Below are 115,343 nucleotides of genomic sequence, written 5' to 3'. Positions count from 1 at the left end.
GCAGATCTCGTCGTTCTCGGCGTGGTACTGCCGGCGCTCGCTGTGCCCGATTGCCACGAAGGTGCACTTCAACTTGGCCAGCATGGGTCCGGAGATCTCGCCGGTGTAGGCGCCCGAGTCGTGCGCCGAGACGTCCTGGGCGCCGTACTTGATCTTCAGTTTGTCACCGTCGACCAGGGTCTGGACGGAACGCAGGTCCACGAAGGGCGGCAGGACCGCCACCTCCACCGCGTCGTAGTCCTTGTCGGTGAGACCGAAGGAGAGCTTCTGGACGTGCGCGATGGCCTCGAGGTGGTTGAGGTTCATCTTCCAGTTGCCCGCCATCAGCGGCGTGCGGCCTTGATCGTTGATGCTCATTGGGTTCAGCCCTCCAGTGCGGCGAGGCCGGGAAGCGTCTTGCCCTCGAGATACTCGAGACTCGCGCCGCCACCGGTCGAAATATGTCCGAATTCGTTTTCGTCGAAGCCCAGGATGCGGACCGCCGCGGCGGAATCGCCGCCGCCGACGACCGTGAACGCGGGGCTGTCGAGCAGCGCCTGCGCCACGGCCCTGGTGCCGTCCGCGTAGTCCGGGTGCTCGAAGACGCCCATCGGGCCGTTCCAGAAGACGGTGGCCGCGTCGGCGAGCTTCGAGGCGTACAGCTTGTTGGTCGCGGGACCGTTGTCCAGGCCCATCTGGCCGGCCGGGATCGCGTCCGCCGCCACAGTGGCGGGGTGGGTCGCGGCCTTGGCCTTGAGGTCCGGGAACTGCTCGGAGACCACGACGTCGACGGGGAGCACGAACTCCACGCCCTTCTCCTTGGCGCGCTCGAGGTACTCCAGCACCACCGGGATCTGGTCCTCCTGGAGGAGGGAGCTGCCGACCTCGTGGCCCTGGGCCTTGAGGAAGGTGTAGGCCATACCGCCGCCGATGAGGATGCGGTCGGCCCGCTCCAGCAGGTGGTCGATCACACCCAGCTTGTCGGAAACCTTGGCGCCGCCGAGCACCACCGCGTACGGACGCTTGACGTCCGATGTCAGCTTCTTGAGCACCCCGACCTCGGTGGCGATGAGGTAGCCCGCGGCGTGCGGAAGCCGGGCGGGGAGGTCGAAGACGGACGCGTGCTTGCGGTGCACAGCTCCGAAGCCGTCGCCGACATACACATCGGCCAGCTCGGCCAGCTGGTCCGCGAAGGCGCCGCGTTCCGCGTCGTCCTTCGAGGTCTCGCCGGCGTTGAAGCGGAGGTTCTCGATGACGGCGACCCGGCCGTCGGTGAGAGCGGCGACCGTGGCGCGGGCGGAGGCGCCGACCGTGTCGGTCGCGAACGCGACGTCGGCGCCGAGGAGTTCGCCGAGACGGGCGGCGGCCGGGGCGAGCGAGAACGCCGGGTCCGGTGCGCCCTTGGGGCGGCCGAGGTGGGAGGCGACGACGACGCGCGCGCCGGCCTCGGCGAGTTTGGCCACCGTCGGCTGGACGGCACGGATCCGGCCGTCGTCGGTGATGGTGGTGCCGGAGAGCGGCACATTGAGGTCGGCGCGGACGAATACCCGCTTGCCCGCGACCCCTTCGGCGAGAAGTTCGTCGATGGTCTTCATGAGTTCCTGGACTCCTTGGACAATCCGGACAGGCAACAGATCGGGACAGGCGACGGGGCCCGGCCGCGCTTCCTTGCGCGGTCCGAGCCCCGTGCTCACATCGAGGTGTCTACCTGCTGATCAGAGCTGGCCGCCGACGAAGACGGTCAGGTCGACCAGACGGTTCGAGTAGCCCCACTCGTTGTCGTACCAGCCGATGACCTTGACGTTCTTGCCCTGGACCATGGTCAGGGAGGAGTCGAAGGTGCAGGAGGCCGGCCAGTTGACGATGTCGGAGGAGACGATCGGGTCCTCGGTGTAGTCGAGGAGACCCTTGAGCTGACCCTCGGACGCCTTCTGGAACGCGGCGTTGACCTCGTCCTTGGTCACCTCGCGCTCCAGCTCGATGACGAGGTCGGTGACCGAGCCGGTCGGAACCGGGACGCGCATCGCGATGCCGTCGAGCTTGCCCTCGAGCTCCGGGATGACCAGTGCGGTGGCCTTGGCGGCACCCGTGGTGGTCGGGATGATGTTCTCGGCTGCGGCGCGGGCGCGACGCAGGTCCGAGTGCGGGTAGTCCAGGATGCGCTGGTCGTTGGTGTACGCGTGGACCGTCGTCATCATGCCCTTGACGATGCCGAAGTTCTCCAGGAGAACCTTGGCCATCGGCGCCACACAGTTGGTGGTGCAGGAGGCGTTCGAGATGACGTGGTGGTTGGCCGCGTCGTACTTGTCCTGGTTGACACCCATCACGATGGTGATGTCCTCGCCCTTGGCCGGAGCCGAGATGAGGACCTTCTTGGCGCCGCCCGCGATGTGCTTCTCGGCGTCGGCCTTCTTCGTGAAGAAGCCGGTCGACTCGATGACGATGTCGACGCCCAGCTCACCCCAGGGGATTTCGGCCGGGTTGCGCTCGGACAGCACCTTGATGGTGTGGCCGTCGACGGTGATGGTGTCTGCGGTGTGCGAGACGTCGGCCTTGAGACGGCCGAGGATGGTGTCGTACTTCAGCAGGTGGGCGGTGGTCGCAGTGTCACCCAGGTCGTTGACAGCCACGATCTCGATGTCCGCACCCTGCTCCAGCAGCGCGCGGAAGTAGTTGCGCCCGATGCGGCCAAAGCCGTTGATGCCTACGCGGATCGTCACGAACCGATCTCCTCGTTGGTACGCCGGGTTTCGACGCCACGGCGAGTTGTATGGGATGTCCCCGACCGCCTCCGACCCTACCTCTCCGGAGCCCTCAGGGTCATATCGAACATGTCCGTACGGAAATCCGCACACGGGCCGCCGACCCGTACCCACCAGTAGAAATACGGATCGCGGCGCCGCGCGCGTGCCCGGCCGTTCGCCTCGCGCGCCGTCGGCCGGCTCAGCCGACCAGACTGTCGTCCAACTCCTCGGAGAGCGTCGACTCGGTGCCGGGGATGCCCAGGTCCTGGGCCCGCTTGTCCGCCATCGCCAGCAGCCGGCGGATACGGCCGGCCACGGCGTCCTTGGTCAGCGGCGGATCGGCCAGCGCGCCCAGTTCCTCCAGGGACGCCTGCTTGTGCTCCATCCGCAGGCGGCCCGCCGCCGCGAGATGCTCGGGTACCTCGTCGGCGAGGATCTCCAGCGCTCGCTGCACCCGGGCACCGGCGGCGACCGCGGCCCGTGCCGAACGGCGCAGGTTGGCGTCGTCGAAGTTGGCGAGGCGGTTCGCCGTGGCGCGGACCTCGCGGCGCATGCGCCGCTCCTCCCAGGCCAGCACCGACTCGTGCGCACCGAGCCGGGTCAGCAGGGCGCCGATGGCGTCGCCGTCCCGGACGACGACCCGGTCCACGCCTCGCACTTCACGTGCCTTCGATGCGATCTGCAGTCTGCGGGCCGCACCCACCAGGGCGAGCGCCGCCTCGGGACCGGGGCAGGTCACCTCCAGCGAGGACGAGCGGCCCGGCTCGGTGAGCGAACCGTGAGCCAGGAAGGCGCCGCGCCAGGCCGCCTCCGCGTCGCAGGTGGCCCCCGAGACCACCTGCGGGGGGAGGCCGCGAATCGGACGGCCACGGCCGTCCACCAGGCCCGTCTGACGCGCCAACTGGTCGCCGCCGGCCACCACCCTGACGACGTAGCGGCTGCCTCTGCGCAGTCCGCCGGGGGCCATCACGATCAGTTCGGAGTTGTGCCCGAAGATCTCCAGGATGTCCCGCTTGAGCCTGCGCGCCGCCATCGCGGTGTCCAGCTCCGCCTCGATCACGATCCGGCCGCTCACCAGGTGCAGACCGCCGGCAAACCGAAGAATCGCCGAGACCTCCGCCTTCCTGCAGCAGGTCCGGGTGACGGGAAGCCGGGAAATTTCGTCCTTCACCGCTGCCGTCATCGCCATGGGCCGATCCTTCCATGCATCCGAAAAATACGGTCGTACGCGGCGGCCAGCAGCTCCCGGTCATGCGTCGGGGAGCCATCGGGCGAGGCCACGGGCGCCAGCTCGACCGTCGCGCCGAGCCGCTTGGCGGCTTCGACGAGAGATGCACGGTCGGGCACGGCGGCCTCATCGGCCAGCACCACGTCCAGGGCGAGTTTAGGGGCGTGTCGGGCCAAAACCTCCAAATGACGCTGCGGTGAGAAGCCATCGGTTTCACCGGGTTGCGGCGCGAGGTTGAGCGAGAGGACTTTGCGGGCCTTTGTCTCGATCAGTGCGTCCAGCAGTTCGGGCACCAGAAGATGGGGGATGACCGAGGAGAACCAGGAGCCGGGGCCGAGCACCACCCAGTCCGCGTCGAGCACCGCGGCGACGGCCTCCGGGACAGCCGGCGGGTCGTTCGGGACGAGATGCACGGACTGCACCTCGCCGGGGGTGAGCGCGACCGTGGCCTGCCCGCGGACGGTGTCGACGTCGTCGGGCCGGTCCGGGTCGTGACCGCGCACCAGCGCCTGGAGCTCCAGCGGCACCGCGGACATCGGCAGCACCCGGCCGTGTGCGCCGAGCAGCTTTCCGACCAGGTCGAGGGCCTGTACGTGGTCGCCCAATTGCTCCCAGAGCGCCACGATCAGCAGATTGCCGACCGCGTGTTCGTGCAGGCCACCGTGGGACTGAAAGCGGTGCTGGATGACGCGCGCCCAGGTCTGGCCCCAGTCGTCGTCCCCGCACAGCGCGGCGAGCGCCTTGCGCAGATCGCCGGGCGGCAGCACGCCCAGCTCCTCACGGAGCCGGCCGCTGGAGCCGCCGTCGTCCGCGACGGTGACCACCGCGGTGACGTCGCCGGTGATGCGGCGCAGCGAGGCGAGCGAGGCGGACAGGCCCATCCCGCCGCCGAGGGCGACGACCTTCGGCTGGGCGCCACGCCGTGCCCGGCCGGGAACCAGCCGCACCCGGCGCAGCTTGGGTGTCGTCCGGCCTGTCACTCGCGCCCCATGTCGCGGTGGACGAGCACCGTCTCGATCCCTTCCGAGGCCAGCCGGCCGGCGAGCTTCTCGGACATCGCCACCGAGCGGTGCTTCCCGCCGGTGCAGCCGACCGCGATGGTCACATAACGCTTGCCCTCACGGCGGTAGCCGTTGGCGATGATCTGGAGCAGCTCGCTGTACTGGTTGAGGAACTCCTTGGCGCCGGGCTGGTTGAAGACGTAGGCGGAGACCTCCTCGTTGAGCCCGGTGAAGGGGCGCAGTTCCGGGACCCAGTGCGGGTTGGGCAGGAAGCGGCAGTCGACGACCAGGTCGGCGTCGACCGGCAGACCGTACTTGTAACCGAACGACATGACGGTGGCCCGCAGCTCGGGCTCTTCCTCGCCGGCGAACTGGGCGTCCATCTTGGCGCGCAGTTCGTGCACGTTCAGGCTGGAGGTGTCGATCACCAGGTCGGCATCGCCGCGCAGCTCGCGCAGCAGATCGCGCTCGGCGGCGATGCCGTCGGTGATCCGGCCGTCGCCCTGCAGCGGGTGCGGCCGGCGGACCGACTCGAAACGGCGCACCAGAGCGTCGTCGGAGGACTCCAGGAAGACGATCCGCCGGGTGACCTGCTTGGAGTCGAGGTCGGCGAGGGATTCCCGGAGATTGTCGAAGAAGCGGCGGCCGCGGACGTCGACGACGACGGCGATACGGGCCACGTTGCCCTGCGAGCGGGCGCCCAGCTCCACCATGGTGGGGATCAGGGCGGGCGGCAGGTTGTCGACGACGAACCAGCCGAGGTCCTCCAGACATTTGGCAGCGGTGGAACGCCCCGCACCGGACATCCCGGAGATGATCACCAGCTCCGGGATGGCCGCTTCGGTGGCCTCGGCCGGTGTACCCGTGCCCGCGCTGCCCGTACTCACGTGTGCTCCGTCCCGTTCCTGCTCGTCATTCATCGGTGCTGTCCCCGTTGTCTTCCATGATCTCTCCTGTCGCCGTGTTCACGGCGGGTGCGGCCGGGGCCGCCTGTGCCAGGGCCACGGCCACGGTCTCGGCCGTCTTGCGGCCTATCCCGGGAACTTCGCAGATCTCCTCGATTGTCGCCTGTTTCAGCTTCTTCACCGAACCGAAGTGCTTGATCAGCGACTGCTTCCTGGTCTCGCCGAGACCGGCGACCGAGTCCAGCGGACTCGACTTGAAACGCTTGGCGCGTTTGGCCCGCTGGTAGGTGATGGCGAAGCGATGCGCCTCGTCACGCACCCGCTGGAGGAGGTAGAGCCCTTCGCTCGATCGGGGCAGCACCACCGGGTCCTCGTCATCGGGCAGCCAGACCTCTTCGAGACGCTTGGCGAGGCCACAGACGGCGACATCGTCGATGCCCAGCTCCTCGAGAGCTCGCTCGGCCGCCGCCACCTGGGGGCGGCCGCCGTCGACCACGACCAGTTGCGGAGGGTAGGCGAACCGCTTGGGCCGGCCGTCCTCCTCGACCGAGTCGGCCGTCTGCTCCTCGGTCCACTCCCCCGTCTTCTCCTTGTCCTGCAGATAACGCCGGAAGCGCCGGGTGATCACCTCGTGCATGGAGCGGACGTCGTCCTGGCCTTCGAAGCTCTTGATCTGGAAGCGGCGGTACTCGCTCTTACGGGCCAGGCCGTCCTCGAAGACCACCATGGAGGCCACCACGTCGTCGCCCTGCAGATGGGAGATGTCGTAGCACTCGATGCGCAGCGGCGCGCTGTCCAGGGCCAGTGCCTCGGCGATCTCCTCCAGCGCCCGCGAACGGGTGGTGAGGTCGGACGCCCGCTTCGTCTTGTGCAGCACCAGGGCCTGCTGGGCGTTGCGCTGGACCGTCGTCATCAGGTCCTTCTTGTCGCCGCGCTGCGGGATGCGCAGGGAGACCTGGGAGCCGCGCCGGCCCGCGAGCCACTGGGTGACGGCCACGGCCTCCTCGGGCAGGGCGGGGACCAGCACTTCCTTGGGCACCGCGTCGCCCTTCTCCTCGCCGTACAGCTGCTGGAGCGCATGCTCCACCAGGCCGGCGGTGTCCACGGCCTCGACCTTGTCGGTCACCCAGCCGCGCTGGCCGCGGACCCGGCCTCCTCGGACGTGGAAGATCTGCACGGCGGCCTCGAGTTCGTCCTCGGCCACGGCGATCAGATCGGCGTCGGTGGCGTCGTTGAAGACGATGGCGTTCTTCTCGAGGGCGCGCTTGAGCGCTTCTATGTCGTCGCGCAGCCGGGCCGCCTTCTCGTACTCCATCTCCTCGGCGGCCCGGTGCATGTCCTGCTCGATGCGGCGGATGTACGCGCCGGTGCGGCCGGCCATGAAGTCGCAGAACTCCTCGGCCAGTTCGCGGTGTTCCTCGGGGGTGACCCGGCCGACGCACGGCGCCGAGCACTTGCCGATGTAGCCGAGCAGACACGGCCGCCCGATCTGGGCGGAGCGCTTGAACACCCCGGAGGAGCAGGTGCGTACCGGGAAGACCCGCAGCATCAGGTCGACCGTCTCGCGAATGGCCCAGGCGTGGCCGTAAGGACCGAAATATCGCACCCCCTTCTTCTTGGGGCCCCGCATCACCTGGACCCGCGGGAACTCCTCGTTGAGGGTCACGGCGAGGGACGGGTAGCTCTTGTCGTCGCGGTACTTGACGTTGAAGCGGGGGTCGAACTCCTTGATCCAGGAGTATTCGAGCTGCAGCGCCTCGACCTCGGTCCCGACGACGGTCCACTCCACGGAGGCTGCTGTGGTGACCATCGTGCGGGTGCGCGGATGCAGATGGGCCAGGTCCTGGAAGTACGAGGACAGGCGCGGGCGCAGGCTCTTCGCCTTCCCGACGTAGATCACCCGGCGGTGCTCGTCGCGGAATTTGTAGACCCCCGGCGAGTCGGGGATCTGTCCCGGCTTGGGGCGGTAACTGGAGGGGTCTGCCATGTCTCCCACCCTACTGGCGGGGACTGACACCGTGAGGTCACTGCGTGGAGTCCGGCGGTCACGCCTTCCGGTCGGGACCCGCGATCAGCTTGCCACCGACAACCTTGACCGGAACCTTGGAGAGTGGACGGTCGGCCGGCCCGTGCAGCACCTTGCCGCTGGTGACGTCGAACCGGCTGCCGTGGCAGGGGCAGATGCCCACTTTGCCCTCGATCTTTTCCAGCGGACAGTTCTGGTGGGTGCAGCGGGACCAGAGCGCTTTGTACTCGTCGGTGCTCGGGCGGCTCACGAGCAGGAACTCGTCGCGGTAGTACTTGACGCCGCCGACCGGTACCGCGTCCGCCGCGCCGAGGTCGACCGGCTTGTCCGGTCCTGTCGACGTGCCGCCACCGACCGAGCAGGCGGTGAGCCCGAGCCCGGCGGCCCCCGCGAGAGCGGCTCCCCTGAGGACGCTACGGCGGGCGGGGGGCAGATCGGACATGGTGGCTCCTTGCTCCATTGCTCTCCCAGCCCCGGATTGCTCTGTCGCAGTCCCAGTCGCAGTCGCTCTCGCCGGGGCAGGCATGCGCAGGCAGGCTGACGGGCTCGACGATACCGGCGCACATGCGGGACACTTCCGGCGCCCTCCCGTGACGTTTACGGCTCGGGGATCTTCGGCTAGTTTCGGTCGCTGTGATAACCGTCGCCGGAGAATCCCTGATCGACCTGGTGCCGCAGGCCGCCGCCGCACCCGGCGAGCCGCTGCCCGCGCTGCTGCCGCGGCCGGGCGGCGGCCCGTACAACACCGCCGTGGCCCTGGGACGGATGGGGGCCCCGGTGAGTTTCTGCTCCCGGGTCTCCACGGACGGATTCGGTGAGGCGCTGCTCGACGGGCTGCGGACCGCGGGGGTGGACCTTTCCCTGGTACAGCGCGGGCCCGAACCGACGACGCTGGCGGTGGCAGCGCTGGATGCCGGTGGCTCGGCCGGGTTCGGCTTCTACGCGGAGGGCACCGCGGACCGGCTCTTCGAGCTGCCCGGGTCGCTCCCGGCCGGTGTCCGGGCGCTGTCCATCGGCACGTGTTCGCTGGTGCTGGAACCCGGCGCGACCGCTTACGAGGCGCTGCTGCGGCGGGAGTCCGCGCGCGGCGTGTTCACTCTGCTCGACCCGAACATCCGGGCCGGGTTGATCCCGGACGCCGACGCCTACCGGAAGCGGTTCGGGGAGTGGCTTCCCCATGTGACGGTGCTGAAGCTGTCCGAAGAGGACGCGCAGTGGCTGGGCGGCACGCCGCAGGAGTGGCTGGCCGCGGGTCCGGAGGCGGTGGTGATCACCCGGGGCGGTGCCGGGCTGACCGTACGGACCAGGACGGGCGACGTTTTCGCCGCCCCCGGCGTACCGGTCGATGTGGTGGACACGATCGGCGCGGGCGACACGGTCAATGCGGCGCTGCTGCACAGCCTCGCCGAGCGGGACGCCCTGTCGGCGCGGGCAACGGCCGCGCTCTCCGGCGCCGACTGGGCCGAGGTGCTCGGGTACGCCGCCAGGGCGGCGGCGGTGACCTGCTCACGGGCCGGGGCGCAGCCGCCCTACCCGCACGAGCTGACCGACTGCTAGGACGGGATGCCGCACGCGCGGACCACGGTGGTGACGGCCGGGCCGGGGCCGCCGTGGCAGAAAACCACGGGCGGCCCGGCACCGCGGCGCTCGGCCCAGAGGCGAGCGCCGTCGTCTGTCCTTACGGTCTCCGCGCTCAAGAGGCCCGGCGGGTACGGGTCGCTCGCTTGGAGGCCGCCGTCTTCTGGGCAGGCACGGCCTTGGACGCGACCGCCTTGGTGGGCGATGCCTCCGCGGCGGAAGCTTTCGCGGCTGCCGCCTTCCTCGTAGGCGCCTTTGTCGTAGGCGCCTTCTTCGTCGGTGCCTTCTTCGTGGGCGCCTTCCTGTTGTGCGGGGTCGCGTCGCTGATCCGCTCGGCGTCGAGGATGTCGCGCAGGAACTTTCCGGTGTGGCTGGCCGGGATACCGGCGACCTGTTCCGGGGTGCCCTCGGCGATGACCAGGCCACCGCCGCTGCCACCCTCGGGGCCCATGTCGATGACCCAGTCCGCGGTCTTGACGACGTCCAGGTTGTGCTCGATGACGACCACCGAGTTCCCCTTGTCGACCAGACCGGACAGCACATTGATGAGCTTGCTGATGTCCTCGAAGTGCAGTCCGGTCGTGGGCTCGTCCAGCACATACACGGTGCGCCCGGTGGAGCGCTTCTGGAGCTCGCTCGCCAGCTTCACCCGCTGCGCCTCGCCGCCCGACAGGGTCGGCGCGGACTGACCGAGGCGGACATACCCGAGGCCGACCTCATGGAGGGTGCGCAGATGGCGCGCGATCGTCGGAACGGCCTCGAAGAAGTCCAGGCCCTCCTCGATCGGCATGTCGAGGACCTCGGCGATGGACTTGCCCTTGTAGTGGACCTCCAGTGTCTCCCGGTTGTAGCGCGCCCCGTGGCAGACCTCGCAGGGAACGTACACATCCGGCAGGAAGTTCATCTCGATCTTGATCGTGCCGTCGCCCGAGCAGTTCTCACAGCGACCGCCCTTGACGTTGAAGGAGAAGCGGCCGGGCAGATAGCCGCGGACCTTCGCCTCCATCGTCTCCGCGAAGAGCCGGCGGACGTGATCGAAGACACCGGTGTAGGTCGCCGGGTTGGAGCGGGGGGTGCGGCCGATGGGCGACTGGTCGACATGGACCACCTTGTCGACGAGGTCGTCGCCGTCCACCCGGGTGTGCCTGCCGGGCACCGTACGGGCACCGTTGAGCTCACGCGCCAGGTGGGTGTAGAGGATGTCGTTGACCAGGGTGGACTTTCCGGAGCCGGAGACTCCGGTGACCGCGGTCAGCACGCCCAGCGGGAAGGACACATCGATGTCCTGGAGGTTGTTCTCACGGGCACCGTGCACCGTCAGCTGCCGGCCCGGATCCACCGGCCTGCGGACGTCGGGGATCGGGATCGACCTCTTGCCCGCGAGATACTGACCGGTCAGCGATTCCTGGTTGGCGAGCAGCTCCTTCAATGAACCGGAGTGCACCACCTTGCCGCCGTGCTCGCCGGCACCGGGGCCGATGTCGACCACCCAGTCGGCGACCTTGATGGTGTCCTCGTCGTGCTCGACGACGATGAGCGTGTTGCCCATGTCCCGCAGCCGGACCAGCGTCTCGATGAGCCGGTGGTTGTCACGCTGGTGCAGCCCGATGGACGGCTCGTCCAGGACGTACAACACGCCGACCAGTCCGGAGCCGATCTGGGTGGCCAGTCGGATGCGCTGTGCCTCACCGCCCGACAGAGTGCCCGCCGCCCGGTTCAGGGAGAGGTAGTCGAGGCCCACGTCGACCAGGAACTTCAGCCGTTCGTTGACCTCCTTGAGCACTCGCTCGGCGATCTTCTTGTCACGGGCATTGAGCTTCAGCCGACCCAGGAATTCGGCGCATTCACTGATCGACATGGCGGCGACCTCGGCGATGGACTTCTCCATCACGGTGACCGCGAGCACGATCGGCTTCAGCCGGGTGCCCTCACAGGTGGGGCAGGGCACCTCGCGCATATAGCCCTCGAAGCGCTCGCGGCTTGAGTCGCTCTCCGCCTCCGAGTGGCGGCGTTTGACGAACGGCACGGCCCCTTCGAAGGAGGTCGTGTAGGCACGCTCCCGGCCGTAGCGATTGCGGTAGCGGACCGCGATCTGGGTCTTGTGTCCGTACAGCAGGGCCTTCCTGGCGCGCTGCGGCAGGCCGGCCCACGGAATGTCCGTCCGGAACCCGAGCTCCTCGGCGAGCGCGCCGACCAGCCGGGCGAAGTACTCCTTGGTGTGGCCCAGCGACCACGGCGAGATGGCGCCCTCGTCGAGCGACTTGTCCTCGTCGGGAATGATCAGCTCGGGGTCCACCTCCATGCGTGTACCGATGCCGGTGCAGTCGGGGCAGGCGCCGAAGGGCGAGTTGAAGGAGAAGGAGCGCGGCTCCAGCTCCTCGAAGGACAGATCGTCGTAAGCGCAGTAGAGGTGCTCGGAGTACATCCGCTCACGCTCGGGATCGTCGGCCGGCAGGTCGACGAAGTCCAGGATGACCATGCCGCCCGCCAGGCCGAGTGCGGTTTCCACCGAGTCGGTCAGGCGTCGCTTCGCGCTGTCCTTCACCGTGAGGCGGTCGATGACCACCTCGATGGTGTGCTTCTCCTGCTTCTTGAGCGTGGGTGGTTCGGAAAGCTGGATGGTCTCGCCGTCCACCCGGGCCCGGCTGTAGCCCTTGGTCTGGAGATCGGAGAAGAGGTCCACGAATTCGCCCTTGCGCTCGCGCACGAGCGGCGAGAGCACCTGGAAGCGGCTGCCCTCGGGCAGCTCGAGCACCTTGTCGACGATGGCCTGCGGCGACTGGCGCGAGATGGGCCGGCCGCACTGCGGACAGTGCGGCTTGCCGATGCGTGCGAACAACAGGCGCAGGTAGTCGTAGACCTCGGTGATGGTGCCGACGGTCGAGCGCGGGTTGCGCGAAGTCGACTTCTGGTCGATGGACACCGCGGGCGAGAGACCCTCGATGAAGTCCACATCGGGCTTGTCCATCTGGCCGAGGAACTGCCGGGCGTACGAGGAGAGCGACTCGACATAGCGTCGCTGCCCCTCGGCGAAGATCGTGTCGAACGCGAGGGAGGACTTGCCCGATCCGGAGAGCCCGGTGAAGACGATCAGGGAGTCACGCGGGAGGTCGATCGAGACGTTTTTGAGGTTGTGCTCGCGAGCGCCACGAACGATGAGACGGTCGGCCACGCCGGTCCGCACCTTTCTGAGAGAAGAAGCAGGGGCGGAGCCCCCTTCCCAGGGTATGGGGGGCGCCTCAGCGATGTCTTGTGATCACCTGTTGGATGTCTCTCACGAGCCTATAGCACGTGCATTCGATTTACGGACTCCGGCGAACAGCTTCACCCGAAGGAGTGGGGGACCTATCGTCAGCAGCATGATCGATCACGCACGCGACCTGCAGTCCCTGGACGAGGCGACCGAGCGGCTCATCGCCGCCGTCACCGAACTGGACAACGCCGCGGTCTCCGAACCGTCACGGCTCCCCGGCTGGTCCCGCGGCCATGTACTGGCCCATATCGCCCGGAACGCCGATGCGCTCGGCAACGTTCTCGCCGGGCTGCCGATGTACGAGTCGGCCGAGGCCCGGGACGCCGACATCGAACGCGACGCCGCCCGGACGGCAGCCGTGCAGCTGGACGACGTGCGGGACAGCGCCGCACGCTTCCGCGCCGGGGCCGCTCTTCCCGCCGACTGGTCCCGCACCGTCACCCTGCGCAACGGTGTGACGGACTCGGCCGCCCTGATCCCCTTCCGGCGCTGGGCCGAGGTCGCCCTGCACCATGTCGACCTGGACATCGGCTATGAACTGCACGACCTGCCCGCGGAGTTCACCGAGCGGGAGATCGACTTTCTGCGGCAGCGCTTCTCCGCCGACCCCACCGTTGCCGAGGTCACCGGACCTCCCGTGGCGCTCCTGGGATGGCTGTCCGGCCGCAGCGACGGCAGAGGCCTCAAAGCCCCCGGTGACACCCTGCCCGTCCTCCCTCCGCTCTAGCGCCGCGCTCCCGGCAATAGACTCGGCAGCATGACGTACAGCGGAGTGGTGAAGGTCGGCGGCGGAGCGGACGTGCACGAGTTGACGGCTCTGATGATCTCCAAGGTCGCCGTCGGCCCGATGAACAACAACGCATATCTGCTGCGCTGCCGGACAACCGGTGAGCAGTTGCTCATCGACGCGGCCAACGACACCGGGACGCTGCTTCAGCTGATCGGCGACGACTCGATCGCTTCCGTGGTCACCACCCACCGGCACGGCGACCACTGGCAGTCGCTGGAGGCCGTCGTCGCGGCGACCGGCGCCCGCACCTACGCCGGGCGATACGACGCCGAAGGCATCCCGGTGCCCACCGATGTGCCGGTCGAGGACGGCGACACGATCAAGGTGGGCCAGGTCGCACTGACCGCCCGCCGGCTGATCGGTCACACCCCGGGCTCCATCGTGCTCGTGTACGACGATCCGCACGGCCACCCTCATGTCTTCACCGGGGACTGCCTCTTCCCCGGGGGAATCGGGAACACCTTCGAGGACCCCCGGGCCTTCACCAGCCTTCTGGACGGCGTCGAGGCGAAGCTCTTCGCCGAACTCCCCGACGAGACCTGGGTCTATCCGGGCCATGGGCACGACACCACGCTGGGCAGTGAGCGTCCACATCTCGGCGAGTGGCGCGCCCGCGGCTGGTGAAGCCCAGCCGGCTCCCCCCGGCGGGTGCGGCGTGACGCCCGATCGCCCGGCCCACCACGCGCCCCGCCACCGGGGGGCGTTCCCTCACCGTCCCGCGTCGATGCGCTCCTGTTCCGGTTCTTCTGTCGCCGCCTGCTTCCGGTTGGCCGCCAGGCTGGTGACGGTGGTGGTGATCAGGACGCCGCAGATCACAGCCAGCGAGACCGGTATGGAAATCTCGGGGACGTGCACCCCCGACTCGTGCAAAGCGTGCAGCAGTAGCTTGACTCCGATGAAGCCCAGGATCACCGACAGCCCGTAGCTGAGGTGAACGAGCTTGGTGAGCAGGCCGCCTATGAGGAAGTACAACTGCCGCAGGCCCATCAGCGCGAAGGCGTTGGCGGTGAAGACGATGTACGGGTCCTGGGTAAGGCCGAAGATCGCAGGGATCGAGTCCATCGCGAAGAGCACGTCGGTGGTGCCGATGGCGAGCATCACCACCATCAGCGGAGTCAGGACGCGCTTGCCGTTCCGCTGGATGAAGAGCTTGGTTCCGTGGTACCCGTCCGCAACTCCCAAGCGCTGTTCGATGGACTGCAGCAAGCGGCTCTCCTCGAACTCCGTCTCCTCCTCGCCGGAACGCGCCTCCTGGATGAGCTTCCAGGCGGTGTAGATCAGGAACGCGCCGAAGAGGAAGAACACCCACGAGAAGCTCGCGATGATCGCAGCTCCCGCCGCGATGAACACCGCACGCAGGACGAGAGCGATCAGTACGCCGAAGAGCAGCACACGCTGCTGGAGGTGGGACGGCACGGAGAACTTCGCCATGATCAGGATGAAGACGAAGAGATTGTCGACGCTCAGCGACTTCTCGGTGATGAAACCGGCGAAGAACTCGCCTGAGGCCCGGCTGTCTCCGAAAAGCAGCAGACCCAGTCCGAACAAGCCGGCCAGCCCGATCCAGACCGCCGTCCAGATCCCGGCTTCCTTGATCGCGACGTCATGGGGCTTGCGCCCGATGACGAAGTCGACCGCGATCAGTGCGCCCAGACCAAGAATGGTCAGTGCCCACAGGGTCAGGGAAACATTCATCACGCCTCCGGCGATTGCTACGGCTACTTGATCAGCGTCGTGGCTACCGGAGGTCTTCTCCACCCGCGCCGCTCCACCGGCGCATTGGGCCGGCGCCCCGGGACCGGTGTCGGTCCGTATTGACGGGTACGCCGCACTCAGGGAGTACTCCCCTCCGCACAAACTAAGAGTACAGGAATAACCAAGAGAAGGTAAAGACGGGGCCAAAGCCTGTGCATGGAAGCGGGTCAGTGAACTGCCTCTGCAACCTGCAGGGGTTCAGCGGAGCCAGTATCGGCGAGCCTTCCCGACCTCACCGAGGACCTGCTGCAGCACCTGGCTGCCCGACGGCGCCAGCAGGGGTTCGTAGGTCCAGGCATGACCGACCCAGGGATCGGCGAGGTGATCGTCCGGCGTCGGGGTGATTCGCAGCAGCGCACGCCACAGCGGGTCGAGCAGCGGGCCGTACTCGGTCGCCTCCTCGCGGTCTGCAACCAACAACAGGTGGACACCGACGGACGGACCCTCGTCCGCGAGATAACGCAGCTGGGTGAGCGCCCGGTCGTCGAAGCCGTGCGGGAAGTCGTTCACGATCAGCAACTGCTCCCCGGTGTCCAGATCGGCCGGAAGGGAGTCGGCCGCACCGCCCCGCACCGCCATCTGCACCAGGTCCACCCGTTGGGTGAGCCGGGCCAGCACGGCGGCCACTCCTGGCGCGCCGGGCGCGGGCGGCTCATCGAGTGCGCCGGAGCGGACCAGCGGGGCGAGCGGACCGGCAGCCGAACCCGCCGGATCGATCACATGTACGGCAAACTCGCCCGCCGGGTAGACCGCAAGCAGCCGGACCGCGAGCGCCACGGCCGTATCCATGGCCCGGATACGCAGTTGTGCGGGATCCACCAGTGCGCCGGGGTCCGAGGTGGTGCGGCCGCTGTCGATCCACAGGCCGCGCTCCAGCGGCAACCGGACCAGCATCGGAATGCGCAGCTCGGGCCGTTCCGGAAGGTGCAGGTCTCCGACACGCACCGCCATCGGAATCTCCATCGGAACGCGGTAGCCGTGCCACACCGGGTTGTCCCATCGTGCGAAGGCCGGGGGCAGCGCCACCTCGACCACCTGGGACTCCGCCATGAGTTGGGCAAGATCACGGTCGAGCGCCGCCTGGGCCTGCGACAGCAGCTGGTCGCGCTTGGACCGGGCCTGTTCCCGGGCCCGGGTTCCGGCAGCGCCGATCCGGCTGCGCGGGACAGCGAGAGCCCGGTCGAGTTCCTGCTCCATCCGTGACTCCGCGAAGTCGACGGCGCTGCGGTACGCGGCGACCGTTCGGGCCAGGTCCTCGAACATGCCCCAGGTCTGGTTGTAGAGCCGCTCTTCCATCGACCACCCGTTGGCGTCGCCGGCGACCGGCGGAGCCGGCTGCCCCGGCCCGGCGGCCGACGCGGTGGGCGGCGGGGGTGGCGGCGCGGTCGTCGGCCGACGCGGGTGCGCGTAGTCGACCGGGCCTCCGCCGTCCGACGTCAGGGACCCGCCGGTACGGCTGCCCGGGAGTTGCCCCGGGGACGGCAGTGCGGGCGTGGTCGGCGGTAGGTTCTCGGGCCTGGCACCGGCCTGGCCCGTACGCACAGCCCGGCCGCCACTCTGCGTCGTAGGGGACGGGGGCGCCGCCACGGAGCGGGCCGAGCCGCTTGCCACGGCGTTCTCGATGGTCCGGGCGAGTTCACGGGCCTGCGCCACTCCCTGATCGGCGAGCATGTCGGCGAGCCCGCCGGCGTATCCCTGGCCGACCGCGCGGACCTTCCAGACTCCCTGCCGGCGGTAGAGCTCCAGCGCGACAACCGCGGACTCGGTGTCAAGACCGGTGACCGTGTAGCTGGCGACCTCCGCACCGTCCAGTCCTGTGACTGCCACGAAAGGCGCTGCCAAGGCGGCGAACGAAGCGGGGCCGCCGCTGCCGAGGGGCAGGGCAAGCAGCACGTTGACCCGGTGCACACCCTGCGGCAGCGCCTCCAGATCCACGGCCAGCCGATGATCGGCGGCAGCCTGCCGGGACACTTCGAGACCGGGCAGCTGCGGTGATCCCGGATGCGCGACCCATTCCGCCGAAGTGACCCGACCCTGCTCGTCAGCGAGCGTGGCCCCGGCCATGATCGGTTTCCCGGCCGATACCCGGATTTCCAGTCGGGTCCGGGGCAGGGGGTGATTCTGTCCCCGGACCAGCTCGGCTGTCATGGCCCGTGTCCCCTCGTCGTGTTGCCGTTCACGTGGTGCGATGCGGGCGCGCCGATGTGCTGCAGCTCCCGGCGGGATTCCGCCGGGAGCTGCTCGTCGGCCTCGCTGCCGGAGGTGGCGCGGGCCTACAGGTGCGGCAGGATGGCCGGCATCAGGTCCTGAAAGGTGCGGCCGTTGGCCGGGTTTCCGATAGCCGTCATCTGCCAGCCGCCGCCCGCACGGTGGACCTTGGCCATGATCTGGGCGGTGAACTGACCGCCGCCGTCAAGCGTGTACCTGGCGAGCTCGTCACCGTTGGTCTCGTCGACGATGCGGCAGAACGCGTTCTGCACCTCCTGGAACGTCTGGCCGGTGAAGGAGTTCACCGTGAAGACGATCTGGTCGATGTGCACCGGAACGCGCTGGAGGTCGACCAGGATGGCCTCGTCGTCACCGCCCTGGCCGGCGCCGCCGACCAGATTGTCGCCGGTGTGCTTCACCGAGCCGTCGTCGCTGACCAGGTGGCGGAAGAACACCACGTCCACCGGCTGCTTGTCGGCGAACAGCACCGCTGATGCGTCGAGGTCGATCTCGCGCGTGCGCGACCCGAAGAGCCCGCGGCGCGGCGCCGCCTGCCAACCGAGTCCCATCCGCACCGCGGTCAGGGTGCCACCGTCGTTCTTCTGCAGGCTGATGGCCTGCCCCTTGGTCAGGTTGACGCCAGGGCCCTTGGCAAAATTGGCCGTCACGCGCTGTCCCTTCTCCTGTTTCCCCACGTTTTACCCGCACCCTACGCAATCGGGCAGACGACAAAGGAGGCTCGGGCCGGTTTTGTTTCGTTGTTGCAACAAGGGGGTCAGGCGAGCCCGGCCTCCTTCATCTGGCGCAACTCCTTCTTCAGCTCACCGACTTCGTCACGCAACCGCGCTGCCACTTCGAACTGCAGATCAGCGGCCGCGGCCCGCATCCGCTCAGTCATCTCCTCGATGATCCCGGCAAGTTCGGCTGCGGGCCGGTCGGTGAGGTCCGGCTTCGCCCCCTTCGTCCCCTTCGCCCCCTTCGGCGCGGCGCCGCCCAGAGCAGGCACCGGAGTCCGGGCCTGCTTCCCGTCCTTTGCCTGGCGGTAACCGGTACCGAGAAGTTGCTCGGTGTCGACCTCCTCGCGCGCGATCGTCGCAACGATGTCGTTGATCTTCTTCCGCAGGGGCTGCGGGTCCAGACCGCGCTCCTCGTTGTACGCGGCCTGCTTCTCCCGGCGCCGGTTGGTCTCCTCGATGGCCTTCTCCATGGCCGGAGTGATCCGGTCGGCGTACATGTGGACCTGTCCGGAGACATTGCGGGCCGCACGGCCGATCGTCTGGATCAACGACGTCCCCGACCGCAGAAAGCCTTCCTTGTCCGCGTCGAGAATCGCGACCAGCGACACCTCGGGGAGGTCGAGCCCTTCCCGGAGCAGGTTGATGCCGACCAGTACGTCGTATTCTCCGGCCCTCAGTTCGCGCAGCAGCTCGATACGGCGGAGCGTGTCGACGTCGCTGTGCAGATACCGCACCTGGATACCCAGATTGAGGAAATAGTCGGTGAGGTCCTCGGCCATCTTCTTGGTGAGGGTGGTGACCAGAACCCTCTCGTCCTTCTCGGTGCGCATGCGGATCTCGTGCACCAGATCGTCGATCTGCCCCTCGGTGGGCTTGACGACGACCTCGGGATCCACCAAGCCGGTGGGCCGGATGATCTGCTCGACAAAGCCGTCACCGCGGGACAGTTCGTAGGCGCCGGGGGTGGCCGACAGATAGACCGTCTGGCCGATCCGCTGCTGGAACTCCTCCCACTTCAGCGGCCTGTTGTCCAATGCGGAGGGCAGCCGGAAACCGTGATCGACGAGGGTGCGCTTACGGGAGGCGTCTCCTTCGTACATCGCGCCGATCTGTGGAACCGTGACATGCGACTCGTCGAGCACCAGCAGGAAGTCTTCGGGGAAGTAGTCGATGAGCGTGTTGGGCGCGGTGCCGGGGTCGCGACCGTCGAAGTGCATCGAGTAGTTCTCAATACCGGAACAGCTGCCGATCTGGCGCAGCATCTCCAGGTCGTAGGTGGTTCGCATACGCAGTCGCTGGGACTCCAGCATCTTGCCCTGCTTGTCCAGCTCGGCGAGCCGGCCTTCAAGCTCCTTCTCGATCCCGTTGACCGCCTTTTCCATCCGCTCCGGGCCCGCCACGTAGTGGGTGGCGGGGAATACGTAGAGCGACTGATCCTCGCTGATGATCTCGCCGGTGAGCGGGTGCAGGGTGGACAGCGCCTCGATCTCGTCGCCGAACATCTCGATCCGGACAGCGAGCTCCTCGTACACCGGGAAAATCTCGATGGTGTCCCCGCGGACCCGGAAGGTGCCGCGGGTGAACGCCATGTCATTACGCGTGTACTGGATGTCCACGAATCGGCGCAGCAAGTCGTCCCGGTCGACCTCCTCGCCGACCTTCAGTGACACCATCCGGTCGACATACTCCTGCGGGGTCCCGAGGCCGTAGATGCAGGAGACCGAGGCGACGACGACCACGTCGCGGCGGGTCAGCAGCGAGTTCGTCGCCGAGTGGCGCAGCCGCTCGACCTCCTCGTTGATGGAGGAGTCCTTCTCGATGTAGGTGTCCGACTGCGGTACGTACGCCTCGGGCTGGTAGTAGTCGTAGTAGGACACGAAGTACTCGACGGCGTTGTTCGGGAGCAGCTCGCGGAACTCGTTCGCCAGCTGGGCGGCGAGCGTCTTGTTCGGAGCCATCACCAGGGTGGGCCGCTGAAGCTTCTCGATCATCCAAGCGGTGGTCGCCGACTTGCCGGTGCCTGTCGCTCCGAGCAGAACAACATCCTTCTCACCTGCACGAATGCGTTTCTCCAGCTCGGCGATGGCCGTCGGCTGGTCACCGCTGGGCTGATAGGGACTGACGACCTCGAAGGGCGCCACCGTACGTTCGATCTTGGAAACGGGCCGCATGCAACCACCGTACGACCCACCACCGACAATGGGCCCCGGTCCCGGTCCCGCGGGACGGTCGGCGAGCCGCCGTACGGTGGTGTCGTGGACAGCGACGGGCAGATCATCGAGTGGGCAGCGGTCGGCAGCGATATCGGGCCGCTGCTGCTCGCCGCGACCGGCAAGGGGCTGGTGCGGGTCGTCTTCCATGCGGGTGCCGACGTGCGCGCGAAGGCTCTGCGGCAGCTGGCTGCCCGGTTCGGCGCGCCTCCCGTCGAGGCCCCGGAATCCGCGCGGCTGGCCGAGCCCATAAGCCGGCTGGCGGCCTACTTCGCGGGAGAACTTCAGGAATTCGCGCTGCCGCTCGACTGGGCGCTGACCTCCGGCTTCAACCGGCAGGTATTGCGCGAACTGGCCACCGGGGTGCCCTATGGCTCCGTGGTGGGGTACGGCGACCTGGCACACCGAGTGAGGCAGCCCGGGGCGGCGCAGGCGGTGGGCGCGGCGATGGGGGCGAACCCCCTGCCGATCGTCGTGCCGTGCCACCGGGTCGTGGAGAGCGACGGTGGGCTGGGCGGCTTCGGCGGCGGCCTCGAGACGAAACGGCGGTTGCTGGCACTGGAGGGAGTTCTGCCGCAGCCTCTCTTCTGACCGTCTGACCGTCTGACCTCCTGGTGATCTCCCGGCCGGTCCGGTCGAGGAGCGGTTGAGCTGTGCTTCTGCTTCCCGGCCGACCCGTTGTCAGTGGCCCCGTTTAGCTTGGGATCACTGAAGATCAGCCGCACCGGCTGATCCGTGGGGAGAGGTGCGCCATGGCGGCTGGGCAGGCGGGGAAGACCACGTATCTGGAGCTGTCCCAGGACGACGGCGGGGCACACAAATTCTACGAAATGACCGTCGACGGCACGACGGTCACCGTCCGGTACGGACGCATCGGCGCCGACGGCCAGCGGCAGGTTTCGTCGTTCCCGACGCCGGAGAAGGCGAAAGCCGCAGCCGCGAAGAAGGTCGGCGAGAAGGTGCGGAAGGGATACGCACCGGCGGTACGGGGACAGCGCGCGGCCCGGGCCGTGACGCGACGGCAGGTCACGTCGGCGCCTTCGACCGCACGAGCGACCGCGCCGGTGCTCTGGCGTTTTCGTACCGGTGCGTCGGCGTTCGGCATCCACATCGATGCGGACCACTGCTGGGTGGGCAATCAGCGCGGCGATGTCTACACGCTGGGCCACGACGGCGAGGTGCTGGCCCGGTTCTCGTTGCCGGACGGCGTCAAGTGCCTGGTGGCCGACGACTTCTGGATCTACGCCGGATGTGACGACGGCAAGGTGTACGACCTTTCGTCCAAAGTCCCGTACGCCGCATACGAGATCGCCGAGGACGTGGACATCTTCTGGCTGGACATCCATGAGGGCGTGCTGAATGTCTCGGACCGCAGCGGGGGTCTCACCGTCATCGACCACGAAGACGAATTCCAGTGGTCGCGCCGGTCCCACGGCAACAACGCCTGGATGGTGCGCGCCGACGAAAGCGCGGTCTATCACGGACACACCGACGGCGTGACCGCCTACGCCGCGGACGGTAGCGGGGAGCTGTGGCACACCAGAACGTTCGGCAATGTTCTGTTCGGCTGGCAGGAGGAGACCGCCGTGTACGCGGGCACCGGCCGGCAGATCGTCGAGCGGCTCGCCAAGGCGACCGGCCGCAGCGAGGCCAGGTACCAGTGCGACGCAGCGGTGTACTCCTGCGCGACCTCGGCCGACGGGGAGTACGTCTTCGCCGGTGACCTGGCCTCGTCCGTCTACTGCTTCGCTGCGGACGGCACCCGGCTGTGGAAGCTCGGGACGGGCGGTGGCGCCGCGCTCTCCATGCAGTACCGCGACGAGCGGCTGTACATCGTCACCACCGACGGCGCGCTGTCCTGCATCGATGCGAGCGGGGCGGCGATCACCGCGGCGCAGGGCGGAAACGTGCCGGTCGCGATGGACGTCAAGCAAGCCGCCGCGCTACCCACCTACACCCCCACAGCGACCGTGGCCACCGTCAGTTCGCTGCCCGCCCCGGGGGCCGGGATCGTGGTGGAGTGCGTCCAGGCCGGCGGACGACTCCGGGTGCAGGTGATCTCGGACGGCTATGAGCCTTCCTGGCACGTCCAGTTCCCCCGGGCGATACGGCAGCCCGGGGCGCGCTATGTGGTGGACGCTCTGCACTCCTCATCCGGTGGCTTCTACCGGGTGCGCGGCGAGATAAAGCGCCTGGTGTAGCCGCCGGGCGCCGGCCCGATCGTGACTGTGACCGGTACCCGACGTTTGGCGCGGGGCCCGGCGTGCCAGGAATGGGGGCATGTCCGATACCACGCTGCTGCTGTCCGACGAGGTACGGGAAGCTCTCGACCGGCGCCGTCCCGTCGTCGCTCTGGAGTCGACGATCATCGCCCACGGACTGCCACGCCCGCGCAACCTGCACGTCGCCGAGGAACTGGAGGCGCTGGTACGTGATGCGGACGCTGTCCCGGCAACCATCGCCGTGCTCGATGGAAGGGCCCGTATCGGCCTGGACAAAGCCGAGTTGGAACGGGTCGCGCGTGACGACCGGTTCCGCAAGCTGGGACATCGCGATCTGGCCCCGGCTTTTGCGGCAGGGGCGAGCGGGGCAACGACCGTCTCCGCCACGGCGCTGCTGGCCTCCAGGGCCGGGATCAGGGTCTTCGCCACGGGCGGGCTCGGCGGCGTACACCGGGGCTGGACGGAGACGCAGGACGAGTCGGCGGACCTGCGGCTGCTGGCCCGGGTCCGGATCGCGGTGGTGTGCGCAGGGGTGAAGTCGATCCTGGACGTGCCGGCGACGCTCCAGCGGCTGGAGACGCTCGGCGTCGGGATCGTGGGCTACCGGACGGAGGTCTTCCCCGGGTTCTACCTCAGCAGTTCGGGAGAGCCGGTCGACTGGACGGTGCAGACCCCCGAAGACGTGGTAGGCGCCATCCGGGCGCAGGATGCGCTCGGTGGCCCCGATGCCGCACTGATCGTGGCGAACCCGGTGCCCGAGTCGGAGCAACTGAACCCTGCCCTGCACGACCTCGTTCTGGAGGAGGCCCTCGAGGAGAGCCGGGCACGCGGGATCACCGGGCAGGCGGTGACCCCGTTCCTGCTCGAGTATCTGATGCGACGGACGGAAGGAGCGTCCCTGGAGGCCAACTTGGCGGCGGTGCGAGGCAATGTGCGGCTGGCGGCGCGGATCGCGGCGGCGATGTGACCGGGCCGGGTGCGCTGCTGGTCATCGGTGATGTGGTCACCGACATCGTGGCCCGGCACCGGGCTCCGCTCACGCCCGGTACGGACACGGAGGCCGAGATCCGAAGTCTGCCGGGTGGGGCCGGTGCCAATGTCGCCTGCTGGGCCGTGCACGCGGGGCTGCGGGACGTGCGGCTCCTGGCGCGGGTCGGAGCAGAGTCGGTGGCCTGGCACGGGAGCCAGCTGCGCGGTGCCGGAGTGCGCACCCGGCTGGTCGTCGACGACCGGTCACCAACGGCGACGGTCGTCGCCCTTGTCGACTCCGCGGCCGAACGGACTTTCCTCACCGACAGCGGCGCAGCCCTGCGGTTGTCGGCCGACGACTGGTCGCCCGATCTCCTCGACGGGGTCGGACACCTCCACATTTCCGGATACCTGCTCTTCGCCGAAGCGAGCCGTGGGGCCGTCCTGCCGGCCATCCGGGAAGCGCACACGCGGGGCATCCCGGTGAGCGTGGATCCGGCATCGAGCGGATTCATCACCGCAGTCGGCGTGGACCGGTTCCTGGCACTGACGGAAGGCGTGGATGTGCTGCTGCCCAACGCGGCGGAGGCCAGTGTGCTCACCGACCTGCCGGAGCCGGCTGACGCGGCGGCGAAACTGAGCCGCCACGCGGCGTTGGTCGCCGTCACCCTGGGCGCTCGGGGCGCGTTGCTCGCGGCATCCGGCGCGGTGACCGCGCGTATCCCACCGGTCGATGCACGTGCGGTCGACTCGACGGGCGCGGGCGACGCCTTCACCGGGGGATTTCTCGCTGCCCGGCTGACGGGGGCCAACGACACGACGGCCGCGGTCACGGGCTGCCGGATGGGAGCACAGGCGGTTGCCTCACTCGGGGGCCGCCCGCCACCGTCCTGATATCCACCTCACCCTGGTAGCGCTGCGGGCCGCTTGTCCTGCGGGTGGGGTCCGGCGTCCGACGGAACCTAACCGGGTCCGCTCCAGGCCAGATGGTCAGGATGGTCCGCCCGCACCACCACGTCCGCGCTCGCCACCGGATCGGCCTCGTCCTCGTACCGCCGGAAAGCGGGCAGCACCCACTGCTCGGTCTTCTCGGTACGGCGTTGCAGGGCGCCCGGCGACAGGTGGAGATGCACGCTCAGATCGAAGGGAAACCAGTTCCCCAGCAGCAGGGGCCCGTGGACGATCAGAACCGTGCCTTCCGGCAGCTGCCGGTACGGGCTGCGGGTGGCGCGATCCGTCACCGGATCCCAGAGATCGGGCAGCACCCGCCCGCTGGCTCCCGCCTCCAGCGGCCCGAAGACCTCACGCCACAGCGCACCGGTGTCGAACCAGCTGTCGTAGTAGGAGTCCGGGTCCTGCTTGCCGTACTCGTACCGGAGCGACGCCGGGCGCAGAAAGCCCTGGGTGCTCACCACATGCACGGACCGACCGCGCGTCCGGAGCGCCTCCGCGACGGACTCTGCCAGCCGGCCGGTGGGCGCGGCGGGGGCGCCGTCCACCGCGACCTTCGGCCACGGGCCGCCGTCCGCTGCCTTCAGGGCCTCCGCATGCCGTGCGAGGGCGTCGGTCAGCCGCTCCCAGGAGATCGCTTCGAGTCGCACCTTTCCATCATCACCGAAGGCGTGGCGCCCACACATGTTCGAGTGCTTCCACGGCGATGCTTCTTCGAGCCGGCGCCGACGGTGCTGACATCGTTGGGCTTGATGCCCTTTTCAACTGCGAATGATCTGATTGTGTTTCGCCCGAGCCGGTTCGTACGGTTCGAACGAAGACCCGTCCAGCCACTGGGCGCTCTGCCGGACGAATCACTCCCGCGAAGGCCCGCATGGAAGCGCCGTGCACCGTTCCCGAGGGCCGCCCGGCACGACAGCGCAAGTCCGGAGACTCCGCACGACCCGGCGTAGCCGATACCTCTTCGAAAAGCCTTGCGTGAATGGAGCGCAACGGCAAGCACGACCGGCCGCAGTCAGCCGGGCCGTTCAAGCACGGTGCGCCGAAGGCTCCCTGCGGGCCGTGCCAGCATCTACGTGGCGAACTCGGAGTGAGGGCAGTGTTCCAGAGATGGGCCAGGGATGAGTGATGAACCCATGCAGGGTTGCTGGTCCGGCAAGACCGACCGCGTGTTGCGACTCGCCGGGTGGTACCCCGGCCGCTCAGTGTCCACGAAGGAATGGGAAAGCGTCTTGCGCGAGCAGGGACGCTTCGAGATCCATGCGACGGCAAGGCGATTTCTCACTGAGTTCGGTGGGCTGTCGGTGCCCTTCGGAGGGCCGGGCAGGACGATGGCTCGGATGGAGTTCCGGCTCGATCCGACCCTGGCAGCGTGGGACGACGAAATCTACGAGGTGCTCAGCGAGGAGGCAGGAGCGTACCTCTATCCCATCGGTGCTGCCGATCGTGGCAACAGCTACCTGGGCATCGCCCCGAATGGCGCGATCTAAACCGGCAGGGAAAGCGTGACTTTGCTGGCCGAGACCGCCGACAAGGCACTCGAGAAGCTCGTCGAGGGGATTCGGTAGCTGGGACGGCGGCCCCTGGCGCTTGCGCCGTTCCGGTTCGAGCCCCGTACAGCGGAGGCGGACAGTGAGAGACCTTGGACAGGCTCAGCGAAGGTGCCGGGGTCCGGTTAACCCACTACTTCCTGAATCCGGGCGTCCAGGAGCGGTTTCCGCACAGCGATAGGTGTATCCGGCCACGGCTTTTGCAATACGCCGTCATCGCATCAAAGGACGCTGTCGGCACTCCGCTGTACGGCGTGCGCGTGCTGGCGTCGCGGTGGCGGACGCCCACTGCCCGGCTAACGTCGCAGCGCCTCCACCGGGTCGGCGTGCGGGGTGCCCCTGGGCCACCAGTCGTCCCTGCCGGGGTCGGACTCGTAGGTATACCACCGGCCGTCCTGGCCGAAGCGCAGCTGGACCGCGCCGCCGGGGACCGTCAGATGGTTGCGCCAGGGCTGGAAACGTGGACGTCCAGCGGCGGCGAGCGCCGGGCGAGCGCGGTCGAAGGGGCCGGCCGGTGGGTCCCACGGCGTTTCCAGTACGGCCAGGCCTTGAATGCCGCCCTGCCGCCAGGCGGCGACCGCCCGGGCCAGCTCGGTGGGCGTGCGGCCGGTGGCGGCCGCGAGATCGCGATACACCTTCCGAGTCGTGGCGGTCAGCCCCGCAGTGGGGTGGGCGGCGGCCAGCCTGACCGCGTCCTGCCAGGGGGTGAGGCCGCTGACGGGGTCGATGCCGGTGGTGAGCAGCGTGTGCGCTCGGGCGGCGGCCTCGGTGGCGAGCTGCTCCAGGGAGAGCGCGGCCGGAGCGCCGGGCGCTTCGGGATAGGCCGGTGGCTGCCCGGGGTGCGGTCCGACCTGCAGTGGTGCAGGGAGCGGCGGCAGGGGGCGGGGGGTGAGCGCTTCCCTGGCGGGGATGCCTCGGGCGGGCGCCACCGTGGGCTGCTCACGGGCGGACTGGGCCGCGTTGCGCTTGGCGAGTTCGTCGAGGAGTTCCCGCTCGCTTCTGCCGCGGATCAGCAGCAGTACGAACGGGTCGGCGTCGAGCAGCTTCGCCGTTTCGTAGCAGAGGGCGGCGGCGTGCTTGCAGGGGTAGCCGCTGTCGGGGCAGGAGCAGGACGGGGTGAGGTCGCCGGGGGCCGGAAGCAGAGCGACGCCCGCATCGGCCGCCGCGTCGACCAGCGAGTGCGGCATGTCCTTGTCGAGCAGGGCGGCGATGTGGCCGGGCTGGGCGGCCGCCGCGTCCAGGAATTGGTCCCAGTCGCTGTCGGAGAGGGTCCGCAGACGCAACTCCGACCGGTAGGGGCGCGGCCTGCTGCCGTGCACGTACGACAGGATGCGGCCCGGGGCCACGTTCACCGCGGCGACGTGGCCGGCGTCGGCGTACTTCCGGCCCCGGTCGAGGCGTCCCGCATCCAGCGAGAGGGCTTCCAGGGCGGCCACCCAGGCGTTTCCCCACCAGCTGCTCATGACGGCCTCCGCAGCGACACCAGGTCGGCGAGGGCCGCGTCGTCCAGTTCGGTGAGCGCGCTCTCGCCCGAGCCGAGCACCGCGTCGGCCAGCGCTCGCTTGGCCGCGAGCATTTCGGCGATCCGGTCCTCGACCGTACCTTCCGCGATCAGCCGGTGGACCTGCACAGGCTGGGTCTGGCCGATGCGGTAGGCACGGTCGGTGGCCTGTTCCTCCACGGCCGGGTTCCACCAGCGGTCGTAGTGGATGACGTGACCGGCCCGCGTCAGGTTCAGGCCGGTGCCGGCGGCCTTCAGGGAGAGCAGGAAGACCGGGGACCGGCCGGACTGAAACCCGTCCACCATCTCCTCGCGCCGGGCCACCGGTGTGCCGCCGTGCAGCAACTGGGACCCGATACCGCGCGCCGTGAGGTGCTCCGAGAGCAGACGCGCCATCGCGACGTACTGGGTGAAGACCAGTACGGAGCCGCCCTCCGAGAGAATCGTGTCGAGGAGTTCATCGAGCAGGGCCAGCTTGCCGGAGCGTCCCGCGAGACGGCTGGGCCCCTCCTTCAGATACTGCGCGGGATGGTTGCAGATCTGTTTGAGCGCGGTGAGCAGTTTCATGATCTGGGCGCGCCGGCCGATGCCTTCGTCGTCCTCGATCACCGCCATGGATTCGCGGACCACGGCCTGGTAAAGGGAGGCTTGTTCACGGGTGAGGGAGACCGGATGGTCGGTTTCCGTCTTCGGTGGCAGTTCCGGCGCGATACCGGGGTCGGACTTCTTCCTGCGGAGCAGGAACGGCCGGACCAGCTGGGCCAGCCGTTCCACCGCGCCGTCCTCCTCGCCGTTCTCGACGATCCTGGCGTGGCGGGCCCGGAATGTCTTCAGGGGGCCGAGCAGTCCCGGTGTCGTCCAGTCGAGCAGTGCCCAGAGCTCGGACAGGTTGTTCTCGACCGGGGTGCCGGTGAGTGCGACGCGGGCCGGCGCGGGGATGGTGCGCAGGGCCTTCGCCGTCGCCGCGTTGGGGTTCTTGATGTGCTGGGCCTCGTCGGCCACGACCATGCCCCAGCGCTGAGTGGCCAGTTCGGCCGCGCTGGTGCGCATCGTTCCGTAGGTGGTGAGGACGAAACCGCCGTCCCTGCACGGGAGGGCGCGGTCCGTGCCGTGGAAGCGGCGGACCGGCACCCCCGGTGCGAAGCGGGTGATCTCCCGCTGCCAGTTGCCGAGCAGCGAGGCGGGGCACACCACGAGGGTTGGTTCGCTGCGGGCCCGGTGCAGATGGAGGGCGATCAGGGTGATCGTCTTGCCCAGTCCCATGTCATCGGCAAGGCAGCCGCCGAGCCCCAGCGAGGTCATGAGATCGAGCCAGCCGAGACCGCGCAGCTGGTAGTCCCGCAGAGTGGCGTCCAGCCCCGGCGGCTGGGGCGGTGCGGCGGCCTCGGTGGTCAGTCGGGTGTGCAGCGCGGCGAGCGCGCCCACCGGTACGGCTTCGACCGTCTCGCCGTCCACCTCGGCGCTGCCGGTGAGCGCGACGGACAGCGCGTCCACCGGCTCCAGCAGCCCCAGCTCCCGCTTGCGCGCCTTGCGTACGAGGTCGGGGTCGACCACCACCCACTGGTCGCGCAGCCGCACGATCGGGCGGTGCGCTTCGGCCAGGGCGTCCATCTCGGCGTCGGTCAGCCGGTCGTCGCCGAGAGCGAGTTGCCAGCTGAAGGAGAAGAGTTCGTCCGCGTCGAAGAAGGGGGTGCCGTCGGTGGCCGATCCCGGCGCGGGCCGCACCACGGCGGTGGCGGTCAGGGACCGGACCATGTCGCGCGGCCAGTGCACGGCCACCCCGGCTGCGTCGAGCCGGGGAGCCGCCGGCCCGAGCAGCTCGTACAGCTCCTCCTCGGAGAGAGGCAGCACGTCGGGCACCGGCTGCTCGAGCAGGCCGGCCAGGGGCGGCCAGATCCGCGCCGCGCGCCGCAGTGCGAGCACCGCGTCGATCCGCGCCCGGGGGCCGAAGTGCTCGTCGCCCTCGCCGGCCCAGAGCCGGCCGGCGTCGATGACCAGCGTCGGGTCGGCGAGACTGTGCACCTGAACGACGGCAGCGCCGGCCCGCCGCTCCGCTGACCCGGGGTCCTCGGAGTGGTCGAAGAGGTCGTATCCGGAGAAGTCGAGGCGCAGGGAGACCTGCACGCCGGCGTCCGATCCCGCTGCCACCTCCATGCTCCACTCGCGCAGCCCCGGCAGATGCTGCGCCCCGGGGGCCGCATAGGGGGCGCCCACCGCATGTGCCGCGGCCGGGGTGCGGGGCAGGCTGTCGGCGACCGCATCAAGGAACGCGCGCAGCAGTGCCTCGGGCTGGGGCAGCTCGATCGGGGTGCGGCCGGGCAGCGGCGTGGCATGCGCCTCGGGCGGCATGGCTGCGGCGACGGCCCGCAGGTGCGCGATGTCCTCGGCGTCCAGCGGACCGGCCCGCCAGGCGTCATGGTCATCTGCGGTCAGGCCGGGGAGCAGCCGCCCTCGCGCGACCAGCTGCAGGGCGTGCAGCGCGGCCGCGCCCCAGCAACGGGCGGCGGGGTGCGCCACCGGGGACTGCCGGGCAGCGATCAGCAGCGGCAGCGCTTCCGCCACGGGCATCAGTACGGCAGGGACGGTGCGGCGGCGGGCCGCGACGCCCTGTTGCCGTACGACCATGAGCTCGTCAGGCCCCGTTTCCTCGCCCGCCGGATCCCAGAAGGCGAACCGGCCGTCCCGGGGCAGCGCGGCAGGCAGAAACACGGCGGCTCTGCGGCCGAGAACAGCAGCCGTCGCCGCACCGGCCCCGCTGTCCTGCGCTGCCCCCGACACCCCGCTCACCTGCTCTCCGCGCCCCGGCCCCGCCCTGGTTCTGATCTGTCTGCGAGTCTAGGCGGGGGGTCTGACAACGGGCATCGAGCGGGGAAAGCACCGCAGGCCGGGCCCGATGATCAGCTACTGGCAGTGCGCGTCACGCTGTCCCGGGGCCGCCCCGTCCGCTCAGCGCACCCCGCTCCACAGGGCGCGCTCCGCCGACCGCGGGTCCGGCTCGACGGCCGTCTGCTCGCCGAAGACCATGGTGGTACGGCTCGGCGTCGCAGCGCCCCGGGTTGCCGTGCCCACCCCGTCGTACGCCGCCCAGCCGGGGTTCCCCGTCGTCGCGAAAGCCACCCACGCGCCGTGCATGGCATCCGCGAGCGGCTGCGGCGGATGGTCCCCCAGCATCGGGGCATACGAGGGGTCTGCCAGGTTGTCGAAGACGAAGCCCAGCTCGGAAGCATGGCAGGCGCCGAGCCTTCCGCCGTACTGCGGAGAGCGCCAGGCGAATTCGTACACATGTGAACCGGGGACCGCCTCGGCGAGACGGAGCGCGGGAATCCGGTAGAACCAGTCAGTCACCACCGCGTCGAACAGTTCGCCGGGCGTCGCCCCGGGCCGGGTGGCCCGATACACCGCGAGCGCGCGGTCCGGGTCCAGGCCGTAACCTGCCACGACCAGCCGCAGCCGCTCTTCGGTGATGGTGTCCATCCGCTCGGTGGGGACCATGAACAGCCGGTTCTCCTCCCGGTTACTGCCCACCAGCAGGTCGACACCGCAGTCCGGACCGGGCAGCGTGAGCTCCGGGAGCACCGGTTCGAACGGCATCATGTTGAGCGCCGCTTCCCCCCACAGGGCGGGATCCGGTCGGCTGCCGACCTCGGCGCGCAGCCTTCCCTGCGCGAGCAGCAGCTCCGCGAGGGGTACGGCGGCGAAGGCTTCCGCGGTCGCTGCGATCCCCAGGTTCCCGGCGAGCCGCGCCGTGATCAGCGCGGCCGAAGCCGGCCGCAGGAAGTGATGCGCCGCCCCGCTCTGCAAAGCCGCCCGGCGGAACAGCCCGCGAGCCTCCTTCATCCCCAGCAGCGCTCCGATGCTCATCGCTCCGGCCGACTCCCCGAACACCGTCACCCGGTCCGGGTCACCGCCGAAGGACGCGATGTTCTCCCGCACCCACTGCAGGGCCGCGATCTGGTCGAGCAGCCCACGGTTGTCCGGCACGCCGTCGATGTGCAGAAAACCGTCCACCCCCAAGCGGTAGTTGACCGTCACACAGACCACCCCGTCACGGGCGAAGGCACCGCCGTGGTAGGCCGACGCCGAACCGGAGCCGTTCGAGAAAGCCCCCCCGTGCAGCCACACCAGCACCGGCAGGCCGCCGTTGGGTCCCGGCTGCGGTGTCCAGACGTTCAGGTTCAGGCAGTTCTCGCCGTCCTGGTCGAGATCCTCGGGGATCAGGGCGTCGAACGGCGGGGCGTACGGAGCCTTCGGCGCGGTAGCGCCGTACGCATGCGCCTCCCGTACGCCGTCCCACGACGCGGGCGGCTCCGGAGCGCGGAACCGGCGCGGGCCGAACGGAGCTGCCGCGAACGGGATGCCGAGAAAGGACGCCACCCCGTGGTCGCCCATCCGCCCGCGGACCGCCCCCTGGCGCGTCATGCACACCGGCTCCGTGCGGTTGCGGCTCTCTGTGTTCGATTCTCTGTTCAATTCGCATCCCATCGGGTCGTCGCAGCCGCCGTTTCGGCTACCCCCCTCGTACCGTGCGGCGGACCTCCCCGTAAAGATCCCGGGACTTGTCGCTCCACGGAAGGGCAACAACCGATGGGCAGCAGCAGATGGTCAGCGGCAGATGATTCCGCCGCACGGCGTCCCCCGTGCGGCGGAACAACGGATGCCGTGCGGCGGCGCACCCGGCAGAGTTGCCACCACCAGTGACTCTCCGCAGAGACGGGACCGCCCATGTCCGTTCACCGGCGTCTCGGCATCATCGCCGGGGCACTGCTCCTGTCCCTCGGTGTCGCCGGATGCTCCGGCCTCGGCCGCACGGCCGTCGGTCCGATCACGTACATCACCCCCACCGACCAGACGGTCACCGTCCACAGCCCGAAAGTCACCGGGTGTCACCCACTGCTGCGCGGGGGCGCCAAGAGCGTCCAGAATCAGACGCTGATCGACATGGTGCTGTACCCGGGCCGCGCCTGTACCGGTAAGCCCACGTCGTACAACGCCACGACGCTGAGCGTCCGGGTGACGCCTCCGCTGGGGGTGTGGCGCAGCTATTCGCTGGTCCACTGACACGCCGTCACGGCTGTCCGGCGCGAACTCGGCGGACGGGCAGCGCCCGGACCCAGGTCTCGTCCTCCGTCAGGTAGGTGTCGACAGCGAGCCCCGCTGCCAGCAGGTGGTTCTCGAACTCCGGACGGGTCAGTGGGCGCGACAGGAACGTCTGTGTCCAAGTTGCATCCGGGTAGGTGTACTCGCAGAGCATGGAGTCGACCCCGTCGCCGACGGGCGTCGCCGACACGATCCGCACGGTCCCGGCGCCGTTGTCCCGTGTCCTGGGCACATCGCTGTGCCAGTCCAGGCCCTCACGCTGGATCAGCACACAGCCGGCGTCCCCGACATGCCGGCGGCAGACACGCAGCATGCCACGGCGGACCTGCGGATCACCGGCGTGCACCAGGAACGACGCCAGCAGCACCACGTCGAAGGTCTCGCCGAGATCGAGGGTTTCGATGGGGCTGCACACGGTGCGGGCGCCCTGGACGTGCTCCAGCATCTCGGGCGACTCGTCGACCGCCGTCACGGCGAGGCCGCGGTCGAGCAGCGGCCGGGTCACCCGCCCCGCTCCGCTGCCCAGTTCGAGGACGGACGCGCCGGCGGGCACCGCCGCCTCGATCACATCCGGTTCATGGCCGACCGGCAGCCGCTTGTACAGCTCGACGGAACAACCGTCGGGTGTCCTGGCTCCGGGCCCGGTCCCCGCGTACCCCTCACGCATCCGAACGCTCATGCAAGGCAGAACGAACGCGCCCGGGCCGCCGTTCCCGTCAGTCCTGCGTGTCGTGTTCGTCGCCCGGGGCATCGGCGTCGCCTTGTTGGCCGGCGTCGAAGCGGGCCGCTTCGAGGTACTCCGGCTTGGGGTCGAGCGCCGCAGCGAGCCGGAAGTGACGCCTGGCCTGATCCGGGCGGCCGGCCCGCTGAAAAGTGCGGGCCAGCGCGAAGTGGGCGAAGGCGTTGTCCGGTTCGCGTTCCAGCACCAGTTGGAACTCCAGCTCGGCGGGGCGCAGCTGAGCGGCCAGGAAGAAGGCACGGGCGCGCAGCAGACGGGCCGCGGTGTTCTCCGGGTGGACCGCGATGACCTCGTCGAGAAGCTTGATCGCGCCTCGCGGGTCACGTGCCGTCAGCAGTTGTTCCGCCGCGCGGTAGTCGATGACGTGGGTCTCGGGATTGCTGTGCGACATGGCCTGTCTTTCCTCTCGTTGCTGCTCACTCTTCCGTGGTGGCCGGTGGCCGCTCGTTCCTGGTGCCGGTCGCCCGGCGCACCGCACGCTCGGACAGTTGTGCCCAGACTTTGCGGACCTGCGGCTCGAGCGCTTCGAGCGGACCGTCGTTGTCGATCAGTACGTCGGCGATCTCACGGCGTTGTTCCCGCGTGGCCTGGGCGGCCATCCGGGCGCGCGCCTCGGATTCCCGCATGCCGCGGAGCCGCACCAGTCGCTCGAGCTGGGTCTCGGGCGCGGCGTCCACTACGACGACCAGGTCGTACAGCAGGGCGAGACCGTTCTCCGTCAGCAGCGGTACGTCATGGACGACGACCGCGTCCGCCGCTGCCCGGCTCTCCAACTCGGCCGAGCGGTCCCGGACGAGCGGGTGCACGATCGCGTTCAGCGCCGCCAGGCGGTCCGCGTCCGAAAACACGATCGAGCCGAGCTTGGGACGGTCCAGCGTTCCGTCCGCCGTGAGGACGGACTCGCCGAACACCTCAACAACCGCGGCCAGGCCGGGAGTTCCCGGCTCGACCACCTCTCGGGCGATACGGTCGGAGTCCACCAGCACTGCTCCGTACGAAGCGAGCAGACGGGACACTTCGCTCTTTCCGGCACCGATTCCGCCGGTCAACCCAACTTTCAGCATGACGAGAGCCTACGGGCCGTGCGGTCGCACTGGTCTTCCCCGGGCCGGGCGGCCTCCTTCGTCAGATCTCGCCCTCGCGCTCGGCGAGGAAGCGTTCGAACTCGCGGCCGATCTCGTCGGCCGACGGCAGTTCGACCGCCTCGGCGACCAGATTGGCCCGGGTTTCGGATCCGGCCAGTGCGTCGTACTGGTGCTCAAGTCCCTGGACGAGAGAGACCAGTTCCTCGTCACCCTCGCCGATCTGGCGCTCGATCTCGTCCTGCGTGCGCTGGGCTTCCGTACGCAGGGAGTGCGCCACGCCCGGCAGTACCAGCCCGGTCGCCGCTGTGACCGCTTCGAGGGCGGTCAGCGCGGCGTCCGGATACGACGAACGGGCGACGTAATGCGGAACATGCGCGGACACACCGAGCACATCGTGTCCCTTCTGGGCGAGCCGGTACTCGACCAGCGACTCGGCGCTGCCCGGCACCTGGGCCTCGTCGAAGGGCGAACGGCGCCCGGGCATCAGGTCCAGACGGTTGCCGTGCGGGGTGACGCCCACCGGACGGGTGTGCGGCACGCCCATCGGGATCCCGTGGAAGCTCACCGAGAGGCGTACACCGAGCCGCTCGACGATCTGCTCCACGGCTGCGGCAAAGCGCTCCCACTCGACATCCGGCTCGGGCCCCGACAGCAGCAGGAACGGCGCGCCGGTGGCGTCCTGTACCAGGCGCACGTCGAGCGTCGGCGTCTCGTAGTCCGTCCACTGGTCACGCTTGAAGGTGAGCAGCGGACGGCGGGCGCGGTAGTCCACCAGCCGGTCGTGGTCGAACCGCGCCACCACTTGATGAGGCAGGGCGTCCAGCAGGCCCTCGACGATCTGATCGCCGGTCTCGCCCGCGTCGATGTACCCGTCGAAGTGGTAGAGCATGACAAGTCCGGCCGATTCCTGGGCCAGCGCCACGTCGACGACTGCCAGGCCCTTCGGCTCCCATGCGTACAAATCCTGCGGATCAAGCACGATTACCGCTCCTCCTCGTGTTCATGGAGGAGAACGCACCGTGGGACGTGAGCATTCCCCGGGTGCTTGCGCGCGACACAGATAGCCCTCGGCGGCGGCGGTCCGGCACGAGCAAGGCCCGCCCCCGGGAAGGGAGCGGGCCTTGCTTTCAGCTGTTCACCAGCGGCTCTTCATCAGCCGCTGTTCTCACCGACAGGGCACCGGAGCGTCAGCTCTGGCCACCGGCCAGCTTCTCGCGCAGGGCGGCCAGCGCCTCGTCCGACGCCAGGGCGCCGGAGTTGTCGTCCGACTCCGAGGAGTACGAACCACCGCTGGAAGCACCCGCACCGGCGCCGGCGCCGGGAGCCGGGGCGGCAGCGCCCTCGGCAGCGGCGGCCTCGTCAGCCTCGCGGGACTTGATGACCTGGGCCTGGTGCTGCTCGAAGCGCTGCTGCGCCTCGGCGTACTGGCCCTCCCACGCCTCGCGCTGGGTCTCGAAGCCCTCGAGCCAGTCGTTGGTCTCGGGGTCGAAGCCCTCGGGGTAGATGTAGTTGCCCTGGTCGTCGTACGACGCGGCCATGCCGTACAGCGTCGGGTCGAACTCGACCGAGGCCGGGTCGGCACCGAAGGACTCGTTGGCCTGCTTCAGCGAGAGGCTGATGCGGCGGCGCTCGAGGTCGATGTCGATGACCTTGACGAAGATCTCGTCGTTGACCTGGACGACCTGCTCCGGGATCTCCACGTGGCGCTCGGCCAGCTCGGAGATGTGGACCAGACCCTCGATGCCCTCGTCGACGCGGACGAACGCACCGAACGGAACGAGCTTGGTGACCTTACCGGGAACGACCTGCCCGATCTGGTGCGTACGGGCGAACTGCTGCCACGGGTCTTCCTGCGTCGCCTTGAGCGACAGCGACACGCGCTCCCGGTCCATGTCGACGTCGAGGACCTCGACGGTGACTTCCTGGCCGACCTCGACGACCTCGGAGGGGTGGTCGATGTGCTTCCAGGAGAGCTCGGAGACGTGCACGAGACCGTCGACGCCGCCCAGGTCCACGAAGGCACCGAAGTTGACGATCGAGGAGACGACGCCGGAGCGGACCTGACCCTTCTGCAGGGTCGTGAGGAACGTCTGGCGGACCTCGGACTGGGTCTGCTCGAGCCAGGCACGGCGGGACAGGACCACGTTGTTGCGGTTCTTGTCCAGCTCGATGATCTTGGCCTCGAGCTCCTTGCCCACGTAGGGCTGGAGGTCGCGGACGCGACGCATCTCGACGAGGGAGGCCGGGAGGAAGCCACGGAGGCCGATGTCGAGGATGAGACCACCCTTGACGACCTCGATGACGGTACCGGTGACGATGCCGTCTTCTTCCTTGATCTTCTCGATGGTGCCCCAGGCACGCTCGTACTGAGCGCGCTTCTTCGAGAGGATCAGGCGGCCTTCCTTGTCCTCCTTCTGGAGAACCAGGGCCTCGATCTCGTCGCCGACCTTGACGACCTCGTTCGGGTCGACGTCGTGCTTGATCGACAGCTCGCGGCTCGGGATGACGCCTTCGGTCTTGTAACCGATGTCGAGGAGAACCTCGTCCCGGTCAACCTTGACGATGACGCCGTCAACGATGTCGCCGTCGTTGAAGTACTTGATCGTCTCGTCGATCGCCGCGAGGAACGCGTCCGCGTCGCCGATGTCGTTGACCGCAACCTGCGGCGTGGTGGCGGTGGTCTCGGTGCTGCTCGTCATGTGGGAAAGGGCTCCGGTACGGACATTGAAGTCGTAGGTACTGCTACGCCGGGAGCCCGTATCGCCTCTGCAGACGCCGGACAGCCTAGGAAGCGCCGATCCGGTCCCGTGCTCGTTGCCGAACACGTCGGTGGCGCCTCGATAACCGAGGGGACATGCAACAGATGCAAGCGCAGCCTGCTAGGTCTGAGGAGCGCAGGCTCGCAGCGCAACTTGTAGCATACGGGGACGGCTGGACACGGTCAATGCGCGAAGGCGCACACCCGGGGCAGATCGCCCCAATCCCGGCACAATTTCAGTCGTACGAGGCCAGATCGGCCGCAGCGCCCTCATCAACATACGCCGCCGCACGCTCCCGACGATGCCGCCGCACGCTCCCGACGATACAGACAGGCACGATGACCACAGAGTACGAACCCGAAGCGACACGTCGTGCCGCCGGGGACACCGAGAGCAGCCGGGCCAACCGTGGCTGGTGGGACCGCAACGCCGACGAGTACCAGAACGAGCACGGCTCGTTCCTCGGTGACGACCGCTTCGTCTGGGGCCCCGAGGGGCTCGACGAAGTGGAGGCGGAGCTGCTCGGCCCGGCCGAGGACCTGGCCGGGCTCGACGTGCTGGAGATCGGCGCGGGCGCCGCGCAGTGCTCCCGCTGGCTGGCCGCCCAGGGCGCCCGCCCGGTGGCCCTGGACGTCTCGCACCGCCAGCTCCAGCACGCCGTGCGCATCAGCGAGAACGGTGCCGCCAGGGTGCCGCTGGTGGCGGCCGACGCGTCGGTCCTGCCTTTTCGGGACGGTTCCTTCGACCTGGCCTGTTCCGCCTACGGCGCGGTGCCCTTCGTGGCCGACCCGGTGCAGGTCTTCCGCGAGGTCAGGCGGGTCCTGCGGCCCGGCGGGCGCTGGGTCTTCTCCGTCACCCACCCGATCCGCTGGGCCTTCCCCGACGAGCCCGGGCCCGAGGGCCTCACGGTCACCTCGTCCTACTTCGACCGCACCCCGTACGTCGAACAGGACGAGCGGGGCAACGCGGTGTACGTCGAGCACCACCGCACCCTCGGCGACCGGGTGCGCGACGTGGTGGCCGGCGGTTTCCGGCTGGTGGATCTGGTCGAACCGCAGTGGCCCGCCTGGAACACCTCCGAGTGGGGCGGCTGGTCCCCGCTGCGGGGCGAGCTGATCCCCGGGTCGGCGATCTTCATCTGCGTACGAGACTGAACGGGTGATCCGCACCGGCGCGCTCGACGCGCTGCCCGTCCGTACCGCCCTGCCCGCACTCGAGCAGGCGCTCGACGAGCACGGCACAGCCGTGCTGTGCGCCCCTCCGGGCACCGGGAAGACCACCCTGGTACCGCTGGTGCTCGCGGGTCTGGCCGGGGAAGCGGCCGGGCGCCGCCCGGTGCGCGGCGTGGTCGTCGCCGAACCGCGCAGGATCGCCGCCAGGGCCGCGGCCCGCAGGATGGCCTGGCTGATCGGCGAGAAACCCGGCGGCCGGGTGGGTTTCACGGTCCGCGGAGAGCGAGTGGCGGGTCCGGAAACCGTGGTGGAGGTGGTCACCACCGGGGTCCTGCTGCAGCGCCTCCAACGTGATCAGGAGCTGTCCGGCGTCGACGTGGTGATCCTCGACGAGTGCCATGAGCGGCACCTCGACGCGGACACCGTGGCAGCGTTCCTGCTGGATGTGCGGGCGGCGCTCCGGCCCGAGCTGCGGCTGCTCGCCGCGTCGGCGACGACCGACGCCCAGGGATGGTCGCGGCTGCTCGGCGACGCGCCGGTCGTCGAGGCGCACGGGGTCGCACACCCGGTGGAGACGGTGTGGGCGCCGCCGCCCCGGCCGGTGCGTCCACCGCACGGGACGAGAGTGGATCCGGCGCTGCTCACCCATGTCGCGTCGGTCGTCCGGCGGGCGCTGGCCGAACGGACCGGTGACGTGCTGTGTTTCCTGCCCGGAGTCGGTGAGATCAGCAGGGTCGCCGGACAGCTGAGCGGTCTGGACGCGGAGGTCCTCCAGGTGCACGGCCGGGCGCCTGCCGCGGTGCAGGACGCGGTGCTCGCCGGGTCGGAGGGACGGCGCGTGGTGCTTGCGACCTCGGTCGCCGAGTCCTCGCTGACCGTGCCCGGTGTGCGGGTGGTCGTCGATGCGGGCCTGGCCCGCGAGCCGCGCACCGACCATGCCCGCGGGCTGAGCGCGCTCACCACCGTGCGCGCCTCACAGGCCGCTTCCCGGCAGCGCGCCGGGCGGGCCGGGCGGGAGGCGCCCGGCGCCGTGTACCGCTGCTGAACGGAGGCGGAGCATCATCGGCTCACCCCCTTTCCGGCCCCGGAGATCAAGGTCGCCGATCTGGCGGCCTTCGCTCTGCAGGCCGCCTGCTGGGGAGACCCGTCGGCCGCCGGTCTCGGCCTGCTGGACTCGCCACCGGCAGGGGCGATGGGCGCTGCGCGTGCGGTACTGGCCGCGATCGGTGCGGTGGGCGCGGACGGCCGGGCCACCGGCCGCGGGGTTCGGATGGCCCGGCTCGGTGTCCATCCGCGGGTGGCACGGGCGCTCCTCGACGGCGCGCCCGAACTCGGCGTGCGCCGCGCGGCGGAGGTGGTCGCCCTGCTCAGCGAGGAACCGCCCCGCGAGTACGGCGACGACCTGGCGGCCGCCTGGCGAGCCGCCCGCTCCGGAAGCGACGCCTATGCGGCCCGCTGGCGCCAGGAGACCCGGCGGCTCGCCTCGGGCATCGAACGCCGCACCGCGAGAGGCGGGGGTGGCGGCGAGCGGCAGAGCGACGACGCCGCAGCCGGTCTGGTCGCCGCCCTCGCGTTCCCCGAACGGGTCGCCCGCGCCCGGGGCGACGGCGCGTTCCTGATGGCTTCGGGGACCGGTGCCGAGGCGGCGGCCGGCTCACGGCTGCGCGGCTCCGACTGGCTGGCGGTGGCGGTCGCGGACCGGCCAGCCACGGCCGCGTCCGCCCGGGTGCGCCTGGCGGCGGTCATCGACGAGGACACGGCGCGATGCGCCGCCGGGCATCTGGTCGGCTCGGCCGAAGAGGTCCGCTGGGAGGACGGCGATGTGCTGGCACGGCGGGTGGAGCGGCTGGGTGCCGTCGAACTCGCCGTGCGGCAGCTGAAGAACCCGGCGCCCGCTGCCGTCCGCATGGCGATCCTCGACGGGCTGCGGCGCGAAGGGCTCGGACTGCTGCGCTGGTCGCCGCACGCCCGGGAACTGCGGCAGCGGCTGGGCTTCCTGCACCGCGAAGTGGGCGGCGGCTGGCCGGACGTCTCGGACGCGGCGCTGCTCGCCGGAGCCGACGGGTGGCTGGAACCCGAACTGTCACGGGCACGGCGCAGGGCGGACCTGGCGCGCATCGAGGCAGGGCAGGCGCTGAACCGGCTGCTGCCCTGGGCGACCGGTGAGGCCTCGCGCCTGGACGAGCTGGCGCCCGAACGGTTCGAGGTGCCCAGCGGGTCACGGGTCAGGCTGGACTACAGCGGTCCGCAGCCGGTGCTCGCGGTGAAGCTGCAGGAGCTCTTCGGCCTGGCCGAGACCCCGTCCGTCGCGGGCGTGCCGGTGTTGGTGCATCTGTTGTCCCCGGCCGGACGCCCGGCTGCCGTCACCGCCGATCTGGCGTCCTTCTGGCAGGACGGTTACCGGTCGGTGCGGGCCGAACTGCGCGGCCGATACCCCCGCCACCCGTGGCCCGAGGACCCTTCGACGGCTCAGCCGACGCGGTACACGAAGGCGCGCCAGAACCGCGGGCGGTAGCGGGCCGCACCGGACCGCGGTCGGGGAGGGGCTCGGGTCCGGCCGCCGGCCCGCGCCGAACCCCTCCCGTTACGGCCGTTACGGCGTGGAGCAGGGCTGCGGGCTGCTGCCGCTCGGCGAGGGAGTGGGCGACGGCGAATCGCTCGCGCTTCCCGACGGGGTGGGCCTGGGGGTGGCCGAGTCCGCCGGTGACGGGCTCACACTGTCGGAGGGCGACGGGGTGGGGCTGGGACTGCCCGAGGGCGACGGTGACGGGCAGCCGGAGCCGCTCGGCGAGGGTGACGGGGAGCCGGACGGCGTGGGCGACGGGCTGACACTGCCCGACGGGGTGGGCTTGGGCTTGCCGCTCTTGGCCGGGCTCGGACTGGAGATCGTGCCCGAACCCGTTTTGGTCGGCTTCGGCGACGGCGTCCCGTTCGGCTCGGGGTGCGCGCTCGGCGAGGCCGTCGGGGCCGCCGAACTGCCGCCGGACCGCTTGCCGTTGCTGTCGCCGTACCCCTGGCCCCCGGGTCCGGTGCCGACCGGCAGCACGCCGGTGCCGTCCGGGACTCCGTGGCTGCCCTTCTTGTAGAAATCGAACCAGGACAGCACCGTGTTCAGATATGCCTGCGAGTGGTTGTAGCCCAGAATCGACTGGTCGAGATCGTGTTTGACCGCGAGGTTCCGGCCGTAGGCGCACAGGTAACGGCCGGTGGCGAGCGCGGCGTCGAAGACGTTGTTCGGGTCCTTGCGTCCGTCGCCGTTCCCGTCCTGGCCCCAGACCGCCCAGGTCGCGGGAATGAACTGCATCGGGCCGACCGCCCGGTCATGCACCGCGTCACCGTCGTACTGACCGTGGTCGGTGTCGGAGATGTTGGCGAAGCCGACCCCGTTGAGCACCGGGCCGAGAATCGGCGACAGAGTGGTGCCCGCGGAATCCACCCGGCCACCGCGCGCCTGACCCGACTCCACCTTGCCGATCGCCGCGAGCAGTTGCCACGGGAGGTGGCAGCCCGGGTCGCTGCCCGCGACCGCCTGCTGCGCCTGCCGGTAAGCGGCGAGCACCGAGGCGGGAATGCCCGCCTCGGCCGCCCCGGCGGGCGTGGTGACCGAGGTCGCCGGCTTGTCGGGAGTGGTCAGCGGCGGGAGGTCCGTGAAGTACGGCGAGCCGCCACTGACCGGGGTACCCGGTGGTGGCGTCGCATCCGCTGCCTGCTCCTTGCCCGGGGACTGGCTGACCACGGCGCCCGGCGCCTGCGAGGCGGTCATCGCCGCCACCGCGAGCGCGGCCATCGTGGTCGCTGCCGCACCCTTGCGCAGCCGGCTCCCGAAATGCGGTGCCATACGTGTGGTCCCTCCCCGTCGACTGCTCTTCGCGCTCCCCAGCGCAGGACTCCGGTGACCCTACGACAACTCCCCGCGCCACAACACCGGTCACTGGCCCCTTTTCACCGTTTCTTCAGCTCCGGACGGCCCCGGGCGCACGCGTCAGTGCGCCGCCGACTCCCAGTCCGCGCCCACCCCCACCGACACATCCAGCGGAGCGCGCAGCCGCACCGCGGCGGCCATCTCTCTGCGGAGGATCTCCTCGACCGCGACCCGTTCGCCGGGAGCGATCTCCAGCACGATTTCGTCGTGCACCTGAAGCAGCATCCGCGAGGTGAGCCCCGCCTCGGCCAGCGCCCGGTCGACGTTCAGCATGGCGACCTTCACGATGTCCGCGGCGGTGCCCTGGATCGGGGCGTTCAGCGCCATCCGCTCGGCCATCTCACGGCGCTGGCGATTGTCGCTGTTGAGATCGGGCAGATAACGGCGCCGGCCGAGCATGGTCTGCGTGTAACCGGTCGCCCTGGCCTCCTCGACGACCCGCTGCAGATAGTCCCGCACCCCGCCGAACCGCTCGAAGAAGGTGTTCATCAGCGCGCGCGCCTCGCCCGCCTCGACGTTCAGCTGCTGGGACAGGCCGAACGCCGAAAGCCCGTAGGCAAGTCCGTACGACATGGCCTTGATCTTGCGGCGCATCTCCGGGTCGACGGCGGACTTCTCCACACCGAACACCTGCGAGGCGACCGTGGTGTGCAGATCCTCGCCCGAGGTGAACGCCTCGATCAGGCCCTCGTCCTCCGACAGGTGCGCCATCACCCGCAGTTCGATCTGGCTGTAATCGGCGGTCATCAGCGACTCATAACCCTCACCGACGACAAAGCCCCGGCGGATCGCCCGGCCCTCGTCCGTACGCACCGGGATGTTCTGCAGGTTGGGGTCGGTGGACGAGAGCCGCCCGGTGGCGGCCACCGTCTGGTTGTACGTGGTGTGGATACGGCCGTCCGCGGCCACCATCTTGACCAGACCCTCGACGGTCACCCGCAGCTTCGCCTGCTCACGGTGGCGCAACATGATCACCGGCAGGTCGTGCTCGGTCTGCGCCGCCAGCCAGGCAAGCGCATCCGCGTCCGTCGTGTAGCCGGTCTTCGTCTTCTTCGTCTTCGGCAACCCCAGCTCGCCGAAGAACACCTCCTGGAGCTGCTTGGGCGAGCCGAGGTTGAACTCGTGCCCGACAGCCCCGTGCGCCTCCTTCACCGCCTGCTGGACGGCGCCCGCGAACTGCTGCTCCAGAGCCTCCAGATGGGCGCGGTCAGCTGCGATGCCATGGCGCTCCATACGGGCCAGCAGCGCAGACGTGGGCAACTCCACATCGTGCAACAGCCCCGCCGCGCCGACCTCCTCGAGCCGCGCACCGAACGCCTCACCCAGGTCGAGGACCGCGCGGGCCTGCGTCATCAGGGCGTCCGCCTCGGCCCGCTCGTCCGTGCCGAAAGCGAGCTGCCCGTCCGCAGGAGCGGCCGGCGCCAGCTCACGCCCCAGATACTCCACCGTCAGCGCGTCGAGCGCGAAGGAACGCCGGCCCGGCTTCACCAGATAGGCGGCCAGCGCGGTGTCCATGGTGACACCGTCGACGCTCCAGCCATGCTCCGGGAAGACCCGCATGGCGTTCTTCGCGTTGTGCATCACCTTGGCGCTCGCCGGATCCGCCATCCACCCGGCGAAAGCACGCTCGTCCGCCTCATCGAGCTGCGTGGTGTCGAACCAGGCGGCCGCACCACCCGCCGCGGCCAGTGCGATCTCGGTGACGCTGCCGACGCCCAGCGCCCACGTCCCGACCATGGCCACACCCAGCGGCTGCCCGCCGTGCTCCGCCAGCCAGGGCGCCAGCTCGCCCGAAGCCAGCACCGAACCATCGATCTCCACCCCGGCCGCCACCGGCGCGCTCTGCTCCTCGCCTGCACCCGGATCGACGGCCAGCAGACGCTCCCGCAGACTCGGATTGCGGATCTCCAGCACGTCCAGCACGCCCGCCAGCGCCTCCCGGTCGTACGCGGCGCGCTCCAGCTCCGCGGGCCCCTTCGGCAACTCCACGTCACGCACCATCTCGGTGAGCGTGCGGTTGAGCTTCACCGACTCCAGATGATCGCGGAAATTCTGCCCGGCCTTCCCCTTCACCTCGTCGGCACGCGCCACAAGATCGGCGAACGAGCCGAACTGGTTGATCCACTTCGCGGCCGTCTTCTCACCGACCCCCGGGATACCGGGCAGATTGTCCGACGGGTCGCCCCGGAGGGCGGCGAAATCCGGATACTGCTGCGGAGTCAGCCCGTATTTCTCCTCGACCTTCTCCGGCGTGAAACGGGTCAGCTCCGAGACACCCTTGGTCGGATACAGCACCGTGACACGGTCCGTGATCAACTGGAAGGAATCACGGTCACCGGTGACGATCAGCACCTCGAAGCCGGCCGCCTCGGCCTGCGTGGCCAGCGTGGCGATCACATCGTCCGCCTCGAACCCGTCGATCGCGAACCGGTCGACCCGCATGGCGTCCAGCAACTCGCCGATCAGCTCGACCTGTCCCTTGAACTCGTCCGGGGTCTTCGCACGGTTCGCCTTGTACTCCGGGAACTCCTGCGACCGCCACGTCTTGCGGGACACGTCGAAAGCCACCGCGAAATGCGTCGGCGCCTCATCGCGCAGCGTGTTCGCCAGCATCGACGCGAAGCCATAGATGGCATTCGTCGTCTGACCGCTCGCGGTCGTGAAATTCTCCGCGGGCAGGGCGAAAAACGCCCGGTACGCCAGAGAATGCCCGTCCATGAGGAGCAGGCGGGGGCGGGTGTCTGCGGTCTGCTTCGATGCTGTCTTGGCCACGGAACCGATCCTGCCACGGGGCACCGACAATCCAGACCTCCAGGCACCTCCGCACAGCGGCGACCGGGGCACATGACAGGATCGGGCACGCACACAGAACCGCCCGCTCGAAGGGGAGCGCCCATGGCTGCCAAGCCGCCCGCAGGTGACCCGGTCCAGGACGCGCCGCAGGTCGCAGCCCCACAGCACGCCGCCGCAGGCCTCCCCGCCATCGGCCACACCCTGAAGATCGCCCAGCAGCAGATGGGCGTGGTCCGCACCGCGCAGACCCTCCTCAAGGTCAACCAGAAGGACGGCTTCGACTGCCCGGGCTGCGCCTGGCCCGAAGGCGACAAACGGCACACCGCGGAATTCTGCGAGAACGGCGCCAAAGCCGTCGCCGAGGAAGCCACCCTCCGCCGCGTCACCCCCGACTTCTTCGCCGCGCACTCCCTCGCCGACCTCGCGTCACGCAGCGGCTACTGGCTGGGACAGCAGGGCCGGATCACCCACCCGATGCTGCTCACCGAGGACAGCGACCACTACCGGGCGATCACCTGGGAAGAGGCCTTCGACGTCATCGCCCAAGAACTCCGGGCCCTCGACTCCCCCGACGAAGCGATCTTCTACACCTCCGGCCGCACCAGCAACGAAGCAGCCTTCCTGCTCCAGCTCTTCGCCCGGTCCTTCGGCACCAACAACCTGCCCGACTGCTCCAACATGTGCCACGAGTCGTCCGGCTCCGCGCTGGCCGAGACCATCGGCATCGGCAAGGGCAGCGTCTCCCTCGACGACATGCACCAGGCGGACCTGATCATCGTCGCCGGACAGAACCCGGGCACCAACCACCCGCGCATGCTCTCCGCACTCGAAAAAGCCAAAGCGGCCGGCGCGAAGATCATCGCGGTCAACCCGCTGCCCGAGGCGGGCCTGGAACGCTTCAAAAACCCGCAGACCCCGCAGGGCATGGTCAGGGGCGCCGCACTCAACGACCTCTTCCTGCAGATACGGATCGGCGGCGACCAAGCCCTCTTCCGGCTGCTGAACAAACTGATCATCGAAACCGAGGGCGCGACCGACCAGCAGTTCATCGGCGAACACACCCACGGCTACGAGGAGTTCGCCGCCGCCGCCCGCACCGCCGACTGGGACGAAACACTCACCGCCACCGGCCTCAGCCGCCAGGACATCGAGCAGGCACTCACGATGATCCTCGCCTCGAAACGCACCATCGTCTGCTGGGCCATGGGCCTGACCCAGCACAAACACTCCGTCCCCACCATCAGGGAAGTCGTCAACTTCCTGCTGCTGCGCGGCAACATCGGCCGCCCCGGCGCCGGCGTCTGCCCCGTCCGCGGACACTCCAACGTCCAGGGCGACCGCACCATGGGCATCTTCGAACGCCCCGTCCCCGCCTTCCTCGACGCCCTCGACGAAGAATTCGCGATCACCTCACCCCGCCACTACGGCTTCGACGTCGTACGGTCCATCGAGGCACTCCGCGACGGCAGGGCCAAAGTCTTCTTCGCCATGGGCGGCAACTTCGTCGGCGCCACCCCCGACACCGACGTCACCGAAGCCGCGATGCGCCGCGCCTCCCTCACCGTGCACGTATCGACCAAACTCAACCGCTCGCACGCCGTCACCGGCCGCCGCGCACTGATCCTGCCCACCCTCGGGCGCACCGACAAGGACATCCAGGCAGCCGGCAAACAGTTCGTGACCGTCGAGGACTCGATGGGACTGGTCCACGCCTCCCGCGGCAACCTCACCCCCGCAAGCCCCCACCTGCTCTCCGAACCGGCCATCGTCGCCCGGCTCGCCCACGCCGTCCTCGGCAGCGCATCCCCCGTCAACTGGGCGGAGTTCGAAAAGGACTACGCCACCATCCGCGACCGGATCGCCCGCGTCGTCCCCGGCTTCAAGGACTTCAACGCCCGCGTCGCCACCCCCGGCGGGTTCGCACTCCCGCACGCCCCCCGCGACGAACGCCGATTCCCCACCGCCACCGGCAAAGCCAACTTCACCGCCGCCCCGGTGGAACACCCCCACCTGCCCGCAGGGCGGCTGCTGCTCCAGACCATGCGCTCGCACGACCAGTACAACACCACGATCTACGGCCTCGACGACCGCTACCGCGGCATCAAGGGCGGCCGCCGCGTCGTCCTCGTCAACCCCGACGACGCCCACGACCTCGGCCTCGCCGACGGCTCGTACACCGACATCGTCAGCGAATGGAAAGACGGCACGCAGCGGCGCGCCACCGGCTTCCGGGTGGTGCACTACCCGACCGCCCGCGGCTGCGCCGCCGCCTACTACCCGGAAACCAACGTCCTGGTGCCGCTGGACGCGACAGCGGACATCAGCAACACCCCCGTGAGCAAGTCCCTGGTCGTCCGTCTGGAACAATCTCCCACCGTCTAAGCGTTCGCTCAGCCATCCGGCAAGCGGCCGCACCGCACACACGGCAGCACCGCAGCAAACGCCATCCACGACGATCGGAGCCGGCCCCATGGGCGAGCAGACCACCGTGAAGTTCCCGCAAGAGGTCATCGACGAATACGCCACCCTCGGCGTCGACCTGCCCGCACTCTTCTCCGCCGGCCACCTGGGCGCGCGCATGGACGTGCGGATCACCGAAGCAGCCGCCGACCGCGTTGTCGGCACCATGCCCGTCGAAGGCAACACCCAGCCGTACGGACTGCTGCACGGCGGCGCATCCGCCGTACTCGCCGAAACCCTCGGCTCCGTCGGCGCCATGCTGCACGGCGGCCCCAGCAAGCTCGCCGTCGGCGTCGACCTCAACTGCACCCACCACCGCGGCGCCCGCAGCGGCCTCGTCACCGGGGTGGCCACCCCCGTGCACCGCGGCCGCACCACCGCGACCTACGAAATCGTCATCACCGACGACCAGGACAAGCGCGTCTGCACCGCCCGGCTGACCTGCGTGCTGCGCGACGCGAGCCTCCCATCGGCGTGACCTTCCGCGTAACCCGTCGGCGTAACCCGCCTGTGCGACCCAGCTGTGCAACCCGTCTGTGTAACACTGCGTAACAGCGATGCAATGAAGCAGCGAGTCCGCGACGCCCCCCGTGCCCACACCGGTGGCGGCGTCGCGACCGCCTGCGCCCCGCACCCCCCGACAGCAGCATGATCGACAGCAGCCCCTGAGCGGAACTGCGCGTTCTCACCATGTGAGCAGATAGTTGGTGACTGCTTATCTCCCAACTGTCCGCTGTGCGCCACACGTCTCTCCCCCCGGGCATAACAAGACAGTCACATCCTGACCTTCACCGGTCCACACCTCCCCCACCTGCGCTTAGAGTCACGGCCAGTCACCGCGCCGCCGGGCGCGTCTGCAGCACGGCCCTGTACCACCCAGTACGGCCCGGCGAGAGCTAGTCACCTCAGCAGAGGCGACGCGCCAGGGAGAGGATTCATCGTGCGACACCGTTCCTTGCTCATACTCACCACCGTGCTGACTACGGGGGCACTGACACTCACCGCTTGCGGATCCCGCGACAACAAGGACAGCAAGGGCAGCGACTCCAAGACCCAGGTCGTCATCGGCGTCGACGCACCCCTGACCGGCCAGAACTCCGCCACCGGCCTCGGCCTCCAGTACGGCGCCAAAGTCGCTGTCGACGACGCCAACAAGAACAACACCGTGCCCGGCGTGAAGTTCGTCATCAAGGCACTCGACGACAAGGCGCTGCCGCCGACCGGCCAGCAGAACGCGACCTCCTTCGTCGCGAACAAGGACGTCCTCGGCGTCGTCGGCCCGCTCAACTCCGGCGTCGCCCAGACCATGCAGCAGGTCTTCGCCGCAGCCAACCTCGTCGAGATCTCACCGGCCAACACCGCCCCCGAACTCACCCAGGGCAAGGACTGGCAGACCGCCAAGAAGCGCCCCTACAAGACGTACTTCCGCACCGCCACCACCGACGCCCTGCAGGGCGGCTTCGCGGCCCAGTACGCCGGCCAGACGCTCAAGAAGAAGAAGGTCTTCGTCGTCGACGACAAGCAGACCTACGGCGCCGGCCTCGCCAAACTCTTCAAGTCCAACTTCCTCAAGGCAGGCGGCAAACTCGCCGGCCAGGACCACGTCAACGTCGGCGACAAGGACTTCTCCACCCTCGTCACCAAGATCAAGAACTCCGGCGCCGATCTCCTCTACTACGGCGGCCAGTACGACGAGTCGCAGATCATCACCAAGCAGCTCAAGGACGCCGGCGCCAACATCCCGCTCATGGGCGGCGACGGCATGTTCACCCCGACCTACATCAAAACCGCAGGCAAGGCAGCCGAAGGCGACCTCGCCACCTCCGTCGGCGTCCCCGTCGACAGCCTGCCCGCCGCCAAGGACTTCATCACCAAGTACAAGTCGGCCAAGTACCCCGGCGACTACGGCACCTACGGCGGCTACTCCTACGACGCCGCCACCGCCATCATCAAGGCCGTCGGCACCGTCGTGAAGGACGGAAAGGTCCCCACCGACGCCCGCGCCCAGATCGTCGCGGCCGTCCAGAAGACCGACTTCGACGGCATCGCCGGACACCTCTCCTTCGACCAGTACGGCGACACCACCAACAAGCAGCTCACCGTCTACCAGGTCACGAACGGCGCCTGGAAGGCCGTCCAGAGCGGCACCTACAACCCCGCCGGCTGACCAGGACCCACCGCAGTGCCCAGGGCCGCGCGGCCACGACCACGAGTCACCGCGCGGCCCACCGTCTCCCCTCGTTCGCACCACACCCATATGGAGGCCACGCGGTGCACTCCCTGCCGCAGCAGCTGGCCAACGGGCTGTTCCTCGGCTCGATGTACGGGCTGATCGCCATCGGCTACACGATGGTGTACGGCATCGTCCAGCTCATCAACTTCGCCCACGGCGAGATCTTCATGACCGGCGGCTTCGGCGCCCTCTCCGTCTACCTGTACGTGCTCCCCAACGGCACCTCGATGTGGATAGCCCTGCCCGCCATGCTCATAGGCGGCGGCATCGTCGCCGTCCTCGTCGCCGTAGGAGCCGAACGCTTCGCCTACCGACCCCTGCGCGGCGCCCCACGACTCGCGCCACTCATCACCGCCATCGGCCTCTCCCTCGCCCTCCAGCAGGCCGTCTTCAACTGGTACCCCGGCGCCGAGAACGCCCGCGTCTTCCCCCAGCTGCCCGGCGGGCCCTACCACCTCGGCTCCGTCAACATCCAGAGCGGCGACGTATTTCTGATCATCGCCGCCCCCCTCTGCATGGCCGCCCTCGCCATCTTCACCAAAACCTCCCGCACCGGCCGCGCCATGCAAGCCACCGCCCAGGACCCCGACACCGCACAACTCATGGGCATCGACACCAACCGCATCATCGTCATCGCGTTCGCCATCGGCGGGCTCTTCGCAGCCGTCGCCGGAATCGCCTACGGATTCAAAATCGGCAACGTCAGCTACGACATGGGCTTCCAAGCCGGCCTGAAAGCCTTCACCGCAGCCGTCCTCGGCGGCATCGGCAACATCTACGGCGCCATGCTCGGCGGCCTCGTCCTCGGCGTCGCCGAAGTCATGGCCACCGCCTACATCGACCAAGTACCCGGCATGCAACAGCTCGGCGGCCAAGCATGGTCCGCAGTGTGGGCCTTCGTCCTGCTCATCCTGGTACTGCTGCTACGACCACAAGGCCTCCTGGGCGAACGCGTCGCGGACAGGGCGTGACCGGCATGACCACCAACGAACTCACCCAGACCCCCGAAACCCCCGAGGCCCCCACGCCCACCGGGAACACCCCACTGATCCCGCTCCCCCTCACCGCCGCCCGCGCCGTCACCCTCATCGGCGCCCTCACCACCATCGTCAGCGCCTTCCTCTCCTGGACCTGGAAAGCCGACTTCGCCGACGACCTCACCTACTCCGGCGACCCCTCCGGCCTCCAGATCCTCGCCATCATCGGCGCCCTCATCACCCTCCTCTTCACCCTCAGCCACGGGAAGATCCGCGGGCTGCGCTGGCTCAACCCCGCCGCAGCCACCGCCCCCGTCTTCCTCGCCGCACTCGCCGCCTTTGCCGTCGTCTGGTACACGATCCTCGCCATCGCCTTCGAACTCGGCGGACTCGTCAACCTCGACCCCGGCGGCTGGATCGCCGCCGTCGGCTCCGCACTCTCCGTGGCCGGCGCACTCGCACTCCCCCGCCCCGGCCCCACCTTCAAGCACTACTTCGCCAAGACCGATTCGCTCCCCGCAGCCCGCCGCCTCCCCGCCTGGGCCCAGCGCGTCATCGTCACCGGCTGCACCGCACTCGCACTGCTCGTCTTCACCTACGGCATCGGCGTCCCCGACGAACAACCCGAAGTCTTCCTCTCCTTCGTCCTGCTCGTCATCTTCGGAGCCTGGGCACTCTTCGGCGCCGGCCTCATGGAACGGTTCTCCGCACTCAACGCCCGGCACAAAGGATTCGCCACCTCCATGGCCTTCCTCGCCGCAGCGATCTTCCCGTTCACCCAGAGCGAGGACCACAACGCCAACATCGGCGTCAACATCCTCATCTTCGCCACCGTCGCCCTCGGCCTGAACATCGTCGTCGGCCTCACCGGACTCCTCGACCTCGGATACGTCGCCTTCCTCGGCGTCGGCGCCTACGCCGCCGCCCTCGTATCCGGCTCCGAGTTCTCCACCTTCTCCGGCGTCCAATTCCCCTTCTGGGCAGCCGCCCTCACCGGAATGGCCGCCTCCCTCATCTTCGGCGTCCTCATCGGCGCACCCACCCTGCGCCTGCGCGGCGACTACCTCGCCATCGTCACCCTCGGCTTCGGAGAAATCTTCCGCATCGCCGTCAACAGCCTCGACGGCTCATCCGGACCCGACATCACCAACGGCCCCAACGGCATCCCCTCCATCCCCGACCTCGAACTCTTCGGATTCAACCTCGGCGCCGCCCACGACATCGGCGGAATCACCCTCGGCAGGTTCGCCAACTACTTCCTGCTCATGCTGGTGATCACCGCACTCGTCGTCCTCGTCTTCACCCGCGCAGCGGACTCCCGCATCGGCCGCTCCTGGATCGCCATCCGCGAAGACGAAACCGCAGCCACCGCCATGGGCATCAACGGCTTCCGCGTCAAACTCATCGCCTTCGCCCTCGGCGCCACCCTCGCCGGCCTCGCCGGCACCGTCAGCGCCCACGTCACCTACAGCGTGACCCCCCAGCCCTACCAGTTCGCCGGAGCAGCACCACCCAACTCCGCCTTCCTGCTCGCCGCCGTCGTACTCGGCGGCATGGGCACCGTCGGCGGCCCCCTCCTCGGCGCGACCTTCCTCTACCTCATCCCCGAAAAACTCGGCTTCCTCAAGCAGTACGAACTCCTCGCCTTCGGCCTCGCACTCGTCCTGCTCATGCGCTTCCGCCCCGAAGGCGTCATCGCCAACCGCCGCCGCCAGCTCGAATTCCACGAGGACGGCCCCAACACCGCCCTACCGGAACAACGCGTACTCGGCGACGACACCGTCCCGGTCAGCAAAGCAGGGGCGTGAGAAACGACATGACCACCGAAACCATCGCGCAGACCCCCGAAGCCACCAGCACCCCCGTGCTCCGGGCCGAAGGCGTCATCATGCGCTTCGGCGGCCTCACCGCCGTACGCAACGTCGACCTCACCGTCAACGCCGGAGAGATCGTCGGCCTGATCGGCCCCAACGGCGCCGGCAAAACCACCTTCTTCAACTGCCTCACCGGCCTGTACGTGCCCACCGAAGGCACAGTCAGCTACCAAGGCACCGTACTGCCCCCCAAGCCCCACCTCGTCACCAAAGCGGGCATCGCCCGCACCTTCCAGAACATCCGGCTCTTCGCCAACATGACCGTCCTGGAAAACGTCCTCGTCGGACGCCACACCAGAACCAAAGAAGGCCTCTGGTCCGCCATCCTGCGCGGCCCCGGCTTCCACAAAGCTGAAGCCAAATCCCGCGAACGCGCCGCCGAACTCCTCGAGTTCATCGGCCTCGCCCACAAAGCCGACCACCTCGCACGCAACCTCCCCTACGGCGAACAACGCAAGCTCGAAATCGCCCGCGCCCTCGCCAGCGAACCCGGCCTTCTCCTCCTCGACGAGCCCACCGCCGGCATGAACCCGCAAGAAACCCGCGCCACCGAAGAACTCGTCTTCGCCATCCGCGACCAAGGCATCGCCGTCCTCGTCATCGAGCACGACATGCGCTTCATCTTCAACCTCTGCGACCGCGTCGCCGTCCTCGTCCAGGGCGAAAAACTCGTCGAAGGCACATCGGAAGTGGTCCAGGGCGACGAACGCGTCATCGCCGCCTACCTCGGCACACCCTTCGAAGGCGCCCCCGGCGACGAAGAACTCGCCGAGGTCGAAGCAGCGGAAGCCGTCGCCGAAGCGGAAGCGGTCACCGAGGCCCAAGCCCAGACCCAGGCCGAAGCCGAGACCGACAGCAGCACCGGCACCACCAGCACCACCGGCACTAAAGGAGACAGCAAGTGACCGCTCTCCTCGAGGTCAACGACCTCAGGGTCGCCTACGGCAAGATCGAAGCCGTCAAAGGCATCTCCTTCAGCGTCGAAGCCGGCCAGGTCGTCACCCTCATCGGCACCAACGGCGCCGGGAAAACCACCACGCTGCGCACCCTCTCCGGACTGATCAAACCGATCGGCGGCACCGTCACCTTCGACGGAAAACCACTGAACGGCGTCCCCGCCCACAAAATCGTCGCCCTCGGAATGGCCCACTCCCCCGAAGGCCGACACATCTTCCCGCGTCTCTCCATCTTCGAGAACCTCCAGCTCGGAGCGTTCCTGCGGGACGACAAAGAAGGCATCGAGAAGGACATCCAGCGCGCCTACGACCTCTTCCCCATCCTCGGCGAACGCCGAAAGCAGGCAGCGGGCACCCTCTCCGGCGGCGAACAGCAGATGCTCGCCATGGGACGCGCCCTGATGTCCCAGCCCAAACTGCTGATGCTCGACGAACCCTCCATGGGCCTCTCCCCGATCATGATGCAGAAGATCATGGAGACCATCGTCGAACTCAAGTCCCAGGGCATGACCATCCTGCTCGTCGAACAGAACGCCCAGGCCGCGCTCTCGCTCGCCGACCACGGCCACGTCATGGAGATCGGCAAAATCTCCCTCTCCGGCACCGGTCAGGACCTGCTGCACGACGAGTCGGTCCGCAAGGCGTATCTCGGCGAGGACTGACCCGGTACGCAGGCGAAAGGGCTCGCACCGCCGTTCTCACGGCGGCGCGAGCCCTTTCCGCTTGATGTCCTACTCGCCCTTCGCGGCGGCCTTCTTCTCCTCGCCGTCCTCGATGACCGCCTCGGCGACCTGCTGCATCGACATGCGCCGGTCCATCGACGTCTTCTGGATCCACCGGAACGCGGCCGGCTCCGACAGCCCGTACTGCGTCTGCAGCACCGACTTCGCCCGGTCCACCAGCTTCCGGGTCTCCAGCCGCTGCGAGAGGTCCGCGACCTCCTGCTCCAGGGCCTTCAGCTCGGTGAAGCGGGACACGGCCATCTCGATGGCCGGGACCACGTCACTCTTGGAGAACGGCTTCACCAGGTACGCCATCGCTCCGGCGTCCCTGGCCCGTTCGACCAGGTCACGCTGCGAGAACGCGGTCAGCATCAGGACTGGCGCGATGGATTCCTCGGTGATCTTCTCGGCGGCCGAGATGCCGTCGAGCACGGGCATCTTCACGTCGAGGATCACCAGATCCGGCTTGTGCTCCCGGGCCAGCTCCACGGCCCGCTGCCCGTCTCCGGCTTCGCCGACGACCGCATAGCCCTCTTCTTCGAGCATCTCTTTGAGGTCGAGGCGGATCAGGGCCTCGTCCTCGGCGATGACGACGCGGGTCGTCAGCGGCGGGACGTGCGACTTGTCGTCGTCGGCGACGGGCTGGGGCGACTCGGGGGCGGTCACGGGGGGCTCCTCGTTGCGGGGCAGGTGCAGCTCCCAAGAGCCTACCCAGCTACGGTATGGTGAGTGCGCAGCGGGTCGAAGGAAACCTTCGATTCAGTGGGCCCCGGTAGTCCAACTGGTTAGAGACAATGGATTCAAAACCCATCCAGTGTCGGTTCGAATCCGACTCGGGGCACTTTTCCTTAGATTGTAAGGGCACTGAGGAATTAAACAAGTTCACACAACTGTGTGACCACACCACGGATTTCCGTCGATGACGCCTCGGTCTCGTCAAGATCAGGCGCATGTACGACGTGGACACACGCAAGCGGGCGCTCGCACTCATCGCGCAAGGGCGCAGCCTGAATTCCGTCAGTCAGCAGACCGGCATTTCTCGTGCCGCGATCCGCGACTGGCAGATCCGAATAGATCCGCTGCCTTCCCGTCTCGTCAAAGCACTGCCCTGCCCGAGATGCCGTCCCGAGGCCGGCGTGCCCGCTGATACGGCCGCTTACGCATACCTGCTGGGCCTCTACCTTGGCGACGGCTGCATCAGCGCCCACCCCAAAGGGGGCTTCTATCTTCGCATCGTGTGTGCGGATGCTTGGCCCGGACTCGTCGACGAGTGCCGCGAAGCCATCAAGGCCGTACGCCCGGAAGATTCCGTCTGCGTAGTCCAACGGAAGGGCTGCGTAGCAGTTGCCAGTTACAGCCGCCATTGGCCCTGCCTATTCCCGCAGCACGGCCCCGGAAAGAAGCACGACCGGGCGATCATCCTCGAACCCTGGCAGCAGACAATCGTGGACGAGCACCCCTGGGAGTTCATCCGGGGCCTGATCCACTCGGACGGGTGCCGAAACATGAACTGGACGACGCGCGTCGTGGGCGGAGAGCGGAAGCGCTACGAGTATCCGCGGTACTGGTTCACCAACGTCTCGGACGACATCCGCCGGCTCTACACCAACACGCTCGACAAGCTCGGGATCGAGTGGAAGAACTGCACCCGCCATGGCAGGCCGTACAACGTCTCGGTGGCCAGACGCACGTCCGTGGCCCTCATGGACGCCCATGTGGGCCCCAAGTTCTGAGGGGCCCGGCGCCGCCGCTACTTCGGCGAGTCGTCCTCGCCCACATGGTGCACCCGGACCAGATTCGTCGTGCCGGCCACGCCCGGCGGGGAGCCCGCGGTGATGACCACGATGTCGCCCTGCTGACAGCGGCCGGCCGCCAGCAGCAGCTCGTCGACCTGGGCGACCATCTCGTCGGTGGAGTCGACCTGCGGGCCGAGGTAGGTCTCGACGCCCCAGGTGACGTTGAGCTGGGCGCGGGTGGCCGGGTCGGGGGTGAAGGCGAGGAGCGGGATGGGTGAGCGGTAGCGGGAGAGGCGCTTGGCGGTGTCGCCGGACTGTGTGAAGGCGACCAGCAGCTTCGCTCCCAGGAAGTCGCCCATTTCGGCGGCGGCGCGGGCGACCGCGCCGCCCTGGGTGCGGGGCTTGTTGCGGTCGGTGAGCGGCGGGAGGCCCTTGGCGAGGATGTCCTCCTCGGCTGCTTCGACGATGCGGCCCATGGTGCGGACGGTTTCGACGGGGTACTTGCCGATGCTGGTCTCGCCGGAGAGCATCACCGCGTCGGTGCCGTCGATGACGGCGTTGGCCACGTCGGAGGCTTCGGCGCGGGTGGGCCGGGAGTTGTCGATCATCGATTCGAGCATCTGGGTGGCGACGATGACCGGTTTGGCGTTGCGCTTGGCGAGTTTGATGGCGCGCTTCTGGACGATCGGGACCTGTTCGAGCGGCATTTCGACGCCGAGGTCGCCGCGGGCGACCATGATGCCGTCGAAGGCGGCGACGATGTCGTCGATGTTGTCGACGGCCTGGGGTTTTTCGACCTTGGCGATGACGGGGAGGGTGCGGCCCTCCTCCTTCATGATGTGGTGGACGTCGTCGATGTCGCGTCCGCTGCGTACGAAGGAGAGGGCGATGATGTCGGCGCCGGTGCGCAGGGCCCAGCGGAGGTCTTCGGCGTCCTTGTCGGACATGGCGGGGACGGATACGGCGACGCCGGGGAGGTTGAGTCCCTTGTGGTCGGAGACCATGCCGCCTTCGACGACGATGGTGTGGACGCGGGGGCCTTCGATGCCGGTGACTTCGAGGGCGACTTTGCCGTCGTCGACGAGGATGCGTTCGCCGGTGGCGACGTCTGCGGCGAGTCCGTCATAGGTGGTGCCGCAGGTGCTGCGGTCGCCTTGGGCGCCGGGGGCGACGGTGATGGTGAATTCGTCGCCGCGTTCAAGGAGTACCGGTCCTTCGGCGAAGTGCCCGAGGCGGATCTTCGGGCCTTGAAGGTCGGCGAGGATGCCGACGCTGCGTCCGGTCTCCTCGGATGCCTGGCGCACGCGTCGGTAGCGCGCCTCGTGTTCGGCGTAGGTGCCGTGGCTGAGGTTGAGGCGGGCGATGTCCATTCCGGCTTCGACCAGTGCTTTGATCTGGTCGTACGAGTCGGTGGCGGGCCCCAGGGTGCAGACGATCTTCGCTCGGCGCATGTATTCGAGCCTAGACCTTACTGCCGGGTAGATAATTGGTTGCACATGACGAGCCAACATCCTTTGGGTGAAGGGCTATTGACAAGTGTTGAATTGTGCAGGGGCCCGCTCCGATGAGCAGTTTGCAGAGTCGGTCTTCAAAGTTTTGGCGGTGTCATGGTGAAGCGGGCGTTTACCTGGGCGTAAACGGTCTGGCGCTGCGGTTCGAGGTCGAGCGCGGCGGGTGCTTCGGCTTCGCCGCCTCCGTAGGCGGCTCTCGCGCGGATGCCACCGGGTGCGGCGGGCATTCCGGGCGCGTGTGCGGTGTTCTCTGCGCCGAGGTCGGCGAGTTCTACGAGCGCGGCGAGCCGGGTGCCGAGTGCGTCGGCGTATTCGCGGGCGCGTTGGACGGCTTCTCTGACGGCTTGGCGGCGGACTTCGCCGTGTGCGGGTGAGTCGGGGCGCAGTGACCACCAGGGTCCTGCGATGCGGGTCATGTCGAGGTCGGCGATGCGGGTGATGAGTTCGCCGAGTGCGGTGAAGTCGTTGAGTACGAGGGTGATGTGGACGCGGCCGTGGTAGGCGCGGATGCGTTCGCCGCGGCCGTGCTGGGCCGGTTCGGGGGTGACGGAGAAGGTGCCGGTTTCGATTTTCTCGACGGACGGGCCGTAGGACTTGGCGAGGTCGAGCAGCCAGGCGTTGCGGCGGGTGAGGTCGTCGAGTGCGGCGCGGCGGTCTTTGCCGCGGGCGCTGACGGTGACGCTGATGCGGGCGGTTTCCGGGTCGACTTCCAGGCGTGCTTCGCCTCGGACGGCGACGCGGGGGACGTCGGGGGTTCCGTAGGGCGCGGCTTGGGTGTGCGGGGGTGCTTCGTCGGTCATGGGTTTCACTCTGTCACCCCGGTACGACGGTTGCCGGTCATCAGATCGAAATGCGTGGGGGCTGTTGCGCGGTGGGGTTCCTGGGTCAGAATCTACGCGCGTTGTGCATCGTGACGAGGGAGATCAAATGCCGCTCAACCGTAGGACGTTCCTGGGTACTTCGGCCGCCGCGGGCGCCGGTGTGGCGATGGTGGGAGGTGTGGCTGTGCCCGCCGAGGCTCGTGGTCAGGAGTCCGGGCGGGGTCACGGTGGTGGGCATGGGCCGAAGCGGTACTCGTTCACCGTGATGGGCACCACGGATCTGCATGGTCATGTCTTCAACTGGGATTACTTCACGGACAAGGAGTACGACGACGCCGCGCACAATGACGTCGGTCTGGCGAAGATCTCGACGCTGGTGGAGGGGATCCGTGCGGAGAAGGGCCGTCACAACACCCTGATGATCGATGCGGGTGACACGATCCAGGGCACCCAGTTGGCGTACTACTACGCGCGGATCGATCCGATCACGGCGAAGCGTGGTCCGGTGCATCCGATGGCGCAGGCCATGAACGTGATCGGTTATGACGCGGCTGCGCTCGGTAATCATGAGTTCAATTACGGGATTCCGCTGCTGCGGAAGTTCGAGGAGCAGTGTGATTTTCCGCTGCTGGGTGCGAATGCGTTGGACGCGAAGACGTTGCGGCCGGCGTTCACTCCGTATGTGATGAAGACGCTGCGTACTCCGCACGGTCGTGATGTGCGGGTGGCGATTCTGGGTCTGACGAATCCGGGTATCGCGATCTGGGACAAGGCGAATGTGCAGGGGAAGATGACGTTCCCGGGTCTGGAGGAGCAGGCGGCGAAGTATGTGCCGCGGTTGCGTTCGATGGGTGCGGATGTGGTGATCGTGTCGGCGCATTCGGGGGCGAGTGGCACGTCGTCCTACGGGGATCAGATTCCGTATGTGGAGAACGCGGCGGGTCTGGTGGCGGAGAAGGTGCCGGGGATCGATGCGATTCTGGTGGGTCACGCGCATGTGGAGATCCCTGAGCGTCTGGTGGAGAACAAGGAGACCGGCAAGCCGGTGGTGTTGTCGGAGCCGCTGTTGTGGGGGGAGCGGTTGACGGTCTTCGATTTTGATCTGGTGTGGGAGAGGGGCCGCTGGGCGGTCGAGAAGGCCGGTGCGCGGGTGCTCAATTCGAATACGGCGGTGGAGGATCCGAGGATCACCGGGCTGCTGGCGGATGAGCACAAGAAGGTGGTGGCGTATGTGAATCAGGTGATCGGGACGTCTGTGGCGGAGATGACCACGGCGGATGCGCCGTGGAAGGACGAGCCGATCATCGATCTGATCAACAAGGTGCAGGCGGACACGGTGCAGGCGGCGCTGGCGGGTGGCGAGTATGCGGCGCTGCCGGTGCTGTCGCAGGCTTCGTGTTTCTCACGTTCGGCGCGGATCCCGGCGGGTGATGTGACGATCAAGGATGCGGCGGGACTGTATCCGTTCGAGAACACGTTGGAGGCGCGACTGGTGACGGGTGCGCAGATCAGGGATTATCTGGAGTTCTCGGCGCGGTATTACGTGCAGACACCGGCCGGTGGTCCGGTGGACACGTCGAATCTGACGAATGCGGACGATACCCCGGATTACAATTATGACGCGGTGTCGGGTCTGACGTATGAGATCGATATCGCGAAGGCGCCTGGTTCCCGGATTGCGAATCTGCGCTTCGGCGACAAGGCGATTGATCCGGCTGCGCAGTTCGTGTTGGCGGTGAACAATTACCGGGCGAGTGGTGGGGGTAATTTCCCGCATGTGCCGGCGGCGCAGCAGTTGTGGGCGAATTCGGATGAGATCCGGAACACGATCATTGCGTGGTTGCAGGCGAAGGGCACGGTGGATGCGGCGGAGTTCGCGTCGGTGGACTGGAAGCTGACGCGGGACGGTACACCGGTGTTCTGACGGGTGGTTTTGCGTGGTGGGGTCCGGTTCGGCTGTGGTGGCTGGGCCGGACCCCTTTTTTGGTTCAGCTGCGTTCGGCGAGGGGCACCAGGTCGGGGTGGTGGTGTGGGGGGAGGGCGTGTTCGCGGTCGAGGCCGAAGCTGGTGAATGCGGTGCGGCGCGGCAGTGGGTAGGGGTTGGTGCCGGTGATGGAGTTGAGGATGGTGGCGCTGCGCCAGGCGGCGAGGCCGAGGTCGGGGGCGCCGACGCCGTGGGTGTGGCGTTCGGCGTTCTGGACGTGGACGGCTCCGGTGACGCGGGGGTCGAGGATGAGGCGGTATTGGTCGTCGATGCGGGGGCGTTGGGATGCGTCTCGGCGCAGGTAGGGGTCGAGGCCGCTGAGGAGTGCGTCGATGGGGCGTTCGTGGTAGCCGGTGGCGAGGACGACGGCGTCGGTGGTGAGGCGGCTGCGGGTGCCTTGTCGGCTGTGTTCGAGGTGGAGTTCGATTTTGGTGGTGGCGACGCGTCCTGCGGTGCGGACGGTGACTCCGGGGGTGAGGACGGCGTCGGGCCAGCCGCCGTGTTGGGTGCGTCGGTAGAGCTCGTCGTGGATGGCGGCGATGGTGTCGGTGTCGATGCCTTTGTGGAGTTGCCATTGTTGGGCGCTGAGGGTGTCACGGGTGGTTTCGGGCAGTTGGTGGAAGTAGCGGGTGTAGTCGGGGGTGAAGTGTTCGAGGCCGAGTTTTGAGTACTCCATGGGGGCGAAGGCTTCGGTGCGGGCGAGCCAGTGGATTTTTTCGTGGCCGGTGGGGCGGGCGCGGAGCAGGTCGAGGAAGATTTCGGCGCCGGATTGTCCTGATCCGATGACGGTGATGTGTTCGGCGGCGAGGAGTCGTTCGCGGTTGTCGAGGTAGTGGGCGGAGTGGACGACGGGGACGGTGGGTGCTTCGGCGAGTGGTTTGAGGGGGTCGGGGATGTGGGGTTCGGTGCCGACGCCGAGTACCACGTTGCGGGTGTGGGTGCGGCCGAGTGCTTGGGCTTCACCGTCGGGGTCGAGTTGGGTGTAGTCGATTTCGAAGAGTGCGTGGTCGGTGTTCCATCGGATGGCGTCGATCTGGTGGCCGAAGTGGAGTCCGGGGAGGTTTTCGCTGACCCATCGGCAGTAGGCGTCGTATTCGGTGCGCCGGATGTGGAAGTGCTCGGCGAAGTAGAAGGGGTAGAGCCGTTCGTGTTCTTTGAGGTAGTTGAGGAATGACCAGGGACTGGCGGGTTGGGCGAGGGTGACCAGGTCGGCGAGGAAGGGGACTTGGAGTGTGGCGTCTTCGATGAGCAGCCCGGGGTGCCAGTGGAAGGCGGGGCGTTGTTCGTAGAAGGTGGTGGAGAGGTGGGTGAGGGGGTGGGCGAGGGCTGCGAGGGAGAGGTTGAACGGGCCGATGCCGATGCCGAGGAGGTCGTGTGGTTGTTCGTCGAGGGGCCGGGCGGCGTCGCGGAGTCGGCCGTGGGCGGGCCGGCTGTCGGTGGGCCTGCTGCCTTTGGGCGGGTTGTCGGTGGGCTGCTGGTCGGTCATCGGTGTGTGCTGCCTTCCAGGAGTTTGAGGAGTGCCTCCAGGTCACCGGTGGTGGCGTGGGGGTTGAGCAGGGTGGCTTTGAGCCAGAGGCGGTGGTCCGCGTGGGCCCGGCCGAGTACGGCGTGGCCTTTGGTGAGGAGGGTGCGGCGGATGTGGGCGACGGTCGGGTCGTCGGCTCGGGTGGGGCGGAAGAGGACGGTGGAGATGGTGGGTCGTTGGTGTAGTTCGAGGTCGGGGTGGGCTTCGATGAGGTCGGCGAGTTCCTGGGCGATGGCGCAGGTCCGGTCGATGAGGGCGGCGAGGCCGGTGCGTCCGAGGGCGCGGAGGGTGACGGCGATTTTGAGTACGTCGGGGCGCCGGGTGGTGCGCAGTGAGCGGCCGAGGAGGTCGGGGATGCCTGCTTCGGTGTCGTCGTCGGCGTTGAGGTAGTCGGCCTGGTGGGTGAGGGGGTGCAGGTCTGCTGTTCGGGGGACGGCGAGGAGTCCGGCTGCGACGGGTTGCCAGCCGAGTTTGTGCAGGTCGAGGGTTACTGAGTGGGCGCGTGGCAGGCCGGCGAGTTTGGTTCTGTGGGTGTCGCTGAAGAGGAGTGGGCCGCCGTAGGAGGCGTCGATGTGGAGTTCGGCGTGGTGGTGGTCGCAGACGTCGGCGATGTCGGGGAGCGGGTCGATGAGTCCGGCGTCGGTGGTGCCTGCGGTGGCGGCGACGAGGAGGGTGGCGGGGCGCGGTCCTCGGTGGGTGTCGCGGGTGCGGGCGGTGTGCAGCGTTTCGTGGAGTGCGGCGGGGTCGAGGGTGCCGTGGGGGGTGGGGACGGTGAGGGGTTCGGGGAGGCCGAGCAGCCAGGCGGCGCGGTGCAGTGAGTGGTGGGCGTTGGCGCCGTGGACGAGTTGGACGGTGCCGTGTCGTTCGCGGGCGAGGAGCAGGGCGAGTTGGTTGGATTCGGTGCCGCCGGTGGTGATGAGTGCGTCGCCGGTGGGGTAGATCTCGGCGGCGAGTGCCCGGGTGACGAGGGTTTCGAGTTCGGAGGCTGCGGGGGCCTGGTCCCAGGAGTCCATCGACGGGTTGAGCGCGGATGCGGCGAGGTCTGCTGCGGCGGCGACGGCGAGCGGCGGGCAGTGCAGGTGGGCGGCGCATCGGGGGTCGGCGGGGTCGGCGGCGCCCTGGGCGAGGGTGTGGACGAGGGTGCGGAGGGCTTCTTCGGCGCCGGTGCCGGTTTCGGGCAGTACGGGTTGGGTGGTGGCGCGTACGTGTGCGGCGACGGCGTGTGGTCCGCCGGCGGGGAGGGGCCCGTTGCGGTGGGCTGCTCCGTCGCTCAGGGCGTCGAGGACGGTGGCGATGAGGGGCCGCAGGGCGGTCGGGCCTGCGGCCCCTCCGGCGAGGTCCTGTCCTGGGGGCGGCGTACTCATGCGGGTGTCCTTCGGTGCGCGTGGGGCTGTGGTGCCAGCCTGTAGGGGGAACAGGCGGCACGCCCGAAGAGCACAACGATCTCAACCCGAAAGTGGTACTGCCTTGGCGGGGTAGGGGGTTTGGTGTGCCGGTGGTGCTATGCGCTCACCGGGTCGTCAGGACGGGATGTGGGTCGTCAGGACGGAATGTGGTTGCCGCGGACTTCGAGTGCGCGTCGCAGGTCGTCGAGCTGGTCGGCGAGTCGGCGGCGCAGTGCGGGGAGCAGGTCCTTGTCGGTCAGGCAGCGTTCGCCGCGGGCGAGTGCTTCGGGGGTGATGTCGTGGGCGGGGAAGGCGTAGCGGGCGGCGGCGTCGGCGATGGCGGGGCCGCGCCGGTCTGCGAGGGCGGCGGCATCGTCGTAGTACCGCTGGGTGTACTGCTGGACGAGTTCGGCTTGTTCGGCCTGCCAGAAGCCTTGGGCGGTGGCGGTGAAGAGGTAGTTGGACAGGTCGTCGCTGGTGAACATGGAGTGCCAGGCGGCGGCTTTGGCTTCTGCGGTGGGCAGTGCGGCGCGGCAGCGGGCGGCGCCTTCCTGTCCGGTGGCGCTGGGGTCGCGCTGGAGTTCGGCGGTGATGGTGGGGTCGTCGGTGGCGCCGAGGGCGGCGAGGCGGTGGAGGATGCGCCAGCGCAGTTCGGGGTCGAGTTCGGGTCCGCCGGGGATGCTGCCGTCGGAGAGCCAGGCCTGGATGCCGTCGGGTTGGGTGGCGGCGTCGATGAAGTGGCGTACGGCGATGAGTCGCAGTCCGGGGGCTTTGCCGTTCCGCTGCGCTTCGCCTCGGCTGTTGTAGGTGACCTCGGATGCCGAGCCTTCGGTGCGGCGGACGATGGCGCGGCAGATGGTGGTGAGGGTGGCGAGCGCGGCGGGGCGGTCGTCGGTGGGGAGGTAGCGGTCGGCGATGTGGGTGGCGGCGAAGCCGAGTACGCCTTCGGTGATGGCCAGGTCGTCTTCTTGCGGGAGGTGGGCTGCGGCGGCTTCCAGGTAGGCGGTGGCGGGGAGTTCGCCGTCGCGGACCATGTCGCGGGCGGCGTTCCAGATGACGGCGCGGGTGAGCGGGTCGGGGATGCCGGAGAGTGCTCGCAGCGTGGTGTCCCAGGATTTCTTGTCGAGGCGGACCTTGGCGTAGGTCAGGTCCTGGTCGTTGAGGAGGAGCAGGTCGGGGCGGCGGCCGGGGCGTGCCGGGGCGGTTTCCTGGGCGGGGATGTCGAGTTCGAAGCGTTCGCGGAGGTTGAGGTGTGCGGGGTCGACGGGGTCGTGGTCGTAGGCGCCGACGGCGATGCGGTGGGGGCGGCTTCCTGCGCGGTCGGCGGTGAGGGTCCACGTGGTGGGTGTCGCGGTGAGGTGCGGGGTGAGGGTGTCGACGCCGGTGGTGCGGAGCCATTTTTCGGCCCAGGCATGGACGTCTCGGTCGGTGGCGGATGCGAGGTTGTCGATGAAGTCGGCGAGGGTGGCGTTGCCGAAGCGGTGGCGGGCGAAGTGGGTGTTGATGCCGGCCAGGAAGTCTTTTTCGCCGAGCCAGGTGACGAGTTGGCGTAGCGCTGACGCGCCCTTGGCGTAGGAGATGCCGTCGAAGTTGAGCATCGCGGATGCGGTGTCGGGGACGGCGGTGGGGTCGGGGGCTACGGGGTGGGTGGAGGGCCGTTGGTCGGCGTCGTATCCCCAGGATTTGCGGGCGATGCCGAAGTCGACCCAGGTGTCGGTGAATCGGGTGGCTTCGGTGAGGGTCTGGTAGCCCATGTATTCGGCGAAGGATTCGTTGAGCCAGATGTCGTCCCACCATTGGAGGGTGACGAGGTCGCCGAACCACATGTGGGCCATTTCGTGGGCGATGACCATGCCGCGGGTCTGGCGTTCGGTGTCGGTGACGGCCGAGCGGTAGATGAATTCGTCGCGGAAGGTGACGAGTCCGGGGTTCTCCATGGCGCCCGCGTTGAATTCGGGGACGAAGGCCTGGTCGTAGGAGTCGAAGGGGTAGGGCTCGTCGAATTTTTCGTGGTAGCGGTCGTAGCAGGCGCGGGTGATCTCGAAGATCTCGTCGGCGTCGGCGTCGAGGTAGGGGGCGAGGGAGCGGCGGCAGTGGATGCCGAAGGGCAGTCCGGCGTGTTGGGTGGTCACGGAGTGCCAGGGGCCGGCGGCGACGGCGACGAGGTAGGTGGAGATGAGGGGGGTGGGTGCGGCGTGCCAGTGGCCTTCGCCGGTGTGTTCGGTGATGCCGTTGGCGAGGACGGTCCAGCCGGGCGGGGCGGTGACGTCGAGCTCGAAGACGGCTTTGAGGTCGGGCTGGTCGAACGCGGCGAAGACGCGTTGGACGTCTTCCATGAAGAGCTGGGTGTAGAGGTAGGTTTCACCGTCGGTGGGGTCGGTGAAGTGGTGCATGCCTTCGCCGGTGCGTGAGTAGCGCATGGCGGTGTCGATGCGGAGTTCGTGGGGGCCTTCGGTGAGGCCGGTGAGCGGGTAGCGGTTTTCGGTGAGCGCTTCGGGGTCGAGGGCGTGTCCGTCGAGTGTGAGGGAGCGCAGCTCTGCGGGCTTGAGTTCGACGAAGGTGTCCCCGGCCGCGCGTGCGGTGAAGTGGATGGCGGTGCGGGAGTCGAAGGTGTCGTCGCCCTGCGTCAGATCGAGGTTGATCGTGTATCGCTGGACGTCGAGTAGTTGGGCTCGGAGCTGCGCTTCGTCGCGCGTCAGTACGGACATGCACCCCATCGTGCCGTACGGTGCCGACGGCGCGCATGGGGTCGCCGGTTCCGGTGGCCGGTGGGGTGGGTGTGCTCCGCCCGGGTCCCGCCCGGGCCGCCCGGAGCCCTCCAGGGGTGCGGTCGGGGGCTTCGCGGGGTGTGTCTCGGTCAGTGGTTCTCGGCGATCCGTTCGTGGTGCCTGATCACTTCGGCGACGATGAAGTTGAGTAGTTTCTCGGCGAACGCAGGGTCGAGTTTGGCGCTTTCGGCGAGGCGGCGCAGGCGGGCGATCTGGCGGGCTTCGCGGGCGGGGTCGGCCGGCGGGAGGTGGTGGCGGGCCTTGAGGTGGCCGACCTGCTGGGTGCATTTGAAGCGTTCGGCGAGCATGTGGACGACGGCGGCGTCGATGTTGTCGATGGACTCGCGGAGGCGGTCCAGTTCGGCCTGTACGGACGGGGCTGTCTCGGTCATGGTCGTCGAGCTTACGTCGTGATCGTCGGTGGGTTGTCGGGGTCCGGTATCTGGTCACTCCAGCCGCCGTGGACGGTGTGGCTCTGCTGTTTACGGAAGACGACGGGGGGTGTGCCGACGCGCCGGGTGAAGAGCCGGGAGAAGTAGGCGGGGTCGTGGTAGCCGACGCGCCGGGCGACCGCGGCGACCGGCAGGTCGGTGGCGGCGAGGAGTTCCTTGGCGCGGCCGAGGCGGATGCCGAGCAGGTAGTCCTTGGGGCTGCAGCCTGCTCCGTTTCGTACCGCGTTGCGCAGTTCGTTGGGGGTCATGCCGTGGCGGGCGGCGTGTTCGGCGATGGTGAGCGGTCGGCAGGCGTCGCGGCTGAGGGCTTTGAGTACGGGGTCGCCGTCGGCGTTGGTGTCGGCGCGGGCGCGGCGCAGGGCGACGAGGAGTTCGTGGACGGCGGCGCCGGTTTCCACTTCGAGGAGGGGGTTGCCGCGTCGGGCGGCGCGGGCGATGCGGCCGACGGTGGTGCGGGCGGCTGCCACGTCGGAGAGGGGGACGACGGGTCTGGTGGGCTCGATGTAGCCGAGTTGGGTGTAGGTCTCGGTGGCGGGTCCGGTGAAGTCGACGAAGGATTCGTCCCAGCCGGTGGCCGGGTCTGCTCCGTAGTGGTGGGTGATGCCGGGGGTGATCCAGATGAGTGCGGGTGCGGTGACGGTGCGGGTGTGTCCGTCGGCGCCGGCGTACCAGCCGCTGCCTGCTCCGATGATGACGGCGACGTGGTGGTCGAGGGTGCGGGGGCCGACGGCGGGGAGGGTGCCGTGTTGGAGTCCGACGCCGAGGCAGACGAGGCCGAGTGCGTGGTGCGCGGGGCTGGGGGTGAAATAGCGCATCCAGGTGTGGTACATGCGCTTTCTTCCTCCTTGTCCTTCCTCGTTCCGTGCCGGTGTGTCCAATGCGCGTTGATCTTTGTCCATGGACCGGGCCCGCCGCCAGGGCTGAGGGTGGGCGGGTGGCTGATTTCACGGTGGGTGAAGAGGATTTCCGGATCGACGGCCGGCCGGTGCGGCTGTTGTCGGGTGCCCTGCACTATTTCCGGGTGCACGAGGGGCAGTGGGAGCATCGTCTGGCGATGCTGCGGGCGCTGGGGCTGAACACGGTGGAGACGTACGTGCCGTGGAATCTGCACGAGCCGCGGGAGGGCGACTTCCGTGATGTGCAGGCGCTCGGCCGGTTCCTGGACGCGGCGCAGCGGGCGGGGTTGTGGGCCGTGGTGCGGCCCGGGCCGTATATCTGTGCGGAGTGGGAGAACGGTGGGTTGCCGCACTGGCTGACGGGTGTGCCGGGTCTGCGGGTGCGGACCCGGGACGCGGAGTATCTGCGCCGGGTGGACCGCTGGTTCTCTCATCTGCTGCATGAGGTGGTGCCCCGGCAGATCGACCGGGGCGGCCCGGTGATCATGGTGCAGGTCGAGAACGAGTACGGCAGTTACGGCTCTGACCAGGTGTATCTGCGTCATCTCGCCGATCTGTTGCGGACCTGCGGGGTGAGCGTGCCGCTGTTCACGTCGGACGGTCCGGAGGACCACATGCTGACGGGGGGTTCGCTGCCCGGCGTGCTGGCGACGGCGAATTTCGGGGCGGACGCGCGGGCGGGTTTCGATGTGCTGCGCCGGCACCGGCCGTCGGGGCCTTTGATGTGTATGGAGTTCTGGTGCGGTTGGTTCGATCACTGGGGTGCGGAAGGTGTGGTGCGGGATCCGGCGGACGCGGCCGGGGCGCTGCGGGAGGTCCTGGAGTGCGGTGCTTCGGTGAATCTGTACATGGCGCACGGCGGGACGAGCTTCGGTGGTTGGGCGGGGGCCAATCGTTCGGGTGAGCTGCATGACGGTGCGCTGATGCCGACGGTGACGTCGTACGACTACGGTGCGCCGGTCGATGAGTACGGGCGGCCGACGGAGAAGTTCTGGCTGTTCCGCGAGGTCCTGGCCGGTTACGGCGATGGTCCGCTGCCGCGGTTGCCGCCGGCTCCGCCGGCCCTTGCCCGGCCGGTGGGCGTTGCGGTCACCGGGTGGGTGTCGCTCGACGAGGTGATGGATGGTCTGGGCGGCCCGGAGCAGGTCACGGGTGCGCCGCCGACCTTCGAGGAGCTGGACGTGGACCGCGGCCTGGTCCGCTACCGGGTGGAGGTACCCGGCCCGCGGCAGCGGTATCCGCTGGCGTTGCCGGGTCTGCGTGATGTGGCGGTGATGTACGTCGACGGGGTGCGGGCCGAGCCGGGCGCCGAGGTGGCGGGGCCTGCGTCGGTGGAGGTGTGGGTGGAGTCGCTGGGCCGGGTCAATTACGGGCCTCGGCTGGGTGAGGGCAAGGGGCTCACCGGGGGTGTGCTGCACGAGCGGCAGTTTCTGCACGGGTTCCGCTCGCGTGGTCTTCGGCTGGACACGCTGGACGGGGCGGGTGCGGTCGCGCGGCTGCCGTTCCGGCCGGTGGAGCGGGGTACGGCCGGGGGCAGGGGCCTGTTCCGTGCGGGGTTCGAGGTGCGCGGTGCGGGGGACGCGGTCCTGGAACTGCCGGGCTGGGGGCGGGGTTTCGTCTGGGTCAACGGTTTCTGTCTGGGCCGCTACTGGTCGGCCGGGCCGCAGGACGCGCTGTATGTGCCGGGCCCGGTGCTGCGGGAGGACGAGAACGAGGTGTGGGTGCTGGAGTTTGAGGCGGCGGGCGAGCCGCGGTTGCGTCTCGGCCCGCCGCCCCCTGCCGCGCGGTGACCGCGGTGGGCACGCCCCCTGAGCGGCGTCATTCGCCTTTACCGGGAGGGGGCGTGCCCTGACGGTCGGATCCGCTCAGCGCACCTCGCGTACCTCGAAGGTGTCCAGGGCGAATTCCGCGACCCCGTCGTCGCCGACCTTGCGCAGGCCCACCCAGCTGTCACCTTCGGCGGGTGCGGTGAACTCGTAGGTCAGCGGGGTCGGTGCGGTGGCGACGGGCAGCGGTGTGCGGTCCAGTTCGCGGGCGGCGGGCTCGTCGACGCCGGTGATCCAGGCGTACTGGCCGGCGGTGTCGTTCTCGTATCGGAAGGAGACCCGGTAGCGCTTGCCGGCCTCGAAGCGGACGGTGTGCTGCACGGTGCGGTAGACCAGGCCGGTGTTCTCACCGCGGGACTTGAGCGTTTCGCCACCGTCGATGACGTCGTCGATGGCCTTGCCGTTCCAGCCGCGCTGGGTGAACGGCGCGTGCCGTTGGGCGATGTGGGTGCGCGGGTCCGTCGAGCCGCCGGCGTCTCCCTTGACGAAGACGCCCCAGCCGTGCGGGACGTGTTCGAAGTCCTCGAACGCGAGGGTGCCGGCCTGGTGGGTGTGCCCGCCGATGTCGCGCGCCGGGGTGATGCGGATGTTGTCGAAGCGCACCCGGGCTTCGCCCGGGGCGGCCCGCAGCGTGAGGTCGACCCGGCCGCCGCTCTCCGGCACGGTGAACCAGGTGAACATGGACTGGAAGCGGGAGCCGTGTTTGCGGTCGGCGGCGACGTAGTTGCCCGCGCAGGACACGTCGGTCCAGTTGGTGGCGGTGACTCCGTCGGCGGTACGGACTTCCAGTGCGGCCCGCCGCCGCTCCCCCGGTGTGCTGCCGACTTCGACCTGTACGGAAGCGGCGTAGGTGCCGGCGGGGAGTCGGCCGAGCCGCCGGCTGACGGCGGCGCCGGCACCGGCCCCGATGACCAGTTCGTAGTCGCCGAGCTCGTTGCGTACCACCGAGGCGGGGCCTTCGGTGTGCAGGCCGGTCAGTGAGCCGGAGTGGAAGCCGGGGTCGTACACCGGGGTGCCCTGCCCCCAGCGGGGTGCCGGCGGGGCGGCGGGCCGGTGGCGGTAGAGCACGTACGGCTGCCCGGGCTTCGCGTCCAGGGTGACCTTTCCGGAGCGGACCGGCAGGTCGCGCTCGTGTGTACGGCCCTGGTCGGTGAGCCGGTACAGGGAGACACGCGATGCGCCGGCCCAACCGCGCGGCAGTTGCCAGCTGCTGGTTCCGCCGTTCGGATTGTAGTGGTACAGCTTGGCCGGGTCGGTGGCGTTGCGCGGTTCCCAGGGCAGCAGGTAGCTGCCGCCCTGGTGGACGACCCGCCCGTCGGTGGTGATGCGCCGGGAGCCGTCCTGGTCGTCGACGACGGTCGCGGTGGGGCCGAAGAAGGTGATCTCGTGCTCGGTCCACCGTTTGATCGGGTACGCCTGGAGGTATTTCGCGGGCAGCGCGTCGGTCCACACGATGGTGTAGAAGGCGTCCCAGTCGGTCTTGCCGACCCAGCCCTCGAAGTTCCCCATCCGGCCGGCGCCGAGCAGGGTCGGCCATTTGTTGGCGAAGACGTCCTTCTGGTGGTTGCGGATGAAGCGGATCAGCCGGGAGTTGATGCCGCGTGAGGTGTCGCCGCCGTAGTCGGTCTCGTTGGCCCAGTGCGACCACAGTGACGAACGTTCGAGGCCGTGCCCCCATTCGCTGGAGACCAGCCAGCCCTGGTCGCGCAGGGCCAGCTGGAGGCGGTCGGAGTTCCAGCCGGACTCCCGGAAGACGTCCAGGTAGATGGTGTTGAGCGCCGGGTCGGTGTCGTCGCGGAGGTCCTGGAAGCGTTTGATGATGTCGCCGGAGACCAGGTCGCGCCGGGCGTCGATGCGGTAGGACTGGTCGAGCCAGTCCCACTGTTTGTCGTTCTTGTCGACGAGCTTCTCGGAGAAGGCGTGGGCCACCGGGTACGACTCGGTGGCGTTGACGTGTACGCCGAAGTCGCTGTTCCACTTGCGGCCCTCACGGACCAGCGTGTTCAGGTCGTCGAGGCCGCCGGCCCGCTTGTTGTAGTTGCCCGCATAGTCCGGGTGCGCCGAGTCGTGGCCCTCCGACTGGTAGCCCTTGAGCAGGGTGTACTGCCGCAGCCCGTCGGTGGCCAGCGAGATCCGTTTGACGTGGTCGAGGGTGGCGAGGAACGGGTTGGTGGCCTGCGAGGCGAAGTTGAACGGGATGTGCGGGACCACCCGCAGGTGGGTCTCGTCCGCGCCGAGCGGCGTCACCATGATGTCGCGGAAGGCGATGGCGGCGTCCTGCCAGTCGACCAGGCCGTCACCGTTGCGGTCCCGGGTGAGGATGACGGTCGCGTACGGCAGCGGTTCCGTGGCGTCGACGGGTGAGCCGGCCGCCCGGTGGGTCCACTGCCCGCAGCTGAGCCGTGCCTCGGCGAGGCCGTCCCGGTGCACGGTCTGCCGCCACAGCCTGCCGTTCTCCCAGGTGGTGCCCGCGGCGGAGGTCGGTTTGTCGTAGACCGTGTTGGTCTCGACGGCTCCGCCGACGCGGTCGTGCGCGACGACGGCGTATGCACAGCCGAGGGGGGCGGGGTCCGCCGGGGTCTGCGGGGTGAGCTGGACCAGGGTGTCGCCGCTCTTCGCCTTGTCGAGGTCGAGCCGGGCGGCCAGCAGGGTGGCGCCCGGCTGGTCGCTGCGTACGGAGAGGAAGGCGAGCCCGGGGATCTCCAGGGTGCCGACCCGAAGGGCGGCCGAGTCCGCTATCCGGGTGATCCGCCAGTGGCTCTGCCATCCGTCGACGCGGATCTCGGCCCGGATCTCGGTGCCGCCGTCGAAGCGCAGGATGTACGTGATCCGGTCGCGGCCGGGTCGCGCGGTGACGTCCGGGGTGTGCTCCGTCCCGTCGATCAGGACGGTGGTGACCGGGTCGGCCTGGCCGTGCAGCGACGCGCCGGTCTCTCTGTCGGTGTACGACACGATCCGCGGGAAGCGCCGGTCGACGCGGACGTCGAGGTCGCCGGAGCGCAGCACGGCCTCGGTCGCGGGCTCCGCTGCCCCGGCCCGCGGTGCGGCGAACGCCGCTCCGGCGCCGGCCAGCGCCGTGGCGGCCACAACGGTCCTGCGGCTGGGTCCTCGCTCTGCTGGGTACACGCTCGCTCCTCCATCGCGACGATCATCCGTGCACGTCACCATGGAGGAGCGCGGCGTATGCGCCTATGGACAAAGCGGGGAGAGATATTGGACTAACGGCCTGCGCGGCCCTACAGGGTGGCCGCGGCCGCTTTGATGTCGGCGGCGAAGGTGGACACCTGGCTGTACACGCCGGGGTAGCCGGGCTCGGCGCAGCCCTGGCCCCAGCTCACGATGCCGACCTGGATCCAGGCGCCGGTGTCGTCCTTGCGGAACATCGGGCCGCCGGAGTCCCCCTGGCAGCTGTCGACGCCGCCTTGGGCGACGTCGCCGGCGCAGATCTCGTCGCTCGGCGTGAGGTCCGACCCGTACGCCTTCTCGCACTGCGTGTCGGAGACGAAGGGGACGGTCGCCTTGCGCAGGTAGCGCTGCTGGTCGCCGTTCTCGCTCGTCGCGCCCCAGCCGGCGACGGTGAAGGTGCCCTTGTCGTAGTCCGTGCTGGTGGCGGTCTTCAGGGTCGGCAGGTTCAGCGGCTTGGACAGTTTGATCAGCGCCCAGTCCTTGCCCCGGCCGTCGTAGCCGGGGGCCTGGAGGACTTTGGTGGAGGTGACGTCAACGGCGTTCGGGCTCTGCAGGTCGACCGAGCCGGCGGTGGCGGTGATCGAGGTGTCGTTGCCCGTCCCCGACACGCAGTGCGCGGCGGTCAGGACTATGTCCTTGGCGTAGAGCGCGCCCCCGCATCCCATCGAGAGACGCACCATGAAGGGGAACTCGCCCTCGGCGGCGCGGGTGCCGCCGACGATGGGCTCCGGTGCGGCGGCCACGGCGGCGGTGGGCTGGAGGCTGACGGCGGCCAGTATGACGGCGCCGGCCGCGGCGGATCGTCTGACGGTGCGAAGCGTCCGGCGCAGGACTGCCCGGCCGGACCGGAGTCGGTCGGGCCGGGACCGGTCGGTCCGGGATCGGGCGGGCCGGGTCGGGTCGAAGAGTGTCCGGTTCAACGGGCTTCCTCTCATGGGGGGTATCGTTCCGGCGATCCGAAAAGGATCAGTCCCATAAGACTCGTCACTATCCGGCGATTCCGCCCGCCGTAGAGTGGGCCATGTGACGGACGACAGCGAGGTCGTGCACGGCTTTCCGCACCTGGAGACCGTGCGGGCGGCCATCACCGCACTGCACAAACGCCTCTCGTACGACGGCATCCGCAGCTACGCCCCGAGCGTCGCCCCGGCCGACGTCGCTTTTTCCGACCTGGACGACCTCCATTTGGGTGCACAGCGGGTGGCGCACGCGATGGTCCAGCATCTGCATCTGCCGGATGCCCGCATGATCGTGAGCTTTCGTGAGATGCACCATGCGGCGGGGGTCGAACTGGCGGCGGGGCCGGAGTACTTCATCGAGCTCAACAACCGTTTCCGCACGCACCGCAACGATATCGGCGCGGCGCTGGCCCATGAGGTCATGCATGTCCTGCTGCACCGGCTGGACCTGAGCTTCACCGGCACCCGGGACAACGAGATCCTCACCGACACCGCGACCACCTATCTGGGGGCGGGCTGGCTGCTGCTGGACGCATACCGCGAGGACGGGGTGTCCAGCCAGAAGCTGGGGTATCTCACCCCTGAGGAGTTCGGCTATGTGCTGGCCAAGCGAGCTCTGGCCTTCGACGAGGATCCGTCGATCTGGTTCACCAGCCCGCAGGCGTACACCGCGTACAACAAAGGCCTGGACCGGGCCCGTCAGGACAGCCGGCTGCCGCCGCTGGCCGCTGCGGGCTGGGTGGGCCGTCGTGCCTATGCCAAGAACCGCAAGTACGCGCTGGAGCACGGCAGTCACAGCCCGCCGCGCACCCCGTACGCCTTCGAAGAGGCCGGGAACGGACTGCGGGTCAGTTTCCCGTGTCCCACCTGCCAACAGCGCATCCGGGTGCCGGTGCGGGGGCGGGTGCGGGCGCGTTGCGGGTTGTGCGGGACGGTCCTCGACTGCGACACGTGAGGCTGCGACACCTGAGGCTGCGACACGTGAGGTGCCGGCTGCGGTGACCGGCCCGGGGCGCGGGAGGTGCTGAGCACGCTCCCGCGCCGACGGGCGTCGGGGTACGAAGGCCGGGCGCCTCTCAGGCGGCGGCCCGGCGGCCACCCTGGCCGCCGCGGCCCTGACCGCTGCGGCTCTGGGCACTGCGGCCCGCCGCGCTGCGGCCCTGGCCGCCCTGGCCCTGCCCCTGGCCGCCGCGGCGACCGCGGCTGCGGCCCGGCTGGCCGGCCGCCGCCGTGCCGCCCGCTGCGGGCCGGCTCGGCCGGGAACGGCGTTGCGGCTGGGTGGCCTGCTGCGGCACGTCGATGACGACGGCCACGCCGGAGGGCTCCCGCGCCCCGGTGATCCGGGTGAGCTCTTCGTCGCTGGACTTCAGCCGGGCGGTCCGCGGGGTGATACCGGCGTCCGACATCAGCCGGGTCATCTCCCGCTTCTGCTCCGGGAGCACCAGTGTGATGACGCTGCCGGACCCACCGGCGCGCGCGGTGCGCCCACCACGGTGGACGTAGTCCTTGTGGTCGGTCGGCGGGTCCACGTTGACGACCAGGTCGAGGTCGTCGATGTGGATGCCGCGGGCGGCGACGTTCGTCGCGACCAGGACGTTGACCAGACCGTTCTTGAACTGGTCGAGGGTACGGTTGCGCTGCGGCTGCGAACGGCCGCCGTGCAGTCCGCCCGCCCGTACGCCGCTGGCGAGCAGCCGCTTGACGAGCCGGTCCACCGAGCGCTTGGTGTCCAGGAAGAGGAGCACCCGGCCGTCGCGGGCCGCGATCCGGGTGGTGACGGCCTTCTTGTCGGTCTCGTCGGCGATGTAGAACACATGGTGGTCCATGGTGGTGACCGCACCGGCCGACGGGTCGACGGAGTGCACCACGGGGTCGGACAGGAACATCTTCACCAGGCGGTCGATGTTCTTGTCCAGGGTCGCCGAGAACAGCATCCGCTGTCCGCCGGGCTGCACCTGCTTGAGGAGTGCGGTGACCTGCGGCATGAAGCCCATGTCGGCCATCTGGTCGGCCTCGTCGAGCACGGTGATGCCTACCTGGTCGAGGCGGCAGTCGCCGCGCTCGATGAGGTCCTTGAGGCGGCCGGGGGTGGCCACGACCACTTCGGCGCCGCGGCGCAGCGCGCCGGACTGCCGGGAGATCGACATACCGCCGACGACGGTGGTCAGCCGAAGGTTCACCGAGGTGGCGTACGGCGTCAGCGCGTCGGTGACCTGCTGCGCGAGTTCCCGGGTGGGTACCAGGACGAGGGCCAGCGGTGCGCGCGGTTCGGCGCGTCGGCCGGCGACGCGGGCGAGCAGGGCGAGGCCGAAGGCGAGGGTCTTGCCGGATCCGGTGCGTCCGCGGCCCAGCAGGTCGCGGCCCGCGAGGGAGTTCGGCAGGGTGGCTGCCTGGATCGGGAAGGGGTCGGTGACGCCTTGTGATCCGAGGGTCTTCAGCAGGGCGGCGGGCATGTCCAGCTCGGCGAAGGCATCGACGGCGGGCAGCGCGGGGGTGATGGTGTCCGGCAGCGTGAATTCGGCAGGCCTGGGCGCTGCCTTGCGGGCCGGAGACTTTGCGGGGGCCTTGCCTCGGCCCCTCGGCGGACTGGTGCGTGCGGGGCGTGCCGGGCGTTCAGCGGAGCGGGTCATGCAGTTTTAGCCTTCCTGCCAGGTGTAGGACAGCACAAACCGGGACCCGCACCTTGGAGGTGCGGGCCCCGGTCAGCGAGGTACGCGTCCGACAATTAGGCCGGGACGATGTTCTCCGCCTGCGGGCCCTTCTGGCCCTGCGTGACGTCGAAGGAGACCTTCTGGCCCTCCTGGAGCTCACGGAAGCCCTGGGTGGCAATGTTGGAGTAGTGGGCGAAGACGTCGGCGCCGCCGCCGTCCTGCTCGATGAAGCCGAAGCCCTTTTCCGAGTTGAACCACTTCACGGTACCGGTGGCCATAACATTCTCCTCAACAGGTGCAGTGCCGGAAATTCGCACTTTACGAATTCCGCGTCGCCGCATTGAACCCCATCCGGAGAAAAGCCGGAAAACAATAATGCGCCTGTCGGAGCATTCCCGTCAGGCGCACATAAAGTTCATGGGTACCAAAACTGCAACAACGTCAGCCTAGCACGCTTGTCGCCCGGATGTGTGGACGCCTGGGGCCCACGTGTCGGCCGGGCGTTCCCGGGAACGGCACCCCGTTTCGTGTGCCACGTCAACTCGCCGAACAGTGGCGAGAGTTGACATGATCAAGCGGTCGGGCACGGGGTTCGAATCTTCGGATCCGTTCGGAGAACGTCGTGTCGCCCCCGACGGCGGACCTCGACCGGGGGTGGCGTGGCGGGGTCGTCTCCCCCACCGACGTTCACCCGTACGGGTTCGTCCCCGGGTGTCCCGCAGTCCTGGCACATCACCCTCCGCCAGTCCTGGCACATCACCCTCCGCGTGCCGGCGGGAAGTCCTGGCGGCCTAGGATTCGGGTCATGATCGCGGAAATGCAGTGCATAGTGCTGGACTGCCCCGACCCGGCCGGCCTGGCGGTGTTCTACCGGTCGGTGCTCGGCGGCACGGTCGACCGGCCCGATCCCCGCTGGTCGCCCGACGAGGACTGGTCGACGCTGCACACCACGTCCGGGCTGGTCCTGGCGTTCCAACGGGCCGAGAACCATCGGCCGCCGGCCTGGCCCGATCCCACTCGGCCCCAGCAGTTCCATCTGGACTTCGGCGTGCCGGACCTGGACCGGGCGGAGGTGGAGGTACTGGACGCGGGCGCCCATCTGCTCGACGACAGCGCTCAGGGGTGGCGGGTGTACGCGGACCCGGCGGGGCATCCGTTCTGCCTGGTCCGCCACTGATCCACGGCCGGTTACGCGGAGCGCTCGCCGGTGCTCCGCTCCACACAGAACTCATTGCCTTCGATGTCGGCCATGGTCGCCCAGCCGCGTCCGTCGGGCCTGCGGTGGTCCTCCACCAGGGTGGCGCCGAGCGCCAGCAGCCGTTCGACCTCTTCCTCCCGGGTGCGGTCGGTCGGCTGCAGATCCAGGTGAAGCCGGTTCTTCACCGACTTGGGCTCGGGAACCTGGATGAACAGCAGGCCGAAGCCGGGCGCCTGCACCAGCGCTTCCGGGTCCCCCGGCTTGTCCTCGTCGGTCAGCGGGATGTCGAGGACCTGGGCCCAGAAGCTGCCGAGCCGGTAGGCGTCGGCGCAGTCGACGGTCACATGGCGCACAAACGAAGTCATGATCGCCACTATGCCGCACCGTTCTCAGCGCCGTCAGTCCCTGCGCCGTCAGGGGCACGGGGCGCCGTCGGGGGCCGGGGAGAAGGTGACCACCGCGGTGCGGCCGTCGGCCCGCAGGACCCCCGGCGATTCGCCGGTCAGCAACGCGGCGTCGTGCGGTCCGAGTTCCGCTCCGGCTCCCTCGATGACCGCCGTCCCGTCGAGCGCGACGACCAGGACGGTCCCGCCGGGCGGTATGGACACGGTGAGCCGGCCGCGTACGACTGCGGTGAGCGCCTCGGTGAGCCCGGGGCGGTACATGACGTTGAAGTTGACCACCGGACCGTCGAGCAGGCGGCCGTGTGTCCGGGCGTCACCGGCGAAGTCCTGTGGCCGGAACCGCTCGCCGACCGTTCGCCGGACGCCGTCGACCGTGAGCTCCATGCCCGCGCCCTCGGCCACGGTGAGGGTCCGGGTGACGCCGGGGAAGGCGGAGAAGGGCCCGTCGTCCTTGACCTCGGCGAGGCTCACCCGCCAGGCGAAGTCGTCCATTCCGGCGCCCGGGGGCGCGGCGGCGATCTCCCGGGTGATTCCGCCGCCGTTCTTCCACCGCGTCGCCGTCCGGTCCGTGGCCCTCAGCAGCGTGACGGTCACGGTCGCACCGTCCCGTTGGCGCGGGCCGCTCTCAGCCAGGCCGGGAATTCGGACACCAGCCGGTCGTACAGCTCCGTGTCGGGGACCTTGCGGGGGTCGCTGCCCGCGTGGAAGAAACCGGCGTTGTCGATGGGTCTGCGGGCGGGCACCGCGAGTTCGTCGAGCTTGCGGAGGAAGTCGAACTGCTTGCTCGCCGGGTTTCCGAAGCCGATGAACTGCCAGAACAGCGGTAGCTTGGCCGCCTTGCAGACGTAGCGCTCGGCGGCGAGCTTGTTGATGGGGCCGCCGTCCGTCTGGAAGACCACCAGGGCCGGCGCGGTCGAGCCGCTGTCCAGGTAGTGGTCGATGACGGCGTCCATCGCCAGGTGGTAGCTGGTCTTCCCCATGTGCCCGAGGCTCGCGGCGATCTCGTTCACCCGCCCCTGATGGTTGCTGAGCGCCACGTGCTCCACCGCGTCGACCTCCGTGGAGAAGAAGACCACGGGGACGGTCCCGTCGTCGTCGAGATGGGCGGAGAGTCCCAGGACACGATCGGCGAGGGCCTGGACGCTGCCGTCGTCGTAGTACGGCTTCATCGAGCCCGAGTAGTCGATGACCAGGTAGACCGCGACCCGCTCACCGTGCAGGCCGTGCTTCTGCAGGGATATTCCGGCGCTCTTGTAGAGGCTGACGAGCGCGGGCGCCGTCTCCTGCATCTTCTGGAGGCTGATGGCCATGCGTCGCTCCCGCTCGGTCGTCCGGCCCGGGCCCGTTCGTCGGAGGGCCGGGGCGAGTTGAGCGTACGACACCGCCGGGACGCGCCACGGCGCCCACCCAGGGTCCGGTCGGGGACAGGGCAGACGCCGTGATCAGTTCCGCACCCCATTGTGCGGGACGTTCCGTGGAGCCGGTCAGACCACCAGTGCGCGGTCCGTCGGCTTGATCGGGGCATGCAGTTCGCTGGCGCCCGTGAGGAAACGGTCCACGCCGCGTGCCGCGGAGCGGCCCTCGGCGATCGCCCAGACGATCAGCGACTGGCCGCGGCCCGCGTCACCGGCAACGTACACCCCGGGGACATTGGTCGCGAAGTCGGCGTCGCGGGCGATGTTGCCGCGGGCGTCGAGCTCCAGGCCGAACTGCTGCACCAGGCCGTTGGCCTGGTCGGTGCCGGTGAAACCCATCGCGAGGGTGACCAGCTGCGCCGGGATCCGGCGCTCGGTGCCGGGCAGCTGTTCCAGCTTGCCGTCCTTGAACTCCACCTCGATGAGGTGCAGGGACTGGACGTTGCCGTCCTCGTCGCCCTCGAAGTGGGTGGTCGAGACGGCGTAGATCCGCTCGCCGCCCTCCTCGTGCGCGGAGGTGACCTTGTAGAGCATCGGGAAGGTCGGCCAGGGCTGACCCGGATTCCGCTCTTCGCCGGGCTTCGGCATGATCTCGAGCTGGGTGACCGATGCGGCGCCCTGACGGTGGGCGGTGCCCACGCAGTCCGCGCCGGTGTCACCGCCGCCGATGACCACCACATGCTTGCCCTCGGCGGTGATCGGGGCCACCGTGAGGTCGCCCTCCTGCACCTTGTTGGCGAGCGGCAGGTACTCCATGGCGAAGTGGATGCCGTTCAGCTCGCGGCCGGGTACCGGCAGGTCGCGGGAGACCGTGGCGCCGGCGGCGATGACCACCGCGTCGTACCTGCGGCGCAGCTTCGCGGCGTCGATGTCGCGGCCGATCTCGGTCTCGGTGCGGAACTTGGTGCCCTCCGCGCGCATCTGCTCGATGCGGCGGTTGATGTGCGACTTCTCCATCTTGAAGGCGGGGATGCCGTACCTGAGCAGTCCGCCGATGCGGTCGGCGCGCTCGTAGACGGCGACCGTGTGGCCTGCCCGGGTGAGCTGCTGGGCGGCGGCGAGACCCGCCGGTCCCGAGCCGATGACGGCGACCGTCTTGCCGGAGAGCCGCTCGGGCGGCTGCGGGGTGACGTCGCCGCTGTCCCAGGCCTTGTCGATGATGGAGACTTCGACGTTCTTGATGGTGACGGGCGGCTGGTTGATGCCCAGCACGCACGCCGACTCGCAGGGTGCGGGGCACAGCCGGCCGGTGAACTCCGGGAAGTTGTTGGTGGCGTGCAGCCGCTCGCTCGCCGCCGACCAGTCCTCGCGGTACGCGTAGTCGTTCCACTCCGGAATGAGGTTCCCGAGCGGACAGCCGTTGTGGCAGAACGGGATGCCGCAGTCCATGCAGCGGCCGGCCTGCTTGCTGACGATCGGGAGCAGCGAACCGGGAACGTAGACCTCGTTCCAGTCCTTCACCCGCTCCTCGACGGGGCGGGTCTGTGCGACCTCGCGGCCCGTGGTCAAAAAGCCCTTGGGGTCAGCCATTGGTCGCCGCCTCCATCATCTTCTCGGTGGTTTCGGTCTCCGAGAGACCTGCCAGCTCAGCGGCGTCCTTGGCGGCGAGCACTGCCTTGTAGGTGGTCGGGATGATCTTGCTGAAGCGGGTCACCGCGGTGTCCCAGTCGGCGAGGAGCTTCTCGGCCACGGTGGACGCGGTCTCCTCGTGGTGGCGGCGCACGACGTCGTGCAGCCACTGCCGGTCGGTGTCGTCGAGGGTCTCGATGGCGCCGACGTTGCCGACGTTCACGTTGTCGGGGTCGAGGTCGATAACGTACGCGACACCGCCGGACATTCCCGCCGCGAAGTTACGCCCGGTCTCGCCCAGCACCACGGCGTGGCCGCCGGTCATGTACTCGCAGCCGTGGTCGCCCACGCCTTCCGAGACGACCGTCGCGCCGGAGTTGCGGACGCAGAACCGCTCGCCGGTGCGGCCGCGGAGGAACAGCTCGCCGCCGGTGGCGCCGTAGGCGATGGTGTTGCCCGCGATGGTGGAGTACTCGGCGAGGTGGTCGGCGCCGCGGTCCGGGCGGACCACGACCCGGCCGCCGGAGAGGCCCTTGCCGACGTAGTCGTTGGCGTCGCCCTCCAGGCGGAGGGTCACGCCGTGCGGCACGAAGGCGCCGAACGACTGGCCCGCGGAGCCGGTGAAGGTGATGTCGATGGTGTCGTCGGGCAGTCCCGCGCCACCGAACTTCCTGGTCACCTCGTGGCCGAGCATGGTGCCGACGGTCCGGTTGATGTTGCGGATCGCGACCTGCGCGCGGACCGGCTGGGCGGCCTCGGCGGAGTCCGCGTCGAGGGCGTCGGCCGCGAGCTTGATCAGCTGGTTGTCGAGCGCCTTCTCCAGACCGTGGTCCTGCACGGTGACCTGGTGGCGTACGGCGCCCTCGGCCAGCTCCGGCACGAAGAACAGCGGCTCGAGGTTGAGCCCCTGCGCCTTCCAGTGGTTCACGGCCCGCTCGGTGTCGAGGAGCTCGGCGTGGCCGACGGCCTCCTCGACGGTGCGGAAGCCCAGCTCGGCGAGGAGTTCGCGGACCTCTTCGGCGATGAACCGGAAGAAGTTGACGATGTACTCGGCCTTGCCGGAGAACCGGTCGCGCAGCACCGGGTTCTGGGTGGCGATGCCGACCGGGCAGGTGTCGAGGTGGCAGACGCGCATCATGACGCAGCCGGAGACGACGAGGGGCGCGGTCGCGAAACCGAACTCCTCGGCGCCGAGCAGCGCGGCGATGATGACGTCACGGCCGGTCTTCAGCTGGCCGTCGGTCTGTACGACGATGCGGTCGCGCAGGCCGTTCAGCAGCAGGGTCTGCTGGGTCTCGGCGAGGCCGAGCTCCCAGGGGCCGCCGGCGTGCTTCAGCGAGGTGAGCGGGGACGCGCCGGTGCCGCCGTCGTGGCCGGAGATCAGCACGACGTCCGCGTGCGCCTTGGAGACGCCGGCGGCGACGGTGCCGACGCCGACCTCGGAGACCAGCTTGACGTGAATCCGCGCCTGCGGGTTCGCGTTCTTGAGGTCGTGGATCAGCTGGGCCAGGTCCTCGATGGAGTAGATGTCGTGGTGCGGCGGCGGGGAGATCAGGCCGACACCGGGGGTGGAGTGCCGGGTCTTGGCGACCCAGGGGTACACCTTGTGGCCGGGCAGCTGACCGCCCTCGCCGGGCTTGGCGCCCTGGGCCATCTTGATCTGGATGTCGTCCGCGTTGACCAGGTACTCCGAGGTCACACCGAAGCGGCCGGAGGCGACCTGCTTGATGGACGAGCGGCGTGCCGGGTCGTAGAGCCGGTCGGCGTCCTCGCCGCCCTCGCCGGTGTTGGACTTGCCGCCCAGCTGGTTCATGGCGATGGCGAGGGTCTCGTGCGCCTCCTTGGAGATGGAGCCGTACGACATGGCGCCGGTGGAGAAGCGCTTGACGATCTCGGAGACGGGCTCGACCTCGTCGATGGAGATCGGCTCGCGATCCGACTTGAAGCCGAAGAGCCCGCGGAGCGTCATGAGCCGCTCGGACTGCTCGTTCACCCGGTCCGTGTACTTCTTGAAGATGTCGTACCGGCGCGAGCGCGCGGCGTGCTGGAGCCGGAAGACCGTCTCGGGGTCGAAGAGGTGCGGCTCGCCCTCGCGGCGCCACTGGTACTCGCCACCGATCTCCAGCTTGCGGTGCGAGGCGGAGATGCCGGAGGCGGGGTACGCCTTGGCGTGCCGGGCGGCGACCTCGGTGGCGACGACGTCCAGGCCGGCGCCGCCGATCTTGGTGGCGGTGCCGTTGAAGTAGGTGTCGACGAAGGACTGGTCGAGGCCGACGGCTTCGAACACCTGGGCGCCGCGGTAGGAGGCGACGGTCGAGATGCCCATCTTGGACATGACCTTCAGGACGCCCTTGCCGAGCGCGTAGATCAGGTTGCGGATGGCCTGCTCGGCGTCCAGGCCCTCGATGAAGGTGCCCGCGCGGACCAGGTCCTCGACGGATTCCATGGCGAGGTAGGGGTTGACCGCGGCGGCGCCGTAGCCGATCAGCAGGGCGACGTGGTGGACCTCGCGTACGTCACCGGCCTCGACCAGCAGGCCCACCTGGGTGCGCTGCTTGGTGCGGATGAGGTGGTGGTGGACGGCGGAGGTGAGCAGCAGCGAAGGAATCGGTGCGTGTTCGGCGTCCGAATGCCGGTCGGAGAGGACGATCAGCCGGGCGCCCGCCTCGATGGCGGCGTCCGTCTCGTCGCAGATCTCCTTCAGCCGGGCGGCGAGGGCGTCGCCACCGCCGCCGACCCGGTAGAGGCCGGCCAGGGTGGCGGCCTTCATGCCGGGCATGTCGCCGTCGGCGTTGATGTGTATGAGCTTGGCCAGCTCGTCGTTGTCGATCACCGGGAAGGGCAGCGTCACACTGCGGCAGGCGGCCGCCGTGGGCTCCAGGATGTTGCCGGCGGGGCCGACGGTGGAGCGCAGGGAGGTGACGAGTTCCTCGCGGATGGCGTCCAGCGGCGGGTTGGTGACCTGGGCGAAGAGCTGGGTGAAGTAGTCGAAGAGCAGCCGGGGGCGCTCGGAGAGCGCGGCGATGGGGGAGTCGGTGCCCATGGAGCCCAGCGGTTCACCGGAGGTGCGGGCCATCGACGCCAGAATGACGCGCAGCTCTTCCTCGGTGTAGCCGAAGGTCTGCTGGCGGCGGGTGACCGAGGCGTGGGTGTGCACGATGTGTTCGCGCTCGGGGAGGTCCTCGAGCTCGATCTCGCCGGTCTCCAGCCATTCCTCGTACGGCTGCTCGGCGGCGAGCGAGGCCTTGATCTCGTCGTCCTCGATGATGCGGTGCTCGGCGGTGTCGACCAGGAACATCCGGCCGGGCTGCAGGCGGCCCTTGCGGACGACCTTGGCGGGGTCGATGTCCAGGACGCCGACCTCGGAGGAGAGCACGACGAGGCCGTCGTCGGTGACCCAGTAGCGGCCGGGTCGCAGACCGTTGCGGTCGAGGACCGCGCCGACCTGGGTGCCGTCGGTGAAGGTGACGCAGGCCGGGCCGTCCCAGGGCTCCATCATCGTGGAGTGGTACTGGTAGAAGGCGCGGCGGGCCGGGTCCATCGAGTCGTGGTTCTCCCACGCCTCGGGGACCATCATCAGCACCGAGTGCGGGAGCGAGCGGCCGCCGAGGTGGAGCAGCTCGAGGACCTCGTCGAAGGAGGCGGAGTCCGATGCGTCCGGGGTGCAGACGGGGAAGATCCGGTCCAGCTTCTCGGTCCCGAAGAGGTGGGAGGCCAGCTGGGACTCACGGGCCTTCATCCAGTTGCGGTTGCCCTTGACCGTGTTGATCTCGCCGTTGTGCGCGACGAAGCGGTACGGGTGGGCCAGCGGCCAGCTGGGGAAGGTGTTGGTCGAGAAGCGCGAGTGCACCAGGGCGATGGTGGTGGCGAAGCGGCGGTCGGAGAGGTCCGGGAAGAACGGCTCCAGCTGCCCGGTGGTGAGCATGCCCTTGTAGACGATGGTGCGGGCGGAGAGCGAGGGGAAGTACACCCCGGCTTCGCGCTCGGCACGCTTGCGCAGGACGAACGCCTTGCGGTCGAGCGCGATGCCCGTGGCGGGGGCAGCGTCCCGGCCTGCGGCCGTGTCGGTGACAGCGTCGTCGGTGACGAAGAGCTGGCGGAACTCGGGCATGGTGACGCGGGCGCCGTTGCCGAGGAGGTCCGGCGTGACGGGGACCTCGCGCCAGCCGAGGACGGTGAGGCCCTCTTCGGCCGCGATCGTCTCAATCCGCGAGACGGCGGCGGGGGTCTCGTCGAGCGGCAGGAAGGCCGTGCCGACGGCGTACGCACCCGCTTCGGGGAGCTCGAAGCCGGCGACCTCGCGGAGGAAGGTGTCCGGTACCTGGAGCAGAATTCCCGCACCGTCACCGGAGTCCGGCTCGGAGCCGGTGGCGCCGCGGTGTTCGAGATTGCGCAGTACGGTCAGCGCCTGTTCGACCAGCTCATGGCTGGCCACACCGGTAAGAGTGGCCACGAACCCGACACCGCAGGCGTCGTGTTCGTTGCGGGGGTCGTACATCCCCTGCTGGGCGGGGCGACCGTCCATGGGCGACCAGGCGTGGATGCGCATCGGCTCTCCCGTCGTCGTCGTGGCATAGGCAAGTGCGTTGGGACGACGTTGGCCCTCTGCGAAATTTCGAGCAGGTTACATGATGGAGCGGTTCTCGAAAAGCGGATGAATCATTCCAACATGCGGACACCGTGGGTGCGGTGGGGGTGGGGCTCAAGGGGTCGGACAGGGTGACTGTCGGCCCGGAATCGTCGACCCGAAGCGGAGTGGGCGTCATTGCCCTCGGCGCCTCCGCCTTATGCCCGCAGGGCAGCTGCTCGAAACCGTCGGGTAACCGACGAGTTATCGACTAATTATGTAGCGCCTTGCATAGTGTCTCATCCTACGGCGGTGCCGAACAGTGCCCCGAGGGCGTAGGTGATGCCGGCGGCCGCTCCTCCCAGTGTGAGCTGCCGGAGTCCGCTGTACCACCAGGAGCGGGCAGTGACCCTCGCCACTACCGCACCGCACCCGAAGAGCCCGATCAGCGCGAGCAGCAGGGCGGGCCAGAGCGTACTGGCGCCGAGGAGGTAGGGCAGCAGCGGCAGCAGGGCGCCCAGCCCGAAGGCCCCGAAGGAGGACAGCGCCGCGACGAGCGGGGAGGGCAGCTCGTCGGGGTCGATGCCGAGCTCTTCCCTGGCATGGATCTCGAGGGCCTGCTCGGGGTCTCTGGACAGCTGCTCGGCCACCGCGGCGGCCAGCTCGGGCTCCACGCCACGCGATACGTAGAGCTCGGCGAGTTCTCTCATCTCGTCCAGCGGGTGCTTGCGCAGTTCTCGCCGTTCGACGGCCAGCTCGGCCTCGACCAGTTCGCGCTGGGACGCCACCGAGGTGTACTCACCGGCGGCCATCGAGAAGGCACCGGCCGCCAGCCCGGCGAGCCCGGTGATCACGAGGGTGCGGTGCGAGACGTCACCGCCCGCGACACCCGTCATCAGGGCGAGGTTGGAGACCAGACCGTCCATGGCGCCGAAGACGGCCGGGCGCAGCCATCCGCCGTTGACGTCGCGATGGGTGTGATTGTCGCGATGCGCCACATGCAGCGTCGCCTCGTTCTCCATGATGGACATCGGTCCAGGCCCCCTCTTCCGTTCATCGACAAGCTCGAAAGTACGCACCAAAAGCACCTCCCGCCAGCAAGGAAGGCCGTACTTACCAAGGCGGGAGAGGCCCCGAACGGCACTTCTCCGACCCCGTCGGAAGCGCCTTCGAGAGATGGATCACACGGCGATCTCATTGACGGCCGAGGAACCTGTGAGCACCGTCTGTAAACGTTTCCGGTTCAGCCGGTCAGGGGCAGCCATGTCGCACAACGGGCCACCGACCATCGTGTCGATCGCCGAGCGCGCAGGGGTTTCCATCGCGTCCGTCTCCCGGGTGCTCAACGGGATGAGCACCCGCCCGGCAACCGTCCAGAAGGTCGAGCGCGCGGTGGCGGAGCCCGGTTACGTGCCGAACGCGGTCGCCCGTTCCCTCAAGGGCGGCAGGGCCCGGCAGCTGACCTTCGCGATGGAGGACATCGGGGACCCGGTGTACGGGGCGATGGTCCGCGGGTTCGGCCAGTGCGTCCTCGACCGCTACCAGCGCTGACGTCTCCCGCGACGGCCGGCGGGGCTGCCACGGGGGTCGGCGCACGCTTGAGTTGGCGGGGTGCGATCGCCGGGGCTGGCGCCCGTCGCCCTCTTCTGGGGCTCCGCCCCAGACCCCGCTCCTCAAACGCCGGAGGGGCTGGATTTTGCCCTGCGGGGTCATATCCCCACGGAGGCTGGCCCGGCAGGGGTTGCCCCGCGGGGGTGCGCCGGCAACAAGGGTCACCCCGCGGAGGGGGTCTCGGCAGGGTTGCCCCCGGCGGGATGAACACCGCGGGGGTGGCGTCCGCAGGCCACCCCCGCACGGGGTCAGGCCTGGTCGGCCTTGGCTTCTGCCTTGGTTTCGGCTGGGGGGGTGGTGTCCGGGTCGGATTCCGGCTCGGCGGGGTCGGGGCCCGCGTCGGGCTCCGGGGTGGCCTCGGCGTCGGGCTCGGACCCCTCGGCCGCTTCAGCGGCCCCCGCGGCCCCCGCGGCGGGTTCCACGATCGGCTCGCGGCCCGGGCGCAGCTTCGACGAGATGACGAAGTAGGACACCGCGAGCAGGAACACGATCATCGCGGTCCAGTCGTTGAGCCGCACCCCGAGAATGTGGTGTGCGTCGTCGACCCGCATGTACTCGATCCAGCCGCGTCCGACGCAGTAGGAGGCGACGTACAGGGCGAAGGCCCGGCCGTGGCCGAGCTTGAAGCGGCGGTCCGCCCAGATGACGAGCAGCCCGACACCGACGCACCAGAGCGACTCGTAGAGGAACGTCGGGTGGTAGGTCCCGGCGACACGGTCCGGGCCGGCGCTGATCTTGAGCGCCCACGGCAGGTCCGTCCGCTTGCCGTACAGCTCCTGGTTGAACCAGTTCCCCCAGCGGCCGATGGCCTGGGCGAAGGCGAGGCCGGGTGCCAGCGTGTCGGCCCAGGCCGGCAGCGGGATGCCGCGACGGCGGCAGCCGATCCAGGCTCCGACCGCGCCGAGCGCGACCGCGCCCCAGATACCGAGGCCGCCCTCCCAGATCTTGAAAGCGTTGACCCAGTCCCGGCCGTCGGTGAAGTACAGCTCATAGTCGGTGATGACGTGGTAGAGCCGCCCGCCGACCAGCCCGAAGGGCACGGCCCACACGGCGATGTCGGCCACGGTGCCGGCGTTGCCGCCCCGGGCGACCCAGCGCTTGTTGCCGTACCAGACGGCGACGAAGACACCGATGATGATGCAGAACGCATAGCCGCGCAGCGGAATCGGTCCGAGGTGGACCACGCCGGTCGACGGACTGGGGATGAAGGCAAGGTTCATGGCACCGTCGACGCTACCTTGCCGGGCGGGGCAGGGGGCAACCCACCCGGCAACGTAGTGATAACGAGGGGCGACCGAACGGCGTCCGGCCGAGGGGCGTCAGGCCGAGGGGCTCGGCGAGCGGGTGCCCGGCTTCTTCCCCTTGTTCGCCTCGGTGACCCACTTCTTCAGATGGGCGGGTGTGATCTGCTCATTGCCCTTCTTCGGGTAGATCGGTTCGCCGTTCAGCTGGACGGTGGGCGTGCCGCTGAACTTGCCCTGCTGGAAGGCCGCATTGGACTTCTCCACCCAGCCGTCGTGCTTCCCCTCGTTCACACAGGAGGTGAAGGCGGCCGTCTTCAGCCCGGGGACCCTACCCGCCAGCTCGATCAGCCGGCTGTTCTTGGCGAAGGCGTCGTCGGTCTCCTCGGGCTGGTTCTCGTACAGCACGTCGTGGTAGGCGGGGAACTTCCCCGCGGACTGCGCACAGGCGGCCGCGTTGGCAGCGCGCAGGGAGCCGGATCCGCCCATATTGCCGTCGATCAGGGTGACCAGGTGGTATTCGACCTTGACCTGACCGGATTTCTCGAGCTCATGGATGGTGCTGCGGAAATCGGTCTCGAACTGGTCGCAGGCCGGGCAGCGGAAGTCCTCCCACACCGTGAGCGTGGACGGTGCGTCGCTCGCGCCCACCGGGATCGCCAGGCTGTCCTTTCCGGTCGCGCCCTGCGGTGGGAGCACCGCGTGCGCGGTGGTGCCGCCGCTGTCGTCGCCGGAGTCGGCCGCGACGACGCCGATCGCGGCGGCCAGCGCCAGTACGCCCACCACGGCTCCGCCGACGATCAGTCCGCGCCTGCGCTTGTCCCGCGCCTTCTGCTTCTGGCGCTCTTCGATGAGCCGCTCTCGGGCGGCCCTCTTCGCGTCTCGGTTCTTCTCGCTCACACCCCCAGCAACGAACCGGGGAGGCACCAGCGTGCCTCCCCGGTCCCACTTCCACCCGTACGAGCGACGCCGTCAGCTTCGGCGTACGCCCTTGGCCAGCTCGCCCGCCAGTTCGCGTACGGCCACCAGACCGGCGCCCTCGTCGGCCGCGTCCAGCATGCGCTTGACGAACGCTGACCCGACGATCACGCCGTCGGAGAATCCGGCGACCTCCGCGGCCTGAGCGGCGTTCGAGACGCCGAGCCCCACGCAGACGGGCAGTGCGGTGGTGGCCCGGGTGCGCCGGACCAGGTCCTGGGCCTGCTCGCCCACCGAGGCCCTGGTGCCGGTGACGCCCATCAGGGAGGCCGCGTACACAAAACCGGACCCGGCGGCGGTGATCGTCGCGAGGCGTTCGTCCTTGCTGCTCGGGGCGACGACGAAGACGGTGGCCAGACCGTGCTTCTCCGCGTGCTCACGCCACAGCGCGGACTCCTGGACCGGCAGATCGGGCAGGATGCAGCCGGACCCGCCCGCCTCGGCCAGTTCCGCGGTGAAACGCTCGACGCCGTACCGGTCGACGGGGTTCCAGTAGGTCATCACCAGGATCGGCGCGCCGGTCGCCCGGTAGGCCTCGCGCACCGTGCGGAGTACGTCGGCGATCTTCACCCCGCCCTTGAGGGCGATGTCGTCGGCGGTCTGGATGACCGGGCCGTCGAGGACCGGGTCGCTGTGCGGCAGACCGACCTCGACGATGTCGGCGCCGCCGTCGATGACCGCCTTCACGGCGGCGATCCCGCCGTCGACGGTGGGGAACCCGGCCGGCAGGTACGCGATGAGCGCGGCCCGGTTCTCGGTCTTCGCCCGGTCGAGGACCGAACTCAGCAGTTCGATGTTGCCGCTCACTTGGTGACCTCCGCATCCGCGCCGTACAGCCCGAAGTAGCGGGCAGCCGTGTCCATGTCCTTGTCACCGCGGCCGGACAGATTGACCACGATCAGGCCGTCCTTGCCGAGTTCCTTGCCGAGGTCCAGCGCACCGGCCAGCGCGTGCGCGGACTCGATGGCCGGAATGATGCCCTCGGTACGCGAGAGCAGCCGCAGCGCCTGCATGGCCTGGTCGTCGGTGATCGCGCGGTATTCACCCCGCCCGATGTCCTTCAGATAGGCGTGCTCCGGGCCGATTCCCGGGTAGTCGAGGCCCGCCGAGATCGAGTAGGGCTCGGTGATCTGGCCCTCCTCGTCCTGCAGGACGTACGACCGTGAGCCGTGCAGGATGCCCGGCTCACCGGCGGAGAGAGTGGCCGCGTGCTCGCCGGTCTCGATGCCGTGTCCGGCCGGCTCGAAGCCGAGCAGCCGGACCCCGGCGTCCGGGAGGAACGCGTGGAAGAGCCCGATGGCGTTGGAACCGCCGCCGACGCAGGCGGCGACCGCGTCGGGCAGCCGCCCGGTCCGCTCCAGGATCTGCCGCCGCGCCTCCACCCCGATCACCCGGTGGAAGTCGCGCACCATGGCGGGGAAGGGGTGCGGTCCTGCGACCGTACCGAAGAGGTAGTGCGTGCGGTCCACGTTGGCGACCCAGTCGCGGAACGCTTCGTTGATGGCGTCCTTGAGGGTGCGGCTGCCCGACTTCACGGCGATGACCTCGGCGCCGAGCATGCGCATCCTGGCGACGTTGAGTGCCTGGCGTTCGGTGTCGATCTCACCCATGTAGATGGTGCATTCGAGGCCGAACAGCGCGCAGGCGGTCGCCGTCGCGACGCCGTGCTGACCGGCCCCGGTCTCGGCGATGACCCTGGTCTTGCCCATCCGCTTGGTGAGCAGTGCCTGGCCGAGCACGTTGTTGATCTTGTGCGAGCCGGTGTGGTTGAGGTCCTCGCGCTTGAGGAACATCCGCACGCCGCCCGCGTGCTCGGCGAAGCGCGGGACCTCGGTGAGGGCGCTCGGCCGTCCTGTGTAGTCGACCATGAGCGCGTTGAGCTCGGCCGCGAACGACGAGTCGGCCTTCGCCTTGTCGTACTCGACGGCTACCTCGTCCACCGCGGCCACCAGCGCCTCGGGGATGAACTTGCCGCCGAATTCACCGAAATAGCCGTCGGTGCTCGGGACCCGGCCGTCGGGGTCGGGAATGAAGAAATCTGAAGACATGCGTGATCTCCACGGGTGCGCTTGCGGGTACACGACCGGGTACGAGGGGTCGTGTACGGGGGAGGTGGGCGGTGTCGCTGAGCGGTTCGCTCAGCGACGCCATCGCATGCCGTTGATCTGGCCGGGTTCGGAGCCGATGTGATAGCGCACCCGCCGCCCCCGCACCCGCCGTGCGGGCGCACGGCAGCCGCGCGGCTTGCACCCGCGGAGGAGGGCGGCGAAGGCGGTCATGACGGGTCAGCCCCGCCCGTGGCGCAGCGCGGGGTGGGCACCGGCGGCGACGAGGTCGGCGACGGCCGACTTCGGGTTTCCGCCGGTGACCAGCGACTCGCCGACCAGGACCGCGTCGGCGCCCGCGTTGGCGTAGGCGATCAGGTCGTGCGGACCGCGGACCCCGGACTCGGCGACCCTGACCACGTGCGCCGGGATCTCGGGGGCGACCCGTTCGAAGGTGCCGCGGTCGACCTTGAGCGTCTTGAGGTTGCGTGCGTTGACCCCGACGATCCGGGCACCGGCCTCGACGGCTCGTTCGGCTTCGTCCTCGTCGTGCGCCTCGACCAGCGGGGTGAGCCCGATCGACTCGGCGCGCTCGATCAGCGAGACCAGCGCCTCCTGCTCCAGCGCCGCGACGATCAGCAGCACCAGGTCGGCGCCGTAGGCCCGCGCCTCCCAGAGCTGGTAGGCGGTGACGATGAAGTCCTTGCGCAGGACCGGGATGTCGACCTTGGCCCGGACCGCTTCCAGGTCAGAGAGCGATCCGCCGAAGCGGCGCTGCTCGGTGAGCACGGAGATCACCGAGGCGCCGCCGGCCTCGTAGTCGGCGGCGAGCGCGGCGGGGTCGGCGATCGCGGCCAGCGCGCCCTTCGACGGGCTGGAGCGTTTGACCTCGCAGATCACCTTCACGCTGTCGCCGCGCAGCGCGGCGACCCCGTCCTGCGCCGGGCGGGCCTTCGCCGCGCGCTCCTTGAGCTCATCGAGACTGACGCTCGCCTGCCGTTCCGCGAGGTCGGCGCGTACGCCTTCGATGATCTCGTCGAGCACACTCACGCGAGCGGCCCCCTTCCGGGACGGTGTGGATGGAGCAGGTTCAGCCACTCCGATGTTATCCGCATAAGTGCGCGGGCTCCGCATCCAGCCGGTGGGAGTCCCACTGGGTGGGCGCTCACGGAGCCAGAGCCGACCCCAGGGGGAGGTTCCGTACCACGGTGAAAACCAGGATCACGGCACCGATCGCCCACCAGTACGCCGGACGGAGCGTGACCTGGGTGGGGCGCCCGCGTACGGCGCGAATCAGCCACACGGCCATCACCACGGCGAAGACGCCGTAGCCGACGACGGCGAGCGCGTTGTCACCGAGAGCGGCCCGGAAATCGCCGTGGGCGACCGCGTGGGCGCTGCGCAGCCCCCCGCAGCCGGGGCAGTAGATCCCGGTGAGCGCCAGCAGCGGGCAGACCGGGTAGTGGCCGGGGTGATTCGGGTCGACCGTGCCCACGTATCCGAAGGCGGCACCCACGGCGACCAGGGTGCCGAGCGGGGTGAGGAGTCGCCGGACCAGCGATTCGGGTGAGGGGGCCGACCGCTGGGGCCGGAAGGCGGCGGGCGTTGCGTATGGATCCACTCGGTGATTCTCCCCGTTCACGCGAGAAGGCGCAGCCCGTGGGGGGCTGCGCCTCGCACCGGAAGTCCGCGTACGGAAGTCCGCGGTCAGTGCTGCTGGTACTGAGCGGCCTGGTTCCTGGCGCTGGCTTGCTCTTCGCTCTCCTTGGGCATGCCCAGTCCGGCGAGCTTCATGGCGTAGCCGACGACGCCGCCGACGGCGACCACGACCAGACCGGCCCAGAACCCGAACGGATTGGCCGCGACCATGAAGGCGCCCGCCACGCAGAAGCCGATGAAGGCGATGATGACGCCGGTCCAGGCGGCCGGGGTGTGTCCGTGGCTGGTGCCCGCCATGAGCTGCTCCTCGTTAGCTGTACGTCAAAAGTGCTGTACGTCAAAAGTGCTGTGCGTCAAAAGCTGACGTCAAAGATCTGTGCACGCATTGTCTCGCACCCGTTCACCACGCACCGAACGGGGGGGTGAGCCGTCCGTCACGCTTCGCGGGTCGGGTCCTCACCGCGGTCGAGTGCTTTCCAGATCTCCTCGGGCCGTTCCGGGTCCGGCGCCCGGCGGGGGGCTCGACGCGGTCGGGGTGTGCCGTCGCGCTCGTAGCGTCCGGACATGGCCGGCCACTGTTTGCCGTACCGCAGCGCGAGCAGACCCGCCATCAGGATCAGCAGGCTGCCGACGGCTGTCACGTAGGGCCATGCGGTGTGGGAGAGCGAGTCGATGGTGGCTGCGGTGTTGCCGGCCACCCGGGCGGCCTTCTCGTCCAGAGCGCTGCTGTCACCGGCGCCGATGAAGGCCGAGGCGGCCGCGCCGGCTCCACAGAGAGCCAGTATCGCGGAGACCAGCAGCCGGCCGGCGCTGCGTACCGCGAAGACCGCGACAAGTGCGGCCAGGCCCACTATCGCCAGTGCCGTGGGGACACCGGTGACGTCGCCTCCGTCGGCCGAGAGCGGCAGCGAACCGCCGGCACCGATGGCGGCCCTGCCCTCGGCCCAGGTCTGCCCGGAGGAGAGCAGCACGACAGCGGCGCCGATGGCGCCGAGCACCAGGGCGGTGGCAAGACTGCGGCGGCCGCCCGTGGAGGCGGCGTCCGGTCCTGCTTCGGATCGGGGCGTAGGAACGGCACTCACGTAGTCCACTATCCCCCGAGAAGCGCACCGGCCGACACCCGGGGCCCGGGACAACCCGGCCGGCCCCGCGCCCCGCGCCGAACGGCACGGCTCCTTCACCGGCCGAGCCGGCCGGCCGTGTGCACCGCACGGAGCACCGCGGCCGCCTTGTTACGGCACTCCGTGTCCTCCGCGACCGGGTCGGAGTCGGCCACCACTCCGGCTCCGGCCTGCACATATGCCGTCCCGTCGCGCAGCAGCGCGGTGCGGATGGCGATCGCGGTGTCGGAGTCGCCGGCAAAGTCCAGATAGCCGACGCAGCCGCCGTAGAGTCCGCGCCGCGACGGCTCGAGTTCGTCGATGATCTGCATCGCGCGGGGCTTGGGGGCTCCGGAGAGGGTGCCCGCGGGGAAGCACGCGGTCAGCACGTCGAAGGCGGTACGGCCTTCGGCCACCCGGCCTGTGACGGTGGACACGATGTGCATGACGTGCGAGTACTTCTCGACCGACATGAAGTCCACGACCTCGACGGAGCCCGGCTCGCAGACCCGCCCCAGGTCGTTGCGGCCCAGGTCGACGAGCATGAGGTGCTCGGCACGCTCCTTCGGATCCGCGAGCAGTTCCTCGGCCAAGGCCTGGTCCTCCTGCGGGGTGGCGCCCCGGCGGCGGGTGCCGGCGATCGGGTGGACCATCGCACGTCCGTCCTCGACCTTGACCAGTGCCTCGGGGCTCGACCCGACGACATCGAAGCCGTCGAAGCGGAACAGGTACATGTACGGCGACGGGTTGGTGGCTCGCAGCACCCGGTAGACGTCGAGTGCGCTCGCCGTGCACGGGGTTTCGAAGCGCTGCGAGGGCACGACCTGGAAGGCCTCGCCGGCCCTGATCCGCTCCTTGATGTCGTCGACCGCGTCCTGGTACGCCTTGCCGCCCCACAGCGCGGTGTACTCCGGCAATTCGGAGGCCGGAAGCGTCACCGGCGCGGTCCTGGCGGGCTGTGCGAGGTCGGCCTCCATGGCGTCGAGCCGGGCCACGGCGTCGGCGTACGCCTCGTCGACACCGGTGTCGAGGTCGTTGTGGTTGATCGCGTTGGCGATCAGGAGGACCGATCCGTCCCAGTGGTCGAGCACCGCGAGGTCCGAGGTGAGCAGCATGGTCAGCTCGGGGAGCCGGAGGTCGTCGCGCTCGCCCGGGCCGATCTTCTCCAGCCGGCGCACGATGTCGTACCCCAGATAGCCGACCATTCCGCCGGTGAACGGCGGCTGTCCCGCCGCGAGGTCGTGCGGGGTGTGCAGGGCCTGCACGGTGGCGCGCAGCGCCTGGAGCGGGTCGCCGTCCACCGGGACGCCGACCGGGGGGGTGCCCTCCCAGTGCGTCCGCCCCTCGCGCTCGGTGAGGGTGGCGGCGGACCGCACCCCGATGAACGAGTAACGGGACCAGGAGCGCCCTCCCCCACTGCTCGACGCGTGGGAGGTGCCCCCATCCGCCGACTCGAGGAGAAACGTCCCCGGCCGGTCGCCCGCGAGCTTGCGGTAGAGGCCCACCGGGGTGTCGCCGTCGGCGAGGAGTTTGCGGCTGACGGGGATGACGCGGCGGTCTGCGGCGAGTTTGCGGAAGGTCTCCAGGTCCATGGCGGAAAGCTTAGGGCGCGGCGCGAGCCGGCTCAGCCGAGGAGCACGTCCGCGTCGAAGCACGTCCGCTCACCCGTGTGGCAGGCCGCCCCCACCTGATCCACCTTGACCAGAACCGTGTCCGCGTCGCAGTCCAGCGCCACCGACTTGACGTGCTGGACATGGCCGGAGGTGTCGCCCTTCACCCAGTACTCCCGGCGGCTGCGCGACCAGTAGGTGCAGCGACCGGTGGTGAGTGTGCGGTGCAGGGCCTCGTCGTCCATCCAGCCGAGCATCAGGACCTCGCCGGTGTCGTACTGCTGGGCGATGGCCGGGATCAGGCCGTCCGCGGTGCGCTTGAGGCGGGCGGTGATGTCGGGGGCGAGACCGCTGGGGCCCGGCGTGCTGGTCATGGGTCCATTGTGCCGTGCGAAGGAGGCACGCCAGGGCCGCGTCCACTGGGCGGAACGGGGGCGGCCGCCGTACCCTGGCGGGCATGTCGACCCATGCGAAGCGCGAACGACTCCTCCTGGCAGACCTCTTGGAGGCGGCGGGACCCGACGCCGCGACGCTCTGCCACGCCTGGAAAACCCGCGATCTCGCCGCCCATGTGGTGGTCCGGGAGCGGCGCCTCGACGCGGCGGGCGGAATCATGATCGGCGCGCTCAAGGGGCGTCTCGACCGGGTGCAAGGCGAATTCGCCTCGAAGCCGTACGAGGAGCTGATCCAGCTGATCCGTACCGGGCCGCCGAAGTTCTCCCCGTTTTCGGTCAAGCAGGTCGACGAGGGCGCCAATGCCGTGGAGTTCTATGTGCACACGGAGGACGTCCGGCGGGCGCAGCCCGACTGGACGGCGCGTGAGCTGGACCCGGTGTTCGCGGAGGCGCTGTGGAAGCGACTGGAGAAGACGGCCAGGATGATCGGCCGCAAGGCACCGGTGGGTCTGGTGCTGCGCCGCCCCGACGGCCAGACCGCGGTGGCCCACCGCGGTACCCCGGCGGTGACGGTCACCGGGGAGCCGGGTGAGCTGACCATGTTCGCCTTCGGCCGGCAGGACGCGGCGCGGGTGGACCTGGAAGGGGACAAGGACGCCTCGGCCAGGGCGATCGAGGCCAAGCTCGGCATGTGAGACCGCGCGGCGGAGCGATGCGGTGGCGCGATGCGGTCACGCTTGGCGTGCGAGTTCCACCCGGCGCAGCACCCGGGAGGCCAGTCCGATGAGCGCTCCCGTTGCGCAGACGGCGGCGCTGCTGACGAAGACCGGGCCGGTGCCGCACGCCCCGATCGCGGCGCCCGTCACCGGGTAGCTGAGCGGTGCGATGCCGAGGGTGAACAGGGTCGCGACCGAGGTGACCCGGCCCAGGTAGGCGGCTTCGGTCACCGTCTGCAGCAGCACTCCGCAGATCGCCCCGCTGAGCCCGGCCAGCCCGCCGATGAAGGCGCCCGCAACAGCGGCGAGGGCGACCGAGGGAGCGAAGGCCAGCCCTGCGGTGGAAACGGCTCCGCCGAGCAGAGCGAACGACTGCACCAGGCCGGCCCGCGGTATGCGTCCTCGTACCGCGAGCAGCAGCGAGGCGGCTCCGGCGCCGGCCCCGAAGGCCGCGAGGATCCATCCCATCCCCGCCGCTCCCCAGCCGCGCTGCTGGGCGAGCAGTGTGAGGCCGATGTTCAGCGGTCCGACGAATCCCAGCTCACCGATGGCGATGACCAGCATCAGCGGCGCCAGCACCGCGTGGCCCCGGATGTAGCGCAGCCCGTCGCCGAGCTCGCGCCAGGCGGTACCTTCGCTCTCCGCACCGCTCGCGGTGGGCGGCGCGATCCGCACCGAGAGCAGCAGTGCCAGCGAGAGCGCGAAGAGCACGCCCGCCGCGGCGAACGCGGCCGCCGACCCGCCGAGCGCGACCGCGAGGCCACCGGCCGGGGCGCCGGTGACAGAGGCGACGCGGGAGGCAAGTCCGCGGAGACCCTGGACCCGGCCGAGTTGGCCCTCCGTGGTGATCCGCGGTGGCAGGGCGCCCACCGCGGGCAGGAACAGCGCGTCGACCACGCCGAAGACCAGAGCGACCGCTATCAGCGGGCCGAGCGCCGGACCGGTGACCAGCAGCAGGCCCGCCATCCCCAGGATGATCACCGAGCGGGCCGCGTCGCTGCCGATGACGACCCGGCGCGGGCCGAAGCGGTCGGCCACCACTCCCCCGCCGAGCATCAGCAGGGCACGCGGTACCGCGCCGACGGCGAGGACGAGCCCGGCCTGGGCGGGGCTGCCGGAGCGGGCCGCCGCCCAGGAGAGCGCCAGGTAGTAGATGCTGTCGCCGACCGTCGAAGCGGCGTACGCACCGAGCCAGCGCAGCACGTTGCCGTCCCGGTGAGCGGACCGCTCGGGCTGTTCGGCGGGTACGACAGTGGTCGTGCTCGTCCCGGGGCGGACCTTGCCGGTCACGGCACTACCGCACCGGGTGTCCCGCGTCCCGCAGTGTCTCCTTGACCTGCGAGATCCGCAGATCACCGAAATGGAAGACGGAAGCGGCGAGCACCGCGTCCGCGCCCGCCGCGACGGCCGGCGGGAAGTGCGGCAGGGCGCCCGCGCCGCCGCTGGCGATGACCGGTACGGTGACGTGTTTGCGGACTGCCGCGATCATCTCGGTGTCGTAGCCGTCCTTGGTGCCGTCCGCGTCCATGGAGTTGAGCAGGATCTCCCCGGCGCCCAGCTCGGCCGCCCGGCGGGCCCATTCCACGGCGTCGATGCCGGTTCCTTCGCGGCCGCCGTGTGTGGTGACCTCGAAGGAGCCGTCGGCGGCACGTCTGGCGTCGACCGACAGGACCAGGACCTGGCGGCCGAAGCGTTCGGCGATCTCCCGGATGAGGTCGGGACGGGCGATGGCCGCGGTGTTCACGCCCACCTTGTCCGCGCCGGCCCGCAGGAGCTTGTCGACGTCCTCGGTGGTCCGGACGCCACCGCCCACGGTGAGCGGGATGAAGACCTGTTCGGCGGTGCGGCGCACCACGTCGTAGGTCGTCTCGCGGTTGCCGGACGACGCGGTGATGTCGAGGAAGGTCAGCTCGTCGGCGCCCTCGGCGTCGTACAGCTTGGCCATCTCGACGGGGTCGCCCGCGTCACGCAGGTTCTGGAAATTGACGCCCTTGACGACCCGGCCGTCGTCCACGTCGAGGCAGGGGATGACCCGTACGGCGAGTGTCATGCGGGATCCCCCCGGTAGGCCTCGACCTCGACCTCGACGACCAGGCTGGGGTCGATGAAGCCGGCGACGATGATCATCGAGGTGGCCGGGCGCACCGTGGCGAACAACGCCTTGTGGGCGCGTCCGACGTCGTCCACGTCTCTGGCGTGGGTGAGGTACATCCGGGTGCGCACCACGTCCTCGGCGCCGAGGCCGAATTCCTTGAGCGCGTCGATGGCGACGCCGAAGGCCGTGACGGCCTGGTCGTAGGGGCCGCCCGCGGCGATCTGGCCGTTCACGACGGACGTGCAACCGGAGACAAGGACCAGGCCGTTGGGGAGTTCCACCGCACGGGAGTAGCCGATGCTCTCCTCCCAGGGACCGTCCGAAGCGATACGGCGAATGCCGGTCATCCGGACACCACCGCGAGCGCCTCTTCCAGGGTGAACGCCTCGGCGTACAGTGCCTTGCCGACGATCGCGCCCTCCACACCCGCGGGGACCAGCGAGGAGATGGCCCGCAGGTCGTCGAGGGACGAGACGCCTCCGGAGGCGACGACGGGCTTGTCGGTGGCCGCGCAGACGTTCTTCAGCAGTTCCAGGTTGGGGCCCTGAAGGGTGCCGTCCTTGGCGATGTCGGTGACCACGTAGCGGGCGCAGCCCTCGGAGTCGAGGCGGGCCAGGGTCTCGTAGAGGTCGCCGCCGTCGCGGGTCCAGCCGCGGCCGCGCAGTGTGGTGCCGCGTACGTCGAGGCCGACCGCGATCTTCTCGCCGTGCTCGACGATGATCTTGGCGACCCACTCGGGGGTCTCCAGTGCCGCGGTGCCGAGGTTGACCCGGGTGCAGCCGGTGGCGAGGGCCGCGGCCAGCGAGGCGTCATCGCGGATGCCGCCCGACAGTTCGACCTTGATGTCCATCGCCGAGGCCACCTCGGAGATCAGCGCCCGGTTGTCGCCGGTGCCGAAGGCGGCGTCCAGGTCGACGAGGTGCAGCCACTCGGCGCCCGCGCGCTGCCAGGCGAGCGCGGCTTCGAGGGGGGAGCCGTAGGAGGTCTCGGAGCCGGACTCGCCGTGCACCAGACGGACCGCCCGGCCGTCGCGGACGTCGACGGCGGGGAGGAGTTCGAGCTTCTTCTGCAACGCAGACATCACAGGGTTCCGATCCAGTTGGTCAGCAGCTGGGCGCCGGCGTCGCCGGACTTCTCGGGGTGGAACTGGGTGGCGCGCAGCGGCCCGTTCTCCACAGCCGCGACGAAACGTTCGCCGTGCGTGGCCCAGGTGACGCGGGGTGCGCGGATCCGGGCGTTGGTGACTTCCAGCGACCAGTCGTGCGCGGCGTAGGAGTGCACGAAGTAGAAACGCGCCTGCGGGTCGAGACCCGCGAAGAGCTGCGAGTCCTCGGGGGACTCCACGGTGTTCCATCCCATGTGCGGTACGACATCGGCCTGCAGCGGGCCCACCGTGCCGGGCCATTCGTCGAGTCCTTCGGTCTCCACACCGTGTTCGATGCCGCGCCCGAAGAGGATCTGCATGCCGACGCAGATGCCCATGACGGGCCGCCCGCCGGCCAGCCTGCGGCCGATGATCCAGTCGCCGCGGGCCTCCTTGAGACCCTGCATGCAGGCGGAGAAGGCGCCGACGCCGGGGACCAGCAGCCCGTCGGCGTTCATCGCCCGGTCGAAGTCGCGGGTGATCTCGACATCCGCACCGACATGGGCGAGCGCCCGCTCCGCGGACCGGACGTTGCCGAAGCCGTAGTCGAAGACCACGACCTTCTTCGGGGCCGGCTTGCCTGGGGCGCTCACGACCAGATCCCCTGGATCCGCATCACGCCCGCGGCCAGGCACATCACCGAGCCGATGGAGAGCAGGACGAGCAGGCTCGCGGGCATCTTCTGCTTGTAGAACGAGTAGACGCCACCGAGCAGGAAGAGTCCGACGACGATCAGGATGGTGTTGAGGCCAGTCATGCTTACAGTGCGCCCTTGGTCGAAGGAAGGATGCCCGCCGCACGCGGGTCGTGTTCGCAGGCGTAACGCAGCGCGCGGGCCAGGGCCTTGAACTGGCACTCCACGATGTGGTGGGCGTTGCGTCCGTACGGTACGTGGACGTGCAGCGCGATCTGCGCCTGGGCGACGAAGGACTCCAGGATGTGCCGGGTCATCGTCGTGTCGTAGGAGCCGATCATCGGCGCCATGTTCTCCGGCTCGGTGTGCACCAGGTACGGGCGGCCCGAGAGGTCCACGGTGACCTGGGCGAGCGATTCGTCCAGCGGCACCGTGCAGTTGCCGAACCGGTAGATGCCGACCTTGTCGCCGAGCGCCTGCTTGAAGGCGGCCCCGATCGCGAGGGCGGTGTCCTCGATGGTGTGGTGCGAGTCGATGTGCAGATCGCCGTCGGTCTTGACCGTGAGGTCGAAGAGGCCGTGCCGGCCGAGCTGGTCGAGCATGTGGTCGTAGAAGCCGACGCCGGTCGACACATCGACCTTGCCGGTGCCGTCGAGGTTGACCTCGACGACCACCGAGGTCTCCTTGGTGGTCCGTTCCACCCGTCCGATGCGGCCCACGCGAGTCATGCGGTGATCTCCTTGTGCAGTGCGCGTGCCGTTTCGAGGAACGCGTCGTTCTCGGCCGGGGTGCCCACGGAGACCCGCAGCCATCCGGGGACCCCGTTGTCCCTGATCAGGACCCCGTGGTCGAGGATCGCGCGCCAGGCGGCGTGGGCGTCCTCGAAGCGGCCGAACTGGATGAAGTTGGCGTCGGACGCGGTGACGTCGTAGCCGATGGCGCGCAGCTCGGTGACGATCCTGTCGCGTTCGGCCTTCAGCTGCTCGACGTACTGCAGCAGAGTATCCGTGTGCTCCAGGGCGGCGAGCGCGGTGGCCTGGGTGACGGACGACAGGTGGTACGGCAGCCGGACCAGCTGGACCGCGTCCACCACGGCGGGGTGCGCGGCGAGATAGCCGAGTCGCAGTCCCGCCGCGCCGAACGCCTTGGACATGGTGCGGGAGAGCACCAGGTGCGGGCGGCCCTCGATCAGCGGGAGCAGTGAGGGCTCGTGGCTGAATTCGCCGTACGCCTCGTCCAGTACGACCATCGACGGGCCCGCCGCCTGCGCGGCCTCGTACAGGGCGAGGACCGTGCCGGTGTCGACCGCGGTGCCGGTGGGGTTGTTGGGTGAGGTGATGAAGACGACGTCCGGCTTGTGCTCGGCGATGGCGCGTACCGCCGCCCGGACGTCGATGGTGAAGTCCTCGTGGCGCGGGCCGGAGATCCAGCCGGTGCCGGTGCCCCGGGCGATGAGCGCGTGCATCGAGTAGGAGGGCTCGAAGCCGATGGCGGTACGTCCGGGACCGCCGAAGGTCTGCAGCAGCTGCTGGATGACCTCGTTGGAGCCGTTGGCCGCCCAGACGTTCTCGCTCGCCACCCGGTGCCCGCCGGTGCGGGTGAGGTACTTGGCGAGCTCGGTGCGCAGTTCGACGGCGTCACGGTCCGGGTAGCGGTTGAGGGTGCGGGCCGCGTCACGGACCCGTTCGGCGATGCGCTCGACGAGTGCCTCGGGCAGCGGGTACGGATTCTCGTTGGTGTTCAGCCGCACGGCCACGTCCAGCTGGGGCGCGCCGTAGGCGGACTTGCCGCGCAGCTCGTCCCGTACCGGCAGATCGTTGATGCCTGTCGCGTCGCCGCCTGCCACGTCGGGGCCTGTCGCGTCGGGGCCGCTCATGGCGTGGGCACCTTCCAGTCGAAGCGCGCCTTCATTGCGGCGCCGTGCGCGGGCAGGTCCTCGGCCTCGGCGAGGGTCACCACGTGGTGGGTGACGTCGGCGAGTGCCTGGCGGGTGTAGTCGACGACGTGGATACCGCGCAGGAACGACTGGACCGACAGTCCGGACGAGTGGCAGGCGCAGCCGCCGGTGGGCAGCACGTGGTTGGAGCCGGCGCAGTAGTCGCCGAGCGAGACCGGGGCCCAGGGACCGACGAAGATCGCGCCGGCGTTGCGGACCCGGTCGGCCACCACTGCGGCGTCAGCGGTCTGGATCTCCAGGTGCTCGGCGCCGTACGCGTCGACGACCTTCAGGCCGTCTTCGACGGAGTCGACCAGCACGATCGCGGACTGCTTGCCCTCGAGCGCCGGGACGATCCGGTCCTCGACGTGCCGGGTGGCCGCGATCTGCGGCACCAGCTCCCGCTCGACCGCGTCGGCGAGTTCCGCCGAGTCGGTGACCAGGACCGCGGCGGCCAGCGGGTCGTGCTCGGCCTGGCTGATCAGGTCCGCGGCGACGTGCACCGGGTCGGCGGTGGCGTCGGCGAGTACCGCGATCTCGGTGGGGCCGGCCTCGGTGTCGATGCCGATCCGGCCGGTGAAGTAGCGCTTGGCGGCGGCGACCCAGATGTTGCCCGGCCCGGTGACCATGTTCGCCGGGGCGCATGACTCGGTGCCGTACGCGAACATCGCGACGGCGGTCGCGCCGCCGGCCGCGTACACCTCGTCGATGCCGAGTAGCGCGCAGGCCGCCAGGATCGTCGGGTGCGGCAGGCCGCCGCTGTTGCCGCCGCCGGTTGGCGGCTGCGCCGGGGAGGCGAGGGCGATCGATTCGACGCCGGCTTCCTGGGCGGGGACCACGTTCATGATCACGGAGGACGGGTAGACGGACCGCCCGCCCGGTGCGTAGAGGCCCACCCGGCCGACCGGTGCCCACTTCTCGGTGACCCGGCCGCCCGGGACGACCTGGGTGGTGTGGTCCTTACGGCGCTGCGCGCGGTGCACCAGCCTGGCCCGCCGGATCGACTCCTCGAGCGCTTCCCTGACCTGCGGGTCGAGCTGTTCGAGGGCGGCGGTCAGCGCCTCGGCGGGCACCCGTACCCGGTCGAGCTGCACACCGTCGAACTTTTCCGCGTACTCGATCAGCGCCGCGTCGCCACGATGATGCACGTCCTCGCAGATCGGCCGCACCTTTTCCAGGGCAGCCTGTACGTCGAAGTCGGCTCGGGGCAGCAGGTCGCGCAGGGCGCCCCCCTCGGGGAGGGCCTTGCCGCGCAGATCGATTCGTGAGATCACGGGGCCAATTCTCTCAGACCGGCGGAGGGTGCCGGACGCCCGTATCAGTGGCTGATACATACCCCGCCCCGCTCCGGTGACCATTAGCGTTCAGTCCATCACTCGTGGGCAGGAAGGGGCGGCAGTGACCGAGGCGCAGCACGAGGACGATGCGCCCGACTGGCTGACCGGTGCCGAACTCGGCATGTGGCAGGCCTTCCGCAACGGCAGCACCTACGACCTCCGCACCCGCAACCCGGTCCTGGACGACCCGCTGTCCACCCGCGCCTGGGGTCCGGAGCGGACGGTCCGCGCCCGGGTCGTCGCCCTGTTGCTGCTCGACGGACCGCAGGCACTGGCCGGGCGGGTCGCGGCGCTCAAGCTCCGGGGTGTCCAGATCAGCGGAGCGCTGGATCTCGCGGGCGGCCTGATCGAGCCGTACATGGAGCTGAACAGCTGCCGCTTCGAGAACGAAGTGCTGATGCCGGAGTGCCGGGTGAACACGGTACGGATGGTCGGCTGCGCGATTCCGCGTCTGGAGGCGGCCCGGCTGCACACCCAGGGGGACCTCCATCTGCCGCGCTGCCACGTGGCCCGGGGCATCCGCCTCACCGATGCGCAGATCGGCACCGACCTGCTGCTCAACATGCTGGTGGTGCACCCCGACCGGATGGGCCGGTCGATCGCGGCCGACGGGCTGAAAGTGGCCCAGGACCTGCAGGCCGAGATGATCGAATCGCACGGCGAGGTCAGTCTGCGCGCGGCGCGGATCGGTGTCTCGCTGAGTCTCAACGGCAGCAGGCTGCTCAACCCCGCCGGGAGACGGGCGCTGAACGCCCCGCAGCTCTCGGTCGAGCGCACGCTCTATCTGACGGCCGCCGGAGCGGCTCCGGAGGGCGTCGGTCCGGGCGCCACTCCCCCGTACGGAACGGGCTCGACCCCGCGCTTCGGCACCCGGCTCCAGCCGTTCGAATGCGACGGCGGAGTGCGGCTCGACGACGGGCGCTTCGGTGACGCGGTGGACCTTCGCAGCGCGAGGTTCCGGATGCGGGGCGACCAGGAGCTTTCGCTGCGCCGGATACAGACTCCGGAGCTGCGCTTCCTCGGCGAGCGCCCCGAACAGGGCAGGGTGGTGCTGTCGGGCGCCAAGGTGGTCAATCTGGTCGACCTGTCGACCAGCTGGCCGGGCCCGGGCGGGCTCGCGATGGGCGGGTTCACCTACGAGAATCTGGTCCCGGTCGGTCACTTCCCGCTGGAACGCCGGCTGGAGTGGGTGACGGCGGCGACCCCGGAGTACGCCCCCGAGCCCTACGAACGCCTGGCGTCGGTGCTGCGCAGCAGCGGCGAGGACGCGGACGCCCGGGAGGTACTGCTCGCCAAGCAGCGCAGGCGCCGCGAGACGCTGCCGCTCGCCGCCAAGCTGTGGGGCTATCTGCAGGACTGGACGGTGGCGTACGGCTATCGCCCCGGGCGGGCGGCGCTGTGGATGGCGGTGCTGTGGGCGGCGGGCGCCGTGGCGTTCTCGCGCTACGACCCGCAAGCCATCAGAGGCAGCGAGCACCCGCAGTGGAACGCCCCCCTGTACGCCCTGGATCTGCTGATACCGGTGATCAATCTCGGCCAGGACGGCTACTGGAAGCTCAGCGGCGGCTGGCAGTGGGTCGCGGCCGCGCTGATCCTGCTCGGCTGGATTCTCGCCACCACGGTCGCCGCGGGAGCTTCCCGGCTGCTGCGCAGAGGCTAGTGGTTCCGGGTGGCCTTCTCCGTGAAAGCCGCCCCCCACCCGGAAGTTGGCCGATGCCTTTACCGCGCCTTGACTGTCCGTCGTACAACCATCACGGCCGATACGAACTCTTCACAGCTTGCCCCTGGCGCCCTCCTCACCTGCGGTTTTCAATGGTCCGCACCATGTCTTACCTTCGCTCCCTGATCGGCACCGCGCGCAGGCTGCGGCCCGGGCCACCGTCTCCGGCCGGGCTGTCCTGCGACACTGAGGTGCTCCTCGACGTCCCCGACGAGCGGCTGGGCCCCGCCCTCGTCGCCGCCGCGAACGGTGAGTACGAACCGGCCGCCAAGCTGCTGGCCACCACGCGGGAAGCGGCCGAATGGGAGGACCGCGACCGCTACACCGCACGGCTCGCCGCCTTCACGCTCAGCCGGGAGGACTGGCTCGCCGAGTGGCTCGCCGCCGCCCCCTATGATCCGGACGCGCGGCTGCTCAAGGCGGAGCTGGCGGTCCTGCAGGCCTGGGACTCGCCCGCGCGGGCCGAGCGGCTCCGCGAGGTCGGCCCGCTGATCGACGCGGCCGCCGACGGGGATCCGCGCGATCCGGTGCCCTGGCGTATCGCCCTGGACCACGCCCGGGGCGTGCACACCCCGCACACGGACTTCGAAAAGCTGTGGGAACAGGCGCTGCGCCGCTCCTCCCGGCACTACGGCTGCCATGTGGCGGCGCTGCAGTACCTCTCGGCGCAGTGGTACGGATCGCATCGCGAGTGCTTCGACTTCGCCGAACAGGCCGCCGACGACGCACTGCCGAGTTCGCTGATCCAGGCGCTGCCGGTCAGGGCGGCCTTCGCCTACCTGATCAGTGGCGGCCGGCTGCCGGTCGCCCGGGAGCGGATCGACGAGGCGGCGGACCGTGCGATAGCTCTGTCCGCCTCGTTCGGGCCCGGCAACACCTGGCAGGCGGAGATACGCAATCTGTTGGTGTACGTGCTGGTCAGCCGGGAGCGGTGGGCCGAGGCGGTGGAGCAGTTCCGGCTGATCGGCCCGGATGTGACGTCGTTTCCCTGGGCCCAGCTCAGCGATGATCCGCTCGGCCGTTTCCTCGAACTGCGGTACGCCGCACTGCGTTCCGCGGACTCCGGGCGAGGACCTCGCGGCAGGCCGGAGCGCAGCCGCGTCAACGGCCATTACGCTTGACCGCTGTGACCACCGCGCGCCTGCCCCTCTTTCCGCTGAACTCGGTACTGTTCCCGGGCCTCGTGCTGCCGCTGAACGTCTTCGAGGAGCGGTATCGCGCCATGATGCGCGACCTGCTCAAGGTGGACGACGAGGCGGAGCCGCGTCGCTTCGCCGTGGTCGCCATCCGCGACGGCCACGAGGTGGCCCCGACCGAGGCGGGGCTGCCCGACGGGGCCCCGGCGCCTGAACCCGGTCCGACGGCCGGCTTCGGCGACGATCCGATCCGCTCCTTCCACCAGGTGGGCTGCACCGCGGACGCCGCGACGATCCGCGAGCGCGCCGACGGCAGCTTCGAGGTGCTGGCAACCGGTACCGCCCGGGTCAGGATCCTCTCGGTGGACGCGAGCGGCCCCTATCTGACGGCCGAGGTCGAGGAGCTCCCGGAGGAGGAGGGCGACGGGGCGGCCACGCTCGCCGAGGGCGTACTGCGGGCCTTCCGTGCCTACCAGAAGCGGCTGGCGGGGGCGACCGAGCGTTCGCTCGCCACCGGAGCGGAGCTGCCCGACGATCCGTCGGTGGTCTCCTACCTGGTGGCCGCCGCGGCCGTACTGGACGTTCCCGCGAAGCAACGGCTGCTCGAGGCTCCGGACATCGGGAGCCGGCTCCGCGCGGAGCTGACGTTGCTGCGGGCGGAGACCGCGGTGATCCGCCATCTTCCCTCGCTGCCCGCCACGGATCTGACGCGCGCCCGGACCCATCTCAACTGACCGGCCGCCGTCCGCGGCCCGGCCCCGCCGCCCCGGTACAAGGAGCAGCCACCTGTGGCGAAGAAGCTGAAGAAGCAGCCGGGCGGGACCCCCGCCACCGTCGCGCTGACCGCATCCGGGACCGATCACACCGTGCACGCGTACGCGCATGATCCCGCAGCGGCGTCGTACGGCGAGGAGGCGGCGGAGGCGCTCGGTGTCGCTCCCGGCCGGGTGTTCAAAACGCTGGTCGCCGACGTCGACGGCGACCTCACCGTCGCGGTCGTCCCCGTGTCGGGTTCCCTCGACCTCAAGGCGCTGGCGTCCGCGGTGGGCGGCAAGCGCGCCGCGATGGCGGATCCGGGGGCGGCGGAGCGGGCCACCGGGTATGTGCTGGGCGGCATTTCTCCGCTGGGCCAGCGGAGACGCCTGCGGACGGTGGTCGACGCGTCCGCGGCCGGGCATGCGACGGTCTGTGTCTCCGCCGGGCGGCGGGGGCTGGAGGTCGAGCTCGCGCCGGAGGATCTGGTGCGGCTCACGGGGGCCGTGCTCGCGGCGATCGGCCGGGCGTAGGCGCCTGCGGCGGGCCTGTTCCCCCCCAGTCTCCGGCGGGGGCCCCACCTCCCCGCAACTGGGGCTCCGCCCCGGGCCCCGCTCCGCAAACTCCCCCCCGCTACCGCTGGGAGGGGCCCCCAGGAGGGGCTGGATATGGCTCGAGCACCCGCACGGTGAGGCTGACGCGAGCCAAAATCAAGCCCTCCGGCGATCGAGGACACAGGGGGTCTGGGGCGGAGCCCCAGTTACGGGAAGGGGCTGGGAGGGGGCAAGGCCCGCCGCAGGCGCTACGCCCCGGCCGGGCCGTCACCGGGACCCGGCGGCGGGGGCGTCGCAGCGTATCCGCCGGGCGTCCACACCGGCTCGGGATCTCGGGGCCCGAACACCGCGGTGACCCCCAGGTGCACCACCATCGCCGCCACCGGCCACGCCAGCAGCGCCCCCTTCGCCGCCAGCCGCAACGGCGCGTCGAAGGTGACGCCCTTGCCCGCGTGCTTCGCGGCGCTGCGCACGTTGTCGGACGGGCCGAGCCAGAGGCCGAGACGCCAGGCGATCAGGGAGCCGAGCAGGCCGCCCACCGCCAGGGCGAGCACCAACGGCACCCCGCCGCGCCTGCGGAAGAAGAAGACGGCGAGCGCGCTCACCACACCGAAGCCCAGCGCCAGCAGGGCGAACGTGCCGTCGGCGCCGATCGCCTGCTCGCCCTCGGAGTCCTTGAGGAAGACGTTCTTGCCGTCGGAGATCAGCGGGACCCGCGGGGCCAGCCACACCCAGAGCAGGCCGAGCACGAAGCCGGCCACCGTGACCAGGACCGCGACGATCGCCGCCTGCCCCAGCTCGGCCCGGATCCCCGGGCCCGGTGCGGGGTCCTCGGCCGGACCCGGCCAGCGGGTGGCTCCCGACGGGCCCTTCTGCCAGGGGTCGTCGTTGGGCGGTGGCTGGTGGGGAGGTGTCAGTGGCGCGGTCACCCTGCCATCGTGCCAGGCGGTGCTGTGTGCCGCCTCACCGGACTGCCGCCCGGCGGTACGCCCAGGTCGCGACGGCCAAAGACGCCACGCCGACGGCGGCGCAGACCGCCAGATCGAGACCGACGGCGGACCAGTCGGGATGGGAGCCGAAGGTACGGGCGAGCGCCTCGACTCCGTAGGTCGACGGCAGCAGATCACGGGCGTAGACGATCGGTTCGGGCAGCCGTCCGGCCGGCAGCACGCCCAGCAGCAGCGCGGCTGACATGCCCAACTGGCCGAGCAGGGTGGCCAGTTCCTGGCGCGGCGCGAGCAGCCCCAGTGCCGCGCCGAGACCGGCGAGCGCCGCCCCGGCCAGCGGAATCACTGCGGCGAGCACCCAGAGGTGGGCCAGCGGCAGCTGGAAGAGCACCGAGCCGGCCACGGCGGTGACCACGGTTCCCGGCACCGTGAACGAGGCATAGGCTCCCGCCGTGCCGAGGACCACCGACGCGGGCGGCACCGGCAGGGTGGCGTAGTGGTCGAGTCCGCCGCTCGCCCGTAGTTGCCCGAAGTACTGGGCGAGCAGGTTCAGCGCGACGAACGCGACGACCAGCACCGAGGAGCCCGCGACCACGGCCCGTGCCTCGGCTCCGCCGTCGACGACCCCGCGCATCAGAATCATGATCCCGATGGACTGGAAGGTGGCGACGAACAACAGCGGGATCCGAGCCACTCGCGCCCGGGACAGCTGGGCCCGGTAGACCGCCGCGAGCGCCGGCAGCAGCCGCGCCCGCGGGGCGAGCGGCGCCGCGGAGCCCTCAGCGGCGCCGACCGTGGCGGCCTGCACGGTTTCGGTGGGGACGACGGCGGTCACGCCTTCACCAGCCCCTTCGTACGGCCGCCGAGCGCCAGGTAGACGTCCTCAAGGCTCGGCGTGGACAACGTGAAGTCGTCGAGCGCGGCGAATGCGGGGCCGCCGGTCACCGTGGCGACGGCGGCGCGGGCCGCTTCGGGCGCAAGGCGCAGCACCCAGCGGCGACCGGATTCCTGCGCCGATTCGCGGAGTGCGGCGATCGCGGGGAGATCGATCGGCGCCTGTTCGCGCCAGACCAGCTCGACCCTTACCTCACCGGCGATCTCCGCCTTGAGCCCGGCGGGGGTGTCGCAGGCGATCACCTGGCCGCGTTCGATCACGGCGACCCGGTCGAGTACGGTCTCCGCCTCGATGACGTTGTGGGTGACGAGCAGCACGGTGGCGCCGCGCTCGGCGCGCCGCCGGTCGACAGCCGCCCATACCGCGCGCCGGGCGACGGGGTCCATTCCGGTGGTCGGCTCGTCCAGCACCAGGATGTCCCGGTCCCCGACGAGGGTGGCGGCGAAGCAGGCCAGCCGGCGCTGGCCGCCGGAGAGCTTCTTCAGCGGCCGCCCGGCGATCTCGGTGAGCCCGAGCTCCTCGATGACCGCGTCCCGCTCCCGCCGCGCGTCCGCGACCGGCAGCCCGCGCAGCCGCCCGGTCGTCTCGGCGGCGAGCGCGACGGTCAGCTCGTCGAGCGCGGTCGACTCCTGCCCCAGGTATCCGAGCAGCCGGGCGGCGCGCTCCGGGTGCCGTACCAGGTCGTGACCGAGGACTTCGACGCTTCCGGAATCGGGTCGCATCAGCCCGGTGAGCTGTCGCACCAGTGTGGTTTTGCCCGCGCCATTGGGTCCGAGGAGGCCGAAGATCTCACCACGCTGCACCGAGAGCGAGATTCCGTCGGTGGCCCGGACCTCGGCGGTGGCGGGGGCGCCGCGCCTGCCGGGCGTGGCGGGGTACGTCTTCACCAGATCCCGCACCACACACACATCGCCCGTACTCACGAGGTACGAGCCTACGGGGTTCAGCCGGTTGCGACGCCCCCGGGGGCCGCTCCCCCCGCAACCGGCGACCGGCTATTCCCCCGCGGCGGGCTGTTCCGCCGCCGCCCTGACATCGATCTCCCGCCAGAACCCCGCGCGGATCGCATAGCGGTCGTGCTCGTCGATCTGGTCGTCCTTGTGCGCGAGGAGACCGAAGCGGGCCGCGTACCGCAGCAACTCGCCGTCGATCCGGTGCGGAATCCGCGGGTACATCGTGGACAGCGTCTGCACGTGTCCGGGGTCCGGCAGCCGTTCCATCCACCGTCTGGCGAAGACCTGCCCGACCTCGAAGGGGTCGCCGCCCACCGTGGTGATGTCCTCCTCCCGGTCCGCCCAGCGCTGCTCGGCACTGGTCAGCTGGGCCAGGGTCGGCAGCGACGCGGTCTCCGGCGGCTCCCCGGCCGGACCGCCGCCGGGCCGCTCGACCCAGCCGCGCTCGGAGGACCAGCGCAGCGTCGCACTGGCCGGCTGCGGGGCGGTGGGCTGCGCGCCCGGGCCGCGCAGGCCGGCCAGGTCCTTGGGGGTGGGTACGCCCTTGCCCGCGGCGTGCTCCCGCTCCTCCTCGGTGGGTGGCTCCGCGGTACGGGCGGACGTCGAGCCATGCTGTACGTCGGCGGCCCGGGCGGCTCGTTCGGCCGAGGCGGCCAGTGCGGATTCCGGCAGCGGGGCGGAGAGAATCGCGGCGATCTCCGGGCGGGGCGCCGGTGAGGGGGCGCAGACTCCGCCGATTTCCTTGGCGCGTACCGCTTTGGTGATCCAGGCCCGGTCCAGGACCCGGCGCTCGTCGGCCTCGGCGACCAGGTCCTCGGACTGGTTGTAGTCGCCGTCGGCGGCCTGCACCGCCCAGAGGTGCACGGCGACGCCGTGCTCCTTGGCGGACATCAGACCGGGCAGCAGATCGCCGTCCCCGGTGACCAGCACGATGTCCGAACAGGCGCGGTTCCTGGCCAGTTCGGTCAGTTCGGCGTGCATCGCCGCGTCGACGCCCTTCTGTGCCCAGCGTCCGTCGCTGCGGGTCAGTGCGCCGAGCCGGACGGTCACCCGGGGCATCACCCGCAGTCTGCGGTGCTCGGGCTGCGGCACCCGGTCGGGGGCACCGTCGAACCAGTAGATACGCAGCAGGGGCTGCTCCGTGTCGTCCTCGGCGCGTTCCCGCAGCCCCTGGATGAGGGCGGCGTGGTCGACGGTGATGCGGGAGCGGGCGGGCTCCCCTGCGAGCAGACTCGCGGCGGCGCCCAGCAGGTATCCGGCGTCCACCAGGACTACGCAGCGGTCCACGCGATCCACCCTCTTTCGGGTACCTCGGGAGAAGGGGAAGTTCTTCGGGTTCTCTCGAGTCTGCCCGACCGCACGGGGGTTAACGGCCGGAACTCGATCATCGGCGTGGCGCAGCGCGAAGTTCCTTCGAAGTCGCCTTGTACCAGCGCCTTCTTGGTCCATATTACGCACGGTAATGATCCAAAATGCGGCAGTATGCTCGATATGTGACTCTGGCAGCGGTCCTGGCCCCTAGTCCCCCTCAAGGAGGCACCCCATGGCCAAGAACAAGAACCGCAGCAAGCAGGACAGCCAACACGATCGATCCTCCGCCGCGCAGCGCGGCCGGCAGGAGGCGCAGTCCCACGCCTACGAGTCGCCGAACGAGTCACAGCCGCAGTCGATGCCGCAGGGCAGCCCGGCTGATGTTGCACGTAAGCACCAGCGGCGCTTCGGTCACAACTGACCGCACCCGCAAGGCATCGAGGGGCGCGCCGTGCACGGCGCGCCCCTCGCGCGTTACCGCGCGGGGAAGCGGGCCGGACGGGGCCGGGGCCGAGCGGGTCAGCTTGCCAGACAGCCCGGGCCGAACAGCACTTTCAGATCGCCGAAGAGCGCCGGGTCCGGCTGCACCCGGTGCCGGTCCAGCCGGAGCACCGTGGTTTTCCCGGCTTCTTGGAGCTTGATCCGTACTTCCGCGTTGCCCCGGTGATGGGAGAGGACCTCACCGAGTCTGCTGACCATCGGCGGAGTGACCTGCACGGTCGGGATGGTGATCGTCACGGGCGCGTCGGTGCCTGCCGGCGACAGATCCGGAACCTGCAGCTCCATGGCGACCAGCCGCGGGATGTCCTCCCGCTTGTCGAGGCGGCCCTTGACGAACACCACGGCGTCCTCGACCAACCGGGTCGCGACCAGCTGATAGGTGGCGGGGAAGAACATGCACTCGATGGAGCCCGCGAGGTCCTCGACGGTGGCGATCGCCCAGGGGTTGCCCTGTTTGGTCATCTTGCGCTGAAGTCCCGAAATGATCCCGCCGATGGTGACCACCGCGCCGTCGGCATGTTCTCCGCCGGTCAACTGGGCGATCGCCGCGTCGCTGTTGTCCGACAGAACGCGCTCCAGGCCGAACAGTGGATGACCGGAGACGTGGAGTCCGAGCATCTCCCGCTCCTGGGCGAGCAGATACGGCTTCTCCCACTCCGTGTCGGAGAACTCGACGTCGAGTCCGAAGCCGGGCTCGCCGCTTTCCTCCTCGCCGCCGCCGAAGAGGTCGAACTGCCCCTCCGCCTCCTTGCGCTTGACCGCGACCACGGCGTCGATCATCGGCTCGAACCGGGCGGTGAGGCCCTTGCGGGTGTGCCCCATCTCGTCGAAGGCGCCTGCCTTGATGAGCGATTCCGTGGCGCGCTTGGAGCAGGCGACCGCCTCGACCTTGTCGAGGTAGTCGGGGAAGGACGCGTACTTCCCCTTGGCCCGGCGCGAGCGGATGATCGAGTCGACGACGTTGGCGCCGACGTTGCGGACGGCGGTGAGACCGAAGAGGATCACGTCGTCGCCCCGGGCGGCGAAGTTCGCCTCGGATTCGTTGACGTCGGGCGGCAGCACCTTGAGGCCCATGCGACGGCACTCGTTGAGGTAGACGGCGGACTTGTCCTTGTCGTCACGCACCGAGGTGAGCAGCGCCGCCATGTACTCGGCCGGGTAGTTGGCTTTGAGATAGGCGGTCCAGTAGGTGACCAGACCGTAGGCGGACGAGTGCGCCTTGTTGAAGGCATAGCCGGCGAACGGCACCAGGACGTCCCACAGCGCCTTGATCGCCGCGTCGGAGTAGCCGTTCTTCTTGGCGCCCTCCTGGAACAGGACGAAGTTCTTCGCCAGTTCGTCGGCCTTCTTCTTGCCCATCACCCGGCGCAGGATGTCGGCCTCGCCCAGTGAGTAGCCGGCGATGATCTGTGCGGCCTTCTGCACCTGCTCCTGGTAGACGATGAGGCCGTAGGTGACTCCGAGGACCTCCTTGAGCGGCTCCGCCAACTCAGGGTGGATCGGGGTGATCTCCTGCCGGCCGTTCTTGCGCAGCGCGTAGTTGGTGTGCGAGTTCATGCCCATCGGGCCCGGCCGGTAGAGGGCCGAGACGGCGGAGATGTCCTCGAAGTTGTCGGGCTTCATCAGTCGCAGCAGCGCGCGCATCGGGCCGCCGTCGAACTGGAAGACGCCGAGCGTGTCACCGCGGCAGAGCAGCTCGTAGGTCTTGGGGTCCGTCAGCGGGACGCTCAGCAGCTCGAGATCGATGTCCTTGTTGGCCTTCACCATCTTGACGGCGTCGTCCATGATCGTGAGGTTGCGCAGGCCGAGGAAGTCCATCTTCAGCAGGCCGAGCGATTCGCAGCTCGGGTAGTCCCACTGCGTGATGGTCACGCCGTCGGTGTGCCTGACCCAGACCGGTACGTGGTCGGTGATCGTCTCGCTGGACATGATCACGCCGGCCGCGTGCACGCCCATCTGCCGGACCAGGCCCTCGACGCCCTTCGCGGTGTCGATGACCTTCCTCACGTCCGGCTCGCTCTCGTACATCCCCCGGATCTCGCCCGCCTCGCCGTAGCGCGGATGACCGGGGTCGGTGATGCCGTTGAGGTCGATGCCCTTGCCCAGGACGTCGGCGGGCATCGCCTTGGTGAGCCGGTCGCCCATGGCATAGGGGTAACCGAGGAGGCGGGCCGAGTCCTTGATCGCGTTCTTGGCCTTGATCTTGCCGTAGGTACCGATCATGGCGACCTTGTCGGCGCCGTACTTCTCGGTGACGTACCTGATCACCTCGGAGCGCCGGCGTTCGTCGAAGTCGATGTCGATGTCCGGCATCGAGACGCGCTCGGGGTTGAGGAAGCGCTCGAAGATCAGCCCGTGCTCGATCGGGTCCAGGTCGGTGATGCCCAGGGCGTACGCGACGATCGATCCGGCCGCCGAGCCGCGGCCGGGACCCACCGCGATGCCGTTGTTCTTGGCCCACATGATGAAGTCGGCGACCACCAGGAAGTACCCGGCGAAGCCCATGTCGATGATGATCCCCATTTCGTACTCGACCTGCCTCCGCCGGTCCTCGGGGATGCCGTTCGGGTAGCGGCGGGCCATCCCGCGCATGGTCTCCTCGCGGAACCAGCTGACCTCGGTGAACCCTTCGGGGACGTCGAACCTGGGCACCAGGTCGCGCTCGACGAACATGCCGTCGGTGTCGATCTGCTCGGCGACCAGCAGGGTGTTGGCGCAGCCCTGCTGCCAGGCGTCCGAGGAGTCGATGGCGTACATCTCGTCGGTGGACTTGAGGTGGTAGCCGGTGCCGTCGAAACGGAAGCGGTCCGGGTCGGTGAGGTT

General features: G+C 69.5%; 92 protein-coding genes, 1 tRNA gene and 4 pseudogenes (2 of these 97 cut by a window edge). 31 read left to right on the top strand and 66 right to left on the bottom strand.

What is annotated here, in order from left to right; all coding sequences use genetic code 11:
• The 8 genes from tpiA to AB0M87_RS22715 all read right to left on the bottom strand — a co-directional run.
• Positions 1-357, bottom strand: partial view of a triose-phosphate isomerase gene (gene tpiA / locus AB0M87_RS22750; RefSeq protein ID WP_365855695.1) — the start only. The gene continues 432 nt to the left of window position 1, outside the view; 357 of the gene's 789 nt are visible here — the first part of the coding sequence; its start codon is at positions 355-357; the stop codon falls past the left edge of the window.
• A 5-nt stretch (positions 358-362) separates the two neighbouring features.
• Positions 363-1,574 carry a phosphoglycerate kinase gene (locus tag AB0M87_RS22745; RefSeq protein WP_365855693.1) on the bottom strand — a complete coding sequence of 404 codons (1,212 nt, stop codon included), beginning with the start codon at positions 1,572-1,574 and terminating at the stop codon, positions 363-365.
• Positions 1,575-1,694: 120 nt separating this feature from the next.
• Complete coding sequence (gene gap / locus AB0M87_RS22740) at positions 1,695-2,699, bottom strand: type I glyceraldehyde-3-phosphate dehydrogenase (protein ID WP_365855691.1); 1,005 nt, start codon at positions 2,697-2,699, stop codon at positions 1,695-1,697.
• 223 nt (positions 2,700-2,922) lie between these two features.
• On the bottom strand, positions 2,923-3,912 hold the full coding sequence (whiA, locus tag AB0M87_RS22735; protein WP_365855689.1) for a DNA-binding protein WhiA: 990 nt from the start codon (positions 3,910-3,912) through the stop codon (positions 2,923-2,925).
• Complete coding sequence (gene yvcK, locus AB0M87_RS22730; protein WP_365855687.1) at positions 3,903-4,931, bottom strand: uridine diphosphate-N-acetylglucosamine-binding protein YvcK; 1,029 nt, start codon at positions 4,929-4,931, stop codon at positions 3,903-3,905. Before yvcK ends, whiA begins: the two co-directional genes overlap by 10 nt.
• Positions 4,928-5,872 (bottom strand): RNase adapter RapZ, encoded by a 945-nt coding sequence (gene rapZ, locus AB0M87_RS22725; protein ID WP_365855685.1) that lies wholly within the window; start codon positions 5,870-5,872, stop codon positions 4,928-4,930. Before rapZ ends, yvcK begins: the two co-directional genes overlap by 4 nt.
• On the bottom strand, positions 5,865-7,844 hold the full coding sequence (gene uvrC, locus AB0M87_RS22720; protein ID WP_365855683.1) for an excinuclease ABC subunit UvrC: 1,980 nt from the start codon (positions 7,842-7,844) through the stop codon (positions 5,865-5,867). Before uvrC ends, rapZ begins: the two co-directional genes overlap by 8 nt.
• Before the next feature lie 58 nt (positions 7,845-7,902).
• Positions 7,903-8,325 carry a Rieske (2Fe-2S) protein gene (locus AB0M87_RS22715; protein WP_365855681.1) on the bottom strand — a complete coding sequence of 141 codons (423 nt, stop codon included), beginning with the start codon at positions 8,323-8,325 and terminating at the stop codon, positions 7,903-7,905.
• 191 nt (positions 8,326-8,516) lie between these two features.
• Between AB0M87_RS22715 and AB0M87_RS22710 the strand changes: the two genes are divergently transcribed.
• Positions 8,517-9,440 (top strand): carbohydrate kinase, encoded by a 924-nt coding sequence (locus AB0M87_RS22710; RefSeq protein WP_365855679.1) that lies wholly within the window; start codon positions 8,517-8,519, stop codon positions 9,438-9,440.
• A 136-nt stretch (positions 9,441-9,576) separates the two neighbouring features.
• On the opposite strand, the gene uvrA is transcribed toward AB0M87_RS22710, so the two are convergent.
• Positions 9,577-12,633, bottom strand: coding sequence for an excinuclease ABC subunit UvrA (uvrA, locus tag AB0M87_RS22705; RefSeq protein ID WP_365855677.1), 3,057 nt, complete (start codon positions 12,631-12,633; stop codon positions 9,577-9,579).
• Positions 12,634-12,820: 187 nt separating this feature from the next.
• Between uvrA and AB0M87_RS22700 the strand changes: the two genes are divergently transcribed.
• Both AB0M87_RS22700 and AB0M87_RS22695 read left to right on the top strand, forming a co-directional pair.
• Complete coding sequence (locus AB0M87_RS22700) at positions 12,821-13,441, top strand: maleylpyruvate isomerase family mycothiol-dependent enzyme (protein ID WP_365855675.1); 621 nt, start codon at positions 12,821-12,823, stop codon at positions 13,439-13,441.
• A 30-nt stretch (positions 13,442-13,471) separates the two neighbouring features.
• Complete coding sequence (locus AB0M87_RS22695; RefSeq protein WP_365855673.1) at positions 13,472-14,128, top strand: MBL fold metallo-hydrolase; 657 nt, start codon at positions 13,472-13,474, stop codon at positions 14,126-14,128.
• Between the two features lie 84 nt (positions 14,129-14,212).
• Here AB0M87_RS22695 and AB0M87_RS22690 read toward each other — a convergent pair whose 3' ends face one another.
• The 4 genes from AB0M87_RS22690 to uvrB all read right to left on the bottom strand — a co-directional run bounded on the left by AB0M87_RS22690 (position 14,213) and on the right by uvrB (position 20,375).
• On the bottom strand, positions 14,213-15,199 hold the full coding sequence (locus AB0M87_RS22690; RefSeq protein WP_365855671.1) for a TerC/Alx family metal homeostasis membrane protein: 987 nt from the start codon (positions 15,197-15,199) through the stop codon (positions 14,213-14,215).
• Positions 15,200-15,457: 258 nt separating this feature from the next.
• A complete protein-coding gene (locus tag AB0M87_RS22685; protein WP_365855669.1) occupies positions 15,458-17,407 on the bottom strand; it encodes a TerD family protein in 1,950 nt (649 codons plus the stop codon).
• 125 nt (positions 17,408-17,532) lie between these two features.
• A complete protein-coding gene (locus AB0M87_RS22680) occupies positions 17,533-18,099 on the bottom strand; it encodes a TerD family protein (RefSeq protein ID WP_365855942.1) in 567 nt (188 codons plus the stop codon).
• A gap of 143 nt (positions 18,100-18,242) precedes the next feature.
• Positions 18,243-20,375, bottom strand: coding sequence for an excinuclease ABC subunit UvrB (gene uvrB, locus AB0M87_RS22675; RefSeq protein ID WP_365855667.1), 2,133 nt, complete (start codon positions 20,373-20,375; stop codon positions 18,243-18,245).
• Between the two features lie 84 nt (positions 20,376-20,459).
• Between uvrB and AB0M87_RS22670 the strand changes: the two genes are divergently transcribed.
• The 4 genes from AB0M87_RS22670 (at position 20,460) to AB0M87_RS22655 (ending at position 24,499) form a co-directional block, all read left to right on the top strand.
• The gene (locus tag AB0M87_RS22670) at positions 20,460-21,005 is read left to right on the top strand and encodes a methylated-DNA--[protein]-cysteine S-methyltransferase (protein WP_365855665.1); all 546 of its coding nucleotides are present in this window, start codon (positions 20,460-20,462) and stop codon (positions 21,003-21,005) included.
• Between the two features lie 161 nt (positions 21,006-21,166).
• A complete protein-coding gene (locus AB0M87_RS22665; protein WP_365855663.1) occupies positions 21,167-22,615 on the top strand; it encodes a WGR domain-containing protein in 1,449 nt (482 codons plus the stop codon).
• 79 nt (positions 22,616-22,694) lie between these two features.
• Complete coding sequence (locus AB0M87_RS22660; protein WP_365855661.1) at positions 22,695-23,603, top strand: pseudouridine-5'-phosphate glycosidase; 909 nt, start codon at positions 22,695-22,697, stop codon at positions 23,601-23,603.
• Positions 23,600-24,499: a sugar kinase gene (locus AB0M87_RS22655; RefSeq protein WP_365855659.1), complete on the top strand. Its 900-nt coding sequence runs from the start codon at positions 23,600-23,602 to the stop codon at positions 24,497-24,499. The genes AB0M87_RS22660 and AB0M87_RS22655 overlap by 4 nt, the downstream gene beginning before the upstream one ends.
• Positions 24,500-24,567: 68 nt before the next feature.
• Here AB0M87_RS22655 and AB0M87_RS22650 read toward each other — a convergent pair whose 3' ends face one another.
• Positions 24,568-25,206 carry a uridine kinase gene (locus tag AB0M87_RS22650; RefSeq protein ID WP_365855657.1) on the bottom strand — a complete coding sequence of 213 codons (639 nt, stop codon included), beginning with the start codon at positions 25,204-25,206 and terminating at the stop codon, positions 24,568-24,570.
• A gap of 471 nt (positions 25,207-25,677) precedes the next feature.
• Between AB0M87_RS22650 and AB0M87_RS22645 the strand changes: the two genes are divergently transcribed.
• Entirely contained in the window at positions 25,678-26,046 is a 369-nt protein-coding gene (locus AB0M87_RS22645; RefSeq protein WP_365855655.1) for an SUKH-3 domain-containing protein, read from the top strand.
• Between the two features lie 356 nt (positions 26,047-26,402).
• Here the strand turns inward: AB0M87_RS22645 and AB0M87_RS22640 are convergent, their stop codons facing one another.
• The 3 genes from AB0M87_RS22640 to AB0M87_RS22630 form a co-directional block, all read right to left on the bottom strand.
• Entirely contained in the window at positions 26,403-27,569 is a 1,167-nt protein-coding gene (locus AB0M87_RS22640; RefSeq protein WP_365855653.1) for an SWIM zinc finger family protein, read from the bottom strand.
• Positions 27,566-30,385: a DEAD/DEAH box helicase gene (locus tag AB0M87_RS22635; RefSeq protein ID WP_365855940.1), complete on the bottom strand. Its 2,820-nt coding sequence runs from the start codon at positions 30,383-30,385 to the stop codon at positions 27,566-27,568. Before AB0M87_RS22635 ends, AB0M87_RS22640 begins: the two co-directional genes overlap by 4 nt.
• Positions 30,386-30,553: 168 nt before the next feature.
• Positions 30,554-32,026 carry a carboxylesterase family protein gene (locus tag AB0M87_RS22630; protein WP_365855651.1) on the bottom strand — a complete coding sequence of 491 codons (1,473 nt, stop codon included), beginning with the start codon at positions 32,024-32,026 and terminating at the stop codon, positions 30,554-30,556.
• A 303-nt stretch (positions 32,027-32,329) separates the two neighbouring features.
• Between AB0M87_RS22630 and AB0M87_RS22625 the strand changes: the two genes are divergently transcribed.
• On the top strand, positions 32,330-32,665 hold the full coding sequence (locus AB0M87_RS22625) for a hypothetical protein (RefSeq protein WP_365855649.1): 336 nt from the start codon (positions 32,330-32,332) through the stop codon (positions 32,663-32,665).
• Between the two features lie 7 nt (positions 32,666-32,672).
• Here the strand turns inward: AB0M87_RS22625 and AB0M87_RS22620 are convergent, their stop codons facing one another.
• The 5 genes from AB0M87_RS22620 to rpsA form a co-directional block, all read right to left on the bottom strand.
• Positions 32,673-33,371 (bottom strand): class I SAM-dependent methyltransferase, encoded by a 699-nt coding sequence (locus tag AB0M87_RS22620; RefSeq protein WP_365855647.1) that lies wholly within the window; start codon positions 33,369-33,371, stop codon positions 32,673-32,675.
• 49 nt (positions 33,372-33,420) lie between these two features.
• Positions 33,421-33,834, bottom strand: a complete 414-nt coding sequence (locus AB0M87_RS22615; RefSeq protein WP_365855645.1) for a tetratricopeptide repeat protein — start codon at positions 33,832-33,834, stop codon at positions 33,421-33,423.
• Positions 33,835-33,859: 25 nt separating this feature from the next.
• The gene (coaE, locus tag AB0M87_RS22610; RefSeq protein ID WP_365855643.1) at positions 33,860-34,507 is read right to left on the bottom strand and encodes a dephospho-CoA kinase; all 648 of its coding nucleotides are present in this window, start codon (positions 34,505-34,507) and stop codon (positions 33,860-33,862) included.
• Between the two features lie 61 nt (positions 34,508-34,568).
• Complete coding sequence (locus AB0M87_RS22605; RefSeq protein ID WP_365855641.1) at positions 34,569-35,507, bottom strand: PAC2 family protein; 939 nt, start codon at positions 35,505-35,507, stop codon at positions 34,569-34,571.
• Between the two features lie 208 nt (positions 35,508-35,715).
• Positions 35,716-37,227, bottom strand: coding sequence for a 30S ribosomal protein S1 (gene rpsA / locus AB0M87_RS22600; protein WP_365855639.1), 1,512 nt, complete (start codon positions 37,225-37,227; stop codon positions 35,716-35,718).
• Between the two features lie 398 nt (positions 37,228-37,625).
• Here rpsA and AB0M87_RS22595 point away from each other — a divergent pair, with 398 nt between their 5' ends.
• Together AB0M87_RS22595 and hrpB are read left to right on the top strand one after the other, a co-directional pair.
• Positions 37,626-38,441: a class I SAM-dependent methyltransferase gene (locus AB0M87_RS22595; RefSeq protein WP_365855637.1), complete on the top strand. Its 816-nt coding sequence runs from the start codon at positions 37,626-37,628 to the stop codon at positions 38,439-38,441.
• A 4-nt stretch (positions 38,442-38,445) separates the two neighbouring features.
• Positions 38,446-40,974: pseudogene (gene hrpB / locus AB0M87_RS22590) on the top strand (ATP-dependent helicase HrpB).
• A 276-nt stretch (positions 40,975-41,250) separates the two neighbouring features.
• Here hrpB and AB0M87_RS22585 read toward each other — a convergent pair.
• Both AB0M87_RS22585 and polA read right to left on the bottom strand, forming a co-directional pair.
• Positions 41,251-42,297: pseudogene (locus tag AB0M87_RS22585) on the bottom strand (lytic transglycosylase domain-containing protein); the annotation flags it as partial.
• A gap of 144 nt (positions 42,298-42,441) precedes the next feature.
• Positions 42,442-45,153 carry a DNA polymerase I gene (polA, locus tag AB0M87_RS22580; RefSeq protein ID WP_365855635.1) on the bottom strand — a complete coding sequence of 904 codons (2,712 nt, stop codon included), beginning with the start codon at positions 45,151-45,153 and terminating at the stop codon, positions 42,442-42,444.
• A 123-nt stretch (positions 45,154-45,276) separates the two neighbouring features.
• Between polA and AB0M87_RS22575 the strand changes: the two genes are divergently transcribed.
• From AB0M87_RS22575 to AB0M87_RS22545, 7 genes are all read left to right on the top strand, one after another.
• Positions 45,277-47,556, top strand: coding sequence for an FdhF/YdeP family oxidoreductase (locus AB0M87_RS22575; RefSeq protein ID WP_365855633.1), 2,280 nt, complete (start codon positions 45,277-45,279; stop codon positions 47,554-47,556).
• A gap of 88 nt (positions 47,557-47,644) precedes the next feature.
• Positions 47,645-48,112, top strand: coding sequence for a hotdog fold thioesterase (locus AB0M87_RS22570; protein ID WP_365855631.1), 468 nt, complete (start codon positions 47,645-47,647; stop codon positions 48,110-48,112).
• 462 nt (positions 48,113-48,574) lie between these two features.
• The gene (locus tag AB0M87_RS22565; RefSeq protein ID WP_365855629.1) at positions 48,575-49,801 is read left to right on the top strand and encodes a branched-chain amino acid ABC transporter substrate-binding protein; all 1,227 of its coding nucleotides are present in this window, start codon (positions 48,575-48,577) and stop codon (positions 49,799-49,801) included.
• Positions 49,802-49,905: 104 nt separating this feature from the next.
• Positions 49,906-50,838, top strand: coding sequence for a branched-chain amino acid ABC transporter permease (locus AB0M87_RS22560; RefSeq protein WP_365855627.1), 933 nt, complete (start codon positions 49,906-49,908; stop codon positions 50,836-50,838).
• A 5-nt stretch (positions 50,839-50,843) separates the two neighbouring features.
• Positions 50,844-52,652 (top strand): branched-chain amino acid ABC transporter permease, encoded by a 1,809-nt coding sequence (locus AB0M87_RS22555; RefSeq protein ID WP_365855625.1) that lies wholly within the window; start codon positions 50,844-50,846, stop codon positions 52,650-52,652.
• Between the two features lie 8 nt (positions 52,653-52,660).
• Positions 52,661-53,623, top strand: a complete 963-nt coding sequence (locus AB0M87_RS22550; protein WP_365855623.1) for an ABC transporter ATP-binding protein — start codon at positions 52,661-52,663, stop codon at positions 53,621-53,623.
• On the top strand, positions 53,620-54,336 hold the full coding sequence (locus tag AB0M87_RS22545) for an ABC transporter ATP-binding protein (RefSeq protein ID WP_365855621.1): 717 nt from the start codon (positions 53,620-53,622) through the stop codon (positions 54,334-54,336). Before AB0M87_RS22550 ends, AB0M87_RS22545 begins: the two co-directional genes overlap by 4 nt.
• Positions 54,337-54,405: 69 nt before the next feature.
• Here the strand turns inward: AB0M87_RS22545 and AB0M87_RS22540 are convergent, their stop codons facing one another.
• Positions 54,406-55,062, bottom strand: coding sequence for a response regulator (locus AB0M87_RS22540; protein WP_365855619.1), 657 nt, complete (start codon positions 55,060-55,062; stop codon positions 54,406-54,408).
• A 100-nt stretch (positions 55,063-55,162) separates the two neighbouring features.
• On the opposite strand from AB0M87_RS22540, the gene AB0M87_RS22535 reads away from it, so the two are divergent.
• Together AB0M87_RS22535 and AB0M87_RS22530 are read left to right on the top strand one after the other, a co-directional pair.
• A tRNA-Leu gene (locus tag AB0M87_RS22535) sits at positions 55,163-55,237 on the top strand.
• A 109-nt stretch (positions 55,238-55,346) separates the two neighbouring features.
• Positions 55,347-56,129 (top strand): transcriptional regulator, encoded by a 783-nt coding sequence (locus AB0M87_RS22530; RefSeq protein WP_365855617.1) that lies wholly within the window; start codon positions 55,347-55,349, stop codon positions 56,127-56,129.
• A 17-nt stretch (positions 56,130-56,146) separates the two neighbouring features.
• Here AB0M87_RS22530 and pyk read toward each other — a convergent pair whose 3' ends face one another.
• Entirely contained in the window at positions 56,147-57,583 is a 1,437-nt protein-coding gene (gene pyk, locus AB0M87_RS22525; protein WP_365855615.1) for a pyruvate kinase, read from the bottom strand.
• A gap of 137 nt (positions 57,584-57,720) precedes the next feature.
• Entirely contained in the window at positions 57,721-58,443 is a 723-nt protein-coding gene (locus AB0M87_RS22520; protein WP_365855613.1) for an SIMPL domain-containing protein, read from the bottom strand.
• A gap of 127 nt (positions 58,444-58,570) precedes the next feature.
• On the opposite strand from AB0M87_RS22520, the gene AB0M87_RS22515 reads away from it, so the two are divergent.
• A complete protein-coding gene (locus tag AB0M87_RS22515) occupies positions 58,571-60,388 on the top strand; it encodes a 5'-nucleotidase C-terminal domain-containing protein (protein ID WP_365855611.1) in 1,818 nt (605 codons plus the stop codon).
• Positions 60,389-60,452: 64 nt separating this feature from the next.
• On the opposite strand, the gene AB0M87_RS22510 is transcribed toward AB0M87_RS22515, so the two are convergent.
• The 5 genes from AB0M87_RS22510 to AB0M87_RS22490 all read right to left on the bottom strand — a co-directional run bounded on the left by AB0M87_RS22510 (position 60,453) and on the right by AB0M87_RS22490 (position 67,408).
• On the bottom strand, positions 60,453-61,934 hold the full coding sequence (locus AB0M87_RS22510; RefSeq protein WP_365855609.1) for a SidA/IucD/PvdA family monooxygenase: 1,482 nt from the start codon (positions 61,932-61,934) through the stop codon (positions 60,453-60,455).
• Complete coding sequence (locus AB0M87_RS22505; protein WP_365855607.1) at positions 61,931-63,337, bottom strand: pyridoxal-dependent decarboxylase; 1,407 nt, start codon at positions 63,335-63,337, stop codon at positions 61,931-61,933. Before AB0M87_RS22505 ends, AB0M87_RS22510 begins: the two co-directional genes overlap by 4 nt.
• A gap of 176 nt (positions 63,338-63,513) precedes the next feature.
• Positions 63,514-66,066, bottom strand: a complete 2,553-nt coding sequence (gene pepN, locus AB0M87_RS22500; RefSeq protein ID WP_365855605.1) for an aminopeptidase N — start codon at positions 66,064-66,066, stop codon at positions 63,514-63,516.
• Between the two features lie 149 nt (positions 66,067-66,215).
• Entirely contained in the window at positions 66,216-66,518 is a 303-nt protein-coding gene (locus AB0M87_RS22495) for a chorismate mutase (protein ID WP_365855603.1), read from the bottom strand.
• A gap of 11 nt (positions 66,519-66,529) precedes the next feature.
• A complete protein-coding gene (locus AB0M87_RS22490; protein ID WP_365855601.1) occupies positions 66,530-67,408 on the bottom strand; it encodes an AraC family transcriptional regulator in 879 nt (292 codons plus the stop codon).
• A 104-nt stretch (positions 67,409-67,512) separates the two neighbouring features.
• Here AB0M87_RS22490 and AB0M87_RS22485 point away from each other — a divergent pair, with 104 nt between their 5' ends.
• Positions 67,513-69,264 carry a beta-galactosidase family protein gene (locus AB0M87_RS22485; protein ID WP_365855599.1) on the top strand — a complete coding sequence of 584 codons (1,752 nt, stop codon included), beginning with the start codon at positions 67,513-67,515 and terminating at the stop codon, positions 69,262-69,264.
• A 75-nt stretch (positions 69,265-69,339) separates the two neighbouring features.
• On the opposite strand, the gene AB0M87_RS22480 is transcribed toward AB0M87_RS22485, so the two are convergent.
• Complete coding sequence (locus tag AB0M87_RS22480) at positions 69,340-72,468, bottom strand: endo-alpha-N-acetylgalactosaminidase family protein (RefSeq protein WP_365855597.1); 3,129 nt, start codon at positions 72,466-72,468, stop codon at positions 69,340-69,342.
• A gap of 68 nt (positions 72,469-72,536) precedes the next feature.
• Positions 72,537-73,316, bottom strand: a complete 780-nt coding sequence (locus AB0M87_RS22475) for a serine protease (RefSeq protein WP_365855938.1) — start codon at positions 73,314-73,316, stop codon at positions 72,537-72,539.
• 193 nt (positions 73,317-73,509) lie between these two features.
• Here AB0M87_RS22475 and AB0M87_RS22470 point away from each other — a divergent pair, with 193 nt between their 5' ends.
• Positions 73,510-74,400 carry a hypothetical protein gene (locus AB0M87_RS22470; RefSeq protein WP_365855595.1) on the top strand — a complete coding sequence of 297 codons (891 nt, stop codon included), beginning with the start codon at positions 73,510-73,512 and terminating at the stop codon, positions 74,398-74,400.
• A 121-nt stretch (positions 74,401-74,521) separates the two neighbouring features.
• Here AB0M87_RS22470 and AB0M87_RS22465 read toward each other — a convergent pair whose 3' ends face one another.
• Both AB0M87_RS22465 and AB0M87_RS22460 read right to left on the bottom strand, forming a co-directional pair.
• The gene (locus AB0M87_RS22465; RefSeq protein ID WP_365855593.1) at positions 74,522-76,075 is read right to left on the bottom strand and encodes a DEAD/DEAH box helicase; all 1,554 of its coding nucleotides are present in this window, start codon (positions 76,073-76,075) and stop codon (positions 74,522-74,524) included.
• A 95-nt stretch (positions 76,076-76,170) separates the two neighbouring features.
• Positions 76,171-76,374 carry a cold-shock protein gene (locus tag AB0M87_RS22460; protein ID WP_015607926.1) on the bottom strand — a complete coding sequence of 68 codons (204 nt, stop codon included), beginning with the start codon at positions 76,372-76,374 and terminating at the stop codon, positions 76,171-76,173.
• Positions 76,375-76,901: 527 nt separating this feature from the next.
• Here AB0M87_RS22460 and AB0M87_RS22455 point away from each other — a divergent pair.
• Positions 76,902-77,273 (top strand): VOC family protein, encoded by a 372-nt coding sequence (locus AB0M87_RS22455; RefSeq protein ID WP_365855591.1) that lies wholly within the window; start codon positions 76,902-76,904, stop codon positions 77,271-77,273.
• Between the two features lie 14 nt (positions 77,274-77,287).
• Here the strand turns inward: AB0M87_RS22455 and AB0M87_RS22450 are convergent.
• The 6 genes and pseudogenes from AB0M87_RS22450 to AB0M87_RS22425 all read right to left on the bottom strand — a co-directional run.
• Positions 77,288-77,659, bottom strand: a pseudogene (locus AB0M87_RS22450) (VOC family protein); the annotation flags it as partial.
• A gap of 48 nt (positions 77,660-77,707) precedes the next feature.
• On the bottom strand, positions 77,708-78,292 hold the full coding sequence (locus AB0M87_RS22445; RefSeq protein WP_365855589.1) for a HutD family protein: 585 nt from the start codon (positions 78,290-78,292) through the stop codon (positions 77,708-77,710).
• Positions 78,289-79,008 carry a VWA domain-containing protein gene (locus AB0M87_RS22440; RefSeq protein ID WP_365855587.1) on the bottom strand — a complete coding sequence of 240 codons (720 nt, stop codon included), beginning with the start codon at positions 79,006-79,008 and terminating at the stop codon, positions 78,289-78,291. Before AB0M87_RS22440 ends, AB0M87_RS22445 begins: the two co-directional genes overlap by 4 nt.
• 174 nt (positions 79,009-79,182) lie before the next feature.
• On the bottom strand, positions 79,183-80,643 hold the full coding sequence (locus AB0M87_RS22435; protein WP_365855585.1) for a glutamate synthase subunit beta: 1,461 nt from the start codon (positions 80,641-80,643) through the stop codon (positions 79,183-79,185).
• Positions 80,636-85,231, bottom strand: coding sequence for a glutamate synthase large subunit (gene gltB / locus AB0M87_RS22430; protein WP_365855583.1), 4,596 nt, complete (start codon positions 85,229-85,231; stop codon positions 80,636-80,638). The genes AB0M87_RS22435 and gltB overlap by 8 nt, the downstream gene beginning before the upstream one ends.
• A 317-nt stretch (positions 85,232-85,548) precedes the next feature.
• Positions 85,549-86,280, bottom strand: coding sequence for a VIT1/CCC1 transporter family protein (locus tag AB0M87_RS22425; RefSeq protein WP_365855581.1), 732 nt, complete (start codon positions 86,278-86,280; stop codon positions 85,549-85,551).
• A 232-nt stretch (positions 86,281-86,512) separates the two neighbouring features.
• Here AB0M87_RS22425 and AB0M87_RS22420 point away from each other — a divergent pair.
• Positions 86,513-86,761, top strand: a pseudogene (locus tag AB0M87_RS22420) (LacI family DNA-binding transcriptional regulator); the annotation flags it as partial.
• Positions 86,762-87,108: 347 nt separating this feature from the next.
• On the opposite strand, the gene lgt reads toward AB0M87_RS22420, so the two are convergent.
• The 10 genes from lgt to hisI form a co-directional block, all read right to left on the bottom strand.
• A complete protein-coding gene (lgt, locus tag AB0M87_RS22415) occupies positions 87,109-88,080 on the bottom strand; it encodes a prolipoprotein diacylglyceryl transferase (RefSeq protein WP_365855579.1) in 972 nt (323 codons plus the stop codon).
• A 99-nt stretch (positions 88,081-88,179) separates the two neighbouring features.
• Positions 88,180-89,001 (bottom strand): thioredoxin domain-containing protein, encoded by an 822-nt coding sequence (locus AB0M87_RS22410; protein ID WP_365855577.1) that lies wholly within the window; start codon positions 88,999-89,001, stop codon positions 88,180-88,182.
• A 72-nt stretch (positions 89,002-89,073) separates the two neighbouring features.
• Positions 89,074-89,886 (bottom strand): tryptophan synthase subunit alpha, encoded by an 813-nt coding sequence (gene trpA, locus AB0M87_RS22405; protein ID WP_365855575.1) that lies wholly within the window; start codon positions 89,884-89,886, stop codon positions 89,074-89,076.
• Entirely contained in the window at positions 89,883-91,127 is a 1,245-nt protein-coding gene (gene trpB / locus AB0M87_RS22400; RefSeq protein ID WP_365855573.1) for a tryptophan synthase subunit beta, read from the bottom strand. Before trpB ends, trpA begins: the two co-directional genes overlap by 4 nt.
• Positions 91,128-91,364: 237 nt before the next feature.
• Positions 91,365-92,174, bottom strand: a complete 810-nt coding sequence (trpC, locus tag AB0M87_RS22395; protein WP_365855571.1) for an indole-3-glycerol phosphate synthase TrpC — start codon at positions 92,172-92,174, stop codon at positions 91,365-91,367.
• A 115-nt stretch (positions 92,175-92,289) separates the two neighbouring features.
• Complete coding sequence (locus tag AB0M87_RS22390) at positions 92,290-92,745, bottom strand: DUF2752 domain-containing protein (RefSeq protein WP_365855569.1); 456 nt, start codon at positions 92,743-92,745, stop codon at positions 92,290-92,292.
• 86 nt (positions 92,746-92,831) lie between these two features.
• The gene (locus AB0M87_RS22385) at positions 92,832-93,080 is read right to left on the bottom strand and encodes an HGxxPAAW family protein (RefSeq protein WP_365855567.1); all 249 of its coding nucleotides are present in this window, start codon (positions 93,078-93,080) and stop codon (positions 92,832-92,834) included.
• Between the two features lie 137 nt (positions 93,081-93,217).
• A complete protein-coding gene (locus tag AB0M87_RS22380) occupies positions 93,218-93,874 on the bottom strand; it encodes a TIGR02234 family membrane protein (RefSeq protein WP_365855565.1) in 657 nt (218 codons plus the stop codon).
• Between the two features lie 86 nt (positions 93,875-93,960).
• A complete protein-coding gene (locus tag AB0M87_RS22375; RefSeq protein WP_365855563.1) occupies positions 93,961-95,475 on the bottom strand; it encodes an anthranilate synthase component I in 1,515 nt (504 codons plus the stop codon).
• A 32-nt stretch (positions 95,476-95,507) separates the two neighbouring features.
• Complete coding sequence (gene hisI, locus AB0M87_RS22370) at positions 95,508-95,867, bottom strand: phosphoribosyl-AMP cyclohydrolase (RefSeq protein ID WP_365855561.1); 360 nt, start codon at positions 95,865-95,867, stop codon at positions 95,508-95,510.
• A gap of 83 nt (positions 95,868-95,950) precedes the next feature.
• Here hisI and AB0M87_RS22365 point away from each other — a divergent pair, with 83 nt between their 5' ends.
• Positions 95,951-96,583, top strand: a complete 633-nt coding sequence (locus tag AB0M87_RS22365) for a TIGR03085 family metal-binding protein (RefSeq protein ID WP_365855559.1) — start codon at positions 95,951-95,953, stop codon at positions 96,581-96,583.
• Positions 96,584-96,619: 36 nt separating this feature from the next.
• Here AB0M87_RS22365 and AB0M87_RS22360 read toward each other — a convergent pair whose 3' ends face one another.
• Genes AB0M87_RS22360 through hisD form a run of 9 tightly spaced genes read right to left on the bottom strand, consistent with a single transcriptional unit; the run spans position 96,620 to position 103,687 of the window.
• Positions 96,620-97,894 (bottom strand): MFS transporter, encoded by a 1,275-nt coding sequence (locus AB0M87_RS22360; protein ID WP_365855557.1) that lies wholly within the window; start codon positions 97,892-97,894, stop codon positions 96,620-96,622.
• A gap of 4 nt (positions 97,895-97,898) precedes the next feature.
• Positions 97,899-98,654 carry an imidazole glycerol phosphate synthase subunit HisF gene (gene hisF / locus AB0M87_RS22355; protein WP_365855555.1) on the bottom strand — a complete coding sequence of 252 codons (756 nt, stop codon included), beginning with the start codon at positions 98,652-98,654 and terminating at the stop codon, positions 97,899-97,901.
• Entirely contained in the window at positions 98,651-99,046 is a 396-nt protein-coding gene (locus tag AB0M87_RS22350) for a RidA family protein (protein WP_365855553.1), read from the bottom strand. Before AB0M87_RS22350 ends, hisF begins: the two co-directional genes overlap by 4 nt.
• A complete protein-coding gene (priA, locus tag AB0M87_RS22345; protein WP_365855551.1) occupies positions 99,043-99,780 on the bottom strand; it encodes a bifunctional 1-(5-phosphoribosyl)-5-((5-phosphoribosylamino)methylideneamino)imidazole-4-carboxamide isomerase/phosphoribosylanthranilate isomerase PriA in 738 nt (245 codons plus the stop codon). The genes AB0M87_RS22350 and priA overlap by 4 nt, the downstream gene beginning before the upstream one ends.
• On the bottom strand, positions 99,780-100,442 hold the full coding sequence (hisH, locus tag AB0M87_RS22340; protein WP_365855936.1) for an imidazole glycerol phosphate synthase subunit HisH: 663 nt from the start codon (positions 100,440-100,442) through the stop codon (positions 99,780-99,782). The genes priA and hisH overlap by 1 nt, the downstream gene beginning before the upstream one ends.
• On the bottom strand, positions 100,433-100,600 hold the full coding sequence (locus AB0M87_RS22335) for a hypothetical protein (RefSeq protein WP_365855549.1): 168 nt from the start codon (positions 100,598-100,600) through the stop codon (positions 100,433-100,435). The genes hisH and AB0M87_RS22335 overlap by 10 nt, the downstream gene beginning before the upstream one ends.
• Before the next feature lie 2 nt (positions 100,601-100,602).
• Positions 100,603-101,196: an imidazoleglycerol-phosphate dehydratase HisB gene (hisB, locus tag AB0M87_RS22330; RefSeq protein ID WP_365855934.1), complete on the bottom strand. Its 594-nt coding sequence runs from the start codon at positions 101,194-101,196 to the stop codon at positions 100,603-100,605.
• 5 nt (positions 101,197-101,201) lie between these two features.
• Positions 101,202-102,353 (bottom strand): histidinol-phosphate transaminase, encoded by a 1,152-nt coding sequence (locus AB0M87_RS22325; protein ID WP_365855547.1) that lies wholly within the window; start codon positions 102,351-102,353, stop codon positions 101,202-101,204.
• Positions 102,350-103,687, bottom strand: coding sequence for a histidinol dehydrogenase (gene hisD / locus AB0M87_RS22320; RefSeq protein ID WP_365855545.1), 1,338 nt, complete (start codon positions 103,685-103,687; stop codon positions 102,350-102,352). The genes AB0M87_RS22325 and hisD overlap by 4 nt, the downstream gene beginning before the upstream one ends.
• A 124-nt stretch (positions 103,688-103,811) precedes the next feature.
• Here hisD and AB0M87_RS22315 point away from each other — a divergent pair, with 124 nt between their 5' ends.
• From AB0M87_RS22315 to ybaK, 4 genes are all read left to right on the top strand, one after another.
• A complete protein-coding gene (locus AB0M87_RS22315) occupies positions 103,812-105,410 on the top strand; it encodes an oxidoreductase (RefSeq protein ID WP_365855543.1) in 1,599 nt (532 codons plus the stop codon).
• A 152-nt stretch (positions 105,411-105,562) separates the two neighbouring features.
• Positions 105,563-106,591 (top strand): hypothetical protein, encoded by a 1,029-nt coding sequence (locus AB0M87_RS22310; RefSeq protein ID WP_365855541.1) that lies wholly within the window; start codon positions 105,563-105,565, stop codon positions 106,589-106,591.
• 5 nt (positions 106,592-106,596) lie between these two features.
• On the top strand, positions 106,597-107,340 hold the full coding sequence (locus AB0M87_RS22305) for an LON peptidase substrate-binding domain-containing protein (RefSeq protein WP_365855539.1): 744 nt from the start codon (positions 106,597-106,599) through the stop codon (positions 107,338-107,340).
• A gap of 54 nt (positions 107,341-107,394) precedes the next feature.
• A complete protein-coding gene (gene ybaK, locus AB0M87_RS22300) occupies positions 107,395-107,892 on the top strand; it encodes a Cys-tRNA(Pro) deacylase (RefSeq protein ID WP_365855537.1) in 498 nt (165 codons plus the stop codon).
• 269 nt (positions 107,893-108,161) lie between these two features.
• On the opposite strand, the gene AB0M87_RS22295 is transcribed toward ybaK, so the two are convergent.
• The 4 genes from AB0M87_RS22295 to AB0M87_RS22280 all read right to left on the bottom strand — a co-directional run bounded on the left by AB0M87_RS22295 (position 108,162) and on the right by AB0M87_RS22280 (position 112,004).
• Positions 108,162-108,842: a hypothetical protein gene (locus AB0M87_RS22295; protein WP_365855535.1), complete on the bottom strand. Its 681-nt coding sequence runs from the start codon at positions 108,840-108,842 to the stop codon at positions 108,162-108,164.
• A 34-nt stretch (positions 108,843-108,876) separates the two neighbouring features.
• Positions 108,877-109,668, bottom strand: a complete 792-nt coding sequence (locus tag AB0M87_RS22290; RefSeq protein WP_365855932.1) for an ABC transporter permease — start codon at positions 109,666-109,668, stop codon at positions 108,877-108,879.
• A gap of 23 nt (positions 109,669-109,691) precedes the next feature.
• Complete coding sequence (locus AB0M87_RS22285; protein WP_365855930.1) at positions 109,692-110,663, bottom strand: ABC transporter ATP-binding protein; 972 nt, start codon at positions 110,661-110,663, stop codon at positions 109,692-109,694.
• Positions 110,664-110,750: 87 nt separating this feature from the next.
• Entirely contained in the window at positions 110,751-112,004 is a 1,254-nt protein-coding gene (locus AB0M87_RS22280; RefSeq protein WP_365855533.1) for an NYN domain-containing protein, read from the bottom strand.
• Positions 112,005-112,251: 247 nt separating this feature from the next.
• Here AB0M87_RS22280 and AB0M87_RS22275 point away from each other — a divergent pair, with 247 nt between their 5' ends.
• Positions 112,252-112,440 (top strand): hypothetical protein, encoded by a 189-nt coding sequence (locus AB0M87_RS22275; protein WP_365855531.1) that lies wholly within the window; start codon positions 112,252-112,254, stop codon positions 112,438-112,440.
• 98 nt (positions 112,441-112,538) lie between these two features.
• Here the strand turns inward: AB0M87_RS22275 and dnaE are convergent, their stop codons facing one another.
• Positions 112,539-115,343: the 3' portion of a DNA polymerase III subunit alpha gene (dnaE, locus tag AB0M87_RS22270; RefSeq protein WP_365855529.1), read on the bottom strand. It continues 732 nt past the right edge of the window; 2,805 of the gene's 3,537 nt are visible here — the last part of the coding sequence; its start codon lies off the right edge, out of view; its stop codon occupies positions 112,539-112,541.

Source organism: Streptomyces sp. NPDC051320 (assembly GCF_040682175.1).
In the GTDB taxonomy this organism is placed as follows: Bacteria; Actinomycetota; Actinomycetes; order Streptomycetales; family Streptomycetaceae; genus Streptomyces.
The sequence above is the reverse complement of the archived record's forward strand: the minus strand, read 5'-3'. Positions and strand labels throughout refer to the sequence as shown.

Coding starts and splice junctions, on each gene's coding strand:
- AB0M87_RS22570 (WP_365855631.1), top strand. CDS start 47,645: ATGGGCGAGCAGACCACCGTGAAGTTCCCGCAAGAGGTCATCGACGAA.
- AB0M87_RS22275 (WP_365855531.1), top strand. CDS start 112,252: ATGGCCAAGAACAAGAACCGCAGCAAGCAGGACAGCCAACACGATCGA.
- AB0M87_RS22555 (WP_365855625.1), top strand. CDS start 50,844: ATGACCACCAACGAACTCACCCAGACCCCCGAAACCCCCGAGGCCCCC.
- AB0M87_RS22645 (WP_365855655.1), top strand. CDS start 25,678: ATGAGTGATGAACCCATGCAGGGTTGCTGGTCCGGCAAGACCGACCGC.
- rapZ (WP_365855685.1), bottom strand. CDS start 5,872: ATGAATGACGAGCAGGAACGGGACGGAGCACACGTGAGTACGGGCAGC.
- AB0M87_RS22620 (WP_365855647.1), bottom strand. CDS start 33,371: ATGCGTGAGGGGTACGCGGGGACCGGGCCCGGAGCCAGGACACCCGAC.
- priA (WP_365855551.1), bottom strand. CDS start 99,780: ATGTCTGCGTTGCAGAAGAAGCTCGAACTCCTCCCCGCCGTCGACGTC.
- pepN (WP_365855605.1), bottom strand. CDS start 66,066: ATGTCCGTACTGACGCGCGACGAAGCGCAGCTCCGAGCCCAACTACTC.
- AB0M87_RS22530 (WP_365855617.1), top strand. CDS start 55,347: ATGTACGACGTGGACACACGCAAGCGGGCGCTCGCACTCATCGCGCAA.
- AB0M87_RS22695 (WP_365855673.1), top strand. CDS start 13,472: ATGACGTACAGCGGAGTGGTGAAGGTCGGCGGCGGAGCGGACGTGCAC.
- uvrB (WP_365855667.1), bottom strand. CDS start 20,375: ATGCGGCCCGTTTCCAAGATCGAACGTACGGTGGCGCCCTTCGAGGTC.
- AB0M87_RS22625 (WP_365855649.1), top strand. CDS start 32,330: ATGTCCGTTCACCGGCGTCTCGGCATCATCGCCGGGGCACTGCTCCTG.
- AB0M87_RS22665 (WP_365855663.1), top strand. CDS start 21,167: ATGGCGGCTGGGCAGGCGGGGAAGACCACGTATCTGGAGCTGTCCCAG.
- trpB (WP_365855573.1), bottom strand. CDS start 91,127: ATGTCTTCAGATTTCTTCATTCCCGACCCCGACGGCCGGGTCCCGAGC.
- AB0M87_RS22700 (WP_365855675.1), top strand. CDS start 12,821: ATGATCGATCACGCACGCGACCTGCAGTCCCTGGACGAGGCGACCGAG.
- AB0M87_RS22685 (WP_365855669.1), bottom strand. CDS start 17,407: ATGACAGCCGAGCTGGTCCGGGGACAGAATCACCCCCTGCCCCGGACC.
- AB0M87_RS22490 (WP_365855601.1), bottom strand. CDS start 67,408: ATGTACCACACCTGGATGCGCTATTTCACCCCCAGCCCCGCGCACCAC.
- AB0M87_RS22575 (WP_365855633.1), top strand. CDS start 45,277: ATGGCTGCCAAGCCGCCCGCAGGTGACCCGGTCCAGGACGCGCCGCAG.
- gltB (WP_365855583.1), bottom strand. CDS start 85,231: ATGCGCATCCACGCCTGGTCGCCCATGGACGGTCGCCCCGCCCAGCAG.
- AB0M87_RS22460 (WP_015607926.1), bottom strand. CDS start 76,374: ATGGCCACCGGTACCGTGAAGTGGTTCAACTCGGAAAAGGGCTTCGGC.
- AB0M87_RS22440 (WP_365855587.1), bottom strand. CDS start 79,008: ATGGCCATCAGCCTCCAGAAGATGCAGGAGACGGCGCCCGCGCTCGTC.
- AB0M87_RS22455 (WP_365855591.1), top strand. CDS start 76,902: ATGATCGCGGAAATGCAGTGCATAGTGCTGGACTGCCCCGACCCGGCC.
- AB0M87_RS22690 (WP_365855671.1), bottom strand. CDS start 15,199: ATGAATGTTTCCCTGACCCTGTGGGCACTGACCATTCTTGGTCTGGGC.
- AB0M87_RS22745 (WP_365855693.1), bottom strand. CDS start 1,574: ATGAAGACCATCGACGAACTTCTCGCCGAAGGGGTCGCGGGCAAGCGG.
- coaE (WP_365855643.1), bottom strand. CDS start 34,507: ATGCTGAAAGTTGGGTTGACCGGCGGAATCGGTGCCGGAAAGAGCGAA.
- AB0M87_RS22365 (WP_365855559.1), top strand. CDS start 95,951: ATGTCGACCCATGCGAAGCGCGAACGACTCCTCCTGGCAGACCTCTTG.
- AB0M87_RS22480 (WP_365855597.1), bottom strand. CDS start 72,468: ATGGTGACGTGCACGGATGATCGTCGCGATGGAGGAGCGAGCGTGTAC.
- AB0M87_RS22615 (WP_365855645.1), bottom strand. CDS start 33,834: ATGTCGCACAGCAATCCCGAGACCCACGTCATCGACTACCGCGCGGCG.
- AB0M87_RS22640 (WP_365855653.1), bottom strand. CDS start 27,569: ATGAGCAGCTGGTGGGGAAACGCCTGGGTGGCCGCCCTGGAAGCCCTC.
- AB0M87_RS22550 (WP_365855623.1), top strand. CDS start 52,661: ATGACCACCGAAACCATCGCGCAGACCCCCGAAGCCACCAGCACCCCC.
- AB0M87_RS22630 (WP_365855651.1), bottom strand. CDS start 32,026: ATGACGCGCCAGGGGGCGGTCCGCGGGCGGATGGGCGACCACGGGGTG.
- AB0M87_RS22350 (WP_365855553.1), bottom strand. CDS start 99,046: ATGACCGGCATTCGCCGTATCGCTTCGGACGGTCCCTGGGAGGAGAGC.
- rpsA (WP_365855639.1), bottom strand. CDS start 37,227: ATGACGAGCAGCACCGAGACCACCGCCACCACGCCGCAGGTTGCGGTC.
- AB0M87_RS22505 (WP_365855607.1), bottom strand. CDS start 63,337: ATGAGTACGCCGCCCCCAGGACAGGACCTCGCCGGAGGGGCCGCAGGC.
- AB0M87_RS22595 (WP_365855637.1), top strand. CDS start 37,626: ATGACCACAGAGTACGAACCCGAAGCGACACGTCGTGCCGCCGGGGAC.
- hisI (WP_365855561.1), bottom strand. CDS start 95,867: ATGACCAGCACGCCGGGCCCCAGCGGTCTCGCCCCCGACATCACCGCC.
- AB0M87_RS22425 (WP_365855581.1), bottom strand. CDS start 86,280: ATGTCCATCATGGAGAACGAGGCGACGCTGCATGTGGCGCATCGCGAC.
- pyk (WP_365855615.1), bottom strand. CDS start 57,583: ATGCGCCGAGCGAAGATCGTCTGCACCCTGGGGCCCGCCACCGACTCG.
- hisF (WP_365855555.1), bottom strand. CDS start 98,654: ATGACACTCGCCGTACGGGTCATCCCCTGCCTCGACGTGGACGACGGC.
- AB0M87_RS22435 (WP_365855585.1), bottom strand. CDS start 80,643: ATGGCTGACCCCAAGGGCTTTTTGACCACGGGCCGCGAGGTCGCACAG.
- AB0M87_RS22385 (WP_365855567.1), bottom strand. CDS start 93,080: ATGGCGGGCACCAGCCACGGACACACCCCGGCCGCCTGGACCGGCGTC.
- AB0M87_RS22510 (WP_365855609.1), bottom strand. CDS start 61,934: ATGACCGACCAGCAGCCCACCGACAACCCGCCCAAAGGCAGCAGGCCC.
- AB0M87_RS22660 (WP_365855661.1), top strand. CDS start 22,695: ATGTCCGATACCACGCTGCTGCTGTCCGACGAGGTACGGGAAGCTCTC.
- AB0M87_RS22325 (WP_365855547.1), bottom strand. CDS start 102,353: ATGAGCGGCCCCGACGCGACAGGCCCCGACGTGGCAGGCGGCGACGCG.
- AB0M87_RS22495 (WP_365855603.1), bottom strand. CDS start 66,518: ATGACCGAGACAGCCCCGTCCGTACAGGCCGAACTGGACCGCCTCCGC.
- AB0M87_RS22310 (WP_365855541.1), top strand. CDS start 105,563: ATGGTCCGCACCATGTCTTACCTTCGCTCCCTGATCGGCACCGCGCGC.
- AB0M87_RS22715 (WP_365855681.1), bottom strand. CDS start 8,325: ATGTCCGATCTGCCCCCCGCCCGCCGTAGCGTCCTCAGGGGAGCCGCT.
- AB0M87_RS22520 (WP_365855613.1), bottom strand. CDS start 58,443: ATGACCGACGAAGCACCCCCGCACACCCAAGCCGCGCCCTACGGAACC.
- lgt (WP_365855579.1), bottom strand. CDS start 88,080: ATGAACCTTGCCTTCATCCCCAGTCCGTCGACCGGCGTGGTCCACCTC.
- AB0M87_RS22465 (WP_365855593.1), bottom strand. CDS start 76,075: ATGACCCGCTCCGCTGAACGCCCGGCACGCCCCGCACGCACCAGTCCG.
- whiA (WP_365855689.1), bottom strand. CDS start 3,912: ATGGCGATGACGGCAGCGGTGAAGGACGAAATTTCCCGGCTTCCCGTC.
- uvrC (WP_365855683.1), bottom strand. CDS start 7,844: ATGGCAGACCCCTCCAGTTACCGCCCCAAGCCGGGACAGATCCCCGAC.
- AB0M87_RS22515 (WP_365855611.1), top strand. CDS start 58,571: ATGCCGCTCAACCGTAGGACGTTCCTGGGTACTTCGGCCGCCGCGGGC.
- AB0M87_RS22375 (WP_365855563.1), bottom strand. CDS start 95,475: ATGGACCTGGAGACCTTCCGCAAACTCGCCGCAGACCGCCGCGTCATC.
- AB0M87_RS22335 (WP_365855549.1), bottom strand. CDS start 100,600: ATGACTGGCCTCAACACCATCCTGATCGTCGTCGGACTCTTCCTGCTC.